Source organism: Verrucomicrobiota bacterium, assembly GCA_016200005.1.
In the GTDB taxonomy this organism is placed as follows: Bacteria; Verrucomicrobiota; Verrucomicrobiia; order Limisphaerales; family PALSA-1396; genus PALSA-1396.
Map to the genome: position 1 here is coordinate 1 of JACQFP010000022.1, position 115,343 is coordinate 115,343.

Consider the following 115,343-nt stretch of genomic DNA (forward strand, 5'->3'; position numbering starts at 1 on the left):
TCTTAAGCCAGTGTTCGACGGCTTGGCGTTTGAAGCTCTCGTCGTAACGCTTCGGCTCGATGGTCGCAGTGACCGTCGCGGTCTTGGTTTCCTGACGCTCGTGGTGCTTGGTCTTGTTCATGTGCGCTGTTGGTTTAGCGCACCGCCCCCAAGGTGCCTATCAAACCGGGTCAACCCCATTGTTTTTGGGTAGATGGCTTATCGAATCAGTGAGTTCAAAAAAATCCAATATCGAATAGGAGCCTTTCCATTGAACTGTAATCATGAACATTCACCTTCGCATGTGTAGCTTCTTAAGAAGGTAGCGAGGCTCAATTCTACAACCATTCCCATTGCGGAAAATAGCCGTTGGAAAATTCAGAGTCAACCTCGCGCTTGCGTCAATGCAGAGTTGGAGCAATTGCGGCAGCTTGTGGCGGGGGCGTGGGGCGGCTGGCGGAGTTGCAAGTCAATTACACGAACAAAACGTCGTGGCTGCACGCTTCGGAGTCGTCTTTTTTCTCAGCCCACGCGGAAAGAGATGCGCGCGATGAGGTCCTTGCCGAAACTGTGCTGGAGGCGTTCGAGAACTTCGCGGCGGCGATAGCGGACGATTTCATCGAGCCACACGCTGTTGTCCACCGTGACGAACAAGGTGCCTTTGTGAATCCCAGTCGGTTGCGCATGGGCGGCAATGTTCGGGTCGATGAGGTTGTTCCAGACTTTCACCACTTCGGCTTCGGCGCGGCGTTTGTCGATGCGCATGTCCGTCAGCACGCGCGGCATGACGTCGCCGGCGGTGCGGGTGCGGGTAGTCCGAGCTTTTTCCAAGGGCGCAACATCCACGCCGCGCCACGCGGCCAGGACGCGTTGGCGGGCGTTCGGTCGAGGCAGGCTGGAACGGAGCGGGCGGATCGGGAACGGACGATTCATTAAATCTCGCATGAGGAATGGCGAATTATGAATTCAGGAAGTTTTTCTCAGTGCTGGTCTCTGACTTCCGTCTTCCGTCCTCAGCCCTTCGCGGCGGGATGTTCATCCAGAACGAGCACGCCGTGCGGCGGGAGATCATAATTGCCGGTGAACGTGCTGCCGGTGAGGAAATCATGCATCGGTTTGTAGAATTGAATTCGCACCGGTGAGTTCTGGTGGTTGAGCAGGAAGTAGATTTTCGTGTCGGCCTTCTGCCTCATGCTGACTTCCACGGTGTCCGGCACTTTGAGCAGCGGGAAGAGGTTGCAGGTTTGACGCAGCCATACCACGAGGTCGTAGTAAAAATGCTGGTGGCTCATGGTGCCGATATACACGGCCTTCCCCAGACCGAAATTGTTCATGGTGATGGCGGGGCGACCGGCGTAGAAATCCTTGGCATACATCGCCAGCACCTGGCAACCCTTCGGCTCGATGATGTCGCACCAGAGGCGCGCGGGATGCAGATGGCTGGTGGGAAACGCGCCTTTGAAGGTCATGTGGTTCTCCTCGCCCGGCGGCAGTGGGTCGAACTCCAATACCTCCAGTCCGAACAAATCCGTCATGTCGTGCGGGAAACCGGTATCAGACGCCACGTGATGTTCGTCCAACAATCCGGTGTTGAACGTGGCCACGAGCGTGCCGCCGTTCTGCACGTAGAGTTTGAGGCGGTCCACCTCGCCACCCGCCAAGAGGCTGAGTGACGGGGCGATGACGAGTTTGTATTTGGAAAGGTCTTCGGTGGGCCGGGCGAAATCGACCGGGATGTTGCGGTCGTGCAGCCCGCTGTGAAAAAGCTGGATGTGGTCGCGCAGCTTAAAGTATTTGTTGGGCTGCATCGGTTGTTTGAGCGACCACTCGTTTTCGTGCGTGTAGAGGATGCAGGTTTCGGCCACGACCTTGGTGCCTTTGAGGACGGGGGCCAGGAGTTTCACTTCTTCGCCGATCTGGCTGATTTCCTTGTACACGCGGTTGTCGCCGCGGCCGTCATGCGTCAGCACACCGCCGTAAAATTTTTCCGAGCCGATGCGGGGTTGCCGCCAGAAGAAGTAGAGCACGCCGCTGGCGCCCCGCGAGAGTAGTTGATAGGTGAAAAGGCGCACGACACCGGGACGAACGAGCGAATTCACATCCTGCCAGTTGACGTGCCCGGCTTTTTGTTCAATGACCCAGAAGCCCGCGTCGCCATCCGGGGTTCGAATATTTTCTTTTTTCAGCGAACGCATGATGTCGATTTCGCAGGCGTTCTCGGCGGAGCGGGACTTGATGGTCGCGTTGCTGTCCACGGAAACAAAGTCCAGCACGCCGGCCATGTCGAAGTGGTCGAAGTGCCGGGTCAAGGCGCGCAGGTTGGTGGTGACGGGGGCGTTGGGAGTCAGTTCGTGGAGCAGGTCCGTCTGCATTTTGACGTAGGCCACGATGGTGTCGCTGGAGAAGCGCATCCAATCGAGCACCAGCGCCGGATTGTGGACGGTCGGCGCGCGCATCGGCATCGGCACCTGATCCCAGTCCGTCACGATCTGGCTCCAAAAGCGGGTGCCCCAGGCCTCGTTGAGCTTTTGGATGGTCTCGTATTTGGCCTGCAACCACGCGTGCCAGTCGAGCCGTGTCTCCGGGTTGAACGAAAATTCAGTCAGGTGTCCGCCGATGCCGTTGTCGATCTGCCAGCCGATCAACTGCGGATGCTTGCCCAGCGCCGTGGCCATGGCGGTGACGATGCGCTTGGAGTAATCCCAATACACGTCGCTGTTCAGGCAATAGGCGTGACGCGTGCCTTCATGCAGCGGCAGTCCGTTCTCGTCCAGCGGCAGGATGTCCGGATGTTTTCGCGCCAGCCAGATGGGTGGGGCGGCGGTGGGCGTGCCGAGCACCACCTTGATGTTGGCCGACTTCATGACGTCCATCGCGCGCCTGAGCCATTCGAACTCGTATTTGCCTTCCTCCGGTTCGCAGAGTCCCCAGACAAATTCGCCCATGCGGACGACATTGATGCCGGCGGACACCATGAGGTGCGCATCGCGCTGCCAGCGAGACTCCGGCTCTTCAGGCGTGCCGGCGTAGGGGTAAACCCAATGTTCGGGATGATAATCGACTCCAAAATACATAAAGTTCGGTTACGTTGGGCTGCTATTGCCGTCAGTCTAATCCGCGCCATTGCCCTTGCAATCCCAAAATGACAAAAGTTCCTTTTTCGCTGGATTCAGGTTTTGTCCCTCGACTCGTTTGGACAACGTGGGTAGAAAAATCAAAAATTGACGCATCGCTTTATGAAGTGTTCCAACCGCCCGACGTTTGAAACTGCAATCGTATGCCTGAAATAACGCGACCACGCGGGAAGGCGATGCTCCTTGGGCTGTTGATGGCGTCAGCGTCGTGCTCGCTGGTGGCGCAATCGCCGCCCCAAACTGAACCGGGACTGGCGATGACTTGGGCCGGGGCGGACGGGAAAGCGCAACCGGTCGATGTGGTCGTCGTTCCGAATGTCTGGCTTTACGTCCCGTCGGGCAAGTCGCCCAGCCCATTTCTTCCCGCCGGAAAATTCACGGCGACCTGGAGCGGTCAGCTCTCCGTCGAGCTGCGGTCGGACTATGCGTTCCAGGCCGAACTGAACGGGGAACTGAAACTGGAAATCAACGGCGTGACGGTTCTGGAAGTTACCAGCGATGGGAACAAGACTGACGCCAGCAAAACGATTCGTTTGAACAAAGGCACGAATGCGCTCACCGCCACGTTTCGCAACCCGACGCAAGGCGACGCTTTTGTCCGGCTCTGCTGGTTCAACAAGGAGACTCCGCGTGGCCCAATTCCAATGACGGCGTTCAGTCATACTGGCGGGAGCGCAGCCCTGCAACGCACGGAACAACTCCATCTTGGACGTGAACTGTTCATCGAGTTCCGTTGCGCAAAGTGCCATGCCCTTCCGGCGTCGGACCCCGCCATTCCAGAACTGGGCATGGACGCGCCGTCGTTTGAAGGCATCGGTTCGCGTCGCAATTATGAATGGATGGCGCGTTGGATTCTCGATCCCCAAATGCAGCGCCCCACCGCGCACATGCCAAAGATTCTGCGTGGGCCGGCGGCGAAGGCAGACGCGGAGGCTATCGCCGGCTTTCTCGCCGCTCAGAAAGGCGTTTTGTTGCCGAACGATGACAACGCTCCGACTGCTGAACAAAAGGAAGGTGGCAAAAGACTTTTTGAAATCCTGCATTGCGCCGCGTGTCACAACGCCCCGGACATGAGTGAGTCGGACACTGCGAAGATTTCATTGAAGCACCTCCGCTCGAAATTCGCGCCCGGCGCTTTGTCCGAGTTCCTGCTGAAGCCCGCAGCACATTATGCGTGGACCCGGATGCCGAATTTCAAACTTAAGCCCGACGAAGCGAAACAACTGGCCGCGTTCCTCAATTCCGTCGCCGATAAACCCGCGGAGATTTCGGCGCCTAACGACAGCGCAATCAGGGAACGCGGAAAACGGCTGACGCAGACCACGGGTTGTCTGAATTGCCACACGCTGAAACTCGAGAACCAGTTCAAGACAAAGTCGCTGACAGACTTGCCCGCCGACAAGTGGCAATCCGGTTGTCTGGCGGACAAGGCTTCTGACGATTCCAAGTCGCCACTGTTCGCTTTCACCGCGACCGGCCGCGAGGCGTTGCAAGCGTTCGCCGCCACGGATCGCGCTTCGCTCGCACGACACGTTCCAGCGGAGTTTGCGGAGCGACAATCACGTCTGCTCGATTGCCGCGCCTGCCACGGTCAGGTCGAAGAGATTCCGCCGTTCGACATCCTCGGTGAAAAACTGAAGCCGGAATGGATGGCAAGATTCCTTGCCGGAGAGATTTCCTACAAGCCCCGTCCCTGGCTCGAAGCGCGCATGCCGGCGTTCGCTGAACGAGCCGAGTGGTTGGCGCAAGGCTTGGCGACGCAACACGGTTTCCCACCGCAGACTCCAGCCGAGCCAGCCATCGACATGGACGCGGCGAAGGTGGGACAGAAACTCGTCTCGGCGGCGGGCGGCTTTTCTTGCGTCACTTGTCACAGCGTCGGCGACTTCGGTGCGGATCAGGCCTTCGAAACGCCCGGCCTCGACCTTGCCCACAGCGGCGAGCGCCTGCGGCGAAGCTACTTTGAGCGCTGGGTGCGAAACCCCATTCAGATCGATCCCGCCTCGAAGATGCCGGTTTTTTTTGATGAGAACGGCAAGAGTCCCTTGACCGATTTCTACGACGGCGACGGTCCTAAAACCATCAACGCCATCTGGCAATACCTCCGGCTGGGCGACAAAATGCCTCCACCTCCGATGCCGTGAGAGAGTGCGACTGGGTGAATGCTGCGGTTTGCCATCCGCCAAACGCTTGACGTGCCCGACCAGCCCGCGTCTAATCACCCCATCAAACGAATGAAAACCATTGCATTCCTTCGATTCGTCTCGATCTTACAGCTTGCACGAAAAAGCCTGACGGCTGTAGCCGCCGACATAAGAAGGCGGACTTTCCAGACCGAAACTCGACGCGGCTCCGCCTCCTCACGTCGGCGGCTACAGTTTCCGTCTTCGCTCCTGGTCGTTTCTTGTGCGCTTACTCTTACCGCTGCGGAAAACCTAGCGGACACCAAACCGAACCAATTGACCGCTGCTGAAAAAGCCGCCGGTTGGAAATTGCTGTTTGACGGCAAGACCACGCAGGGCTGGCGCAGTTTCAAGAGGCAAACTTTCCCCGATCACGGTTGGGTGGTGGAAGACGGCTGGCTCAAATGCGTCGCCCACGGCAACGGCGGCGACATCATCAGTGCGGATGAGTTCAGCGATTTTGAATTGAGCTGGGATTGGCGGTTGCCGCCCAAAGCCAACAACGGCGTGAAGTATTTCGTCACCGAATCGCGTGACCATGCGCTCGGCCACGAATATCAGATGGTGGACGGCCGGGAAGAAAGCGATCCGATTCACAGCACCGCTTCGTTCTACGCCGTGCTGGCGCCGAAACTGGACAAGCCGTTGAAGCCGACGGGCGAGATCAACCATTCCCGCATCATCGTTCGCGGCAATCACGTCGAGCACTGGCTCAACGGCGCCAAGGTGCTTGAATACGAGTTGGGTAGTGAACAAGTGATGGCGGCCGTGGCCAAAAGCAAATTCAGGAACGTGGAAGGTTTCGGCACAAAGATCAAAGGCCACATCCTGCTCACGTATCACAACGACGAATGTTCGTTCCGCAACCTCAAGATTCGCGAACTGGTGACGCAGTAGCGGCTCAAGGTGCGGCAGCCCTGAAAATCAAATGGGGTCGCCGCTGCAGTCCTATCTCCCAACATCGTCACAGCTTGCGAAGATTTTGGAGCGCGGAATTTATTCCGCTTCAACGTCCGACGGTTCGAGCGGGCGCCGAACTTTCCAGGCGGTACAGCGGAGCGAGAGTCGAAGCGGAATAAATTCCGCGCTCCGCTGCGGTTGCGGCTTGACCGCGCTAAGGATCTGCGTCGTAACCGCCGACGTGAGGGGGAAGTTTGAGGCTGGTTACCTCGTCGCCTACAAGAAAGGCGGAGTCGCAATGCCTCGCGCAAGCGGCCACGTTGCGGATGATAAAACCCAGAGAAGAAGTCATCGTGCCGGAATACAAGCAGGTGTTGGAGATTTAACCGTTGGAGTTCAACCTTCAGGTTGCTTCGGCCAGTGGTCAAACCCCGCCCGACAAGCTAAAGCTTGAACTCCAACATTAATCCCGGAAATTCTGGAATTGCAACGACACCGGAAACTCTTTCGCCCGGATCGCGGCGATGACCGCCTGCAAATCGTCGCGGTTCTTGCCCGTGACGCGCACCTGCTGATCCTGAATTTGCGTCGTGACTTTGAGTTTGGTTTCGCGAATGAAACCGGTGACCTGTTTGGCCACGGCGGGATCGAGTCCTTGCTTGATCTTGATGGATTGCCGCGCGTGGCCGAGCGGCGAAATGTCCGGCTCGCCTCGTTCGACATTCTTGAGGCTGACCTGGCGCTTGGCGAGTTTGCCGATGACGATTTCAACCAGCGCTTTGATTTTGAACTGGTCTTCAGCGGTGAGTTTGATTTCGTTTTTGTCGAGGACGATCTCAGCCTTGCTGCCCTTGAAATCAAAGCGGTTGGCGAGTTCCTTTTTGGCCGTGTTGACGGCATTCTCGATTTCCATCGAGCTGACTTCCGAAACAATGTCGAATGAAGGCATGAGCGGAGTGTAGGCGGGCAGGCAGAAAAGAAAACGCGAAAGTTGATGGGCTTTCGGCGTTGACTGGCGGCGCGTCCGGTCGTTACTTTGCCACACGAATGATTGGAGCAACGAAGCGCTTCGCTCACGTTTTGGTTTTTCTGGCGCTGGTGATACGGCCGGGCACCAGTCCTGCCGAGCACGCCACGACCAACGAATGGGCAACAGCGATTAGGTCCCCCAGTGATTCTTCGCCGGCTGTGGGCGACGATGGAACGATTTACTTCGGCACGTTCAACGGAAAATTATGGGCGCTCGATTCCCACGGATCTCGCGAATGGGTTTTCCAGACGGGTATCGAAATCAAATCCGCGCCGGCGATCGGCAAGGACGGGACGGTTTATTTCGGTTGCCGTGACCGGAGATTTTACGCGCTGCGGGCCGACGGACAAAAGCGATGGGAATTCAAAACCGGCGGTTGGGTGGACTCCTCCCCCGCATTGGCGCAGGACGGCACCATCTGCTTTGGTTCGTGGGACGAAAAGTTTTATGCGCTGAATCCGGACGGCACGAAGCGATGGCAGTTCCAGACCGGCGGCCCAATCGTCTCTTCACCCGCGATTGATACCAACGGCATCATCTACTTCGGGTCGCATGACCGCAAGTTTTACGCTTTGTCGCCGGGCGGAGAGAAGAAATGGGAATTCGCCACGCGCGGAGCGATTATTTCCTCCCCGGCCTTGGACTGGGACGGGAATATTTTCCTCACGTCGGTGGACGGTTACTTCTACACGCTTGATCGCGACGGCCATTTGCGTTGGAAACTCCATACTGCGAGTATCTCCGAGTCGTCGCCCGTGATCGGTACGGATGGGAAGATTTATGTCGGTGCGAACAAGTATCTGTGGGCCATCACCCCCGATGGCAAGAAGAAATGGGATCGGGGCGAGGAGGACATAGATTCGGCGCCGGCGATTGCGGCGGACGGCACCGTGTATTTCATTTACCGCGGCGGCTTGCTCAATGGCTACAATCAGGATGAGACTTTGGGGGATCGTTGGTGGAAATGGACCTACTATTTGTATTACAACGGATATGCCTCGCCATCCATCGGGGCCAACGGATCGATATATCTGCCAGGCATAACGTCCGATTTCACAATGTGCTTTATCGCGGTGAAGGGCGATGCGCCGCTCGCGAAAGCGCCCTGGCCGAAATTCCGCGGCAATCTGCGGAACACCGGCAATTTGAGTGACTCCGTGCGGTAGCAGCCCGTTCAATCGGTAGCCGCCGAGGTCACGAGGCGGAAGGATGATCGCAACTTGCTTGCGGGGAATCCGCATTTCCACGTCGCCGGAGCGCGGACAGCCTTGTCCGCAAGTTCCCGAAAGCTTGAAGTCAGCACGCGGACAAGGCTGTCCGCGCTCCGCAGCGACGAGGGTACAATGCCGGGCGACGGGTTGTGGGGGTACTCCTCACGGCTTCGGTTGTCGCGTCCGATTACGCCCCACAACTCCTTTTCTCATTGATTTCAAAACCACGCCGTCACAGTCTATGCCCACAATGAGCAAAGTTTGTCTGGTGACCGGCTCCTCCGGTCTCATTGGTTCCGAAGTGGCGGTGTTTTTCCACGAGCGCGATTTTGCCGTCCATGGGGCCGACAACAATCAACGCGAAGCTTTTTTCGGTCCGCAGGGCAACACCCGGTGGAATCAGGAACGCCTCATCCGGCAGTTGCCGCGCTTTACGCATCATGAACTGGACATCCGCGACCGAGCCGGTGTGCTGCAACTGGTGGAGACACTCAGGCCCGCCGTCATCATTCACACAGCGGCCCAGCCCTCGCACGACCTCGCAGCGCAGATTCCGTTCGACGATTTCGACGTGAACGCCGTGGGCACGCTCAACCTGCTCGAAGCGGCGCGCCGGTTTTGTCCGGAATCGCCCTTCATCCACATGTCCACGAACAAGGTTTATGGCGACCGGCCCAACACGATTCCGTTGCAGGAATTGGAAACGCGCTGGGACTACGCCGACCCGCAGTTCGCGCAGGGAATACCGGAGAGTTTCTCGATCGACCAGTCCAAGCATTCGCTGTTCGGGGCGTCGAAGGCGGCGTCGGACTTGATGGTGCAGGAGTATGGACGTTATTTCAACCTGCCCACGGGTTGTCTTCGCGGTGGTTGTCTGACCGGCCCCAACCACAGCGGCGTGGAGTTGCACGGATTTCTCAGCTACCTGGTCAAGTGCAACCTCGAAGGGAAGGAATATAAAATTTTTGGTTACAAGGGCAAACAGGTGCGCGACAACATCCACTCGCAGGACGTGGCGCGGTTCATGTTTGAATTTTATCAATCGCCGCGCTGTGGTGAAGTTTACAACCTCGGTGGCGGGAAAAATAATTCCTGCTCGATCCTCGAAGCCTTCCAGATGGCCGAGACCTGCACGGGCCGGAAACAAATTTCCACCTACGTCGATCAGGCCCGCGCGGGCGACCACATTTGTTACTACAGCGATCTGCGCAAGATGAAGGCGCATTATCCCAAGTGGGACATCACGCGCAACCTTTCGCAAATCTTCCACGAAATCGCCGTGTCGTGGCGTGAACGCCTGGCCGCGACGTGAGGTCCAACTTCGAATGCGCATTTTGATCACAGGCATTTGCGGGTTCGTCGGCAGCACGCTGGCCCGCGGCCTGCGCGAGGGCTGGCCGGCCTGGGAAATCGTGGGCATCGACAACTACCTGCGCGCGGGCAGCGAGCGGAACCGGCTCGCCCTGCGCGCCCTCGACGTGAAAGTTTTTCATGGCGACATCCGCAGTTCGACAGACCTGGAGAGCATCCCCCGCTGTGACTGGATCATTGACGCGGCGGCGAACCCGAGCGTGCTCGCCGGCGTGGATGGCAAGACCAGCAGCCGGCAACTCATCGAGCACAATCTCGGCGGCACCGTCAATCTGCTCGAACTGGCGAAAGCCTGGCGCGCCGGCCTGATCATGCTCAGCACCAGTCGCGTTTATTCGGTGCGCCAGCTCGCGGCGATTCCGGTTGAGTCAAAAGGCGGCGGCTTCGACCCAACCCCGGCGGCGAATCAGATTGCCGGCTTGAGTACGCAGGGCGTGCAGGAAACCTTCTCGACCGCGCCGCCCGTCTCGCTTTACGGGAGTTCCAAGCGCGCTTCGGAAATCCTGGCATGCGAATACGCGGAGGCTTTTGATTTACCGATGTTCATCAATCGCTGCGGCGTGCTGGCGGGCGCCGGGCAGTTCGGCAAAATTGATCAGGGGATTTTTTCGTTCTGGATTCATTCCTGGCACGGCCGGCGTCCGTTGAAATTCATCGGGTTCGATGGAACGGGTCAACAGGTGCGCGATTGCCTGCACGCGCGCGACCTGCTGCCGCTGTTGACCAAACAGATGATAGATTCGCGCAAAGACGCGCCCCGCATCATGAACATCAGCGGCGGTATTGGCCAAAGCGCTTCGTTGCGGCAATTGAGCGCGTGGTGCGAGCAACGGTTCGGCAAACGCGAAATTGCATCGGACAAAACCACGCGACCGTTTGATGTGCCGTGGCTGGTGCTCGACTCGACGCTGGCGTCGCAAACCTGGGGCTGGCAGCCGCAAACCCCGCTTGAGATGATCTGGTCTGAAATCGCCGATCACGCAGAACAAAATCCAGACTGGTTGGATGCAACAATGGATTAGCGCGTGGCAGTTTTGAGACTTCATTTACGTTGGTTGGCGCGAGTGCTCTTTCCGGCATGACCATGCAGCGACAGTTTTTGTGGAGCATGGCGCCGCTGGTGGTGGTCACCGTCGTGAACATTTTTTCCGTGCCGTTGTTCTTCCGTTTCCTGGGCGATGAGCGGTACGCGGTTTTGGGTTATGTGGCTACTTTCAGCGGCATGTTTGGGCTGGCGGATCTGGGTTTGGGCGTGGCGGTCGGACGCTACATCGGCGTGGCACTTGGGAGTGATGATCACGCTTCCGTGCGGGAATACTGGGCCACCGGCAATCTGATCGCCATTCCATTGGTGGCATGCATGGCGCTGGTTTTCTCCCTCGTGGGAGTCACGTTCGGCCACAAGTGGTTTAACGTATCGCCCGCGAATGAAGGGCTGTTGCGCGCGTGTTTTTTCGCGGGCGGGTTCGGCCTGTTCCTTGAATACTACGGGCAATTTTGGAACTTCCTGTTGCAGGCGCATCTAAAGTTCAAATTCATCGGCGCGTTAAAAACCGGGACTAGTCTGTTGCAAATTATTCCCTCCGTCATCCTCGCCTGGCTCACCAAGAACCCGCTGCTCATTGTCCTTTGGAGTGTGTTCATCGGGCTGGTGCAGTTGGGCCTGTTGGTGTGGCACGCGCGTCGCCGTCTCAATCTGGGTTTCGACCTGCGGGAGGCCCGGTGGGTTCGCGCTCGTGAGATGGCCGCGTTCACCGGGAAAACTTTTGCCACGCTGATTGCCAGCTCGCTCCTCGGAACCATTGACCAGGTGATTCTCGGCCGGCTGGCGCCGGCGGCCGACTTCGCGAATTACAAAAACTGCGCTGTGAATGTCGGGGGGCGCTTGCAGGGCTTGGGCTTCGCGATCATGGGCCCGGTTGCCTATAACACCAGCCATGCCGTGGGAGGTGGACGCGGCGCATCGCCAGCCGCCATTTACAACGAGACGTTCAATTTCGTGTTTGGCTGGTACCTGCTGGCCGCGGTTTGGACGGCGGTGTGGCATCCGATTGCGCTTCGGCTGTGGCTCGGGGAAGCACGTGCCTTGCAGGTCGCGCCGATGTTCACGCCCATCATCATTGCCTTTTGTCTTACCGGGATCGCGACCATTTCCGCCGCGCAGTTGGGGCCGTTGAACCGCATGGGGATGGCGTTCGGCTTCAAACTCGCCGCGGGCCTGCTGCTCATGGCCGGAGTCTATGTTGGATGGCATCTGGGCGGGATGGTGGGTGTGGTTTATGGATTTCTCTGCAGCCGGGTCGTCTTTCTCGCCCAAGACCTGTATGTGATCCGGCTGGTGAAGGCGGGTGGCTGGCTGGCCGTCCGCACGTGGCTAACCGTGGCCGGGCAGTGTCTCGTAGGGGCCGGGTTTGCGCTGGTGTATCTGGTACTGCCGCAGAATTCACTCTGGGTGCTGCCGTTTGCGGTCTTGCACGGCGTTCTGGTCGCTGTCTGGTTGCTGCGGCATCGCTTGGGTCAACTGGTGCCCTCCTTGGCCGGAATCTTTCCAATGCGCGACCGCCCAGCCGTGAAATCAGTCTCCAACCGTGAGCCTTGACACGCGACCGGGAGAATCTGTCCGTGAAACCCAACGGTGAATGTAACGCTGGAGTTGCAACGGACTGATGACTTCCTATTCGGATAGAACACGACGCGGCATGACAACATTATTGCAATGCACCGCTGATCCCCGCACAGTTTCTTTGAATGATTGTCATTCCATTCCTGGGCTGGTGGAGTTGCAAATGTCTGGAGTTTACCGGCGTGCGGGACACCGTTGACGATGAGGTTGATTAAATCACTGGCCACAATTGGCAGGTCAGATATGAATGATACATATAATCGAGGGCGCGAGATAGAAGAAGGGGGGAGCGGCGTCAAAGCTTTGCTTCGGCGAAAACTTCCTCCCGAGGTGGTTGATCTGTACCGGAGCACATACAAGGCAGTCCGGGATTTTGTCGTACGGCGGCGGGCTCGCCGGGGTTTCCGGTGGCGGCTGCGACAGGGAGGCCCGCTTTGGCTCGACCTTGGAGCGGGGCGCGTTCCTGGCCGGAACGGCTGGACCACGGTTGACGGGGAAAAAGGCGCGGACATCCAATTCAACCTGCTGAACCGTTTCCCTTTGCCGGATGAAAGTGTGGAAAAGATTTATTCCTCCCATGCCCTGGAACATTTCTTTTACGTGGAAATGATGGGCCTGCTGCGGGAGTGTCATCGAATCTTGAAACCCGGCGGCACCATTTCCATTTGTGTCCCGGACGCGACCATCTACATTGCGGGCTACCAGAATCCGGAACCCATGCGCGAGCGGGAGGCAGGATTCTTTCAGACCGCGTTCCACTATCACACGCCCATCGATTACTTGAACTACATCGCTTATATGTGGAACGACCACCGGCATCTGTTTGATGAGTCCAATCTGATCGCGATCCTCCGAGCCGCCAGTTTTCAGGATGTCATTCGCAGAGACTTTGATCCCGCTTTGGATCTGCCGGCAAAGCGACATGAATCCATCTATGCAACTGGCCGGAAACCGTAGCATCTCTCCATGCGCTTTGTGAACGCCGAGCCGATGAATCTCGGCAAGTCTCTCATGATGCGGTCGGTGCCGGTACTGGATCGGGTGCAGGTCAGATTGGTGCGGCATGTTTAGCGCGGCTTCGTGGCAAGCACGCCTGCGAGAATTGCGAATGCGACACAGCGTCTGGCGAACGAGGGCGCGACACCAGATGAACGCCGCCGCCCGAGGGCATATCCGAACTTTGGCTGACCTGGTAGTTTACACAGCGCGAATCGAACAAATTTATTGCGCGCCTCCAGAAGGCCAGGATAATGTTTTGGAGTCGGACGATTTATCGCGCGCAAAGAGCGGCGGTTTATCTGCACGAAATTGGCACAGCGTGCGTTCTATCATCGGGTTGGTCTCCACCCAGTTCATACGAGCCATTTGCGGACGTGCGGTTTGAACATTGTTTTCTCTGCTTCCTCCTTTACATCACCTCGGGGGCCTTTAAATTACCGCACTGTATTCAATTTGGTAAATCGCCTTTTCTTACACGATGAGTGTTCTGCGTGCCCTGTCCAAGCGTCTTGGCAACTGGCTTGCCCGCACATCCAGATTCGACGGGCGTATCCTTGTGGCGTCCTTTGTGGGTCTGTATTTATTGATCATTGGCTTGGCGGCATGGGGCGGGGTAGCAACGCAAGCTTGGAAAGTTTTTGGCGTCGGTTCAATGAAACCTGCATTCGCCGACGCAAGGGTGGTTACCGTAGGCTGGGAAAATTATCGTCGCGGATTCAATCCCCTTTACCTGAATCCAGGCGATTCCGGGGCTAATGTGTTGAATTATCCGCGGATTTGGTTATTGCCGTCCTGTTTTGGCTGGGGAGAGCGACATACAGTGTGGGTGGCCTGTTCAGCCGCGGCCGCTTACTTCCTTATGGTTTTGCTAGTGGCGGGGCCACTGACGCGAGGCGAAGCATTTGTTTGGACACTGCTGTTGTGCGCACCTGCAGCAATGCTGGCGGTTGAAAGAGGTAACAACGATCTGGTGGTATTCACGGTTCTGGTTCTGGGACTCTTGCTGCTGCAGCGGCATCGCCTAACCGCGTACGGGTTGCTGTTGCTGGCCGCACTGCTGAAACTTTACCCGGTCGTCGCACTTGTCGCGGTGATCCGCGAGCAAAAGTACCGCGCTTTAGTTGTTCTGGGGAGTCTGGCGTTCATTTTTGTCTCTTACATTTTTTTGACGCTATCGGACATCGTCCAGATATCTTCGTGCACCCCTCGCCCAACTTTCTGGGCTTACGGTTGCATGACGTTCGCCGATAAGATTTCCGAGTCGCTTCGGTTTCGGGGACATCACATTGGTGTTTGGCCTCGAGCGCTGGCAATGCTGGCGGTCGTGGCCGTGAGTGTTGTTGCCATTCGGTCGGGCCGGAGGATTCGCCAACAAAACCGTGACACTTCGTTCAGCCTCGATGGCTTCAGGGCCGGGGCAGCAGTTTATTTGGGTACTTTTTTGATTGGAAATAATTGGATTTACCGGCTAATTTTCCTGCTGTTGGCGATACCGCAATTGTTGGCCTGGATCAAGAAGGACAAGGAACGGCAATTCATTTCGGCGGTGTGTGTTGTCTGCTTGCTCGGGACAATGTGGTCTCCCTTGTTGCTTCTCAAGGCATGGCCGTTAAGATTCATCATTATGCCGCCTGTAGAAGTGGCCAATTGGACACTCTTTGGCGGATTGATTGTACTGTTCTACGCGAGCCTGCCAAGTTGGGTAGTCGAATTTCTCCCGTTCCGGCTGTCAACGCAGGAAAGCCGCAATGCGCAGGCGCGGACCGTGATGAGTTCAACGATGCATCCGTGAGCGGAAGTGCCGATACGGCGGACATTTTTGTTGAGCCGTGCCTGCTTTCTGCAGGATCGTTTAAGAAAATGAATCAAGCATTAAAACGGAAGGCCCGGCACTTCAGCCATCCTCCTCATGCGTTACCGATTACACGCGAGTTTCGACGCGATTCCTCTTCGGCGCTGGCTTGAACCATGCCCTCCACATCCTTAGTTGTTTGTATCCATGGTCAGCGTGAGTTACTCCAGCGACTCCTTGATCGCTCCTTCGGCTGCTATGACGACCTTGTTGTTTCCCACGATGGGCCGGATGAGACCAACGTGCGCGAAATCGTGGAGGAGTTTGGAGGCCGATTCTTCGAGCATCCGCGCATTGGCTCGCCCGAAGGACAAGGTCCATTTGCCTGGGCGCAGGCGAAACACGACTGGATTCTCCGATTTGACGCGGATGAATTTCCGAGCGACGAAATGAAAACGTGGCTGAACAATTTTCGCCGGCAGGCGCAACCGCCCGAAGCGATTTCCGGCTATACGTGCATCTGGCCGCTGTGGGACGGCACTCACACGGTTTCCCGAAAATGGCCGGCGGGACGAATTTTTTTGCTCGATCGCAGGTGTGTGAAGTTCTTTGGGCTGGCGGAGCAGGTGCCTTTTGCGGACGGACGTTACGAGCCACTCGATCTGGTGCTGCACCATCAGCCGCCGCGAAAGTCATACGGGCTGCACAATCTGCTTGTCCGCAGGGAAGCCTATCGCTGGCGGACATTGCGGGCGGCGGGGCTGCAAGGCAAGCCCACGGATCTGCCAACATGGCGATGGACCAGCGAAGTTTGGCCGCCGATGTGGCAGAATCTGCGCGAACGCCCGTTTCGTAGCGCCATGGTCGGGCTGATCCGCGGTACACTGGCGTGCTTGCGCGACCAATGGCGGAGCGAGCACCGGTTTTACCCTTTGGGGGCGATCGTTGGACCGATTCACTATGCGATGATTGCATTCGAGTACTGGAGGGTGCGCCGGAGAAGAATTCGCGCAGAGAAGAAAAAATAAATGTCCGGCGATTTTCCAAAACTGCTCGTCGCCACCGAATTTCCCCCCAACGCCTCCGGTGGCGGTCCAGCCGTCGTCCGCCAGATGCTCAAGGGCTGGCCGGTGGAGAAGTTGTGTTGGTGGAGTTGTCTGCCGGATCATGACCAACTCTTCGGTCAGAAAACCGCGGCCCATCGCGTTGCAACCATCCCGTCGCGGCTGTATCCCCACCGACGTTGGCCACAGGCGAAATCCTGGGTTCTGGAGCACGTCTGGACGCGTTGGGCCGCGCGTCATGTAAAAAAAACAATCACCGCACTCCAACCGGAAGCGGTGTGGGTGATTCCACATGCCTGGGCGATTCCACCCCTGGCGCGCGTTTTGCAACCCGGCAATATAGTTTTCCACACCTCCGTCCACGACTACCCTGACACGGGCAGCCGCGTCGAGCGATTTGGCCTTGCGCGCAGCCGCTGGATGGCAAGTCTGGTGGATAGGCTCTATTCGAGCGCGACGACCCGGGATGCGATTTCGCAGCCGATGATTGCCGACCTTCGTGCACGCACGGGCAGCGCGGCGGCGCAGATAGCGCGCGCCGGGCTGGAGGAAGAAGATTTTGCCTGGCTATCGCATAAGCCCGATGAGCGTATCGAGGAACTCCGGATCGCTTATGCGGGCACGATCATTGCCGAGGAAGCGTTCGGCATTTTTGTCGAAGCACTGTCGCGAATTCGAAAGCAGTTGCTGTTGCCGGTTTCGCTGGAGCTTTTTGGGAATGATTCCTATCGCGCGCGCCAATGGTTCGATCCGTCCTGGATGCGCGAGCGCGACAATCTGGCTGAACCGGCGCTTACAGACGCAATGCGGAAATGTGCGTGGGGCTTTTCACCCATGTCGCTGACAGATGACGACCCGCGCTACAACCGCTACAGTTTTCCGACCAAGTTCATCAGTTATCTTGCCGCGGGACTGCCGGTGATTACGCTGGGTCATCGGAACAGCAGTGTGGTGCAAATGGCCGAAGCGTACGGCGTTGGTCTTTGCACGCAGACGAGCGACGTGCAAAAACTGGCGGCGGAATTGTTGACGGCGCTTTCGCAGCGGGAGGCGGTTTCGGCGTATCGCCCGGCCATCGTGCGGTGCGCGAGGGCCGAGTTCGACGCGCGAAAAATGCGTGCGGTGCTCCACGAGTGTTTGCGCAAGTGCGCCCAGAACAAAGCATGAAGATTGCGCTTCTTACCACGGACAACCGGTGGCCGTTTAACGAATACTACAAAGAAACTCCGTGGTTCGGCATGGCGCCGGAGGCGTTGTTGCAAGGATTTGTCGGAATACCGGACTTGGAAGTGCATGTCGTGTCGTGCATCCGCAAGCCGGTCAAATCGCCTGAGAAGCTTGCCGAGAACATCTGGTTTCATAGTCTGTACGTGCCGAAGTTTGGCTGGATGCGAACGGGTTATCAGGGTTGCATTCGAGTGGTGCGGCGGCGGCTGAGGTTGATTAAACCGGACCTTGTTCACGGGCAGGGCACCGAGGCGGAGTCGGCCATTTGCGCGGCGTTTTCGGGTTTTCCCAATGTGATCACGCTTTTGGGAATCATGAAGGAGATGGCGCGAATCTTGAACGCGCATCCCGGCAGTTTTTACTGGATGGCCTCGCTGCTGGAGAGCCTGGCGCTCCGGCGCACGGCAGGCGTGCTGTGCAACTCAAGGTTTACGGAAGCGCAAGTGCGCGGGCGCACGCCTAAAACCTGGCTTGTGCCCAACGCGGTTCGCGAAGTTTTTTTTGAAAAACCGCTCGCGCCTGCGCGCCCCGGTCGATGCACATTGTTGAATGTCGGATCGATTAGCAGCTACAAGCGACAGAACGAACTGCTGGATGTGGCGGAGCAATTGCACGCGGAGGGACTGGACTTCCAACTCGAATTTGTCGGGCAGGCGTCCACAAGCGATCCTTACGTCGCGCGTTTTTTGTCACGAGTTCAAAACCAGCCGCGCGTGACCTTCCACGGTTTCAAATCCATGTCCGAAGTGATGGAGTTTTATGATCGTGCTTCAGCTTTGGTGCATGTTTCGGCGGTGGAATCTTTCGGGTTGGTCGTGGCGGAGGCACTTTCGCGCAATCTCAAGTTCATCGGTTTCAACTCCGGAGGCGTGGCTGACATCGTGGCGGGCGTGGAAGGTGCGGAGTCTTTCCGCGATGGCGATTGGACGGGCGTCAAGTCGGCCCTCCGCCGCTGGATACAAACCGGCGCCGCGCGTCCGGGCACCGCCGCGGCCACGATGCGGCAGCGGTATCATCCGACGAACATCGCGCGGCAGCACGTCCAGGTTTACTGCGATGTGCTTGGTCGGATCGGCGAGCCGCCCTGTCAGAAGCGTCAATCCGCGACGTAGCCGCCGACGTGAGGAGGCGGATTCTGAAATCCGAAATCCGAAATCCGAAATGCTGTCCGCCTCGTTACCTCGGCGGCTGCGTCTTGAACGGACTCTTGCGATCGCGGCGCACTCGGAGAGACGCGACCTCCCCTCAACGGGGATTTAACCTTTCGCACTTGCGTCGCGCGAAATTCCGCCACTAACATCTTTCACCTTAGAGCGTGTGCGGAAATGCTATGACGAGCGGATTCCACCGATTGGTGTCCACGCTTTAGCGTGCGTTGGTCGCGTTTGCCGGCTAAAGCCGGGACACCAAGCGGCTTGTCCGTACACGCGCTTACTAACGGTGAATCTATTTTGAAGCAGAACTGCGACATTATGCCAGAGCAGACAATTGAAGGTCAGTTGAATGCGACCGAACGCCGCCTTTTGATGCAGGCCATCCGCGAAGCCGCGGTGAAGCCAAAAGTCGTGATTGAGGTTGGCACCTGGTTTGGGGGTGGAAGCACGTTGCATATCCTCCGTGCCTTGCAGCAAAATGGAGCGGGGCATTTGTGGGGCATCGAAGCTGACCGGTCGGTGTACGAGCAGATGCTGACCAATCTACGAGCCGCGGCACCTGAAGCGTGCAGTCGCTTTACACCGCTGTTTGGATTCTCGCAGGACGTGATTCCACAATGGCTCGCCGAGCAAGGGCGGGGAGTGATGGTGGACTTCGCGTTCCTGGATGGGAGTAACAACCCAGGCGAACAGATCACGGAGTTTCATCTGCTCGATTCACACATCCCCGTGGGCGGTCAACTCATGGCGCATGACGCCAAATTGCGCAAAGGGAAATGGCTGGTGCCTTACCTGTCGCGCTTGGACAACTGGCGGACTGAACTCCATGACGTGAGCGACGAAGGATTGTTCCATGCCCGCAAGGTCGCGGCCCAACCCTCGCCGGCGAGTTTGCGTGCGGCGAAAGCCAGGTTGTTGAGTCTGCGTTGTAATCCCGTGGAAATCACCGCTGCGATACTACCGTCGGCGATCTGCGGTTTTTTTCTGCGGCTTCTGCCGTGGCATCTGGCCAGGAGGCTTTCGGACGGACGCAAGCGTGCACTGCCCCCGTAGCACCGACTTCCAAGTCGGCTGTGTCGCAGATTTCCAAATCCGCGAATCTTGAAAGGTTCAACGGGAGCCAAGGTTTCAATGCGCTGCCGATTAGGAAATCGGCGATACAGCAGGTTTGGAAACCTACGCTACGGTTGCGGTGCTCCCCTTTGTCCGCAGGGTTGTTCTGCTTGAATGCAACAATCCACTCTGGCAGACTCCGTGACGTGTCGCCGCTGCCGCCTTACTCTCACATGAACCACTTACCCAAATCCGGAATGGCGGATCGACCACTGCAAATTGTCACCGCCTGTCGGGCGCGCGATCTGGCGGTGCTGGAAATTACTGCCCGCAAGCTGCGCGAAACCGTGCCGTTCTGGAAACTCCACGTGGTTGCGCCGGACAAGGATTGTCGCCGCATCCGGTCGCGACTTGTTGGTGACGTGCAGGTGATTGCGGAGAATGAATTCATCCCAGGCATGACGATTGAAGCATTACGGGAACTCAAGGTCCCTTATTTCCCGAAGGCGGCGGGATGGTATTTCCAGCAACTCTTGAAGTTGCAATTCGCCTTCGTCGAACCGGAGGAGGATTATTACCTGATTTGGGATGCTGACACCGTGCCTTTGAGACCGATGCGGTTTTTCGATTTGGAAGGTCGCATGCTGCTCACGAAAGCGACCGAACACCACGCTCCATATTTCGAGACCTATCGAAGGTTGTTTGCGTCCGAACCCGACCGCGAGTTTTCATTTATCGCTCAGCACATGCTGGTTCAAAAGTCGATCGCCCGTGAAATGCTTGGCCGGATTGAACAACGAATCGGCGGGAGTGGGAACTGGGCGTGGAAAATCATGCGGTCGCTACCCGAAACAGGCGACAACCTTTTCAGCGAATACGAAACGTATGGACACTATGTAAAGAACCACTGTCCCGAACGGGTGGTTTTTGTGGAACGTCCCTGGCAACGCAGATTTCAACCAGGTTTTGGACGCCGGATTCCTTCGGAAAGAGAAATGCAAGTTTTGGCGCGAGACTTCGACTACGTGGCGTTCGAACTGGCGACTCAAGGCTGGCGGCGCTTGGTCAAGCCCCTGCTGGCTCGGCTCCGCGCGGTCCATCGTTAATAAAAAACAAATCCTCCAGCTCTGCTGGACAGGGTTGGGGAATCCACAAGTCATGTGTCCGAGGACACAAGCCCTGTGTCAGAGGACACAAGCCCTGTGTCAGAGGACACAAGTCATGCACTTGGATTCTCCTCAGCTTTCGGGGTGCGCGGCGACACTCCCTCTCCTTCTCGCTGAGGAGTGGGGAGTCGCTTATGCTCGAAAATCCCTCTCTCCCCGCTCGCCCTCGCGGAGAACGGAACAAACTTGGTTGACCTCACGTTCCAGTTCGATTAGGGGAATCAAGTGCGCAGCCCTTAAGATTTAATCAAAATTGGATGATGGACTTTCGATCAAAAATACTTTCGTGGGATAGTCTCCCAACCTGGCGAAGGGCCATTCGTGCGAGCGGCAAAAAACTGGTGGTCACCAACGGGTGTTTCGACATTCTTCACCTGGGGCATGTCACCTACCTTGAAACGGCGCGGAACCAGGGTGACGCGTTGCTGGTGGGTTTGAACGGCGACGCTTCAGTGCGGGAGTTGAAAGGGGTAGGGCGACCCGTGAATGGCGAACGGGATCGCGCGGGCGTTTTGGCGGCTTTGGAGAGCGTGGATGGCGTCTGCATTTTCACCGAGAAGCGAGCCACCAGATTTCTTGCTCACGCCGGCCCGGACATTTACGTGAAAGGCGGGGATTATACCGTCGAGACGTTGGATCAAGGCGAGCGGCGCGCCGTCGAGCAGGCTGGCGGTCGAATCATTATCATCCCGTTCATTCCCGGTAAATCCACAACGGAGTTGCTGGAAAGGATTTCCCGCTTGTGAAGTTGTCGTGTGAATCCCGCTTCGCTGCTGTAACTGAAAACTTCTATGATCGCAGTTCGATTGTTTTTAGTGTGGCGTTTCGTATGAATACTGAACAGCCTTCGACTTTGACGACGCCAAGTCCCAGGTACGATTACAGCACCGCAGAAAAGCTAAGGCTTTTTCTCCCGTGTCTGCGTCAAAGAGTCTGACCCCGACGCAATCTGTTCGTCGGGCCTTATGCCGGAAAATTCGGCTATGAACTTATGCAGTGGCAAGCGTTCGTGCGGGCACGCCGACCGCACTATGAACAGGTGCACGTGTTGACGTATCCGGGCCGGGACTATTTGTACGAGGGCTGCCAGGTTCATCACCACAACATCGATCTCAAGCAAGCCGGCTATTGGTACGGCCGGATTTCGCCGGCGCAAGCGCGACGGATGGCGGACGCGAAAGCTGCTGAAATCGGGCTGAAGGATTACGACGTGTTCGACACCTCCTTGCTCTGCACGCGCTATCATAAAATTCTTTTTGGCGTCAGGACTTCCGGCTGCTGGAGGAACCACCCTTGGCGCAGAAGAGGTATGACGTCATTTTTCATTTCCGGTCGGTTCGGAAAGACGGGCCAGACCCGCTCAAGAACTATCCGCCGGCGCTGGCGGATAAACTGGTGCAGCGGTGCCAGGAGCGAGGCGTGTCCGTCGCGTGCGTGGGTCACCCCGATTATTCCTACTGCCCGCCGGGCTGTCCGGATTATCGCAACGTGGACCTGCGACAAACGGTGGCCGCGATCTCGTCCGCCCGTGTGGGGGTGGGTGAAGCCAGCGGAGGAATGCATCTGATCAACGCCTGCGGCAAACCAAGCATCATCTGGGGGGAGGGGGCAGTGGCGTATTGATCCTGCTCTGGTTTGGAATCCATTCCGGGTGCCAATCTATGTAGTGACGATAGCCACCTGGCAGCCAGCTCCGGAAGAAGTATGCGATGCCATCGTCAACGCGCTGGGCGATCTTAGAGCGAGGACCGCCGATTTTACCCGGCCGGCCTATACGTTGCCGGCGCAACGGATTGCGAACTATTGATTTCCATGAGCCAGGAGGAAACTTCCCTAAGCGAAGAGCGATTCAGCCCGGACTCCGAAATAGAAAAGGGAGCGCATCCGCCACGGGTGCGGTTTTCCGCGCCCTCGCGGAAAACTTCAGGCGCATGGAAATCTTCAAAACCCTTGCGAGTCTCTGCGCTCCGAATGCGGGACGCGAGGGCGCGTCCCGCTACGCCCGGGGCGGGCGTGCTCCCCGCTACTTCGGAGTTCGGGTTCAATGAAGCAGGGGAGTGTGACCGTCCCTTCAGCTTCGCGCCAAAGGCTGCGTGCGGGACGCCTGCGCTCTAGGGCAGTGCGCAGGTGCGCTTCTCCCGGCAGGTTCCGGAGAATATGATTGCAGGATGGGCAACGTCCTGCTGTAGTCTATGCACTAGATGGCCAGTACTTTTTTTGTGTCACGAAATCACTTGTTGCCTGGAATGTGGCTGCCATGGCCGCTGATGGTGGGTCATATCCTAGCCGATCCCTGGCAAGATGTGGATTGGGTTTCCGATCCAGCAACTTTCAGGACCAATGCCGGCTTATGATACTGGGGTTGTTTAGAACGATCGCCCAAATAAAGTTTCGCATAGCCGTGCGCAGACCCCTCACCCGGCCTCCGGGCACCTTCCCCCAAAACCTGCCACCTGCCAACCCCCCCCTCACCCCTCCCAAGAGGGGAACTATCCGCCGCACGCAGATCCCCTCCTTGGAGCTGTGTCCGATCAAGTCGTAACGTATGAGCAATCCCACAGTCGTTTTTCGTTCTCTTCTTGTTTATTTGTTGTGCCTACCACTGGCGATATTTCTGGGCTATCTGCTCGCGGATCCGACGGACCTGCGAACTCTCGGCACCGTCGGGCTTGTGCTGCTGCTCCTCCTCTCGCCCTTACTGCTGCGATACCACTATCCATTGATGATTCTTTCCTGGAACGTCAGCATGGTGCTTTTCTTTCTACCGGGGCGTCCGCAACTGTGGATGGCAGGGGTCGCGTTCAGTCTGTTCATGTCCATTGCTCACCGGACGCTCAGCAGGCAGTCGCAGTTTATCAAGGTACCGCAGTTGATCTGGCCGTTGGTGGCGATTGCGGTCGTAATCTTGGTTACCGCGTGGGCGAGAGGGGGGATAGGGATGCGGATTCTGGGCGGCGAGAGCTATGGGGGCAAAAAATACCTTTTGTCGCTCGTCGCCATCATGGGCTACTTTGCGCTCACCGCTTATCGAATTCCACCCCGCCGCGCAGGGCTGTATCTGGCCTTGTTTTTTCTTGGGGGTCTTACCGGCTCCTTTACAGATTTTTTTTCCGCTACGGGTGGTTCCTGGATCCGCTACATTTACCTGCTGTTTCCGCCCACCAACTTGTATTCAGCAAACTTGGAACTTGGGATAACCCGATTCATTGGGTTTAGCGCTGCGTCTTCCGCACTCTTTTACTTTTTGATGGCCAGGTATGGCATTCGCGGCATATTTTTGTCCCGCAAGCCGCTACTTTTCATCGTGTTTGTACTCGTCTGCGTTTTGGGCCTGTTTGGAGGATTCCGATCGTTGGTCATCGTCCTCCTGTTGACGTTCTTCATCCAGTTCTTCCTGGAAGGAATGCATCGAACGAAGTTGATCCTGGTCGTGCTGCTCACTCTGGGTCTGGCTGCGGGGCTGGCGGTTCCCTTCGCCACCAGCCTGCCCCCCACCTTCCAGCGCGCGCTGGCCTTTTTGCCGATACCCATTGACCCGGACGTGCGTTTGGATGCGGAAGGTTCAAATCAGTGGCGATTGACAATCTGGAAGCGATTGTTGCCGGAGGTGCCAAAGTACCTTTTGTTGGGTAAAGGTTTTGGGATGCAGGCGTCCGAGATGCTGTTGGCAACAGACCGCATGGTGCAGGGTGGGGAAAACACAGAATGGGCGGAGTTGGCCGGAGATTATCATAATGGGCCGCTGTCGGTGATCATCCCATACGGTCTCTGGGGCGTTGGGGCACTGCTGTGGTTCCTGGCGGCAGCGTGGAGTGTGCTCTACAAGAATTATCGTTACGGTGATCCCAGTCTTCGAGTGGTCAATGCATTTATCCTGGCGAATGTTATTGCGCGCGTCTTGATGTTTCTTTTCATCGTTGGCGGGTTTGAAACGGACATGTTGGCTTTGGTAGGTTTGGTGGGTCTGAGCGTCAGCTTGAATGGCGGGGTTGCGAAGCCCGCGCCAAAGCCGGTGACCCAGACCGAGCCAACGGGTGGATTCGCCGGCATTCTGCCACGACCGCGTTCGGCCTTTGGGCGGTGATCAGAGTGCCTGATAAATCCGAATCGCGAAATCCGAATTCCGAAAGAAACCCGAATTCCGAAGGCCGAATACTCCTGCTCCAGCCGATTGGTTTTGGGGCAAAGTTTCCGTCCTGAGGCAGAAGCTCATTTCAACTTGCGGTTTTGCCCCCCTCGGGTTGCGGGAATTCAGATTTCGGTATTGGGGATATGAAGTGACACGCGAAGCACGATTTTTTCTGACGCGGCCAATCACCGCGTAACAATCCGCGGTTGCGGGAGCGGGTTGATGAATTTTCCTTTGAAGCCACGGACGTTGAGTTTGGGTATCAATTCATCCGCAATGTGCCAGGATAGTAGCATCGCGTATTCGGGTTGATCCTCGAACAACCGCGATTCGTCGAGCACCGGGATGAGGGTGCCGGGAATGTATTTGCCAATCTTGTAGGAGCCTTTTATTTCCAGCACGCAGTCGAGGATGCCGTCGTCGAGACCGACGTAGTTGATGAGCGTGCTTGCGCGCGACGGAGCGCCCAGGCCGTAAACGCGCTCGCCCTTCGCCTTGATGTCCGCAAGCAGCGCGTAGAGCGCCAGCTTGCTATTCACCACGTTTTGCTTGAAGGCCTGGAGCTTGGCGTCGGTCAATTCGCGCGATTCTTCGGCGAGGGTGGCCGCCACGGAATCGCGGACGGGATACCTGCCCTGGCGCGCGGCATAGACGCGGATGGAGCCGCCGTGCGTTGGGATGCGTTTGGTGTTGATGATCTCGAGGCCGTGCGCCCCGAGCAAATTCTTCAACGCCGTGACCGAGTAATAGCGGAGATGTTCGTGGTAAATGGTGTCGTATTGGAGCGTCTCAAGCAGCGACAGCCAGTAGTGTGATTCAGAAATGAAAATGCCGTCGTCTGCGAGCAGTTCCATGATGCAATCCACGATTTCATGCACGTCCTCGATGTGCGCAAAAACATTCGTGGCCGTGATCATGCTGGCCCGGCCCTGCTCGGTCACGGCTTTCTTTACCGCCGCGCGGTTGAAGAAGGAGATGTGGGTGTTGATGCCGCGTTCCTGTGCGAGTTTGCCAGCGTTGGTCGGCTCAATGCCATAGACGCGGGCGTGCTTTGTGAAGTTGCTTAACAGCGTGCCATCGTTCGAGCCGACGTCCACGAACAGGTCCGTCGGTTTGAGCGGATAGAGCGCCGCGACTTCCTGTGACAGCTCGGCAAAATTCTCGCGCAAGATTTTTGTGGTGCCGCTGGTGTAAGTGTAGCTCGGCGGAAACAGAATCGCCGGATCCACAACCAATCCGAGTTGCACCAGCTGGCATTTCCGGCAACGGAGCACTTGTGCGGGATAGGCGGGCTGCTCGGCGGGGCGCGTGCCGATGAGGGGCATGGTGTTCACCGGCGGCAGGTAACCGATGAAGATCACATCTTCGAGGTCTTTCGAGCCGCAACTCTGGCAGTTGTCCACGACAACGCTCCCGTTGGTGCCGGCAGCCAGTTTTGGAGGGTGATACATAAGCGGGTTCCGGTTTTAGTTTTTAGGGCTATGCACCTGATTCTCCTTGGGCGATCGGACACGCTAAAGCGTGAACTCCAACGCCGCGCGCGGGCCGTTTCCGTTGGAGTTCAACCTTTAGGTTGTCCCTTGCTGCATCAAGGGGAATCAAGTGCATAGCCCAATTAGTTTTTAGGTTGGAGATGAGCGTTGGCCACATACCAAGAGACGGTCCGGGCGAGTCCTTCGGCGAGTGAAACGCGCGGCTGGAAGCCGAGCGCCCGCAGCTTGTTGATGTTCGGGCAACGCCGCAAGGTGCTGCCGGCCTGGAGCGGCCCGGGAACAACATTGATTTCGCGATCGAAGCAGCTGGCAATTTCGCGGGCGACTGTTTCGATGGCGATTTCCTCGTCGTTGCCGATGTGATAAATGCCGAGGTGCTCGCCTTTTTCCATGATTCGCAAGAGACCCTCCACCAGATCATCGATGAAGATGAACGCGCGTGTCTCTTTGCCCGTGCCTTGCATCGGAAAAGGAATCGTTCCGGTCGGGTGTTCTTTTACGAGCGCGTCCATGCGCAGGGCGAATTGCGGAATGACGTGCTCCCAGCCCATGTTTGGGCCATAGACATTGTGGGGCCGAAAGATCAACACGCGCGGAATGTGTCGGCGACCATAGTTGATTGCCAGCAGTTCGGAAATGATCTTGCCGCCGCCGTAAGAGTAGCGCGGGTTCAGCACGTCAGGGACAGATAGCGGGGCGGACTCGTCTGTCGGAATCTTCAGCGGAGTTTGATAGACCTCCGAACTGGAAGCCAGAATCAACTCGGGAATATTATGGCGGACGCAGGCATCGATCACATTCATCATGCCTTTGACAGCGACTTCCAAAATCAACTCCGGCTTCGTGTAGAAGAACTCCGTGCCGTTGATGTAGGCAAAGTGGCAGATGGAGTCCACGCCGTTGGCCGCAACTGCGACGGTGGCGGCATCGCGGACGTCGCCCTTGATCCACTCGACTTCCGCTGTCAAATCGTTCAACCGGTCGCGAGAACCCCGAGACTCGTTGTCCAAGGCGCGGACGCGATGACCCATGCCGACGAGCGCGCGGAGGAAAGCGCTGCCGATAAACCCGGTCGCACCGGTCAGCAAATAGGTGCGATGGCTCATGTTATTGAGACGGCCCTTGCGGCTTGCTCGCGGTCGAGACAAGGAAAGTGCCAAATCGTTTTTGGAACGGACTCACCATCATCAAAATCTCGTAGCAGTTATACAATGGCAACAAGCACCGGGCGACTCTGCTCTCCACGAATCGAAAAGTGGTGCCGCTCAATCCTTGAACAGTTATCCCGGTGTAGCCGGCGGATTTCAGTTCGCTGGCGAGGTCCTCCGCGCCAAGCAGCACTTCGTTTTCAGTCTTCCCCTTCGCCGAATAGAGCGGTGACTGAGGGCTGCGGTAAAGCCACATGCTCGGGCTGCGGCGGTTTGGGTCGTAGGCAAACAGTCGCCCATTGGGTTTAAGGATTCGCAGACCCTCCCGCAACGCCCGGACCCGCTCCGATGTTTGATCGATGTGATGCAGGACACCCGAGTAAACAATGATGTCGGCGTAATTATCCTCAAACGTCGTGTTCATCAGGTCACCGACGACGTAATCCTCATTGGTGGAACTCTTCTTCGCCCAACCAATGCATCCTGGGGAGATATCCACGCCGGTCAGTCGCAATCCGAATTTGTTCAAACGCCGCGTGAACGCACCAGTTCCGCAACCCAGGTCAATACAGCGTTCACCGCGGTGTGGCGACATCGTCTCCTCGAACCTTTTCAATAGCCGGGAATACGCCAGCCCGCCAAGGACATCATAGTCGCCATATTTTGACTCGAACTCGTCGAAGAAAGTGCTTTCGATCTTCTTGTTCATGCTCGTGGGCTTGAAATCTGGGTTCGCAGGACCACCGTGCGTGCCGGTCGGCGGAGCCAGGTCGTTGCAAGCGCATAAAACAACCAGACTGAATACTGTGGAACCCAGCGAACCGTGCGAAACCGGCTCTTGCCAGATTTGCGCTCCTGCCAGTCGAACGGCACCTCGCCGATTTTCCAGCGCAGACGGTGACATTTCACCAATAGTTCGATACTGAAAGCGAAACCAACTTGTGACTCAATGGGAATTTGCTGGAGCACGCGTCGCGAGAAAAGGCGAAGCCCGTTGGTGGCGTCATGGGTTGGTACCCGAGCAATGGTGTGCATCACAAATGCGGCGCTGCGCACAAGTAGAGCTTTGAGCCAGGGACAGTCCCGCATGGAACCGCCACGCATGAAGCGGCTGGCCGCGACGATTTCGCACTGGTCATGGAATTTCGCCATCAACAGGTCAATCTTTGGAGCATTGTAGTCGTCATCGGCTGGATACACCAGCACCGCTGGAGCGGTGCTGTCGGTAAAACCAGTCAGGACGGCGCCAAGCGCGCCTCGACCGCAGTTTTTCACACAAACCAACTGGAACCCTTGGATGGGATAACCTTTGAGTGCGGTCAGCGTGTTATCATCGTCGCGGTCATAGCAGATCAAAACACGGAAGGGTGTTTTGACGCCGCGCTTCAGAGAGTCGAGCAACGGCGCGATGTTCTCGCCCTCGTTATAAACCGGAATGACGATGTCGAGTTCGGGCGACGGTGTCACGGTGCCACCTCCTGCCAAGTTTTGCTCCGGTGCGATGCACGCGCCGCGTCAATCAATTGCTGAACTCTCGTTCCTTCACGCAAACCGGGCGTGACGGACTGCCCGCTATCGATCGCATCCAGAAACCGTCTGGCAATACGGCTTACGGGAGCGATGCGTCCGTCCACGGTGGCGTCGCCCGCCAAAGTTTCCTGGACGATCAACGTGCCCGTTTGCCGGGTGCCAACGGAGAGGCTGAAGCCGCGCATATAATCGCTGCCGCGATTCTCCAACACCAGGGTGCCCTGGTCGCCATAGACCTCCAGTCTATGGCCGGGGCCGAGGAACGCATCGGCGGCGATGGAAACCGTGACGGGAAAGCCCGCGGAGAATTCGCCCCACCAGTCCACGCGGGCATCGGCCGCGGCGGAGGGTGAGAGCCGGGCGGCAAGCCGTGTCAGCGGGCCGAAGAGCCATTCGAGGTAATAAAATGTATGCGAGCTGAAATTGTTCAAGGTGCCGCCGCCGACTTCCGCGCGGATTTTCCAGGTGTCCACTTGGGCGCGATGGGCATACGTCTCAATGCGCCAGGTGAGGGCGACGTGGCGGATGCGTCCCAGCGTCCCAGCAGCGAGTGAAGCCTTTGTCTTTGGCCAGGCGTCCACTTCCGGGAATTCAAAGTCGATCGCGTGAGCCAGCTTGTTCCTGGCAGCCGCGGTCAGAATAGCGTTGGCTTGATCCAGATTCAGGGCCAGCGGCTTTTCGCAAAAGAGGTGCTTGCCTGCTTTCGCGGCCGCCCACGCCACTTCGACTTGCACGTTTGGCGGCACCGCGATCGCGACAGCGTCAATCGCCGGGTCCGCCAACAACATTCGCCAATCGCCATACGACCGGGGGACTCCCGTTGCTTGGGCGGCAGCGCGGGCCTTTTCAATGTCGCTTGCGCAGAAGGCGGTCACTTCGCAGCGCGCGTCGGCGCGAAAGGCCGGGAGCAAGACATTCTTGCCGAAGCCGATTCCGATGATGCCGATGGCCAGCGGTTTGCGCATTACAAAGTCAGGCCCGTGTTCACGGCTCGAGGAAATTCCACATGTCGAACACCGGTTTGCCGCGCAAGTCCACGTCGCGATAGGCCGAGTGGGCCGTGCACAGGATCAGGAGGTCGCTGCGCTGAATGACTTGTGCCAGGGGCAGCAGTTCATTGTCACCCTGCACGAGCGGGTCGGTGATGAGCACGGCTTTGGCATGCGGCTTGAGCAGTTTCTTGAGCTTGTAGCTGAGTGAGGCGCGGGCGTCGTCACTGTTCGCCTTGAACGCCATGCCCAGCAGTCCCACGGTCATTTCTTTGAGCCGATATTGTTGGCGCAGGCGGTTGATGATCCACCGAGGCATGCCTTCGTTGACTTGAATGGCGGAGGTGCCCACCGGGAATTGGTTGTCATCAAACGCGGCCAGTTGGAGCGTGTCCTTGTAGAGACAGGGACCGGCGGCGAAACCGGCACCGGGGAGGTCGCGCATCCGGGGATAATCTTCCATCAAGCCTGCGCGGATGCGCGCATAATTCAAGCCGGCCGCGGCGGCCATCATGTAAAACTGGTTGGCGGCGGCGAATTGAACGTAGCGGTAGGCGTTGCAGAACAGTTTGGCGAACTCGGCCTCCATGGGTTTCAGCCGGATGATTTTGTGAGCCACCTTGGAGAATAATTTGACCGCGGCGGCCTCCGCTTCCGGGGTGGTGCCGCTGACAATTTGTACGAGCGACTGGATCTCCTTGACGGCCATTCCTTGCACGACGCGCTCCGGACAGAAAGCGATGAGCGTTTTCCTGCCGCGTTTCCGAATGTAATCATGGAGAAAATCCGTGGCGCCGGGGAAAACGGTCGAGCGCAAAATGATGGTTTGATCGTGGCTCAGATGCGGCAGAAGAGCGTCAACGCAATTTGTGAGAACGCTCAGGACAGAGTTGTGAAACTCATCCACCGGCGTCCCGATGGTGAGGATGATATAAGGGACGCTCTTGATTGAGGAGGCGTCGGCGCTGAAACCCAACATGTCCGACGCAAGCACCTCCTTCAGCAGAGGTTCAGCTCCTTCATCAAGGAAGGGCATCCGCCCGGAGGCCAGGGTGTCCATGGCCGTTTTATTCAAATCTTGGATCAGCGTGCGAAAGCCGCGCTTGGCAAGCACGAGGGCGAGTGGCACGCCGACGTGGCCGGCCCCGCCCACCACACACACGTCAAAAGCGCGCGTGATTTTTCTCTTTATCTTTTTCATCGTTGCGCTTCTCCGATTGGGTCAGAACTGCAGTCGCCCCCCGCGCACCGCGGCCAGTAGCGCACCCCAGTGCAGGGCGGAACAAAATTCCTTTTCGGCCAGCAATGCCCGCACGCCGCCCTCGAAACGGATGCAGTCCACACCCGCTTCACCCCAGGGCTGCGACGCTCTGACCGGTCGCGCGTCGCCTGCAAAAAAACACCAGATCCGGTTGCCCAGCCGGCCGGTATCCGGTGACAGGTTGGCGAGAAGTTCAAACTGATCGGCGACGTGCCCGGTTTCTTCCAGCAGTTCCTTCCGCGCTGCATCCTCCGGAGTTTCTTCTGGTTCAACGTGGCCGCCGGGAATTTCCAATGTGTGACCGTCCACCGCCGGGCGCAGTTGCCGCACTAGGAGAAATCTTCCTTCCATATCCAGCGCGACCACCACCACGTAATCTTTGGTGCGGATGGAGTAGTGAGGTTCGGCGAAGCTGGGCGGTCGTTTGGCCACAAGCTCAAACCATTTACAGGCCCAAACAATTTCCATTGGGAGCGCGTCACGGATCATCACCTCGAAAAAACTAACTGGGAATCTTAGGCTGCACAATCCATTTCTTAATTGGGCTTGATCTTTCGGCGGCGCGGGCGACCCGCGCGCCGCGTCCTCGCTTCAGGATTGTTTGCGATACACCGTGAAACCGTCGCCTTCGTAAAACCGGACAAAGCCGGCGTCCTGTTCCAGCCAGTCCATGTTGTCCGGGGCCAATTGTTTCCCGCCCTGACGGATTCGTATCCGCCATTTTTCAATGACCGACATTTCGGATTCCGGAGGCGGCTGCGTCACCACCGCCCAACGCGAAGTCGCCACCGCACGTTGCCGCTGCACTTCCGAAAGCTGTTTCGTGTAAACCCAGACCCGTCGTTGCGCGTAATAGGAGAAAACGCAGGGATGCGGGTAGTCAACCGACTCAGGCCGATGATTCCACTTGAAAAGAACCAACTCATCAGGATTGGTGTGCTCCCTTGTCCAGAGGGCACTCTCGTAAACAACTCGGTCTTGTCGAAACAAGTAAAGCGTTCCAGCCGCGAGAAGCGAAAGGGTTACGGCCAGCACCGCGACCTTTGCAAATCGAGCCGGCAGATTCTCACCCCATCGGTCTCGTAACCAGGTCAAGAATCGCACCATGCCGATGCCGAACAACATGCAGCCTGGGCCAAGGGCCGGCAGGTTGTAATAACTTTGCCCGCTGGAGACCGGTCCGGCCCAAATCAGATAATAGAGTGCCAAGGCTCCCAACCAGTATAGTGCGAAGCGGGAAGTCCTGCTTCGCAGCACCTCCAACAGACCAAGCGCTGCGACCATCATCCCCGTTATTGAGAATGCCAATATGGCCAGGTATTGCGCAATCATCCGGTAGTGATTGAGGCCGAAACGCGCCCACCAAGGTCCGATTGATCCAAGCAAAAGTTTGGTGGAGGCCAGCTCGGCAAACCCGCCGTGGTTAACTTGGGCCATAAACAGACTCCACTGCCTAATTACCAACAAACTTATGATTGCTGCCATCACATAGCGGGGTCGCCAAGCGCATCTCCATCGCTCCTTCTCAAAGAGCAGCGCCAGCAAGACCAAATACCAATGCGCAATCTCCGGCGCTTTGACTAGAAGTCCAAGCAACCCTGTCGCGGCGCAAATGATCCACCTCGGCAACGAGGGGTTTTCCATGTAGCGTAGCGCCGCCAGCAGGAACCCGAAAGCCAGCGACTGAACCAACATTTCCGGCATAAAGGCTTGGCCGAAGAAAACTTCGAGCGGCGAAAGCACAAAGAGCAGGTTCGCCCAGAAACTTTGCCGGTCGTCCAGCACGCGTCGCCAAAGTCCTTGCAACAGCCAAAACGAAAATCCCCACAAGGCCACGGAAACCAGTTTGCCACTTGCGTCCAGATTGCCGGTCAGGACATGGACCGCCATGACCAGATAATTATACAGCGGGAATTCCAGGCATAAGCGCGCACCGGTATCTCCCTTCCAACTGACCTTCGCGCTCAGATGCCAGCCTGGTTCCTCAATCAAACTCTTCGTGGCGTCTGCCGTCTGGGTCTGCCGAAAAAGATGCGCGTCGATCAACGGTTGATTGACCGCGACCAGACGCAGAGCAACGCCCAACAACAACACCCACCAGAAGCTTTTCCTGGAGGCGGCTCCTTGTAATTGCGGATTGGGGGCGTTCGCCATCAAGAACCGTAGTAATCGAGATACCACTCGGTAAATTTGCGGAGACCGACCTCAATGGGCGTATTCGGTGCAAAACCAATGTCCCGCGCAAGGTCATCAATATTCGCCCACGTTGCGGGCACGTCTCCCGGTTGCATCGGCAACATGCGCTTGATCGCAGTTTTGCCGAGGCACCTTTCAAGCGTTTCAATGAGGTGAAGCAGCTCGACCGGTTGGTTGTTGCCCAGATTGTAAATCCTGTAAGGTGCCGGGCTGCTATCCGGACCGGAGCGCTCAGCCGACCAGTTGGGATCGCCTCTCGGAATGCGTTGAACAACACGAGTGATGGCTTCGGCGATGTCATCGACGTACGTGAAGTCGCGGGTCATCTTGCCTTCGTTGAAAACGTCAATCGGCTGCCCGCCGAGGATGGCCTTGGTGAAGAGAAATGTGGCCATGTCGGGCCGGCCCCACGGCCCATACACAGTGAAGAGGCGAAGGCCGGTGGTCGGGAGGCGATAGAGATGACTGTACGTGTGGGCCATCAACTCGTTCGCCTTCTTCGTTGCGGCATACAAACTCACCGGATGATCCACATTTTGAGCGACAGAAAATGGCACCTGCGTGCTGTTCCCGTAAACCGAACTCGACGAAGCATAGACCAGATGCTCGACTTCATTGTGTCGGCAGCCTTCGAGGACATTGACAAATCCCGTCAGATTGCTGTCGGTGTAAGCGTGCGGATTCGTGATCGAATAACGGACGCCGGCTTGCGCCGCGAGATGAATGACGCATTGAGGTCGGACCGTCTTGAACAGATCCGCGAGAAGATGCCGCTCGGCGATGTCCACTTTCTGAAATCGGAACGCGCGTCTTCCCTCGAGTTGCGCCAACCGCGCGCGCTTGAGACTGACATCGTAGTAATCGTTGAGATTGTCGAGGCCGATCACTTCCTCGCCACTGGCCAGCAGGCGTTTTGCAACATGGAAGCCGATAAATCCGGCGGCGCCGGTGACAAGAATTCTCATTGCCTGGCTCTCTGAGCGTGTAGGGAAAAGCCTGGTGGCTGTAGCCGCCGACGTGCGGAGGCGGACTTTCCCGTGAGCAAAACGAGACTGTTCCACCTCCTCACGTCGGCGGCTACAATTTCCGTACACGCTCGCAATCCAAGGTTGGCCATTTGATGTTTATTTATGCCACTCAGCGCCTCTTTCCGAGCGCGCCGAAATCGTCCCGCTTGCTGTTGAGCGATGTTTTCCGAACTCGCTGGCGCGGTCAAGCCCGTCCTTAATCGGGCGCGTTGGTAGGGCGCGTCACTCCGTGCGCGCCGTTCAGGTCGATTGTCCAACCCACCGGCGCGCACGGAGTGACGCGCTCTACCTTGCGGTTGAGGCGAGACCCCACGAGCATTTTCCATTGTAGTACAAAAGCACGGTTCTTTAGACTGTCGATCGTCGTGATGAATCTGAGTGGTCCTGGCCCAATGCAGAAATTGTCAAACGACCGGGCGTGTGGCCGGACGGAATTATGAATTGGCGCCATCTCCGTCATGTTCCCTGGCTTGACACCCGGGCGCGGTTTGTCGCGCGCACGCCGGGGGGAGGGGCTTTGCTGGACCTGGGTTCTTCGGATGGCGAAACGCTGCGGCACATCGCCGAACTGCGACCCGACTTGCGTTTGTTTGCCGCCGACGTGGCCGGGCGACCAGAAGCCTATGCGCCCGGCTGTGAGTTTCATCGCGGCGATTTGGAGCGGGAAAAACTGCCATGGCCGGACCGCTCCGTGGAAGCCATCACCTGCATGCATCTGGTCGAGCACTTGGAAAATGTGACCCTTTTGATGCAGGAAGCGGCGCGCTTGCTCAAGCCCGGCGGGCGATTCTATATTGAAACGCCGCATCCCAAGTCGCTCACTCTGCCGAGCCTGCGCGGGAAGGCCGATATCGCATTCACTTTGAATTTCTATGACGACCCGACGCACGTCAAACTCGTCTCAGTCGATGTCCTCGCGCAGGAGGTCCAACGAGTGGGACTGGAGGTGGTGGACACGGGAACTTCGCGGAATTGGTTGTTTGCGGTGTCGCACCTGTTCTATATTTTCCTGCCGGCCAGTCGCAGGAAATTTACGGCCCGGGTTCATTGGCTTGGCTGGTCGGCTTACTTGATTGCCCAACGCCCATCGTGAAACCGAAGCTATTAGTCGTGGAACTGTGGGGCGTCGGTGATCTGGCCATCGCCACGCCATTTCTGCGCGCCGCGTGCGAGAAATACGACGTGACGGTGCTGGCCAAACCGTACGCGCATGATTTGCAGAAACGTTTCTGGCCGGGCGTGCGAGTCATCTCCTTCGTCGCGCCGTGGACGGCGTTCAAACATAAATACCGTCTATTCGCCTGGCCCTGGCTGGAAATTCTGCGGTTGGGTCGCACGCTGGTGCGGGAGCGGTTTGATGTCGGGCTGTCCGCCCGCTGGGACCCGCGCGACCACCTGCTGCTGGTGCTGGCCCGGGTGCGGCGACGCATCGGATTCTCGCGGGCGTGGAGCCGGATTTTTTTGAATCAGCCCGCGGAGCGACCGGCTCCCAAGGCCCACCGTTACGAATACTGGCACGCCCTGGCCAACGCGTTGGATCTCGAAGTGCCCCAACGGCAGAACATTCCCATGCCGCCCGCCCGGCAGGGTTACCTCCTGGTGCACACAGGCGCCGCTCAACCCGTGCGGGTGTGGCCGTTGGAGCGATTTCGCAATCTGACGCTTCGGTTGCGCGAGCGCGGTTTTGCCGTGCAAGTGGCGTGCGATGTGAACCAACGCGAGTGGTGGCTCGCCGTGGGCGAGACAAATATTGCCACGCCCGAGACGGTCACGGAGCTGCTCAACCTGACCGATGCCGCCGGGGCGTTCATTGGGAACGATTCCGGCCCCGGCCATCTGGCCGCCTTCAACGGCGTGCCGACCTTTACGGTTTTTGGCCCGCAATTGCCCGAATGGTTTGCGCCGCTCCACCCGGCCTCCGAGTGGTGCGAGGGGCGGCCTTGTGTTCACAAGCCCTGTTCGGACTACTGCCAGTTTCCCGTGCCCCACTGCCTCTGGGATTTGAGCGAGCAATCCGTCCGGCCTCGAATCGATGAATTTGTTGCGCGGCATCGCGGTTCGTTACAACGGGAGTCGGCCCCCATCGAGCACATACGCTGGGTCGAGCCCGAAACTCCTCAGCCGGTGCCGGCGGGTGAGCCACTTCGCGTGCTGCACGTTCACAACAGCGCGGACATTTATGGCGCGAGCCGATCGCTCGTGCGGTTGATCAAGACGATTGATCGCCGCCGGTTCAAGCCGTTGGTGGTCGTGCCGGAAGAGGGTCTGTTGAAAGCGATGATTGAGGCTCAGGGTGTCGAGGTGCTGGTGCATCCCAGGTTGAGCATCGTCACGCGGCAGGTGTTTGGTTCCTGGCGGATTGTGCCCTTCCTGCTGAACTATCCTCTGTCCGTGCTGTATTTGTGGCGGTTGATCCGACGGCGTGGCATTGATCTGGTGCACACGAACACGGGCGTGGTTCTCTCGCCGGCGCTGGCGGCCCGGCTCGCGGGTGTGCCGCACATGTGGCATGTGCGCGACTGGTTCCAGGAATTTCGAAACGTCTGGCCCGCCTTCTCGTGGTATGTCCGGACCCTCTCGCAGAAAGTCATTGCCGTTTCCCATGCGGTGGCGGGTCAGTTTGAACCGCGCGACAACGTGGTGGTGATCCATAATGGATTTTCGCTGGAAGAATTCCAGGTGCCGCGAGAACGGCTGCGGGGAGAATTCCGCGCCCGCTACGGATTGGATGGAGAATTTGTGGTGGGATGTGTGGGGCGCATCAAGCTGGTGCGCAAAGGGCAGGAGGTGTTGGTGCGGGCGACGGCCCTGTTGAAAAAGCGTGGGCTGGACATCAAGGCCTTGATTGTCGGCGCGCCGTTTCCGGGCAACGAATCGCACCTGACGCAACTTCAAGAACTGGTTGGCGAACTTGGAATCGCGGATCGGGTGGTGTTCACGGGCGAACTGGCGGATGCCCGCGCGGCCTATGCCGCCATGGATGTGTACGCGATGACTTCGGCGCAACCCGAACCGTTCGGTGGCGTGGTGATGGAGGCGATGTCCATGGGACTGCCCGTCATCGCGACGAACATCGGCGGTTCGCTGGATCAGGTGGTGGGCGGCGTGACCGGGGAGTTTGTTCCGCCGGATGACGCGACCTCGCTGGCGGATGGCATTGAGCGAATGATGCGGAAGCCGGAATTGCGCCAGCAGATGGGGAGCGCCGCGAGGGAACGGATTGCCAGCCAGTTCTCGCTCCCGGAGATGGTCCACAAGATCGAGCACTTGTTCGAGGAGTCGGCAGCGGTGCGCAAAAACTAAGGCTGCAAAACCTACCGAGCGTCGGTCCTTACCTTGGTCTTCTCCTTGTCGTAATCGTAAAACGGTTCTCTGAACAGATACAGCAACCAATGCGCAAACCCTGCCAGCGGCGAACGATAACCCAGCCACGCGAGGAACGAACTGTTGAAACACACCAGGCCGGGCATGTCCGTCAATGCCCGTTGAAGATGGAATTTCTCTTTCAAGAATTTCCCCCAATCAGAACGCAGCCGGATGTCCTTGAACTCGGACCACCAGCCCCGTTCCCGGAAGTGATTGAGGTATTTGACTTCCCGTTCGTCAATCTGCATCAGCCGGCAGCACACGCGGTCGGCGGCCACGAGATCATTGGCGACAAGCAGCCAGTTCAATTCCACCGGGTCGCCCAGCATGGGGCCGCTGCGATTTAGTCCGTACTTGCCATCGACAATCGAGTGGGCGCGGGGCAGGCGGCGATTCAGTTCATACATCACCTCCGCGAAGTAAGGGTGCAGCTTGAGTCGCTCGGCGGGTTCCTGAATGCATCCCCACTGGTTCTTGATGGACATCGAGACCAGCGTGTTCATGTGGATCTTCGGCACGGGCAGCGTGATGACCGCACCGACCTCGTGGAGCAGCAATTTCGGCACGGGCACGCGCAATCGGCGGAAACCCGCCCGCACTTCCAGCCATTCCGGCTCGGTGAAACTCAGATTGACCAGCCGCGCACCGGTCTCCTGCGCCAGTTTATCAATGCCCATCCCTTTGAAAACTTCGTCAATGGAAAAGCGGTTGTAGCCGCCGCTGTCCGCTTCGCCAATGATGACGGGATAACCTTTGCCGATCAGCAGCGTGGTGACGGTCTTAAGACATTCGAAAGACGTCATCACCCCCGGGCGATAAACCGGAAACGTCAGATTTGGTTTCAGGAAAACCGGAGCACCCGTGGGCACCTGATCAAAGAAGCCCGTTTCTCGAAGCCCATCCTCAATCGTGCGCGGGTATCCGGCGCTGAGATCGTGGAGTGAAACTATGGGTGTGGCAGCCACGGGCACGTTGTACCGAGAAATTCATGAAATGTCAACGATGGGCAGCGGCTGTGCTCCCCGGAAGTCTCACGCAAAGGCGCCAAGATGCCAAGGCGCAGGGAAAACTGGAGAGTTTCTCTGCGTCTCAGCGACGCCTATCATGCCGAAGCCAGACGAAGGCGGATGACGACTTGCGGTTATTGCGCCAGACTTGCCAATCAATTGAAACCAAATAACCTGCCGCCATGCCTGAACTGAGCAGATTCTATGGCATCATCATTCGCATGTTTTACGGCGACCATGCGCCGCCACATTTTCATGCCGTCTATCATGGCGAGCAAGTTCAGATCAATATCGAAACCCTAATGGTCATGAATGGCTCAATGCGACGGCGGGCGCTGGTGCTAGTGCTGGAATGGGCCGCGTTGCACCGGGACGAACTCCGTCAGGCTTGGGAGCAGGCCAGCCATAATCAAGAGCCTTCCAAAATCCAGCCTTTGGACTAGAATAAGAGCATGGTTCGGATTGAAACAGCGCAACCGCTCACCGGCTATCGTTTGAAAGTCCGGTTCAACGATGGTCTCGAAGGGATTTATCCGGTCGAGCCGGAGCGACGCGGCGGGGTGTTCCTGAAATTGCTGGAGGCAAAAACCTTCAACGCCGTCACCATCAACCCCGACTTCGGCTGTGTGGAATGGCCCGGCGGCATTGATCTTTGCCCGGACACGATGCATCAGGCCATGACCGGTTCAGCCGCGGAAGTGGAACGACCTTCACCGATGGCTTTGCGCGAAAACTCAAAAAGGAAACCGTAAGCAAACAAGCCGCGGCGCCGTAGGTGCGGAATCTTTGTAGCCTGCAAATCCCATTTGCTGAAAGCTCCGTTCAGGAGCGGCATATTCCCGATGTCGCTCCGACGGAGCTTGTGATTTTTTGTAGCCGGATGATCTACAAATATGTCGCGCCGGCGGCGATGCGAAATGAAATGACGGGGCGCGTCAGTCCTCTGCCCGCCGGGCGGCCGCAGACCAAAGACGGGGCGCATCCCGCAAGCGCGCGCAAGCGCGGGACGCCCTGCCAACCTCCGGGCGGATTTTTTCAAGGCAACTTGTCGCGCCAAACTCTGATGGAAGCGGAACGCGGAGGGGCTGCGGCGGAAACCCGCCCGCACTTCCAGCCACTCCGGTTCGGTGAAACTCAGATTGACCAGTCGCGCGCCGGTCTCCTGCGCCAGTTTATCAATGCCCATCCCTTTGAAAACTTCGTCGATGGAAAAGCGGTTGTAACCGCCGCTGTCCGCTTCGCCGATGATGACGGGATAACCCTTGCCGATCAGCAGCGTGGTGACCGCCTTGAGACATTCGAACGAGGTCATCACGCCCGGGCGATAAACCGGAAACGTCAGATTCGGTTTCAGAAAAACGGGAGCGCCCGCGGGCAGCTGATCAAAGAAGCCCGTTTCTCGAAGACCATCTTCAATCGTTTGCGGGTAGCCGGCGTTGAGATCGTGGAGTGAAACTATTGGTGTGGCAGCCACGGGCACGTTGTACTGAGAGATTCATGAAATGTCAACGACCGGCGTCTGGCAGTGTGCTGATCGGGCGGCAGAACCGTTTTGAAGTAACACTCAAATCAACTCCGTCTGCTTCCCCGGTTTTACGGCCTGATTGTAGTTGTCAAGGAGGGACGTTTGCGGGAGTTTCGAGCAGTATGGCAAGCGAAACACCAACGACGCCAGAACCCAAGTTTGAACCTCAGAAATTGTTGAGTGAGGTGACGAAATACACAGTGCTTGCGGCGTTCGTTTTGTATTCAATTGGCTTCTTGGTTTGGCAATCGTATCTCTCGCAGTACGGGGTAACAGCAATTGGGTTTCTAAAGGCGGAATACATTTCAGCAGCCTTCTGTTACCTGTTTGTTCTGATAACACTGGGCGGTCCTACGGCAGTCTTCTGTGATCGGTGGAGAACTTGGCGTCAAGGGAAAGGGGATGACAAGACGATTGAAATTCTTGCAGGATTTTGGTTTTTGCTCGTTTTCAGACTGATATATGTATTTTTCCCGGATACATCACGGGTGAATCCGTCGTTCTCAGTTACGACCTGGGTCATTGTGCTTATGGTCGGTTTTTTAGTCTGCTATGTCGTGTGCGCTATTTGGTGGAGAAACTCAAAATTCACCACGATGCTGCGACCCTCTGATTTTAGCATCGCGGTATTCTGTTTAGTCACGGTCAGTGCTTTGCTCTACGACAAAGGTTTATACAACGCATTTGTTTTTTGGACTATGTTGCTTTACTGGGTAGTCTTCTACATGCTGAGCGGGAATCTTCGGGATGCGTGGGCAAATTCAACTTTTATGGTGCGAATCCTTTTGGTGAGTCTCATTTTACTTGTTTTGATTTCTAATGTTCAACTTTTTGGAACTTCAGTCTTTGGTCTGATTCCAAGACAGGTAGGAGGCGGGAAGCCGGAAACGGCGTTTATCAGGCTCTCGCCGGAACATTCAGATATAGCTACTCCACTCAATCTCGTGAACACGAACAATGTCGCGGTCTCAAACAATCTTTTCGGCCCGGTCTCAATCTTGTTGCGGTCTGAGAAGGAAATTATTTTTGTGAATTACGCAGAACTAAACCGGACAGAGAGCGTAACCAACGTAGTGACAAATATTCTGGTTAACGTGATTACCAATGTGACAACGAACGAGGTAGCAACTTACGAAACAAATTCCATTCACACTTTGAAGACAAACGTTGTAAAGAATCCGACCAAGGCAACCGCAAAGCAACTCCGTGCAGACTTGGTTGACGCAATCATCTTCACGCCTTGACCTTTCTTCATACCCGTCCGAATCAGTGGAGAATCTTGAACTACCCGACCCGGAGTCGCCCTGTTAACTACGGTTTGCGGTAGCTGTTGATGACCCAGCGCATCTTGCCCGATGCCGTGGTTGGGATTGCGTTCACTGGCTGCATCTCGAATTCGGCCGACCGGCCAAACACGAGTTGAAAGCTTTCCTTGAGTTTATGCAGGTTCTCATCGAGTCCTTCCGACTTAACGGCGACGTAACGAAAGATGAATCGCGCGCGCCCGGTCTGTTCAAACTGCCAGTCGCGAATCAATTGGCGATTCAAGCTGACGCCTACGAAATGCCGGACGAAGGACGAGGATTGCAGCGTGCCGTCTTCGGTCAACAGCATGTCGTCCTGGCGGCCTTGCAAACTTTCGAGTCGCGGAAAGGGCGAGCCGCAAGGGCAGGGGGTTGGTGTCGCCCACACGCCGAGGTCGCCCACTTCGTAGCGGATCATCGGGAAGCCCGGGTTGTTCAGCATCGTGACTAGAATGCGGCCCGGTTTTCCCGGCGGACATTCAACGCCGTTCTCGTCCACGATTTCAAGGAACACGTTGGGCGAGAACACGTGCAGGCCGGTGTGCTGGGAACATTCGCAAGCCATGTCGCAACATTCGCGCGAACCGAATTTGTCGAACACTTCAGCGGCGAAGGTGGTTTCCAGAATTCGCCGGAACTCGGGCGTGACGGTGCCGGCGCAAGCCATGATGGTTTTGAAACTGGGCGGAGAAATATTTTGATCGTGAATAAATGTGGCCAGGCTGACCGCTGCATCGACATAGGTCATCAAATGTTGAATCTGCGGGTGCGCATGGATCGTGTCGAGGTGCTGGCGCAATTCGACTTCGCGCGAGCGAAAAGCGTTCATCGGCACTTCGGCCAGCAAACCGCGCAATATGCATTGTTGAATGCTGGCCTGTTCGCCGAGCAAATCCTGCTCCGAACCCCAGAGGCGAAAGTACGGGGTGCCGAAGGGAAAACCGCAAAGCCGGGCGGCGTAGAGGCGCGTGGCCCGGCCCCAGTCGCGGGCATTGGCGTCGTGCGCTACGGTCGTCGGCACGCCGGTGGTGCCGCCGGTCTTGACAATGAGCCAGTCGTAATGGCGGCGCGAAACACTTTCCGGCGAAGTGATTTCACCGCGCAAGGTATCACTCACCAGCCGGCTAAAATGCTCCCGCAGTTTTGTTCGACTGAGAGTCGGGAATCGGCGCAGCCAACTCTGCACGCTCTCACCTGACCGCCGGAAGAGCGACAGATTGCGATAATATTCCGAATTCTTCGCTGCGGTGGTAAGAACCAGATCGAGTTTTTGTTCGACAGCTTGATTCAATTGATCGGGCGTCAAGCGCTCCCACGCCAGGAATTCCCGCCACGCGGACCAGACGCGCGAGCCGATCGCGGATTGGAGTCCGAAATACAGCGCCCGCCTCAACGGCGCGGGCAGACGGGCGAGCCACTCAACGTTCAATGTGATTCCTCCATCCAGGTGGTGGCACGAAGTGGAAGTTGATCGGCGAATCGAGCACACGAATATTCTTGCCGTCCAATTCCGCCTCCAAATCCGACAGATCGAATTTTCCCCAGCGTGGGCCAGCAAACTCGCGCCGGTGCGCGATGACCGGCACCTGCTCCGGCGCAAACCCCATGAAGTGACACAAAGCAGCGTCGATGGCAAAAGGGTCGTCGCCAAAGAGCAGCCAGTCGGTCTCGCGTGGCAACGGTTCGAGCGGCCCGTTGCCTTCACCGCTGATCAAACCGTCCACAATGCAGAAGTAGTTACGCTGTGGCACCGGCTGGAGCTTGCCTTCGGCGTTCATGCACTGGATCACCAGATTCAAATCGTAGATCATGCGCCAGATGGTTTCATTGCCGTGCCACGCGCCGCCGGCGATGTAGAAATTCTTCGGGACCGCTGATGGATTATCGAGACGGGTCTCGATGCCGCGCAGTTTCTTGAGCAACTCCCAACCGGGCTTGAGTAGTTTGAAGGCCAGACGGCTGCGCTTTTGCAAGGTCTCGCGCAGCGTGGTCTGGGTCCAATAAAGCCAGCGGTTCTGGTCCCCATATTCATCCCCGCCCCATTTCGGAGCGCCGCGCCGAAAGTGCGGCAGATAGGCCTTGTCGCCGTTGATGCCAACCAAATTTTTGAGCGCGCCAGTGATGCCGCTTTTGGCGTGCGCCTTCCATTTTGGCAGGTTGATGAACAGATCGGCGTTGAGCACGCTCTGGCTGACGAAGTAATTGTGCGAGCCTTGACGGTGATTACTGCTGGTGACGGCGGCACTGTAGTCGTTCACTGCGAACCGTTCCGCCTGATCGGAGATCGGCTCCAAGTGGCTGCGATTTCCCAATGCCACTACGCGATAACCCGACGGGTCGCCGTGTTCAGACTCGCTGGCAACCAGGAACGAGCCTTCGGTCTTCTGGAAAACTTCCTTCCGCAAGTCACGAAAAACCACCTTGCCATGCGATGCCTTGGCCAACCGGTTGATGACTTCGGTCAAGCCTGATTGCGCGCACATCCTTGGCCACTTGGCGTACTGGAGCGGGCAATCGCCAACCAAAATGGATTCTGCCTGGGGAAAAAGGTTCAGGCAGGCTTCGGCGGTGGCTTCGATGACTCGCGCATCGGTTACGAGCGCACGGATCGGGAAGGCGGCATCGGTTTCGTGCAAAACCCAGTTCGGCTTGAGGACGATCCGTCGGGGCGCGAGGTGGTCACAGGCTCGACGAAGTTCATCGAACACCAGTTGCTTCAAGCGCGCGGAAGCGGCGGTATGGATTCGCGTATTCACTCAACGGTGAAAATAGGCAAACGCAGGAAAAGCAGAAAGCAGAAATTAAGAAAGCTGAGATTTCCGATTTCTGTTTTTTACTTTCTGCTTTCTGCTTTAGCTAGCGGCCGGATCCAACGAAAGGTGGGATTCAACACCTGAAAATTTTTTCGGGCGGCGGGACTGTCCATCGTGTAGATGGCGTAATCATGAGGTTTGCAGGCGTAGTGACCCGCCCGCCAGCGGCGAAAGCGATGATAAGCCAGGATCAGTGGAGCCGAGAGTTGTGCCCAATAGGGGGCCGCGCCGATGAATTCCCTTTTTTCCCGGGCGGCGTTTGCGCCGAGATTCATGTTCTGGCCTGTCTCAGTAAACGCGGTCAGGAATTCTGGCAGAACAGCGGTGCGGAGTCCGGACTTGACCAGTCGCAGCGTCCATTCGCCATCGCCGATGTCGCGTAGGTCAGGGTTAAAAAAAAGTTTGTGGTCCTCGATGACCCGGCGCCGCAGGAAGGTGGCGGCCGTGAGGAAACTGAGGTTGCCCGAAACCCAGGTGTGCAAAAGCTGCGGTGTGAGCGCGCGGCGTTCGCACAGGTAACGGCCATCGGCGTGCACGACAATGCAATCCCCGAACACGACATCCACGTCGCGATGCCGATTGAAAAAATCGCTGACTTTTTTCAACGCCCCCGGAAGGTATTGTTCGTCACAGTTTATGTAGGCCAACACATGGTCGGAGGCCGGAGGTCGGAGGTCAGAGGTCGGAAGTGTGAGGTCTGACTTCTGGCTGCTGACTTCTGGCTTCTGGTTCAGAGCGCGGCGAAAGCCGCGATTGACGGCGTCATACATGCCTTTGTCCTTTTCGACATGGGCTCTGACACGTGGATCAGCGACCAGCCAATCCAGCGTGCCGTCATCCGAACCGGCATCCTGGACAATGTGTTCGTGCTCGACTTCGATCTGGTCAGCGACGGAAGCCACACACAACTTCAACCAGTTCGAGTTTCGGTAGCTAGGAGTGATGATGGAAAACCTCATGCGAGTTGATGGTTGTTAGTTGAGAGTTGATAGTTTGGACTCTCAACTATCAACTATGAACTATCAACCAAGAACTCACCTTGAAAAACCGTTCCGTTTCACAATACAATCTCGCCCCGTGGAGTAAGCGAGCCACTTTGGGCTGGCGGTCATGCTCCAGCTACTCCACGGGGCAAGGGCGTTGCCGGCAGCTAGTTGATAGTTGAGAGTTGAGAGTTGGGACTATCAACTATCAACTAAGAACTCTCAACTAAGCCGTGAGCGACATCAAACGAGTAAATATTCTGGGCGTTGGGTTGAGCGCGATCAATTTGAAACTGGCGCGGGAGGCCATCGCCCCGGCGCTGGAACAAAAGACCAAGGGTTACGTGTGCGTCACCGGTGTTCATGGCGTGACCGAGGCGCAGAAGGACGAACGGTTTCGTGGCATCCTGAACCAATCTTTTCTCAACACGCCGGACGGGATGCCGATGGTTTGGATGGGCCGGCTGCATGGCTTTCGGGAAATGGACCGTGTTTACGGGCCGGACCTGATGTTGCTGATTTGCGAGTTGAGCGCAGAAAAGGGATACACTCATTTCTTTTACGGCGGTGGAGATGGCGTGGCGGAAAAATTGAAGCAGCGATTGGAGACAAAATTTCCACGTCTCAAGGTTGTCGGCACGTACACGCCGCCGTTCCGACCGCTGAATCCGGCGGAGGAAGCAGAGTTGCTCCGCAGGATCAACGCAAAGAAACCGGACATCATCTGGGTTGGCCTGAGTACGCCGAAACAGGAGAAGTTCATGGCGCAATACTGGCAGAGGCTGGACACGACGCTCATGTTTGGGGTGGGGGCGGCGTTCGATATTCACGCGGGACTGCTTCGTCAGGCGCCGCGTTGGATTCAGCGCAGCGGCTTCGAATGGTTGTTTCGACTTTGGTGCGAGCCGCGCCGGTTGTGGCGTCGCTATTTGAAGAACAATCCGCTCTTTGTCATGCGCGTGTTCTGTCAACTGGCCGGAATCAAAAAGTATGCGCTTGAATAAACCGCCTCGGAACAGATAGCTTCCCACTCTCCGGAAGCGCAGGCTCCGAGCTGGAGGCGCTTCGTGTTCAGTGGTAACGGGCAAACTATGAATGCTGGAAAAATTTTGATTTGCGGCGGCGGCGGCTTCATCGGCGGCCATCTGGTCGCTGATTTGTTGAAACAAGGCCACAAGGATATCCGGGCGGTGGACCTGAAACCTTTTGCCGAATGGTATCAGCGTTTTCCCGAGGTTGAAAATCTCCAGTTGGATTTGCAGGACAAGGCGGCCTGCGAGCAAGCGACGCGCGGCGCGCAGATTGTTTACAATCTCGCGGCGGACATGGGCGGGATGGGGTTCATCGAGAACAACCGCGCGCTGTGCATGTTGTCAGTGCTGATCAACACCCATCTCCTAATGGCGGCGAAAAAGTTCGGTGTGCAACGGTACTTCTACGCTTCGTCCGCGTGCGTCTATGCGGCCGACAAACAAACCTCACCGGACGTCATTGCACTGAAAGAGAGCGATGCCTATCCGGCGATGCCGGAGGATGGTTACGGCTGGGAGAAGTTGTTCAGTGAGCGGATGTGCCGGCATTTCCGGGAAGATTTTGGCATCACCACCCGCATGGCGCGCTATCACAACGTCTATGGGCCGCACGGAACTTACGATGGCGGACGCGAGAAAGCCCCGGCGGCAATCTGCCGGAAGGTGATTCAAGCCAAGCTGGCGGGCAAACCTGAGATTGAGATCTGGGGCGACGGCCATCAGACGCGCAGTTTCATGTACATCGATGATTGTTTGAAAGGGACGCAGGCGATCCTGGCCAGCGAGATTTTGGAGCCAATCAATCTGGGAAGCAACGAACTGGTGACCATCAACGGGCTGGTGGACATCGTGGAAGACATCGCGGGCGTGAAGCTCAAGCGGAAGTATAATTTGAAAGCGCCCAAAGGCGTGAACGGCCGCAACAGCGACAATACTCTGATCAAAAAACTTCTGGGCTGGGAGCCGGGCACCCGACTGCGCGACGGCATGGAGAAGACGTATCGCTGGATTTACAACGAGATCAAGGCTAAAGGCTAAAATCTAAATGCTAAATTCATCTTTCAACTTTCTGCCTTCAGATTTGGTTTTGTGAAGTCAGCCTTCAGCCTTCAGCCTTTGGCCTTCAGCCTTTGTCTGAGTCTGTTGATCTCATTGCTGGCGATCAGCCACCAAAGCTTGTGGATTGACGAAGCTTGGACGGCAGTGAAAGCAAGAGAGCCGACGTTGGCGGGCTGGTGGCAGGCGATGGCCGGCGAGAAGGCGTCCGACCTCCAGATGCCGCTCTACATGGTTTACATGTGGGGTTATGAAAAAATCTTCGGCTCCAGCGAATGGATTCTTCGTTCCGCCAATATCCCGTGGTTCGTGTTGGGCATCATCGCGTTTGTGGCTGCGGTGGGAAGAAAGCAGAGAGTAGAAATTAGGAAAGCAGAGATCAGGACTTCCGGATTTCACCTTTCTGCTTTCTGGTTGGTCCCGGCCTTATCGCCCTTTGCGTGGTATTACCTGAATGAAGCGCGACCGTACGCGATGCAATTCGGCGCCAGCCTGCTGATCTTTGCTGCGCTTTACCAGCTAAGCGGGAAATTCGTTATCCTTCGTAGCCGCCGACGTGAGGAGGCGGATGAGTTGGGAGATTACCAAGGCGCGCCTGCTGGCTTGGGCGGCGACAAAATGTGGGTGATTGGGTTTTGTGTGGGCATCATGGTGCTGTGCGGCAGCAGCCTGCTCGGAATGATCTGGGCGGCCTCGGCAGTCGGGATTGCGGCGCTGACTTTTTCGCGACAGCGAATCGCGGAGCTGTGGCGTGCGTATTGTGATGGCTGGTTGATCACGGGTTGCTTCATTCTCTTCTTGAGCGCTTATTATTTGTGGACTCTCAAAGCCGGGGCGCGAGCGTCGGGCATGGTGAGCACAGACTGGAAGAGTATTTGTTTCATCGGCTACGAACTGCTGGGCTTTGGTGGACTGGGGCCGGGACGCCTGGAAATCCGGCAGGAGGGCTTGGGCTCCTTCCAATCGCATTGGATCGGGTTGGCGCTTTATGGAATTGCCGTTTTGAGTTTGGTTGTCACGGCAGTCCGGAAATTTTGGTGGTCCGATAATGCTGGAAATATTTTGAAGCTGGCGGTGATCATCGCCGCACCGGCGGTGGCGCTGGTCATCGCCGGTTTGACTCTGCATTTCCGGATCGTCGGGCGCCATTTCACACCGTTGATGCCGGTGATTCTATTTCTTCTGAGCACCGGGCTGACGACGCTTTGGTGTCACCGCTCTCCGAGCCGTGATCTCCGAGCCGGAGGCGTCCTGCTTGGGAAGTTGGTTGTCGGCGTCTTTTGCTGTTTGAGCTTGCTCTCATGTCTCTCGCTGCGATTCGCGGCGCGGCATGAGAAGGATGATTACCGTTCCGCCGCTGCGCTGGCACGGACTGCGATTAACCACGGTCAGCAAGTCTGGTGGAACGCCGACCCGCAGGGCGCCGCGTATTATCAAGTGCCGCTCCGAGTCACGGGCCGCTCCGAGCCGGAAGCCACCTCGAACCAACCGGAGACCGGTAGTGCATGGTGGGTCATGAATCCGTCGCGGGAAACGCTGGTCGCCGCGCGATTACCGGATGTCATTGTAGTCACCAAACCTGATCTCTATGACCGCCAAGGCGCGCTGGCGGATTATGTCAAGCGGACTGGTTATCGGAAGGCTGTGATTCTGCCGGCGTTCACAATCTGGCAACGGGCTGGCCCGGTGGAGTAGATGGCTGATGTGCGCCCGGCCAAAGTGGCAGGCTTACTCCACGGGGCTGGCGAGTGAGACAACAAACCGCTTGAAACCTTCAAGGAGCGGAGCGGAATTGATTTGATTGAGCAGGGCGGGCTTGGCTACTGTCCAACCTGTCTTAACGTCACAAATAATGGATAACGAGAATCAGACCCGCGGCGCGGTGGAAAATTTCCGGTTGGATTTTCTGGATTGTTGGGCGCGACTTCCCAACAAAGGTTTGTTCTTCGGCCTGCTCGCGGCGTGGCTGGTCTTGTTTCACTTTCTTGGCAATTCGACCTTCGGCTACGTTGATACCCCCTCATTGATGGGCTGGATGTATAACGCCTACAACACGGGCGATGGGCAGGACGGACATGGCAACCTGATTCCCTTCGTGGTGGTGGGTTTGTTCTGGTGGAAGCGCAAGGAGTTGCTGTCGCCCTCGCTCAACGCCTGGTGGCCGGGACTTGTGCTCATGGCCTTGGCGCTGGGCGCGCACATCATTGGATATGCGGTGCAACAGCCGCGTGTTTCAATCGTCGCATTCTTTATCGGCGTTTACGGTTTGATGGGGCTGGCGTGGGGGCCGGGGTGGTTGCGGGCGAGTTTTTTTCCGTTTGTGCTGTTTGCGTTTTGCGTTCCATTCGGATCGCTTGGTGAAAGCATCACCTTTCCGCTGCGACTCTTGGTGACCAAGATTTCCGTGGGCTTCAGTCATGGCGTTTTGGGAATCGATGTGGTCCGGGACGGCTCGCAGATTTTCGATTCGCAACGTTCGTTTCAATATGACGTGGCGCCGGCGTGCAGCGGCATCCGCAGTTTGATCTCGCTGCTGGCTTTGACGACGGTTTATGGGTTCGTTTCATTCAAGGCCGGTTGGAAACGGTTGTTGATGATGATCGTGGCCGTCCCGTTGGCGGTGATCGGCAACGTGGTGCGCATCACCGGTGTTATTGTGGTGGCGGAGGCGTTCGGACAGGAGGCAGGGTCCTGGTTTGAACAAAAATTCGGCTTTGTAACTTTTGCCGTGGCCATCGCGTGTGTGCTGCTGCTGGGGCACTGGCTGCGGGAACGGGAATCGGAACCGCCGCTGGCGCTGGAGGAGGCCAGAACAGTATGAACCGACAAAAATTGATAGTGTTTGGTACGGGGCTGCTGTTGATCATCGGCACGGCCGTGGTGTTGGCGCAATTCAAGGTCCATCAAAAACTGGGCCGGCCCGGAGTCAAAACTAGTCCCCTCGCGGGAAGCCGGAATCTGCGGATTGATTTGCCGGAAAAAGTTCCGGGCTATAAATCCGAACCGGTCGAAACCCCGGAGATCGTAATCAGTATCCTCCCCAAAGACACCAGCTATGGTCAGCGCCGCTATCTGGCGGAAGATGGCTTTCAAGCCGTGGTCAACGTGGTGTTGATGGGTAGCGACCGGACCAGCCTGCACAAGCCGCAGTATTGCGTCGTCGGCGCCGGTTGGACGATCGATCAAACTGAAATGACGACCGTGCCGGTTTCACGCCCGCATCCTTATGATTTGCCGGTCATCAAATTGACGACCACCAAACAAGCGATGATCAATGGCCAACGGGTCACGGCGCGGGGAATTTACGTGTATTGGTTTGTCGCGGACCAGGCGATCAGCGGGGATGCGTCGGGCGCAAAGCGCATGTGGTCTTTGGCCACACATCTTTTGCGCACGGGCGAATTGCAGCGTTGGGCGTACGTCACTTATTTTGCCGTGTGCGCGCCGGGCCAGGAGGACGCGACGTATCATCGCCTGCAACAACTGATGGCGGTTTCGGTGCCGGAGTTTCAGTTGGTGCCGCGACCGACGGCGATGGCGGAAGCGTCTTCAAGGCCGGCGGGGAGGTAACGAAATGTGAGCGCGGGAAACCCCAAAGCGGCGGGCGAGGACGGCGCGAATACCGTTGCGCGGCGCGGGAAAATTTGTTACAGACTCCCCATTCCATTTGAGGACTGAACCATGTTACGCCGGGATCAACAAGTGCGGATGCACATCCACCAGTTGCTGGATGCGTGCTTGTACGCGATCAGTTTCTGGCTGGCGTATCTGCTGCGCTCCAACGAGCAGATCATTGCCCTGCTGGGGCTGGAGCCCGTCCGCGCGTTTGACCGATACGTCTGGCTCTACCTCGTGCTGATTCCAGTGGCACCGTTGATTCTGGAATCGCAGGGATTTTATGATCGACCGCTGATTTGCTCCCGTCGCGCGACGGCGTGGCCCTTGCTCAAAGCGTCGGTCATCTCTTCAGTGGGATTGATCATCGTGTTGTTTTTTACACGCGTGGATCTGGCGCGCTCGGTGGCGGTGTTGTTCGGCGCGATCAGTTTTGTGCTGGTCTTTCTCAAGGAGGAGTTGATGCAGATGGGATTGCGCAGCAAGTTCGCGCAGGCCCAATTCAAACGGCGGTTCATCCTGGTGGGCACGAGCGAAGACACGGCCCAGATGCGGGCGGAACTGAAAAGGCGGCCGGAGGACGGCATCGTGGCGCTGGCGGAACTGAACCTGAGCGAAACTTCGGCGGAGCAACTGGTCGATTTGCTGCACGAACATTCCGTCAATGGAGTCATCATCAACGCCAAACAGGCTTACTTTGACCAGGTTGAAACGGCGATCAAGGCCTGTGAGCGGGAGGGAGTGGAGACGTGGCTGGTGGCCGATTTCTTCAAGACCCAACTTTCGCGCACGAGTTTCGATGATTTTCACGGCCGGCCGGTGATGGTGTTCCGCACGGCGCCGGAAGCTTCATGGCAAAGCCTGTGCAAGCAGGTGTTTGATTTTCTGTTCGCGCTGGTGTGCGTGATCGTATTGTCGCCGCTGTTTGTCCTGGTGGCACTCTCCATCAAGTTGACATCGCCCGGCCCGATCTTGTTCCGGCAACAGCGTTGCGGTCTCAACGGGCATCCCTTCACCATCTTCAAATTTCGCACCATGGTCACCAACGCCGAACAGCGCAAACAGGAACTGGCCGCCATGAATGAAATGTCCGGCCCCGTGTTCAAAGTGAGCAATGACCCGCGGGTGATTCCCATTGGAAAGTTTTTGCGGAAGTTCAGCATTGACGAGTGGCCGCAATTTTTCAATGTGTTGCGCGGCGAAATGAGCGTCGTGGGGCCGCGTTCACTGCCGGTGGATGAAGTGAAGCGATTTGATGACATGGCGCATCGGCGGCGGTTGAGTGTGCGGCCTGGGATGACCTGCTTGTGGCAGGTGAGCGGGCGCAACGAGGTGAAGGATTTCAAGGATTGGGTGCGGCTGGATCTGGAGTACATCGACAACTGGTCCCTATGGCTCGACCTGAAAATTCTGTGGCGCACGGTGCCGATTGTCCTGGCGGGGACCGGGGCGAAATGAGAATTCAAAATTAGAAATTAAAAATGCAAAATTCAAAATGTCAGACGACGACCCGCCGGAGTTTTTTCATTTTTCATTTTGAATTTTTCATTTGATGAAATCAAACCAGCCCACCTCGGTCGTCACCGGCGGCGCCGGTTTTCTCGGTTCGCACCTGGTGGACCTGCTGCTGAAGCACGGCCACAAAGTCATCGCCATGGATAATTTTGTGACCGGGACGGTGGACAACATTGTGCATCTGGGCGGCAATCCCAACTTCAAATTCATCCAGCAGGACGTGACGGAATTCATTTTCCTGGATGTGCCGGTGGATTATGTCTGGCATTTTGCCTCGCCGGCCAGCCCAATCGATTACCTGGAGTTGCCGATTCAGACGATGAAAGTTGGCTCGTTGGGCACCCACAAGGCGCTCGGGCTGGCCAGAAACAAAGGCGCGAGGTTTCTGCTGGCCTCCACCTCGGAGATTTACGGCGATCCTTTGGTGCATCCGCAGACGGAGGATTACTGGGGGAACGTGAATACCATCGGACCGCGCAGTTGTTACGATGAGGCGAAGCGTTTTGCGGAAGCGATGACGATGGCCTATCATCGCGCGCATGGCGTGGACATTCGCATTGTGCGGATCTTCAATACTTATGGGCCGCGGATGCGATTGAATGATGGGCGGGTGGTGCCGGCGTTCATCGGGCAGGCGTTGAAGAACAAGCCGCTCACGGTTTTTGGCCAGGGGCAGCAAACCCGGAGCTTTTGTTATTGTTCGGATTTGATCGAGGGTATTTACCGGCTCATGATGAGTTCGACGCGGTTGCCGGTCAACATTGGCAATCCCGATGAGATGACCGTGCTGGAGTTTGCGCGGGAGATCATCCGGATCACCGGCGCCCGCAGCCGGATTGTTTTCAAACCGCTGCCGCAGGATGATCCGAAGCAGCGTCGGCCCGACATCACCCGCGCGAGCAGGTTGTTGGGTTGGTCGCCCAAAGTCAGTCTGGCGAAGGGATTGAAGACCACTGTCGATTTTTTTCGCGACAAAGTTTGAGACTGGGAGCCGTCGGAGCGCCTGCCGTTTTCAAAAATACTTCACGGAATTTCTTTTTATATTTGACCCCATTGCGTAATTTAAGTAACCAGCATGGACTGCTCGAAGTCAGACCGGTTCAGCCGGTTAAGGTTGGGCGGTTTTTTTGCCGAAACAGCGCATTTTTAAATGTTAAATACGAAGTCATTTTTGGCAGTGGATTTTGGGGCCGGCAGTCTCAAGGTGGCGGAGTTTGAAATCAATGAAGCTGGCGGACTGCTCCTGAAGCAATACGGCTTGAAATCGCTCGGAGCAGAGGGGGCGCAGGAATCCAAGCGCGAAAGCGTGATGCTGAAGGCCCTGCAGGAATTGCTGGCGGAGCGCGGATTCCGGGCGAAGAACATCAACGTGTGTGCGCCCGGCTTCCATGTCTTCTCCAAATTCGTGAAATTACCGCCGGTGGACGCCTCCAAAGTCACGCAGATCATCCAGTACGAAGCCCAACAAAACGTGCCCTTCCCGCTCGCCGAAGTCGTCTGGGATTACCAGATTTTAGGCGCGACGCCCACGGGTGAATTGGAGGTGTTGTTGGTCGCGATCAAGGCGGACATTGTGGAAGGGCTGTTTCGCGTGGCGGACTCAGCCGGGCTGCGTTTGCAGTTGGCGGATGTGTCCACGGCGGCGATGTGCAACGCCTTCCGTTTCAATTATGGCGACCTGGAAGATTGCACGATGCTTTTGGACATCGGGGCCAAGACCAGCAACCTGCTGTTTTTCGAGAAGGGAAAAGTTTATTCGCGCAGCATCAACATCGGCGCCAATTCCATCACGCAGGATTTTTCCAACGAATCGAAACTGGGTTTTACCGAAGCGGAACGGCTGAAGATCAACGAAGGGTTTGTCAGTCTGGGCGGCGCGTACGAAGAACCGGAGAATCCGCACCAGGCGGCGATCTCCAAAATCGCCCGTCAATTCATGACGCGCCTGCACATCCAGGTGAACCAGACGATGCAGTTCTACCGCGGTCAACAGGGCGGCTCGGCGCCGGCGCGATTGTTTCTGTCGGGCGGCGCCTCGATCATGCCTTACACGGCGCAATTCTTCGCGGAAAAACTCAATGTGCCGGTCGAATATTTCAATCCCTTCCGCAATGTGCAGATCGATCCCTCCATCAATCTGGAGGAACTGGCGCGCGTGGCTCATTCCCTGGGCGAGACCGTGGGTTTGGGCCTGCGCAACTTGGCGCGCTGTCCGATCGAACTGAATTTGATGCCGGAAAGCACGCTGCGCTGGCAGCAGATCAACCAGAAGAAGCCGTACTTCATCGCCACCGTTTTCAGTCTGGTGCTGGTGATTGTAGCGACCGGCTGGCTGTTCGATCAGTTGGCGGATGTGAAAACCGCCGAATTGGAAAAGCTGACCAAGGAAGTCGAGCCGTTGAAGGAGCGGGAAGCAAAGTTCACTGCGGCGTACGGAGATTTGAAGAAGCAGATCCAGGACGCCGACCGCGTGACCGATTGGCTTGAAGGCCGCTATCATTGGGCCACAGTTTTGACCGAAGTGCGGCAGGTGTTGATGAAAGTTGAGGCGACCACCAAACAGCGGTTGCGCACCGATACGGGAGTTTGGATTGAGCGAATCGCCGTTGGAAAACCGGAGGAGCAGGGCCTGATGACAGAGTCACCAGCAGAGGCCGGCATGGCTGGCCCCATGGGCATGCCGGGAATGAATCCAGAACAAAGACGATTGTTTGAACAACGTTACGGATTAAGGCCAAAACTTCCGCCCTCGGACGTGCCCGCTCCGGATCAGCCGGCGGCTGAAGCACCCCCTGCGGACGGAGGGCAACCGGCCGCGCCCATCGGCGCAAAGCCAAAGAAAGGAAAAGGCGAGACCAATGAACTGGCGGTGGCCACGCTGACCTTCCGGGCCGTCAACCTTAACAGCGTGGACCCTGCCGCCAACACGGAGATCGCGGGTGAGGTGTTGAAGGAACTCCGGGCCAGCGACCTGTTCGATCCGGACGGAACCAAAATCGATAAGAATCTGGTTTTGGACGAAACCACGGGGTTGACCTTTTCCTTCGGCATCTCCCTGAAAATCAAGCGGCCCCTGGAACTGTAATGAACAGCAGACAACAGAAATTTCCGGGGCAAGCTGAAACTCGAATTTGGTATTCCGATTTCGGATTTCGGATTTCGGATTTCAGATATTGAAATGGTATGGGCTGGATTAAGCGCAATTTATACTTTGTGGTCGGGTGCCTGGTGGCCTTGGGACTCATGGGCTGGGCGGGATGGTATCTTTACTCCAAGATGACCTTGAACAATTCGGTGAGGGAGGAATTGACGGCGAAGTACGCGGATTTGGAGCACTGGAACAAATTGAACCCGCATCCCGGTGACGGCAAGAAAGTGGACAACATCAAGCTGGCCCAGGAACAGCAGAACGAACTGCGCAACTACATCAAAAAAGCTCGGAAGTACTTTGAAAAAATCCCCGCGATCCCGGATGCGACGAAGGTAAGCAGCTACGATTTCGCCCGGCAACTGCCTTCCACGATCGACCAGATGTCGCGCGATGCGACCAACGCGAGTGTGAGCCTGCCGCCCGGCTACTATTTTTCTTTCCAGGCGCAGAAAGGTTCGATGACCCTGGCGCCCGGCAGTCTCGAACCGCTGGCGGTGAAACTGGGCGAGGTCAAGGCCATTTGCGAACTCCTGTTTCGTGCACGGGTCAACGCTTTGGATGGGTTGCGGCGCGAGCGCGTCTCCAATGACGACTCTTCGACCACCGCCGGCCTCTCGGATTATCTGGAAAAAAAGTCAGTGACGAATGACTTGGCGGTGCTGACGCCTTACGAGCTGACATTTCGTTGCTTCAGCGCTGAACTGGCGGCGGTGATGGCCGGGTTCGCCAACTCGCCGCATGGATTTATCATCAAAACGGTCAACGTCGAACCCGCATCGGCCACCGTTTCAGTGAACGAAATGACGGCGACTCCCGGTCCGGCCTATTCACCGCAGCCGATCATCTCTCCGTATCCCGGGGGGGGCAAGGACATGACCGACCGCCAGCGTTTTTTACAACGCTACGGGATCAGGCCGACGGCGCCGCCCGCTGCGATCGTGGCGCCGCCGGTGTCGCCCACCAGTCGTGGAGGCCTTCCGACGGTCATCAACGAAGGGTTGATCAAGGTCACTCTGCTGGTCGAAGTCGTTAAACTGAAGGAAGAGTCAAAGGAATCAAGACCGAAGCCGCGGCGACCGGTCGCCAACTGAAACCCGCATGGACTTGATCAAAAAACACTACGAGAAAGTGCTGCTTGGCCTGGTGCTGCTGGGGCTGGCGGTGGCGGCCGCGCTGCTCCCGTTGAAGATCTCCTCGGAGAAACAGGATCTGGAAAATCAGCGTCAGGTCAGAACCACCACCAATGTCAAACCCCTGACGAATTTGAACCTGACTCGCTATGAGGGGACGCTCCAGCGTTTACAGACTGCCCTCAACTTGAACTTTTCCAGCGGTCACAACCTGGTCAATCCGGTGCCCTGGCAAAAAGCGGCGGATGGTCACTTGATCCCCATTCGCACGGGCACGGAAGTCGGACCCGGCGCCGTCGTGGTCACTCAGATCACACCGCTGTATCTGATCATCAGTTTTGACAACGTCACCGTGGCGGGAAATCTGATCGGCGTCGAGAACGAGGCGGCCGCCACGCCGGACAAGCGACGGAAAAGACCCAGCACGGCTCCCAAGACCGACATCTATACCGTCCAGGAAGTGAAAGGGCCGACAAACAATCCCACCGAACTGGTCCTGGTATTGAACGACACCGGCCAACGGGTTTCCATCGCCCCCGAACGTCCCTTCCGGCGGGTCGAAGGTTATTCCGCTGATTTGAGATACGATCCGGAAAAAAAGAATTTCCCCAAACAGCGGCTCGGCTCCGTGCTGACCTTCGCCGGAGAGGAATACAATGTCGTTGCCATAACTGCGAGCGATGTCGTATTGTCCGCCAAATCGACTGGAAAAAAAACGACCATCAAATTTAATCCATCAGCTCCGCCGCGTTGAAATTGCAGTCAAACTCAATTCAGACCATGATAAAAGCCGCCAACACCTTACTCTGTTTATTCTTCATTCTGGGCACCGCCGTCGTGTCGCCAGCCCAGCCGGCTGCCACCGAGGATGCCATCAAGGAAGCCGTGCGACGCGAGGCCAACAAGATCGTCCTGCATCAAAAACTGGCCGAAGCGCAAAACGCCCAGGGAAGAAACGAACTGGCCAACGCCACCAAACTCTACGAAGCCTCCTGGACCTTGATCCAAAGCATCGGCCCGGCCGAGGTCCAGGCCGAAAGCGACCAGGTCATCTCCGGGTTGGTGACGGTGCGGATGGAGCTGGCCCAACAAGCCCGACGACGAGGCGACTACCTGGAAGCCAAACGCCAGATTGACGGCGTGCTCCGCGTGGACCCGCAGAACGAGGAAACGCTGCTGCTCCAAAAGGAGAACAACAAGGCGTTGGCTGCCCAGGCCGGCAAAGTGCCCAGCCAGGAAGTGCTCGACCAGTTGCCGGGCATTCACACCAACAAGGTTTACGCCGCCACTCTCGTGCAGGACGGGCGGGTGCTCTTCGAGGCGGGCAAGCTGACGGAAGCGGAGGCCAAATTGAACCAGGCGTTGAAAGTGGACCCGGGCAATGTGGGCGCCGATTATTACCTGAATTTGATCCGGGAACTTCGCTACGGCAAACTCGCCCGTGAACGGGAGAAAACCTCCAAGGACAAGTTGGTGGACGTGGAACAGGCCTGGGACAAGCCGGTCCAGCGGGAAACGTTGCAGGTGCCCAACCCCTATGCGCGCTCCGAGTTGATTCACACCGGCAAGGGCCGTCAGGCCATCCTCTCCAAACTGGACCGCATCCGGCTGGACGAAGTTTCCTACGATGGATTGCCCTTGAGCGAAGTCGTCAAGACCTTGAACATCGAAGCCAGGAAGCGTGACCCGGACAAGCGCGGGGTCAATTTCATTATCAACCCGCATGTGGATGCGTCCCTCGTAACGCCCAGCACGATTCCCGGCGCAGCGCCGACGATTGATCCGACCACTGGCCTGCCGGTCACCACGGCGACCGTCACCGGGGGTGAACAAGTGGACATGGGTGCCATCGCCATCAAAATCAACCCTCCCATCACCGACGTTCGTCTGGCCGATGTGCTGGATGCGATCATTAAAGTTGCCGAGCGACCAATCAAATATTCCATCGAAGATTATGCGGTGGTCTTTTCCGCGAAATCCGCCGAAGCCGCGCCGCTCTACACGCGCTTTTTCAAAGTGGACCCGAACACGTTTTATCAGGGACTCGAAAGTGTGGGCGCAATTTCCTTCGGCGACATTCAAACCAGTAGTGGCGGTGGCTCGAGTGGCGGCGGCGGCGGCACGAGTGGTGGTGGCGGCACCTCGGGTGGCCAGGGCGGACAGGGATCCAGCGGTACGATTATTCCTCGCGTATTCGTCGCGGGGGGTATCAGTGGTCAAGGCGGTCAGGGCGGGGCCGGCGGTGGTGCTGGCGGCGGGGGCGGAATCAGTGCCAGCGCCTTGACGGGAGCCGGAGGAGCGGGCGGCGCGGCGGGTACGGGGGGTGGCGCCGGTGGACAGGCTGGCGGGGGCGGCTTGAATTTTGTCACCCGCCAGAGTCTGGTTGACACGGTTCAGGCCACGGTCCGCAATTTCTTTTTTGCCTGCGGCGTGGATTTGAATCCTCCCAAAAACCTTTTCTTCAATGATCGCACTGGAATGTTGATGGTGCGGGCGACGCTGCAGGACCTCGACATTGTGGAGTCCGCCGTGCAGACGCTGAACATCGCGCCGCCGCAAGTGACGATTGAAGCGAAGTTTGTTGAAATCACTCAGGATGATTCGCGCGCTTTGGGATTCGATTGGTTTCTCGGCAATTTTTTGATGGGCAATGGCAAAGTCGTTGGCTCCGGTGGTTCGCAACCGTCTCTCAATGGGTTGCCTGGGGCGGTTCCCGGCAATCAGCAAGGGAGCTTTCCCGGCACCTCCCCGTTTACGACGCTCCCTTCCTCATCGACCGATCAGATGATCACCAGCGGGCTGCGCAACAGCGCGCCAACCTTGGCAACGTTTACGGGCATTTTAACGGACCCGCAGTTTCGCGTCGCGATTCGCGCGTTGGAACAGCGGCAAGGGGTGGATCTCTTGAACGCGCCGAAAGTGACGACTTTGAGTGGCCGGCAAACGCAAATCCAGGTCGTGGATATTCGGACCATTGTGACGGGCGTCAATGCCAACCAGACCAGCAGCGGGGGTGGCACCGGCGCCGGCGGCGTCACCGTTGGCGGCACGGGCGGGGGTGTCGGTTCCACCATTCAACCCACCACGCAAGCTTTACCGTTCGGCCCTGTGCTGGACGTCGTGCCGTACGTTTCTGCCGACGGGTATTCCATTCAGATGACCATCATCCCCACCTTGACGGAGTTTCTCGGCTATGATGATCCCGGAGCTTTCGTTATCCAGGCGCAAGGTGTGGGGGCGGGCAACCAGCCGCTGATCGGGCAATTGCCGCTGCCGCGTTTCCGCAACCGTCAAGTCGTGACCAGCGCCAATGTCTGGGATGGTCAAACCATCGTGTTGGGCGGATTGATTTCGGAAGATGTCACCAAGACCAAGGACAAGGTGCCCGTGCTCGGCGACCTGCCGTTATTCGGACGCTTTTTCCGTAGCGAATCATCCTCCACTAAAAAGAGAAACCTGATCATTTTTGTGACGCCCACCATCATCGACCCGGCGGGCAACCGCATGCACTCGGAGGAGGAGATGCCCTTTGCGCAGACGACAATACCGACTCAGCCGCCGGCGGAGAAACCGTAGGATTGGAGTAATGGAGAACTGGAGTAATGGAGCAATGAACAAATGGAGCAATGTGACCCCAACCCTGCGTCATTCCACCACTCCCGCATCCCCATGTCCGGCTGGAGTAATGGAGAACTGGAGTAACGGAGCAATGGAAAAGCCACACTCCACCACTCCAGCGCGCCAAGGCTGCCTGCTCATTGTTGATGGCCACGCGTACGCCTATCGGGCATTTCATGCGATCCGCCAGTTGACCTCGCCCGCCGGCGCGCCGACGAATGCGATCTATGGATTCATCAAGATGCTGGGCAAGATGCGCGACGGGCTGCACCCCACACATCTGGTCGTGGTGTGGGACGGCGGTCTGGCCGAAGAACGCATGGCCGCCTTGCCCGAGTACAAGGCGCACCGCCCCCCCATGCCGGAAAAACTGGAATCGCAACTCGACGACATCGTCAGTTATTTGCAGGCAGCCAACATCGCGTCCTTTTGCCGGGACGGCGTGGAGGCCGACGACTGGATTGCCACACTGGCCAGGCGTTGGACAAAAGGAAAACTGGAGAACTGGAGTAATGGAGTGATGGGTTCCGGAACCCAAGACTCCAATACTCCAACACGCCAAGTCCCCCAAGTGGTCATCGCCAGCTCGGACAAGGATTTCATGCAGTTGGTTTCGCCCGCCGTCGGCTTGTTGAATCCCAACGACAAATCGGAAGCGATTTGGACCGCGGAACAAGTTCGCGCCAAAGCGGGAGTTGAGCCATCGCAAATTGTCGATTGGTTGAGCCTGGTGGGTGACAGTGTGGACAATATTCCGGGCGTGCCGGGTGTCGGGCTTAAGACTGCCGCTGAGTTGTTGCAGCAATTCGGTTCCGTGGACGGCATCTATCAGCGTCTTGCTGAGATCAAATCGGAGAGACTGCGGACGAGTTTGCAGGCGGCGGCCGAAGCGGTGCGACGCAATCAGAAATTGATCCGGCTGCGGGATGATTTGCCGGGCGAATTTTCTGCGGAAGAACTGGCGCTCAGGCCGGCGGATGCCGCGCGGCTGCGAGTGCTCTTTGCTGACTGGGGATTCAAATCCTTGCCGGTCGAATCCGGTGCGGTGGCGGAAGCACAGAAGGTTTTGTTTTGATCCGGACGATTATGTTTGATTTTTCAACGAGCAAAAAATTGGTTGGGCAACTCATTGCAATAAAAGTTGCCGCGCAAAAGATGGATTTTATCGGAAGTAATCGTGGACAGCGACTGGGTGCGTTGTTAGTTTGGCGCGCGAATCTTATGTCATTTTTGCTGTACCGCCGCACAACACTTTTCTACTGGGCGCTGACGTTGACAATTCCGGTCGTGGCATTGGGACAGAACTTCGCTCCGCAAGCAGGACAGTATTCCACGGTCGGTGCTTTGGCGGGTGACCAGACCAATCCGCAACTGAGCCTCAAACCTTCCGGTGGCTACATCGTCTGGCAGGATAACATCACTGATGGCGACGGTCTGGGTATCAGCGCGCGGCGGTTGGACAGCAGCTTGTCCGGCACGCTGGGAAATTTCCGCGTCAATGTGCAGGGCACGAACGACCAGGAAAAGCCGCAAGTGGCTTTGTTGAACAACGGCGGGGCAGCCTTTGTCTGGCAGGGCGGGAAGCAGGGCTTTCAGAATATTTATGCCCGCTTTCTTTCTTCGAGCAATACATGGGTGACGGGCGACGTGCTGGCGAATACCTTTACAAACAGTCATCACATTGATCCGGTCATCGCGAGTTTGACCGACGGGAATGTAATCGTGGCGTGGTCGAGTTTCGATCAGGACGGCAGCCTGCAGGGAATCTATGCCCAGCGTTTTTCGCCCGCGGGACAAAAATTGGGAGGTGAGTTCCCGGTCACGCAAGCCACTGCTTACAACCAGCGGACCCCCGCGGTGGCCGGTTTGAGTGACGGCCGGTTCGTCGTGGTCTGGGTTTCCGAACAGCAGCGGTTTGAAAACAGCGTCGATATCTATGCGCGCTTTTTTGACGCGAGCGGTTCGGCCACCGGGAATGAGCTTCTGATCAACACCGACACGAATGTTTGCGCCAATCCATCGGTGGCCGCCGCACCGGACGGAGGTTTTGCGGTGGCGTGGGGACAGAAAGATCTCGAGGTGGCGACAAACAGTTGGGACAGTTTTGTCCGGACAATTTCGAGCGCGGGAGTGGGCGGAACCGTGCATCGCGCGAACAGTCAAACCTACGGCGACCAGTTTGCGCCCAAAATCAGCGCGGTGGGAACAGACTACTTGGTGGTCTGGACCAGCGTGGGACAGGATGGTTCGAGAGAAGGAGTCTATGGTCGTTTTACAAGCGCGGATGGCGCCATGGTAGGAAACGAGTTTCGGGTGAACACCATCACGGTTAGCCAGCAGATTCATCCCACGGTGGCATCCGATGGCGTGAGTCGATTTCTCGTGACATGGACGAGTTTTGGAGGCGGCATCAACAGCTTCGATTTGTTTGCCCAGCGGTATGCCAGCACCGCCCAGCCCTTGTTCCCTCCGGATCCGCCGTTTGTCTCGGCGTTGAGTTCATCGAAATTGAGTGTGGCCTGGCCGGACCTGGCGGGCTTTGGCGTGGTCAATTACGAGCTATACTTCGATGGTTCGGCCACGCCGGTGGTCGTCACCAGCAATATGTGGGTGAAGACCGGCTTGTCGTCCGGCAGCACGCACACGTTCGAGTTGGTGTACGTTTTGACGGATGGACGTCACTCCCCGCATTCCGCTCCGGCCTCGGGCACGACGTGGGGCGCGGATGACAACTTTGATGGTCTGCCGGACGACTGGCAGGCGATGTATTGGGGCAGCAATTCCGAAAGCTGGCCTTCACCCTATGCGGACAGTGACGGCGATGGCGCCTCCAACCGCGACGAGTTTCTGGCCGGCACCAATCCTTTGGATGCGAACAGCGTGTTGCGGACGGCGCTGACCTCCACCGGCCAGGGCTTGTTCCTATCTTGGAACACGCAGCCGGGCCTGATGTATCAGGTGCAGTCTTCAACCAATATGACGGCATGGGTGAATGTCGGTTCGCCGCGCTTTGCCGCCGGCTCGACAGATTCCATTTATGTCGGCGGAAGCAACTCGACTTATTACCGTGTCAGCCGGCTGCGTTAATTGAATTTTCTATGTGGCAATTATTAAAGAGAAGCTTGTTGGTGTTGCTGTTGGCGGCCGGTGCACAGTCGGCGTGGGCTTTTTCCTTGTTGGGAAACTTTGACGATTGGCAGGTAAACCAACTCGCCTATCAAACCGGTTTTATCGGTTTCAATGACGGCCCGGTAAACTACGGAGACGTCCCGGTTGGCGGACCGATGAATCTCGGAGAAGAGTTTCGTTGGAACATTCCGATTATCAATTATGCGTTTGACCAGAATTTTCTCGATTACTTTGGCTCCAACGGCGTGTACGCGATCGAAGAAGCCATCGCGATTCTGAACAACGTCAGCAATATTTCTTCGTACAGCTCTGCTCTGAATGAAGTCCCGCTCGAAGCAACGCGGCTTAATTTTCGCGCCAGCGCTTTGGGACTATTGGATTTGAAGTCGGCGGCGCTTCATTACCTGGTGGAGAAGATGGGGCTGGCCGACCCGGTGCGTTATACCTGGACATTGCGCAGGCGCGCGCCATTGCCAGCGGGGTGTCCGTTTTTTGATTACCTGGTGATTAAGCGGAATTTTGATCCCGTAACCTGGGAGCCTTCCAGTTATGTCAACGGAGTTTTATACACATACCGCATCGTCGAGTTTTGTCCAGTGGTTGATCAAGCGGAAGCGTTTGAGCATAGAGTTGATCCCCTCACGCAATTCTATACAGCCGTGGCCTCGCCAAACCTTTTTAATGGGGCTTTTTTCACTGGCCTGACCCGGGATGATGTGGGAGGATTGAGATATTTGTTGCGCACCAACAACGTCAATAAGGAGGATGGACCCCTTGGCAGCATATTAATCTCCGGTGGTTTTACCAACTCATCGGCGCGGCAATTGTTGACTACTTCCAACTTAGCCACGTTGGTTTGGGCTTCTCTGACCAACGATCCGGGAACGTTGCTGACGCTGTTTCCCGGATTGATTCTTGCCGGTACGAACACGACCACGTTCACGAATGTGGTTTCAACCAATGTTTTCGCTTATTTCACCAACTTCCCTTATTCACCGGCAGGTAGTCCAGCTTCGTTGGTTGTGACGACGAATCTATCAACAAATGTTGAACCCCGCTTCCATGTCACATTCGCCAACGTGGTCACCAATAGATTCTATACGAACGGATTTGCTACCACACGAGATACCACGGTGTCGCCCGATCCCTATGCACCGGCCGGGAGCGGCATTCTGGTAACCAACGTCAAAAACTCCACCGGAATCAAAGGCTTTGTCAACGGCGACTACTTTCTCGTGCCTCCCGGTTTGTGCGGTTACAGCATCGTCAGCACTCAATTGGTCACGTTGATCCCGGTCACCAATGTTGTCACCGTGGCCACCAACGCACCCGGAACTACCAACGTGGACGGGCAGTCATTCGAGCGGGACATAATCACTTACTTTACCAATTACATATTTGTGGTGGATCCCATTGAATGTGGCACCAATGGTCCGGCGTTTCATCAGGGCATCGACAAAATGACTTTTGTCCGCCGAAGCTTCGATTCATTGCTGGGTCAATTCTTTGAACCGGTCACCAATCGATTTCAACTGACCATGGTGACCAATAATGTTGCCATTGTGCAAACCTTTGACCGCGTTATCAACCAGCCGGACATACTTTTTTCGGCCGACGACTTGCAACAACCTCCAACCGATCCCGGCCCGATCGTTAGCATTAATTTTGTGAATCGTAGTATTCGCTTCAACACGAATAACATTTTGGCCGGTTTACCTGGACCGGGGCTGATCGAGCCGACTATGAGCATAATCTTCGATAAACTGGGAACTGCCTTTCTTAATGAAGGTCCGTTCTTTATGGATGAACAATCAAATTTTGCTTTCCTGACTTGGGGGTCCTTTGGTGGCACGACCAATGATCCAATTGTCTATCCTAGTGGCACGAGCATCGCCGCTTTTGAAAACCAAGTGTTGATGCAGGTGACGACCACGTCGCTGCCGGGCGGATCGGCCGGCTCACCCTACAATGCGCAACTCCAAGGGTCAGGTGGCCAGACGCCGTATTCATGGGCGCTCGTTTCCGGTCAGGGAACTTTGCCGCCCGGTTTGGGCTTATCCTCCGACGGAACGATTTCCGGCACGCCTACGGCGGGCGGCAACTTCAATTTCACCGTGCGCATGACCGATTCGGGCGCGCGCAGTGTGACCCGCGAACTTTCCATCACCATCAGTCCATAACTGCATGACATGAGACCTGACATGAGCTACAATCATCCGTGCAATCAAATATGAAACGACTGTTACTATCAGGTTTGATGAGTTTGATTCTGCTCCCGAGCATTGCATGGGCAACCGACGACACTTATGTCAATAATGGGAATGTCATCTTTCCGCCTCAGATCGACGCCACCAACGTCATCAACAACGGCACCTTTGACTTTAGATTTAACACGACGGTGCTCCCCTTCGACACGTCGAACACGCGGAATTTCACCAACACTGGAAACATGGTCGGTTCGGTCGGTTTTCGGTTTGACAACTCTCCGTCGAGCAGCGGCACCCGGAAACTCGCGGCGAACTTCAGGAACCGGCAGGCCGGCGTGATTACAGCTATTGATGGCATCGGAATTCTCTCGCAAGTAGATGGCCAACCGCTCAACACTGAGTTCCTCGTTCCCTCCTTTTTGTTGATCTCGGCTACCAATGTCATCAACGAAGGAACAGTGAGCGCGGGCGCCGGCGGCTTGTTACGAATGGTCGGCACGAACATAAATTTGGCCCGCAGCGGAGTCCAAATCAGGCCCATTGTTCCGCAAGGCAGTATCAATAATCTCTTCACCAACTATTTTGCTCCTGAGATCGCCATCTACGACAACTATTGGGGACAAACCAACCAGGTCATGGATAGCGCCAATATTATTCAAGCCTCCGGGCCGGATGTGATTGTGACATCGCCTCCGAGCGATGTTCAGTTCTCTCCCAGGTTCATTTTTGGCGGCGCCTTTTTTGGAACCATATTTGGGACTGCGACAATTCAACTGAACAATCCTGTTGGCGATTTCTACACCAACACTTTGGCCTTCACCAACATCATGTTTACCAACATGACCGGCGGGCTGGAGAGCACGAACGTGCCGCTCACCAACGTCCAGCAGGCGGTCTTCGTCCAATTGCCGGCCTCGGGGGATGTTAATGTGGGCATCAGATTTTTTAACAGCACAGACATTCGGAATCCGATGAAGACCGCGTCCGTGGGCATCAGCCTGGCCCAGACCAACGTGGTGACAACCGGTAATGACTTGTCTTCGATTTATCTGGTGGACACCCTGGCTTCGGAGACCAATCGCAGTTTTTACACGAACTTTACCGACCTTTTGACCTTGCGCCCGCAGAACTATCTGCTCGAACGCTTGGAGCCATTTGAATTCGCCTTCGGGTTTTCGGGCAACGCAGATTTCACTCCTAATTTCTTATACGACACAAATTTCGCGAGCGCAACGGTCACCAATGACTATGCCGCCTATTCCGCTTTCGTTGACAACATCGCCTCGCGTCCGCCGAACATTCCCGCCGGCACGGTCACGAATTTGCCCGGTCGGATCGAGATCGAGGCCGACAGTCTGGATGTGACCAAGACACGCTTCCGTGCCGATGGGTTGCTGAACATCCGCACGAAGCATCTCATCAGCAGCAGCAACGCCGTGGTCGATTGCGAGAATCTCAGCTACACGCTAGGCTCCACCAACGGTAACTTGAAGGTTCAAAACCTGGCCAAGGAATCCGTCACGCGCTTCCAGGGAGACATCTTCGCCTGGAGCGGCGTTTGGACCAACCAGTTGAACATTATCATTCCGAATTTCGCGCCGGACCCGGCGGACACCAATGTGCCGCCAACAAAGTTTATTCCCGCTCCCCTCACCAATGTCACGGAAGTCCGCCTCCATGCTTTGCTGGTATATGCCGGAGACATGCTGACTGAAGTGCCAGTGGTCGTCAATGCCATGGTCACTCACAGCACGAATGTGGCGATCAACGACAAAATGATCGTGGTGCAGTCGTTTTTGATCGATGGGCAGAGCTTCACCCTCAATGGCAGCATCACTTTTTCCAACACTGTTTTCATTGATACGCGGGGGAATGCCATAGTGGTTTCCCTCGACAGTTGGATCGCCACGAATGCGCCGAATCTCTTGTATTTCACCAACAATGGCACCCTCAAAATTCCCAGGGAGGCTCATTTCGGCGACGATCGTTTGATACCGTACTCGGCCTTTGTCAACAAAGCGAACATAACTGCCGGGGGCCAATCGATCGCCAGCAGCTACTTCGAAAACGACGGGAACCTGACTGCCAACGACGGCGGCATCTTCGTGACGACCCCGTCCGGCAAAATGGAGGATGGCCAGATCAGCGCGACGGCCGATGTTCAATTCTTTGCCAGCGTTTTGAAATTTGATCGAAGCTCGATCAATACCGGCAGTCGTTTGGACCTGATGGTGACCAACTCGTTGTTTGATGCTGGTGGCACCGCTGGCAATCTTTTTACGTGCCGAGACGGCTTCCGGTTGCTGATCAAGCCGCAAACGGGTGATTTGCTGGGAACGACCTTCCAAACCGTGGCGCCGAATTTTGCGGAAGTTGATCATGATTGGGCCGGCGCAGACCGTGGCCCGAGCGCCGCCGGTTTCTCCGATAACGCCGCCATCGGGGGGTTGGCGTTGACGCCTGAAGGGTTCGATCCGCTCTTCGTTTTCAGCGGCACCGGAGAAGCCAATGGCCTGTATGTTGATTTTCTGGATCTCTCGCAGCTTTCCGATTATCAGAATCAGTTGCAAATCGACCCGAACCTGGTGATTTACTATGCCGCTGCGAGTCTCAGCTTCACTCCTCCGTTCACAAATGGCGCCCCGCAACAGCCAGAAGAATACCTGGACGGTCAGTTCAACGGCCATCTGCGCTGGGTCAGGGATTTTGCGGGTCCCAACAGTTCGGTGGCCGTTGTAAGCAACGGCGTGAGCATCCTCGTCAATCGCGCGCTGCGGAACAGTTTGATCATCGACTCGGATGGTGATGGCATCCCCAACGGCTCGGATTTCTTCCCATTTGACACCGTCTTAATGGCCAGGTTGGCGGTGACCAATCAGCCTGCGATGACCGCGGTTCTTTCGTGGAACGCCACCGCGCAAACGGTCTATCAAGTCCAGTCGGCGGACAACTTTATTTCACCGAATTGGCAGACGGTGCTCTATTACACCAACTCTGCCACCACAGATGGTGTCGTTACCATTCAAATTCCCGTGCCGCCAGGATCGCTCCGGCAATTCTATCGAGTGGGAACCAGCGCTCCGTGAAATTGCCATGAAGCGACAACGCGAAAGGGCGGATATTTTTCCGGCGGCGATGGTTCGTTGCAATCGTTGTGAACGGTCGCCGGGCTAGAGAATCAATCGCTGTGCCCATGCGTATGCATTTTAACTCAGAAGGTATGATGGCAGGATCACGCAAGTTGAATCGAGCCGCCGTTCTTGGCGCGCTGGTGGTGTGGTCGGGTGTGGCCGGGCCATTGCTGGCCCAGACCTCGCAGGGGAGGCCGGCCACTGCGGCGCGGCGAGCCACCGTGAATTTTACGGATCTGGCCCAGCAGGAAAAATCATCACCCGCAGCAAGGGGACCAATAAAGCCGAAAGCCATTCACCGTCCCTTGTCGGCTCCGCATCCGCAAGAAACTTCGACTACCCCGTTGAATCAAACCGAATCCCGACCGGCTTCACCACTGGCAGATGGACCGCAAGCACCAACCGTTGGGCCTGCGCTTGGGGCCAGTTTTCAAGGATTACTGGACAATAATCGGGTTATTCCTCCGGACACCCAGGGCGCAGTCGGACCTAACCACGTCATGACCACGCTCAATTCGCAAGTGCGAATTCAAAACCGCCAGGGTGGTGTCCTCAGTACCGTCACCTTGGACTTTTTCTGGCGTAGTCTCGGTCATGCTGAGGCCTTTGATCCCAAATTGGTTTACGATCAACAAGCCAACCGCTGGGTTTTTGTGGCGCTATCCGATCCCTTTTCAGGGACTTCGTCGTTGATGCTTGGCGTTTCCCAGACCTCCGATCCCACGGGCAACTGGAACCTTTTTGATGTGGATGCCGATACAGCCAACACCTTGTGGGCCGATTATCCAAATCTGGCATACAACGGTAAATGGATCGTGGCGACCGTGAACATGTTCGGCGTCAGCTCGCCGTTTTTCGGCCGCACACAGGTTTATGCATTTGATAAAAATGATCTTGGCGCCACCGGCGGCGCGGCCCATACGGTGTTTAATGATTCAGGCTTTACGCTTGTGCCCGCCGTGACCTTCGACGCCAGCGAATCGAACATGTATCTGGTCAGCGAAGAAACCTCATCGAGTTTGAGAATTTCTTCCATCAGCGGCGCAGTTGGCTCAGAGACCTATGCCAGCAACGCTGGTACTGTTTCCTCTCCCCAAAGCTGGGATTTTGGTGCGGCGACGGTTAATTCACTACCACAGTTGGGAACCAGTGAGGGGATCGATGCCGATGATTCCCGGATGCAGATATGCGTCAACCGGAATGGATCGCTGTGGGCCACCCATACGGTGTTTCTTCCGCCCGGATCCCCGACGCACGCCGCGGTGCAGTGGTGGCAGTTCAGAACGAACGGGACACTGATCCAGCGCGGTCGCATCGAAGATAATTCGGGACAAGTGCATTATGCCTATCCCAGCATCGCCGTGAATCAAAATGACGATGCAGTGATCGGCTACTCACGTTTCTCTTCGGCCCAATACGCGAGCGCCAACTACTCTTTTCGTTTTTCGGCCGACCCGGCCAATACCATGAGTGGGGACGTGGTGCTCAAAGCCGGCGAAGCACCTTACCGCAAGGATTTCGGGTACGGAGATGTGCGCTGGGGAGATTACAGCGCCACGGTGGTGGATCCGTTAAATGATTCCGATATCTGGACGATTCAGGAATATGCGGCCTCGCCCAGCGGGCCGGTTGACCGCTGGGGCACCTGGTGGGGGCAACTCCTGTTTGGCGGCCCGCCGGATGGCATACTCGAAGTCGGCATCACGCCGGTTGATGGAACAACCCTGCTTGCAGGAACGACAGAAAAAATATTTGTGCGAGTCACCGATGCTCAACCAGTGACGAACGCCACGGTGGTCGCAACCATCAACGGTGGTGCCAGTCTCGTCTTCAGCAATAATGGCGTTGCCCCCGATGCGATAGCTAATGACGCAATTTATACCGCCAATCTGGCCGTGCCCTCCAGCACGAATGATCTGACATTGAGTTTCCTCATTACTGCTCCGGGCAAAACCAACAGCACCAATATCGTCACTTACAGCGTCGTGCCGCTTCCGGTGAACGACTACTTCACCAACGCAACCAAAGTTCCCGTTGGCGGCGCGCTGTATCTCTCAAACAACAAATTTGCCACCATTGAACCGGGCGAACCACAACATGCCGGCGTCACCACGGTGGCGGGATCGCTTTGGTGGAATTGGTCGCCGGGCAGCACTACCAATGTGTTTCTCGACACGACCGGCAGCGCGATCGACACCGTCCTGGCCGTTTATACAGGCGCGACCTTGGGCACTTTACATCAGGTGGCGGCGACGAATGATGTCGGCTCAAAAAAGCAGGCTTACCTCAACATAAATGTCACAAATGGCGCATCGTATCGCATCGCTGTCGCCAGCTTGAACTCGACCTCGCTGGGGTCCCTTCGTCTGCGGGTCACGCCGGGAGGGCAACTGGACACGAATGCGCCCACAGTTTCAATTACGAGTCCTCCGAGCGGCCTTTACGTGGCCAATAATTCAATCACGGTTTCCGGCACCGCCAACGACCCGCAACTGAATTCCTCCGGACTGAACCAGGTGTTCATCAGTGTGAATGACCAATTCCCAAGTGCGGCCTCGGGCACCACCAATTGGTCTGGTACCGCCGGTTTAAGGGAAGGACCAAATACCATCAAGGTGACTGCCGCCGACAATGCCGGCAATGTTTCCGCGCCGGTCAGCGTTAACGTCACCTACGTAGTGGCAAATCCGGTCAACGACTTGTTTGCCAACGCGACTCTGCTCAGCGGCGATTCTGGCAGCGCCAGCGTTATCACCACCAACGCCACGAAGGAATTCAACGAGCCGAACCACGCCGGCAACGAAGGCGGCAAATCAGTCTGGTGGAACTGGCAGGCGCCCGCCGATGGCGCACTTTTCCTGAGCACGTCCAACTCTGCGTTTGACACACTCCTGGGCCTCTACACGGGCGGTCCGGTTGCCAATCTGACCACCATTGCCAGCAATGACGATGCCTATGACGGCGTCAGCTTCAGCCAGATCAACCAGGCTGTAAGAAACGGTCAGACCTACCATATCGCTTTGGATGGATTCGGCGGAAGTTCCGGGTCCGCCAGTTTGATGTATTTATTCACTGCCATTCCAGTGTTCAGTTTGACAGTCACCAGTGCAGGCAACGGAAATGTTACTCCACCGTCAGGTGATGTGGCCGCCAACTCGACCGTAGTTCTCACGGCCACGCCCAGTGAGTTCTATCAATTCGACAGTTGGACGGGCAGCTTCTTCTCGACGGATAACCCATTGTCAGTCGTCGTCAATTCTGACATCAATCTGACGGCCCATTTCCGCCCCATCAGTTTCACGGACGATTTTGAGACGGGCAATCTGCTGAAACTCACCTGGTCCACCTCCGGCAACGTTCCCTGGTTGGTCCAAACGAACACCGTGCTCGCGGGAAGCTTCTCTGCCCGGTCGGGAGTCATTGGCGACAATCAAACCAGTTCCCTGAGTTTCACGACGAACTTCGGCGGCGGCACGGCCTCGTTCTACTTCAAGGTCAGCTCGGAGCAGAATTTTGACTTCCTCAACTTCTATGTAGATGGTGTTTTACAGCAACAATGGTCGGGAGAGGTCGGGTGGACGAGCTTTTCGTTCCCGTTACCAGGCGGGACGCATACTTTGGAATGGCGTTACATCAAGGATGCCAACGTCAGCCTCGGATTGGATGCGGCATTTATCGACAATGTGAATTTGCCGTTTAGCGTGGGCATCGACGCTTCCACCCCCGCCCACCTCCAGATGGTGCGGCAGCTCGATGGCAGCTTGCTGCTCCAGATTCAGGGGCAAACCAATCAACAGTACGTGATCCAGGGGACCACGAGCCTGACGCCCCCAGTCGCCTGGCAAAACCTTTCAACCAACATCGCCACCGGCGGCATGATCCAGTTTATTGACCCGGGCACGGCGACCAACCCAATCCGTTTCTATCGCGCCATCGTGCCGTAAGTGTGCAGTTGCGAACGTGCCAGCGTTGTTCCTGACCGCAAACAGGCGGTCACGTTTGTTATCTCAAGCCGTTTCCCGCTCGCTTCAATTGTGATATGAAAGTTTTCGGTCTGACCGGCGGCATCGGCATGGGGAAATCCACTTCCAGTCAATTGCTCCGTGAGCGCGGCGTGGCGGTTGTGGACACCGATCTACTCGCCCGCCAGATTGTCGAACCGGGACAACCCGCCTTGGCAGAAATTCAAAAATCCTTCGGCAACGAGATTCTCGCTCCGAACGGTCAGTTGCGTCGCGATGAACTGGCGCGACGTGTTTTTGCCGACGCCGCAGCGCGCAAACAACTGGAAAACATTCTCCACCCGCGCATTCACTCTCTGTGGCAGGCTCAGGCTGCGGTTTGGCGTTCCGAAGGGCAGTCGCTCGCAGGCGTGGTGATTCCGTTGCTGTTTGAGACAAGTTCCGAGTCGCAATTCGACGCCACCATTTGCGTGGCCTGTTCCGCCCCGACACAGCGTCAGAGGCTGCTGAGTCGGGGCTGGACGCCCGAACAAATCGACCAGCGCATCAGCGCCCAGTGGCCAGTGGACAAGAAAATGGCCTTGGCCGATTTTGTCGTTTGGACAGAGGGCTGCCTCGACGTTCATAGGGCGCAACTCGAGCACATCATGCCACACGTATCGAAATAAGTTTCGTCGGGGCAGCGGATTTGGTTCTGCACCAACTTGTCGCGCAGGCTGTTTGCCTTTTTCCATTTCAATTCTCTCCCATCCTGCCAGAATGCCGCGGCCATGCTCCTAACCCAGGATGAATTACAGAGCTTGATTAGAGTTCAACACCGCTCGCCACACCAGTTGTTGGGCATGCATCCACTCGGCGATGGCTCCGGACTTGTGGCGCGGGCCTTCCTGCCAAATGCCGCGAATGTGGAGGTCGTCCCCACCCACGAAAAGCAGAGACCCAAGTTCAAACTCGAAGAACTACACGAAGCCGGTTTGTTCGAAGGCGTTACGCGGGAGGCCAATCACGTTTACGCTTACGATCTGGTGATCACGGATGGTCAAGGCAAGGTGCGGCGCACGCGCGATGCGTATTCCTTTCTGCCGACGCTGGGCGAGACTGATTTGTATTTGTTCGGCAAGGGTGATGAGCGCCGCATCTACGACAAGCTCGGCGCGCAACTGCGCACCTTTGATGGCGTCCACGGTACCAGCTTTGCCGTTTGGGCACCCAACGCGAAGCGGATCAGCGTCGTCGGCGATTTCAACGGCTGGGACGGGCGTTATCATCCAATGCGATTGCTCGGCGCATCCGGAGTCTGGGAGTTGTTCGTTCCGGGAGTGGGCGAGGGGACGCATTACAAATATGAAATCAAAAACCTCCTGGGCGCGTTGGTGTTGAAAGCCGACCCCTACGGGTTTTTCTTTGAAGCGGCGCCTAAGAACGCTTCCATCGTCTGGAACAATCGCAAATTTACCTGGACGGATGGACCGTGGTTGAAGCGTCGTCGCGAACAGGACCCGTTGAAATCGCCATTCAGCATTTACGAAGTTCATCTCGGATCGTGGCGGAAGAAGTCGGCGGCGGAATCGTTCAGCTATCGTGAACTGGCCGGGCCGCTGGTGGATTACGTCAAACAACTCGGCTTCACCCACGTCGAATTTCTGCCGGTGTCCGAACACGCCTTTTATCCGTCGTGGGGTTATCAGGTGACGGGTTTCTACTCGCCGACCGGTCGCTTCGGCACGCCCGATGATTTTCAATACCTTGTCAATGCGCTGCACGCCGCGGGCATCGGCGTGCTCGTCGATTGGGTGCCGGCGCATTTTCCGCGCGACGACTGGGCGCTCGCCCGTTTCGACGGCACGGCGTTGTATGAGCACGAAGACCCGCGCAAAGGCGCGCATCAGGATTGGGGGACACTGATCTTCAACTACGGCCGCCATGAGGTCAGCAATTTTCTGACGGCGAACGCGCTGTTCTGGTGCGACCGCTTTCACATCGATGGCTTGCGCGTGGATGCGGTGGCGTCGATGCTTTACCTCGATTACTCGCGCAACGAGGGCGAGTGGATTCCCAACCAATACGGCGGCCGCGAAAATCTGGAGGCGATTGAGTTCCTGAAGAAATTCAATCACCTCGTGCATACGGAATCGCCCGGCGTAGTCACTATCGCCGAAGAATCCACGGCGTGGCCGTTGGTGACGCGACCGCCGTATCTCGGCGGCCTCGGCTTTTCCTTCAAATGGAACATGGGTTGGATGCACGACACGCTCGACTATTTCAGCCACGATCCGGTGCATCGCAAATATCATCAGAACGACCTGACCTTCGCGATGATCTACCATCATCACGAAAATTTCATCCTGCCGCTTTCTCACGATGAGGTGGTCCACGGCAAAGGCTCGCTGCTGGGGCGGATGCCGGGAGATGATTGGCAGAAATTCGCGAACCTGCGCGCGTTGCTCGGTTACCAATGGTTGTTCCCCGGCAAGCCGTTGCTCTTCATGGGCGGCGAATTTGGTCAAAGCGCGGAGTGGAACGCCAACGCGTCGCTCGAATGGCATTTGCTGGAGCAAGGCCCTTACCATCGTGGCTTGCAACGGTTCATCGAGGACGTGAACAGACTTTATCTCGCTGAATCCGTGCTCTGGCAATCGGACTACGACACGAGCGGGTTTTACTGGATTGATTGCGCCGATCACCAAAGCAGCATCTTTTCTTTTGCGCGGCAGAATTCGGAGCGCACGAGCGAACTGGTGGTCATAATGAATTTAACGCCGGTGCTGCGGACGAATTATCGCATCGGCCTGCCGCGACCCGGCGACTGGCGCGAGGTGTTGAACAGCGACGCGGCGATTTACGGCGGCAGCAACGCGGGTAATCTGGGCGGTGTGAAGGCGGAAGATTACAACCAACACAACCAATCTTACTCCGCCGAATTCACTTTGCCGCCTTTAAGCGTCATGGCATTTCAGCCGAAACGTTAAATCTGAAATCCACCGTCCTTTTATGGTGGCCGGCGCAATGACGTCGTCGTAGAAGGACAGGCGTTTCTTGGTCGGCGAAAAGTCTTGCGAAAATCCGCTTGGTGCGTAGATTCGGAGCACAACCAGACCTGTAAGAAGATCGCTTTGCAGGCGTTCTTCGGTTCCGGTTTGAGATGGATTGATCTGATGCGCATGTGCCGCAACTTTAGTTTGACCGTGTCTGCGCTGATCGCGCTGGCAATCGTTTTACCAGCGCGGGCTGAGAAGATGGCTGCTTCCGGCAAGACCGCCGTGCCCGCGCCGCCTGTCCCGGCCATTCGCGCCCTTAAACTCGAACCCGCCTCGCTCACGCTTCACGACGGACGGGATGAACGCCGCGTGCTCGTCTGGGGCAAGACCGATTCCGGCCAGTGGCTCGACCTAACTTCACAGGCGATCCTGAAAAGCGATTCGCTGAACGTCGAGATCAACTCGGAAGGTTTCGTCCACGCCAAAAACAAAGGTGCGGCAGTGGTAACGGTTTCTGCGGCGGGTAAACAGATCAAGCTGCCAGTGACGGTTGAGAGCGCGACGGTGCCGGAGATTCGTTTTGTCCGCGACATCGAACCCGTCCTCAGCAAAGTTGGTTGCAACGCCGGCACCTGTCACGGTTCGGCCAAGGGCAAGAATGGTTTCAAGCTTTCGTTGCGCGGTTACGATCCTGATTACGATTATCAGGCGCTCGTCAACGACCTTGCCGGTCGCCGCATCAACCGCGCCGTGGTGGATGACAGTTTGATGTTGCTCAAACCAATTGCCGAGGTGCCGCATGAAGGTCGCCAAGCCATCAAGCCCGGCTCGCGCTATCATCAAATGCTGCGGCAATGGTTGGTAGAAGGTGCAAAAACTGAAAACCCAACTACCGCTCGCGCAAAGGAAGTGGAAGTCCTGCCTGCCGACGTGGAGATGGATCTGCCCGGGCGCACTCAACAAATCCTCGTGTTGGCGCATTACCCGGACAACAGCGTTCGTGATGTCACACGTGAGGCCGTCTTTACCAGCAACAATGGCGATGTGGCCGAGGTCAAGGATGGCGTTGTGACTGGTGTCCGACGCGGCGAAGCGGCGATCCTGATTCGCTACGAAGGGATTTATGCGGCGCGGGAAGTGCGGATCATGGGCGACCGCTCCGGTTTCCAATGGGCCAAGATGCCCGAAAACAATTACATCGACCAGCACGTCAACGCGAAGTTGAAGCGGATGAAAATCCTGCCTTCGGAACTTTGCACTGACGCAGAATTCATCCGCCGCGTTTCGCTTGACCTCACCGGTTTGCCACCGACACCGGAGCGCGTGCGCGTGTTTCTCAACTACAAGTCCCCGACCCGCGTGAAACGGGATCGGCTGATCGACGAGTTGCTGGAGAGCAAGGACTACGTGACGCACTGGGCCAACAAGTGGGCTGACCTGCTTCAGTGCAACAGCGAGCGTTTGGGGCAGAAGGGCATGTGGGTTTTCCGGGATTGGATCAAGCAATCGATTGCCCAGAACAAACCCTACGATCGATTCGTCCGCGAGCTGCTGACCTCCGAAGGCAGTTGCTATCAAAATCCGGCGGTGAATTATTATCGCGTCTTGCGCGACTCCGGCAAGATGACCGAGGACATCAGCCAGACATTTCTCGGCACGCGCTTCAACTGCAACAAATGTCACGACCACCCGTTTGAGAAATGGACACAGAGCCAGTATTACGAACTGGGCGCGTTCTTCGCCAAGGTCTCCTTCAAGAAAGGCCCGTTGCCGGAAGAGGAAGTTGTCTATCGCAATTATTCCGGTGGCGAGGTCAAGTATCTGAAGAATGACATGGTCGCGGCGGCAAAAGTGCCGTTCGGGAAGGCCGAATCCATGGCCGCCGACGCGGACCGGCGGGAGGCGTTGGCGGACTGGCTGACGGCGCGCGACAATCCGTTGTTTGCGAAATCCTACGCCAACCGCGTGTGGAGTTATTTCCTGGGCCGGGGAATCATTGAACCGGTGGACGACATCCGCGCCGGCAATCCGCCCAGCAACCCGGAACTGCTCGACGCTTTGACCAAGGATTTTCTTAAAAACAATTTCGATGCGAAGAAACTCATGCGCACCATTTGCCAGTCACGGACGTATCAACTCTCCATCAAGACCGGCAAATGGAACGAGGACGACAAAAGCAACTTCTCACACGCGGCCCCGCGCCGGCTAAGCGCCGAGCAATTGATGGACGCCGTGGCCCTCGCCACCGGCTCGGACGAGAAGTTCAAGGGTATGCCCCAGGGGATGAGTGCCGGTCAAGTGCCCGACGGCACGGTGGCGGGCAATGATTTTCTGGCATTGTTCGGACGCCCCAAACGCCAGTCCGCGTGCGAGTGTGAACGGACCAGCAACATCACGCTTTCCCACGCCATCAACATGATCAACGGCGATACGTTTGGCGAGGCCATCAGTGCGCCCAACAACCGCATCGCCAAGCTTGTGAAGTCGGAGAAGGACGACAAGAAAGTGGTTGAGGAACTTTACCTGGCCATTTTGTGCCGGTTGCCGACGGAAAAGGAAATGGCCGCGATCGATTTTTCGGCGGGTGGGACGCGTTTGGAAGTGGCGCAGGATTTGGCGTGGGCTTTGTTAAACAGTCCGGCGTTTTTGTTTAATCGGTAGAATGAAAAAGTTATGAAGATATACTCCTCCGAAATGGCTATCCCTGAACTAGAGAATGTCCCTTGCAAAGAAGCTCGTAGGATTTGGCGTCGGTTTTATTTTCATAATAGGGATTGGTTCAACTTGAGTTACCTGATTTGTCCGCTAGGGGCGGGCCTAGGTGCCGGAATTGGAGCATACTTTGAAATAGAAACGATCATTTCTGGACTTTTGGGCGCTTCACTTGGATTTGAGATTCACCGGCAAATCATGATCGACCATCTTCGCCCGAAAATTCGCTCTTATTTGAAAAACCACGAACCCCGACTGGAATAGGAGATCACTATGTTAAGCATCCCCGGAAAATCTGGCAGCACTTGCGACGGTTTCAGCCGTCGTGAATTCATTCGCGTCGGCGGCGCCGGCCTCTTCGGTCTGGCGTTGGGCGACGTTTTGCGACTCCAAGCCTACCCGGCGGCCGAGACCGCTAAGTCCAAGAGCGGTTGGGGACAGGCCAAATCGGTCATCCTCGTCTTTCTGCAGGGCGGGCCGAGCCACATCGACATCTGGGACCCCAAACCCGATGCGCCATCGAACATCCGCGGGGAGTTCAAGCCGATCAAATCGAATGTGCCCGGCATCTGGCTCTCGGAAGTCATGCCGATGATGGCGAAGCAGATGGACAAGGCCACGTTGATTCGCTCGGTGAGTTACACGCCCGCCGGTTTGTTCAATCACACCGCTGCCATCTACCAGATGATGACGGGCTATACTCCCGATCGCGTCTCGCCGTCAGGCCAGCTCGAACCACCGTCGCCGAACGATTTCCCGAATGCCGGATCGCAGGTTGTGAAATTGAAACCGTCTGATGTGCCGATGTTGCCGTTCGTGATGTTGCCCCGCGCATTGCAGGAGAGCAACGTCGTTGGCAAGGGCGGCACGGCAGGCTTTCTCGGCGCGGCGTATGATCCGTATTATTTTTACCAGGATCCCAACAAGGAATTTAAGCTCGACGATCTCACCTTGCGCAAAGACGTCAGCGAGGACCGCATGAAACGGCGCGCATCGCTGCTCCAAAAAGTCAACGAGTCGATGCCGGAGATCGACAAGGCGGTTTCGTCGTACGCGCTGGATCGTTACTATCAGAGGGCGTTCGATCTGGTCTTGTCGGGCCGGGCGCGCAATGCCTTCGACCTCACGCAAGAAACCGACAAGACGCGCGACCGTTATGGCCGGCACACCTTTGGGCAGGGCTGTCTGATGGCGCGGCGATTGATCGAAGCCGGCACGCGCTTCGTGCAAATGAATTGGCCGGCGGTGGCCAATGGTGATCCGAAAGTCGATGCCTGGGACACGCACGCGGCCAACTTCGGCCCGCTGCGCGAACTTCATTGCCCCAAGCTCGATAGCGGACTCTCCGCGCTCCTTGAGGACCTGGACCAACGAGGCATGTTGAAAGAAACTTTGGTGGTGGCGATCGGCGAGTTCGGGCGTTCGCCGCGACTGGGCGTCAGCACGTCCGGCAATGGCAACGCACCGGATGGACGCGATCACTGGCCTTATTGTTACACGGCGCTGGTCGCCGGCGCGGGCATCAAGCGTGGAGCACTCTACGGCAAGTCCGACGCCACCGGTTCGTCGCCGGCGGAAAATCCAGTGCATCCGACACAAATTCTGGCCACGGTGTATCACGCGTTGGGCATCGACCCGCACACCATTATTTACAATCACCTCAACCAGCCACGCGAACTGGTGCAGGCGGAGCCGGTGACGGCATTGTTTGGATGACGCGCTTTTGCCAGCCCAGCAGGGGCGACATCATTATAGACGGCGCTGAGACAAATGATTCAAGCTCCGTAGGAGCGGCATCGAAAACGATCATGCCGCCCCTGCGGGGCTTGGGGCTGACTGGACGTCGGTCCTATAAATATGCCGCTCCTACGGAACTAGATTCTGACAGAAAACTTCGTCGGGCTTCGCTGGCGATGATTTGCTTGTCGCTCGCCGTTGCCGTTGTTGCCCGCGCCCAACCCGTTCCCAAAATCAGCTCGGTCGCGCCCGAATGGGTTCAACGCGGTACCACGGCTGAACTCGTCTTTTCCGGCAACAATCTGAAAAATGCCACAGCGATCTTTTTCAGCAGCGGCGATGCTCGCAAGACGCGCAACGCAATCAAGGTTTCCGATATCGTCGCAACGGACAACGACAAGGTGACGGCCAGGGTCACGGTTGCTACGAACGCTCCGTTGGGTCAAATTGAAGTGCGGGTAGTCACACTCTTCGGCGTTTCCGAGCCGCTCTCCTTTGGCGTGAGTGATCTGGTGGAAGTCGTCGAAAAGCCACCCAACAATTCTCCTGACCAGGCGCAATCCGTCGGATTGCCGGCGGCCATCAACGGCGTCATCAGCGCCGCATCCGAAGTCGATTACTTTCGTTTTCACGCGAAGAAAGGCGAGCAATTGATTTTTGACGTTCACGCGATGCGCGACGGGTCGTCGTTGGATTCGTCACTCGCGGTCCTCGACGACGCGGGAAAGGAACTGGCCCGCAACGAGGACGCCAATGGTTTCGATTCGTTGATTGAGTTCAGCGCTCCGCGAGCCGGCGAGTATCTGCTGCAACTGAGAGATTTTCGTTACCAAGGCGGCAAGGATTTCAAGTATCGCATCCATGCCGGAACAATTCCCTATCTCGAATCAATCTTTCCTTTTGGCGGCCAGCGTAGTCACGCGGTTGAGATCGCCCTCAAAGGTCGGAATCTTGGCGATGCCACAAGACTGACCCGCAAGATTGCTTCCAATGCGCCACTTGGAGGGGCGGAGATTCGGGCGCAAACTGAGAGCGGGCTGTCCAACCCCAGGGATTTTATCGTGGATGATCTGCCGGAGTTGACGGAGACGGAGCCAAACGATACGACGAACCAGGCGAATTTGGTCAGCGTTCCGCTGGTCGTCAACGGGCGCATTGGCAAACCAAAGGATGTGGATCTCTTCACATTTAAGAGCGACAACGCCCGGCGCCTGATCTGCTCGGTGGCCGCAGAACGATTCGGCTCGCCGTTGGACGCCTTGTTGACGCTCACCGACGCTTCCGGAAAAGTTCTCCAGCAAAAAAATGGCGATGATGGGGAGGAGGCGCGGATTGATTATGACAAATTTGCCACAAACCAGGAATACACGATCTCGATTCGTGATTTAAATGAACGCGGCGGGGAGGAGTTTGCGTATCGCTTGTCCATTCGACCGCCAGCACCGGACTTCAGCGTGGAGTTCTTTCCGGATGCGTTGCGCGTGACTCGCGGCGGTCACGTGCCTGTGCGGTGCGAAGTAACGCGGCAGGGTGGTTTCACCGGCGCAGTACGGTTCGCGTTTCGCAACCTGCCGACGGGAGTATTTTGCGAACCCGTGGTGCTGGCGGAAAACACGTCGAGCGGATCGATGACCATCTCCGCGGCGCCGAATGCCGCGCCGGGAAGTTCCCCGATCAAACTGGTCGCCACCGCTTTCATCGGCGGAAAGTTAGCCACACACACGGCAAACGCGGTGATCGTGGACCAGCCCTCGACGAAGAAGCGGCGCGCCAATTCGCAGACGAAGGATCGGCCGGTGGAGGAGGCATTTGTGACGGTGCTCGAGGCGCCGCCGTTTGTGGTCGATCCCATTACGTCGGTGGTCGCTGTTGACCAGGGACAGGCCGCGACAATCGATGTTGCGGTGCAACGCAAGAACGGTTTCACGAACGACATCGAATTAACGGTGGTAGGTTTCTTGGCGGCACGCGATCCGATCTCCAAGAGCGTGGGTGTTGTGACCGAAACGTTAAGGAGTGATCGGCAGCGTGCGAATTTGAAGCTGAACGTCAATGTTGATGCCGAGACGGGAACTCGACCAATTAACATCAAAGCCACAGCCAAGGTGGACGATCAAACCTTGACGGACTACTCACGGGCGATTCCACTCACCATCAATCAGATTCCCTTTGCCCTCGTCAGTTCACTGCCACGCCTCTCCGTGGTCGCCCTGCCGCCTGAAAAAAAATCTGCCGCTGGAGAAGCGGTCTTTTCGGTGAGAGCGAACCGGAGAAGCGGATTCAGCAACGAGATTGCCCTGGCGATTGAAGGCTTGCCCGAAGGTGTGGTGGCCCGCTATGACAAGATTCAGACCAATGAGCCGGAAGCCAATGTGAGCATCACTGCGACAAACAAGGAACTCGTGGGAAAGGAGATTTCATTCACAGTACTCGGCACGGCGATGTTCCATGACCGGATTTACAAACACCGCACCGGAGAAATTAAATTGATTGTCACCGCGCCGCCGGAGGAAACGGCGGACGCCGTCGGAAAATGATCCTTATGCACAAGTCTCGACGCTGGTTTCTGCTTTTGAGCGTTATGTTGCTGTGCCCCAGCCTCGGCCGCGCGGCGGACAGCAAACCGGTGAGTTACTACGGGGAAGTGTTTCCGATTTTCAAACGGAGCTGTAATGGTTGTCATCATCCCGGAAAGTTGAAAGGGGAACTGGACCTGACGACCTATGCGGCATTTCAAAAGGGCGGCAAGCATGGCGGGGCTTTCAAGCCGGGCGAGCCCGCAGCGAGCCGCGTGATCGAGGAAGTCAGCGGCGACGAACCGAACATGCCGAAGGAGGGCGATCCGTTGAGCAAGATTGAAGTGGCATTGATCGAGCGCTGGATCAAGGAGGGCGCAAAAGACGACACGCCGGCCAACGCCAATTCCTTCAAGCTGAGTGCGCCCCCCGTTTACACGTCGCCAGCGCTGGTCTCGGCACTGGCCTATTCGCCGGACGGCAAAATTCTGGCGATCTCCGGGTATCACGAGGTCGTGCTCCACAAGGCCGATGGCTCGGCACTGATCGCGCGACTGGTTGGTGAATCGCCGCGCATCGAGTCGATCGCGTTTTCGCCGGAGGGACATTTGTTGGCGGTCAGCGGCGGCGCCCCAGCGCGCTTTGGCGAGATTCAGATTTGGGACGCGGCCACACACGAACTCAAGCATTCCTACAAGATCAGCACCGATTCGCTTTACGGCGTTTCCTTTTCGCCTGACGGGGAGCGTGTCGCTTTTGGCGGTGCGGACAAGGTGGTCCGGATCATTGCCGTTCGCGACGGCAAGGAGTTGATGAAATTTGACAACCACAGTGATTGGATTTTCGGCACCACTTTTACTCTGGACGGCAAGCGGTTGGTGACCGGCAGCCGCGATCGGGCGATGAAGCTTATCAACGTGGCCAACGGGCAGTTCATCGACGATATCAACAAACTGCTCGAAGGTGTGATGTGCATCGCCCGGCATCCCAAGGAGGACGTGATCGCCTACGGCGGTGATCTGGGGACAGCCCGCATTTACAAGATTTCCGACAACCAGGGTCGCACGGCGGCCAATAACGATGTGAACCTCGTGCGGGAGTTTGAGCGACAGACTGGTCCGGTCTGTTCCATCGCCTACAGCCCGGACGGGAACACGCTCGCGGTAGGCACGGTCGGCGGCGAAGTGCGACTTTACAAGACGAGTGATGGTTCGCGGTTGAGTACTTTGAAAGGGAATGCCGGCGCCGTGTTTTCCATCGCGTTCAACCCGCAAACAAACCAGATCGTCACAGGTGGGTTCGACGGCAAGATTCGGATTTATGAAGTGAAGTCTGCTGAGCTGGTCAAAGACTTCCTGCCGGTTCCGTTGCAGACTGCGGCGACGGGACAAAGGGCTTCGCACTAGCCGTCGGTATGGAGCGAGCCGGGTCTTTCCTTGCCAAGAGAAACTGGCGATCCGCTTTCGCGGACCGCCAGAAACAACCCAATGCGAGGGACGCTACGCCAAGGGCGCAACGCTAACCGGCAGATTTACGGCAGGCCTTTCTACCCCCATCATGATGACGAAGGCGGAGAGCGATACAAAATTTCGAGAATCGAAATTCAGTATTTCTTGCATGAAAGCCATTTAGCAGGGGCCATACCATTACTGAGAACCTTTTCTTCCGGCCAATTCAGCAACCTTACAGTCGGAGGGATCAAGGCAAGTGTCTCAAATTAGACGCCGGGTGCCTCAAAATGGACAACGTCGGCGTGGCCTCATGGCTTCTTGCTCTGCGGTATCCGCGTGTCGCCTGCAAAGATGACCCGGCGTTTTTGAACAGTGAAGGTCGTTTTGCCAGCCAGCGAAACCGCTTCCAACGCTTCCCACCCGGTCAGGTCCCAGCCGGCGAAGCTGTGCCGGAAAAAATGCCACGAATCCCGCGTGTTCCGATAGGGCAGGAATCGCATTTTCAGTTTCTTGCTCAATGTCGGCAGTAGATGATCCCAGTCGCGGTCGTTGTAGAGGGCGTGCGGGACGAAGCGCGCTTTCCGAAGTCGCTCCTCAGCTTCCCAGCTTTCGATATGGAACAATGGTTCCACGGGATCCTCAAGCGTGTGAAGCAGGAGCATTGGCGGGCGAAACGTCAGGTGAATCAACGTCTGGTTCGTGAGCGCCTGCACGGCGTCCAGCAGAGTAGGGGACGTATTGGTCAATACCGCGTGAGCGCGTCGGAAAAAATAGAATTCGTCCGTGGCACCGGGCATGAAGATGAGCGCCTTGACCGTGTCGTTGGACTGAAAGGCGCGCAACATCAGTTCCACGCAGTTGGTGCGGTTGAGTTGCGTGACCTTAACGTTGAGCGGCATTTGGGAGAGGGCCGTTGGCCAGGAGTCGTCGGCTCGCAACGCAAACGCGAGGACACCGCCAACAAAGGAGCAGATCAACCGTTTCATCAGCGCGATCAGATGGAAAGTTGCACGAGTCGATCCCGTATTTGTTCCGTCCACCGGGCGATGAAGCTGAAATGTCGGTAGAGTTCCTCCACGCGATTCAGTGGCCTGGACGATTGCGACGACTCCCAGGCGCGGTTCATCAACTTCAATTCCTCCGTCAGTTCGTCACGCCGGGTGTCAAGCTTCAGCAGCAACGCCTTGAGTTTCTCCGTCCGATCTGCACCGCGCTCGAACGTTTTGACCTTCAACAGCGGCGAAGTTATTTTGCTCTTCTCCGTCAGGAACGCGTCGGCCTCGCGACAGAGTTTGGCGACCTCGGCGAACAAGTCCATTGTTTCAAGTGGAACGTTCTGCAACGCCGCCGGCCTCAAGCCACGTTCCAGTTCCAGCAAGTGCAGGAGTCGGTCCTTGGGCTCACACAGGCAGATGAAGGCCGCATTGAGTTCGGTATAACGGCGGGTGGCGGTCACCTTTTCCGCTACGCTGTTCATGTGAAGCCGGTCGGGATGAATCTCGGAAGCTCGCGCCAGGAATTTCGCCTTCAGCGATTCAGGGTCGAGCCACGGGCGGCGCGGTTCGTTGAGAAAGGCAAAATAATCGAGCACGGTGACGAATCAATGATTCAAAACGAAACTTAAAAGCTGAAGGCTCTGAAACTCGTTCTACCTGCGGCCATTCTCATTATGAATTGTTGGGTTGGCTCACGCGCTAAAACTCTCGCCGCAAGAACAACTCGTGGCGGCGTTGGGGTTCTTAACCTTGAATCCACCCTCCTGCAATGCATCCACATAATCCAGTTCACTGCCGGTGACGTAGAGCGCGCTCTTGGGATCAACGACCACCTTGATGCCGCTGCTTTCGACGAGGATATCGCGGTTGGCCGGGCCATCCTGCAGGTCCATCTTGTATTGCAAGCCGGAGCAACCGCCGCCCACGACGGCGACACGCAACACGCCCTGCGGTCGCCCTTGCTTTGCGAGAAGCGAGCTGACCTTTCTGGCTGCGCTGGCCGTGACTTTGACCAGCCGTTCATCGCCCGTGCGAAACGCCGGAGCGCCGGTCTGCTTAAGGATGGTGTTGGCAATCATTCTTGAAACCGTTATGAGCCTAGTCATTCATGCGCTGATCGTCAACCAGACACTCCAACTCAGACTCAACCTCATGACTCGATTTACTTTAAGCTTGCCTTTTAATGCAGCCAATGGTATTCAAATAACGCTGTTAAACACTGTTGTAAAACTCTAACACCCAAGCGGAGGAAATCGTCTATGAAGAAATCACTGTTAACCCTGTTGTCACTTCTCGCCATCTCGCAGGCGGCAATCTGCCAGAGTCAAGCCGCTGCCCCTGTCGTGGCTTGTCCGCCGGCTGCCACGGTGGAATGCGGCGTGCCAACCACCTACTCGGCAAACGTCTCGGATGCAGATGGAGACGCGTTAGTGGCAGTGTGGAAATTGAATGGAGTTGCGTTTCAAACCAACCAGGTGGCGGCAGGAAGTCCGCATACCGCGGCGACAATTACTTTCACGGGCAGCCTGCCGCTGGGCACCAATGAGATCGCGATCACGGTCACTGATACCGCCGGTAATTCGGCCAGTTGCTCCAGCACGATTGTTGTTGTTGATACGACTCCACCGGTGATCGAATCGGTCTCGACGACTCCCAAACGTCTCTGGCCGCCGAACCACAAATTGTTGCCGATCATTGTGAAAGCGGTGGTGACTGACGCCTGCGGCCCTACGACGTGGAAGATCATCTCCGTGACCAGCAACGAAGCGGTGAATGGCCATGGAGACGGCAACACGTCCATCGACTGGGTGATTACGGGCGACCACACCGTCAAGCTTCGCTCCGAGCGGTCTGGCCAAGGCAGCGGTCGGATCTATGCCATCACAATTCAAGCCACCGACGCTTCCGGCAATGTTTCTGAACCAGCCACGGCCATTGTGTCAGTTCCGCACGACCAACGTAACAAGCACAGATAAGACGTTGGGGCTGGTTGATTCGAAAAAAGGAGGAGGCCTGCGGGCCTCCTTTTAGTTTCAGCCGTCATTCAGTCCGCTGCCACGGTGACATTGGTCGCTGTTAGTTCTGGTGCGTGAGAATGTTCAGGAATTGCAGATGCGACCGGTTGCTGAGACAATCCCATCCTATGAAACGCCGTGACTTCGTGAAATCCTCCTTGGCGATGACCAGTGCGGCTGCGGTGAGTTCAGCGGTATTTGTCAACGCCGCCGAGTCTCCAAACAGCGCGAACCGCGAACTTTACGAACTGCGCCTCTACCATCTCCGTCGCGGTGCGATGGTAAAACGGTTCGACGATTTTTATCGCGATGCCTCCATTCCAGCCATGAATCGTGCGGGCATCGGACCGATTGGTGTGTTCAGTGTCCTGTTCGGTCCGGACAGCCCGACCATGTACGTTCTCATCCCGCATCAATCCGCCGCTTCCTTTGCTACGGCGCTTGACCGCGTGCGCGCCGATGCCGGCTATCAGAAGGCTGGTGTCGATTTTATTAACGCGCCCCCGACTGATCCTTCCTACATTCGGGTCGAAACCTCGCTCCTGGCCGCTTTCCAAAGCATCCCCAAACTCGAAATCCCGAGTGGCGTCGCTGCGAAGAGGCCACGCATTTTTGAGCTGCGCACTTACGAAAGCCACAGCAAGAAAGCCAACAAGAAGAAGATCGAAATGTTCAACACCGGTGAGATCGCCATCTTCCGTCGCACGGGCCTGACGCCGGTCTTTTTTGGCGAGACGCTTATTGGCAACAAGATGCCAAACCTCACCTACCTGCTGGTTTTCGACGACTTGGCCGCGCGCGAGAAGAACTGGGACAAGTTCCGGGCCGATCCAGAGTGGAAGAAGCTCAGTTCCACTCCCGGATATACCGATTCTGAAATCGTCACAAACATCAGCAACGTTCTCTTGCGTCCAGCAGATTATTCACAGATCTGAACCCTTCTTTTACGCGCGCAGTGTCTGGGCCTCCGGTTGGAGCTTGAATTTTCCCCCCGCCCGTGTGTTCTGTGCGCGTGCTTAGCTCGCTTCGCAAGGCAGAATACGCAGAGTTGACGGCGCTCTTCTTCATTCAGGGCGCGGCGTTGGGCATTTGGTTCGTGCCACTGAGCACCGTGCTGGACGCATACGGGCTGCACGCCATCAAACCTTTCGCCTTCGCCACCTCCGCCCTCGCCGCCTTCGTTTCGCCCCTCATCTTTGGCGCCATGGCCGACCGCCACACCTCACCCGTCAAAGTGTTGCGCGGATTGTCGCTCGCTACGGCGGCAGCGATGGCCCTGGCCGCGACGGCCATGAAACTCCGTTGGAATCCATGGCTCGTCCTCGCCGTAATTCAACTTCACGCGCTCTGCTCCTCGCCGACGTGGAGTATTTCCTCAACAATCGTTTTCGCGCGTCTCGCGGACGCCAAGAAGGAATTCGGGCCGATTCGCGCCATGGCCACGCTCGGCTGGATGTCGGGCTGCTGGCTGGTCAGCGCGTTGAATGCGGACGCTTCCGCGCTGGCCGGCTACAGCGGCGCTGCGGTGTGGTTGCTGGTTTGCGCGTTCACGTATTTCCTGCCGGAATTGGCGACGCCCAAATTCGTCGAGCATCTCACCTGGCACGAGCGGCTCGGTCTGGATGCACTCACGCTGTTGAAAAACCACGACCACCGGGTCGTGTTTATCATGACTGCACTCTTTGCGATTCCGCTGGCGGCGTTCTATCCCTACACGCCGCCGCACTTGCGCGAAGTCGGCCTTCAACATACGACCGCGTGGATGAGCGTGGGACAAATCACGGAAGTCCTGGCGATGTTGAGTCTCGGCGCACTGTTGTCACACTGGCGATTGAAATGGATTTTCGCCTGCGGCCTGGGCTGCGCCGTATTGCGATTTGCGTTGTGTGCGGTCAATGGGAAGACCTGGTTGCTGACCGGTGTGGTGTTGCACGGTTGTTCATTCGCCCTCGTGTTCATCACTGCACAAATCTACCTCGATCAACGCATTGAAGCCGCGTGGCGCGCCCGCGCGCAAGCGTTGATGGCGCTCATGAACGGCGGCGTGGGAAACCTGATCGGCTACCTGGGGACAGGCTGGTGGTTCGCGGCGTGTGCGCGTCCGAGTGGCACGCGATGGTCGCTCTTTTGGGGCGGCCTGGCGGCTGTCGTTGCAGTCGTGTTGGTTTATTTCCTAGTTGCGTACCACGGAAAAGGCATCGGTCTGAAGCCGGTTGAGCGGAGTAAAGTCGATGTCTGAAATGTAACCGCGTGGCAGGTAAGGACTCGCCGAGGCAACGCTGCCAGCGCTTGCAGTCGCCCCAAACCGGCCTTCCTCGGCCCACCTTCTCACTTTGTTTTCGCCGGCACGTTCAACACGCGCCGCAATTCAGTCGCCATCCAACGCAACTCCTGGTCGTCGCGGCCGGCGAAGAAGCCAAACGTTTTACCGCTGGCCAGATGAATTTGCAGGTCGATGACCGGCACATTATTGACCGCCATTCCGCTGGCGTCGGCGCGAACTGCGGCAATCTCCTCGCGTCGCCACGCCCACCGTTTCGCGCCGAAGAGACTTTCTTGTGCCACGCGCAACTCGCCATCCTCAATCAAGAGCATGGCGCGACGCCGGCCCATGTTGATGGCACCAGTCAACATGCTCAAGCCAATCAGCCAGAACACACCGACAAAGATCCAGATGAACCACGGCGGACCATGGCCACCCTTTCCTTTGCCGAACATTATCGCTCCGGTGAACACGACCATGAACAGGCACCAGAGAATTCCAAACCCAAACAGACCCTTGCCGCCTTGGCGCAATCCAACCGGAGGAACCACCAGCAGGAGACCATTGGTCCGTGGTTCACTGCGCACCTGGCTGTCGTTCGGCTTTTCCGTCACGTCCGCGACCTCCGGCTGGTTGGCCGGCGAATCCACGACCTTGACCTCCTGCGCGGCGACGGTCGCGACGGAAACGCCCACGCGTGCCGACAGATCCTGCGCCAGACCGGCCAGCCAGTCGCGCGGATAGCCGATCACCACGAGGCGCGGCTTGCCTTGGTCGAATTCAACCACCAACGCGCCGAGATCCGCCAGTGGTCCGCTCGTCGCCGGTTTGTCGTTCACTTTCACACCGCCGGCGTTGATGAGAAACCTGTGGATCGGCCCGCGCGGCAGGCGGCGACGCCAGCGTATCGGGCCGAAATAGTCTGTGATCGTCAACCGGCCTTCGCGCCAATCCACCCGGCAACGTCCGCAAATGGCCAGCAAACCGAGGCACATCGGCGTCAACCCGGTGACCACGAACCCACTCAAAAATAGAATGAAGAACCAGTTCCCGATATCACCCTTCCCACCCTGGATGTGTTGGAGGAATTCGATGAGACTCTTGGCGGGAATCGAAATGAACAGCAGACTGAACGCGATTGGAATCAGGCCAAACCAACGGACTTTTCCGATGGGCCGAGCTGGTAGAAAGTAACTGACCTCATGGCTGGCTGCTTCGACACGGATTGTGGATGTCGGCGGCAAATACATGCTACGAAAGACTGTGCCAGAGTTCGCCTTCGCGAAAGAGATGTTTCCGAACGAGGCTCACCTGCGCCCGCGGAATTCGTCCATCAATTTCAAAATGCCCTCCCGGATTTCAAACAAATCCTTCCGCGCCGCGGTCACCATCGCCGCCGGCAACAGTTTCTTCGGCGCGACAGCTTCCAATCCGGCCTGCGATTTGTGCAGGTGATCGAGCGCGCGCTTCAGATAGGCGACGGTAAACGCGGCGTCGGCAGTGCCGCGATCCTCGGCGATGCCGTTCAACGCACCGGCCAGTTTTGCGCCCGTGGTTTGAAATTCGAAAATGAATTGATCGAGATCCTTGTCCTCCAGCCGTTCGAGACCCAGTTCGTCCGCCTGATGCCAAAACTTCATGGCGCTTTCGACGCAGCGATGTTGCAACGGATGCCGCAGATCGCCATCCTCGGTGCGAATCCAGTCAATGCCTTCGCGGTGCGGGTCCGGCTCAGGCGGCGGTTCGTTCAACGCCTCCTCGCACGCGCGATTGATTTCCTCGATGCGTTGCCGTTCCTCTTCGGCTTCCTCGGGCGTCAGTTCGCGTTCCCAGCCCATCTCTCTGGCGATCTTTTCCTCGGCCTCGTCGGAGTCGCCGTATTTCTCCAGGAGTTCCAGGTATTTGTCCGTGCGGGCGTCGGACTCTTTCATCAGCTTCTCGTAATCGTGCTCATCCCATTCCGCCTCCGGATCTTTCTGGCCGCGCTGATGTTGTTCGATCGCCTCCGTAAGTTTCTGCATGAAATCGTTCATGCCCGCCGCCGCTTGTTTCGCGCGCTCCTCATCTTCCTCCGGCGTCAATCGCCACTCGGCCGCGGATATCGTGAGTTCGTAATCCGCGCTTTCGATCACCACGCGTCCGTTCGCCTCGCTGAACCATTCGAGGTAAAGGCTGTTGGCCATGTGCTCCGGCGGTTTCTTCTTGCGCTTGATCATGGCGTAGGCCTCCTCAAAGGGGATGTCGAACACGCGCACCTTCCGCGAAGCGGTGAGGTCGCCGATGCCGCCGCGCTGAACCGGCTGCAGTGAATCGAGGTGCTGATGCGGGATGCGTTTCTGCGGGTTGGTGAACGTGAGCAGACAGCCGGCGAGGTCGGGCCAGGCATTGCCTTTGAGTTCCAGAATGACCGGCTCGGCGCGACCCTCGACCCAGATTTTACCACGCACGATTCCTTTGACGCGGTTGTCAATCTCGCCGTGCACCACGCTGTCATGAATCCGAAAAGCCATGAACAAATGTTCTCAAATCAGGTTGCGGTGGCAACATTTCTATCGCACGGCCCGCTGCCCCTTGGTAGAAACCCGTCATGCCACCGCCACTCGAACCCGGATCACCCGCTGACGACCCGCTCAATCTCGAACGCGTTGATCGCGAAATCCACATCGAAAAACTGCGCCGCGAAATTGATGAGGTCGCCGGCGGCGAAATGTTCAGCGGCAAGGTGGCCAATTGTGATCCCAAGATGGAAGAAGCGTTTTTGGAAAACGTGCTTGCACTGGAAAGCCACGGCTTCGTCTGCCCAATTGACAGTTTGGTCAAAGACGGCTTTGATTTGCCGCCGCCTGACAAACTCGATGACGCCTCTCTCACCGCGAAACTTTGGGAACTCATCCGCGAACTCGCCGGTCGCCGCTTGCTTCTCCACAGCACGGACCACTTGAGCGACCGCGAACTCTACACGTGGCTGTGGAGCGACGGTTTGCGCGAGGATTTGATGGGCTTCGGCCTGCCGTTCGGGAACTGCCACCTCGACGTGCTGGGTGGATGCAGCGAGAATGATCTCATCCTTTCCATGCGCTATTACTCGGACGACGAGGAACGCGCCCGCTGGGCCAAAGATTTCCCCGACGTCCCCATGCCGCCCAAGGAGAAGCCGCCTTACGACCGCGACCGGCTGCTGCCCAAAGCGGAGCATTAGGTCAGAATCGTGGGTGACTCCCAGCGGCCAAGCACCTCCTCGATTTCAGCGCGCGCCTCGGCCCGGGCCAGTTGCCGGTCGCCGTGGCGCATGAGCAGTTCGTCATAGCGCGTGTGTTCGTGACGGATGTGCGCGATGACTGCCAGTCGCAACGCTTGCGGATCAAACTCCTTCGCCGCCGCGGAACGGCCCACGCGTCCGGAATGCCTGCGGCACGTCCACGCGGCGATTTGCGCCGCCTCTGGCGGCGGACAACCCGGACACAGCTCCTTCAACTTCTCCAGAACGGCGACCTCGTATTCGCGATCCTCGACCTCGCGCCGGATTGCCGAGCGCTCCCGCTGTCGCGCGCGTTGTTCCTCATCGGCGAGGCACTCCGTCTCGGCCCGATCAATGGCGTCGGACGTCACAAGGATGCCCTGGCGTTCGTAACGTTTCCGGGCGCGCGACCATCGCACCACCACCGCACGCAACGGGGAATGTTTCGTGGCCCGCCGCGTCAACGCCGTGTTGCCTGCGGTGAGAAATTCCAGATGCCCAAGGTCAGCGCAATCCAGGCACAGCGGGCGGCTGTTCTCCATGCGCAACAGATTGCCGTCAAACAACTCGCGCCCGCACTCGGCGCACTTGGTTTCGCGTCCGACCATGAAGACCACAATCTCTTTGTTCTTGGACGGCGGGACGGGCGGTTGAGGCAGGTTCATTGGATGAGCCGCACGTCACGGGACGCGGCTGAAATGCTGTTCCATGCTCTGGCGGGCGAAGTTCAGTTCGCCCAGTTCGTCGTCCAGCAGAACGGGGATGCCGAGTCCCTTCGCCACGCCGGAGAGCATCGCCGCCACGCGCGGACGTTGCACCCGGATGGTTTCCGGGCGATGGCCCAACTGCGTGAGTGCGTCACGCAAGACCGTTCCCAGCGCCGCCGCTCCATCGCGATCCTTGAAGTCGCCCAGATGAAAGCCGCCCACGAAACCCGACGCGCGATCCACCGCCATCGCCAGCTTCGGAAATCGCGGGCGGTCGGCGTCGGCAATCGGAAAGGACGCGTAAGTCACGTCCAGTTCCAGGTGAAAACCTTTCGCCTGTGTGAGCTTCGACAACCGCGCGAGGGTCGCTTCCTCAAACGAAACCAATTCCGGCGTCGGCTCGGGCGGCGGAATCATCGGCTGCCAGTCGAGTTGTTCGGCGCGCAGTTCGCCCGCTGCCGGATCGTAGTCGTCCGGCACGAATCCGATCTGACCGTCGCAATGATCGTCCCAAACGCGCGGCTGGGCGCGCATGAGCCGTGCGACCGCTGCCACGCGCGGCAGGGCAAACCGCAGCGTCTCCGCCTCCGCCTGCGTCAAGTGCCAAGGATAACCGCCCGGCACAAGGCTGCGAAACTGCGGCCAGACGCGCCTACGTTTGTTCGCTGGCGAGTAACCGGCGGCAGCCAGCATAGCCCGATCCTCCTTCACCAGCTCGCGCTTCGGGACGAACTCCGCCTTCACCAAGTCCTGCTCGAACGCCGTGTCTTCGCGCTCCAGTCCGCCCGGCTCGCCGTCGTTCAGAATCGTGTTCAACAGCCAGCGGCGTCCGGTGTCGTTGCGATAAACCAGCAGCGCGAACACCGACCGCAACCGACCCAGGATGGAGCCGAACAACACTTCATTCGTGGCCGGATGTCGCAGTCCGATGACGTGTGAATCGTGCATCCACTCCCACGGCGCGAGGCGGTTGAAGTCGTCCGCCGCGGCGATGAGCGGCCTCCACGTCTCGGCGGAGACCTGGGGAACGAGCGGCTGGTTGGCGTGGCGTTTTGTGACTGTCTGTGGTCTCATATCTGAGGGCGGGCAAATTCCAGCACTTTCGGCTGGGCCTTTTCAAACAATTGCCGAATCTCCCGCAAGTCGGGGACGCGGGCGCGGGTAAAGGCGGCGCGGAGTTGGTTGGCGGAGATCGTTTCCGCCGGCTTGGTCCGGTGGCGGTCAAGCGCCTGGAGAATGTGCAGCGGATTATTCATGGCGACGCAGCCAATCGGTGCGTGGCGGGCCTTCACGCGTAATCCCGGTGTGACTGACGAGGCGCGTCCAGTGGGGAACGCATCCATGCGCGGCACTCGGCGCGGGCGCAAATGTTTTCGCAAGAAAGCCCACGGTTCTTGTTCGGGTGCGTATTTTTCAGCGACTTCGGCGATGTGCAGCAACACCGGTTCGCACCGTTCCTGAACGGCGAGGCGGCAGAGTTGCGCGGCATTGATGCGCGGTGAACTCAGGAACTGCGCGGCCACACGCAAAGCATCCAGATTGTAGGGATTCTGACCGAGGCAAAGCGCCACACCGATTTCTTCGTCGCTGATGGCTGGCAAATCCGCAGGCAAGGTTGGATCGAAGTCCCGGCGGTAGTGATTCGCCCCGCGCGCGACGGCGACCTTGAGCAACCACTCGGCAATGCGTTCGCCCGCGCCGCTAAGTTGCGCGAGGCGGCGCAACAGCCCGGAAACATGCGGAACATCGCCCAACTCGTGGGCGAGTGTCGGTGCGAACGGCTGTTCCTTCAGTTCCATGATCGTTCTATTTGGCGAACGCTGGGTGTTCCTTAAGGAAACGCGCGTATTCCTTTTTGATATCCTCGGCTTTGGGATCTAATTCCAGAGCCAGTTGATAGAGGCGATTGGCTTCGGGAAAATTCTTGCGGGCTTCTTCCATGAACTTCGCAAAGTTATTGGCATGAAAAGCGATATCCAAGCCAAGTTCAAATGCCCTGCGATAAAGCCGCTCCGCTTCGTCATAATTTTTGTGTTCTTTCCAATGGAAAAATGCAAAGTTGGCAGTGTTATTCGCGTGTTTGGGATCTAGTTTCAACGCTTCACAACAAAGACGTGCCGCTTCGTCATTATTCTTGCGGACCAAATACATAAAAACTGCGAACCTACCAACTATGTTTGCGTCCTTCGGGTCGAGTTCCAATGCTCGGCGAAAAAGCTGCTCGGCTTCGTCATATTCCTTGCGGAAATTCTGCATGAAGGCCGCAAAGTTGCCGGTGTTCGTCGCGTGCTTCGGGTCGAGTTCCAATGCTCGGCGATAAAGCCGCTCGGCTTCGTCATAATCCTTGTGGATATTCTGCATGAAGGCCGCAAAGTTGCCGGTGTTCGTCGCGTGCCTCGGGTCGAGTTCCAATGCTCGGCGAAAAAGCTGCTCAGCTTCGTCATAGTCCTTGCCGACATGCCAGATGAATGTCGCAAAGTTGCCTTGCCGGTGTTCGTCGCGTGCCTCGGGTCGAGTTCCAATGACTTGCGATAAAGCCGCTCGGCTTCATCATAGTCCTTGGTGGCACTCGCCAAGAAGTTCGCAACGTTGCCGGTCAAGTCGGCGCTTTTTGGAAAGTCTTTCAACCCATCAAGAAAGATGTTCTCCCGCTTCGCCGGATCTGTCTCGGCATCCGCCTTCAATTGCCAAGCCCACCAACTGTTTTCTTTAGTCAACCGCTCGACGGCGGCCGCGGCTGCGCTGCGAACCTCTTTAAGTTCGGCTTCGGCAACTTTGTTTTTGCCCGGCTCTTTAAGTTTTTTGTTCAGTTCCTCGAATTGATTTTGAAATTCAGTGACACGTTTATCGTGCGTCTTTTGCAAATCCGGGATAGGAGATGGGAGTTGCAGCTTTTCCCAGAGTTGCAACATCAATTCATCGAAGCCAGAGATGGGGACGAGTCGGCCATGGTGGCGCTCAACGATTTCATGAATCTTGGGGTCGGGTTCATTCTCCGCTCGGTAACACCAGAAGATCCCGCCTTTGATCGGAGTAATCTTTTTGAAGAATCCCATAAGACTGCCATCATTGCCGCCATAGCCGATGACAATCGGTGTGTTGTTGTCAAATATCACTTGCAATGCCGCTTCCCATTCGGGCGGGAGTTTTTCAATTTCTTCCGGCTCGCTCTTGGGTTTGAGCAGAAGATCGCGATGAATCTTGGCGATGACGGGACGTTTCAAGTTGGGCCGGATGAAGCCGGTGAGCGATTCATGGCCACACACAAGCGGGTAGTCGTGCGTGTAAGTGGAAATGGCGTTGGCGATGAGGTTGTCGAAATTAGTGGTGACGGCGACCTTGTGTTGCGAGTTGGCCATAATTTGCGCCAGCACGGAATAGCCGTAACTTGGGTCAGCTTGCTGCATCGCGTCCTCAAGAAAGGCGTAGCCCTGTTCCCTGAAATCACGAAACCGGCGCTGATAGATGAAAGGATAAAAATCGGCAGCCTTTTTGAAATCGAAACCCTTGATACCTAGGTTGGCGACGGTAGCCCATTTTTCGAGCGGCAGGTTGTTGAAGTCCTCCATCTCGTGCAGTTCCTTCAGCCATTGCATCGCCAGCGTACCGCCCGTGGGAATGCCGGATTGGAAGGAAGCGCCTGAACCCAATACCCAACAGAACGGGCGATCCGACATCTTTTTGTGCCGCGCCAGAAAATCGCTGAGGAAACCGGCAGTGGTAATTTTTTGAGCAGGCATGGGCCTTGAGGTTTAGTTCAAGCCGAGTTTCTTAAACCGGTTGTTCACTTCCTTGAAATGGAAGTCGAGCGAGCAGAGTTTTTCCAGTTCGCCTTTCTTGAAATGTTTCGCGACTTCGGGCGTGGCTTTGAGCTGCTCCACGAAATCTGCGTCGTCGCGGCCGGCGTGTTTGACTTCCCAAGTTTTCATGGCGGCGACCTGGCAGAGTTTGTAGGCGGCTTCGCGGGTGAGGCCTTTCTTGATGAGCGCGAGCAGCACGGTCTGGCTGTTCCACATGCCGAGCGAGAGGCCGAGGTTCTTCTTCATGTTCGCGGGATAGACGACGAGGCCGTCCATCAAGCGCGTGAGCAGGCCGAACATGTAATCGAGCAACGTGCAGGAATCGGGGAAGATGATGCGCTCGACGCTGCTGTGGCTGATGTCGCGCTCGTGCCAGAGGGCGACGTTTTCCAGCGCGGCGACGGCGTTGCCGCGCAGCACGCGGGCGAGGCCGGTGAGGCGTTCCCAGGTGATGGGGTTGCGCTTGTGCGGCATGGCGCTGCTGCCTTTCTGGCCAAGGGTGAACGCTTCTTCGGCTTCGAGGACTTCGGTGCGTTGCAAATGGCGGAACTCGACGGCCCAACGCTCGATGCTCGCGCCGACGAGGGCGAGGGTGGTTTGGAATTCGGCGTGGATGTCGCGCTGGACAACTTGCGTGGCGATGGGCGCGGGGCGCAAGCCGAGGCTCTTGCAGACGTAAGCCTCGACTCGTGGCGACACGTGAGCGTTCGTGCCGACGGCACCGGAAATCTTGCCGACAGCGACGACGTCGCGGACGGCTTCGAGGCGGCGGCGGGCGCGCTGGAATTCGTCGTACATCAACGCGAGCTTGAGGCCAAAAGTGGTCGGCTCGGCGTGAATACCGTGACTACGACCAATGCAGGGCGTGAACTTATGCTCCTTCGCACGGCGCGCAATCACTGGGAGCAGCTTCTTTACGTCGGCGATGAGGAGGTCTGCGCTCTGCATCATCTGGACAGCGTGACATGTGTCGCCTACGTCGCTACTGGTAAGACCGAAATGAAACCAGCGGCTCGCAGTATCGTTGATGGCCTCGGCGACGGCAGTGGTGAAGCCGATGACGTCGTGATTGAGCGTCTTTTCCAGTTCGCGCTGACGGACGACGAGACCGGGCAGGTCGGCGAACCCTTTGTCGCAGCCGGCTTTGATCTTCCTGAAATCTTTGGCGGGGACGACGCCTTCCTTTACGAGCGCTTCGCTGGCGAGCAATTCGATTTGCAGCCAGATGCGGAGCTTGTTTTCATCTGTCCAAATGGCCCGCATTTCGGGGCGAGAGTAGCGCGTTATCATGGGTCAATTAAAAATGAAAAATGAAAAATTAAAAAGGAAAACTAAGTTGGGCTTGGGCTCACGCTTGAACCGCTCAAATCGCAGACAAACCCAGACACCCGGAGGCGGGAACCCCAGCTTAACGCTTGCTCATCTTCTTGCGGGCGGCTTCGAGGATTTTGCGCTCGCGTTCGGTCAGGCTTTGGATGCCGTGCGCGGAAATTTTGTCGAGGATGGGATCGACCTCGCGGCTGATGAATTCTGCCGGGGGTAAATCCTCCACGACGTTGGACTTTGGTTGTTGCCAGAGCGAGGGCTTCTGGGAATGAACTTTGACCAGTTCCCTGGAGCGGACGCGCGAACGGAAGGGCTCCCAGAGAGCCGCGGCTCCTTCTGAATGGATGATCCAGTGGACATAAGCCAGACCCGTGAGCATCCCTCCCAAGTGAGCAGCATGCGCTACATTATCACCTGGAAAGACGATGCCGAATAGAGCAAGGAGTGCGCTGAATAACAGCAAGAACTTGGCGCGCAGGTGCACGGGAATGATGAAAAACAACAGCAATGTCAACGGACGCTCTGGAAAAAGCACGGCGAACGCCGCGACCAATCCAAACGCGGCGGCGGAAGCACCAACAACGGCACCGCCGAAATGAGTGGGAAACCACAGCGCGGCGAAAATTTGAAAACCCCCTCCGATCACGCCGCTTGAAAAATATAAAAGCAGAAAATGTTTCTTGCTCAACGACTCTTCCACTGCGCGACCAAAAACGTAAATGGCCCAACTATTGAGCAGCAGGTGCAACAAACCGCCATGCATGAATTGGTAGGTCAACAACTGCCAGACGAAGCCATGGCGCAAGCCTTCAACACTCAAGGCAAAATAATCGTTGATCGGGAACCGGGGAGGATAACCGTAAAACAAACTCTCAACGACGAAGACCACCGCATTGACGATCAACAGAATGACCGTCAATGAGAGCGGCGTCTCCGGCGTGGTTCGACGCATGTAAGGACGATCCGCAAGCATGACGAATTAAAATTAGTCGTTGGGTGATGGATTATCAACGGCCATTTGTTCCTCCATTGCGCCAGTTCCGTTTGGTCCGACGGGTTCACGACTCTCGCTGCACGGCGATCCCTCTTGCCTCCACCCGAAGCGGCTGGTTGGTCTCCGATTCGACGATCAGAAGCGTCGCTATGCCGGGGCGCAAACTTGCGATGTGGTCGTGGCCCGCCTCACCCAACGTCAGAAGAGCGGTCGATAGCGCGTCGGTTTCAGTCGCGGAAGGGAGCGCCACGGCAGCCAGCACAGCGCCGCGGACGGGTCGCCCGGTCCGCGGGTCGAGGACGTGTCCGAAAGTTTTCCCATCGGCCTCAAAGGACTTTCCCCACACCGCCGAAACCGACAGGGCTTGGTCTTGCAATGGAATTGTGGCGAGCGGGTTTGGCGTGACGCCTTCAGGCGGTTCGGACGTGATGGGCCGCGCGAACGCGGAACTCTGGCCGTTCTGGGGCGGTCGTTCAATCGCGACTTTCCAGAATTTCCCATCCAGTGGCCGGCCCAATGCATAAACGGTGCTGGTGCCGCCGTGCAATAACGCGCTGGTGACACCCGCCTCGCGCAACAGTTCAGCGGCGCGTTCCAAGGCGTAACCCTTGCCGATGGCGCCGAGGTCGAGCATTGCACCGTCGCAGGCAAACTGAACGGTGAAATCGTCCGCGTTCAATTTGACAAGGTGCATTCCAACCTTGGCGCGCGCTGCTTCGAGTTCGTCGGGGTCAGGAAGTCTGCCCGTGTCGTTCACAAACCCCCAGCAACGCATGAGCGGCGCCACGGTGATGTCGAACGCGCCATTCGTCTCCTCATGCAACCGTTGGGCTTGTTGTAGCAGCCGGAACAATCCAGGCTCGACGCGCACTGGCGCGTGAGCGGCGCGGGCATTGAGATGGCTTATTGCGCTGGACGGCCGATAGGGACTTAGTTGCGAGTCCAGGCGTCCGATTTCTTCCAAGGCTTCCTCCCCCGCTGCGCGCAACCGCATTTCATCCGTGCCGTGTAACACGATTTCGAAGCGTGTCGCCATGGCGTTGCAGGCGAGGGTGACGGTTTGCATCACGGAAAAGAAAAAAGGTTTCGGTGGGTTTGACGCCGCCGAAACCTGTGTCGGAAACCAAATTGTTTAAGACAGCGGCAGCTTGCCGTAATTGAGCGCCTCCACCGAATGATAAGAGAGCGGTTCCACGGGCCGGCCGTCGCCGGTCGAAATCTTGCGCGTCTTTTCGTCGAACAGGCAGGTGATGCCTAGGCGGTCGGACATTTCGGCCAGCGAGATGATGGTTTGCACGCGGACGGCAAGGTCGATGTTCGCGTGTGGCAGTTTACCGGTGCGGATGCAGCTAAACCAATTCTTCTCATGTTCACCGATGTCTTCACCCGGAGTGAGGTTGTCGAATGACTCCGGATCAATCTCATCGGCGAAGGGACGCTCCGGTTTCAGTTCCAGGCGATTGCCGCCGAAATAGAGCGTCGCCTTGTGTCCGCGGATGATGTCCGGGAAACCTTGTTCGTTGACCGAACTGCTGGCGACGATCAGGGTCAGGCCACTGGGAAATTCAGCAAGCAATTGCACACTTTCCGGCACATCTCTTTCCGGAGTGCCGGGGGTCAGCAAGTCCGAATGAATTTTCCGCGTGCCGATGCAGTTGACGCGCACCGGGAACTCCGGGTTGCCCGTCGCCAGAATCAGCGGATGCAGGCGGTGCGGAACTAAATCACCCAGCAGTCCCGCGCAATAGGGATAGTACTTGCGCCAGCGGCGAAAATAATCGCCATTGAACGAAACTTTCTTGTGCACACTTCCCTGCCACATTTCCCAGTTGATGTCCTGTGGTGTCACCCAGGGAAAGATCTCGTAGTTGTTCCATTCGCCCTTGGGGTTGTTGCGCATGTAAGAACCTTGCGACATGACCAGCGGGCCGATCTTCCCGGCTTTGATCAGGTCGGCGGCTTTGTGATACTTGGCGTCCGAGCAGCCCTGCGAACCGACCTGCAGAATTTTCCCGGTCTTCTTGACGGTGTCATGGAGGTCAAACGCTTCGCCGAGGTAACGCGTCATCGGCTTTTCCACATAGACATTTTTGCCGGCGTTCAGCGCGTCGATGGAAGTCTTGGTGTGCCAGTGATCCACCGTGGCGATGCACACCGCGTCGATATCTTTTCGCTCGAGCAATTTGCGGTAATCCTCGAATTCGGCGACGTCGCTGTTGCCGATCATCTTCTTGGCCTCGCCATTGCGGGTCTTGGAAACGTCGCAGACGGCGGCCTGCACGATGTTGTTGTCCGACGCATTGCGCTTCATGCTGTCCACGTGGGCCTGACCCTGGCCGCCCACGCCGATGTACGCCACAGCGATGCGGTCGTTGGCGCCGACCACGCGGCCCGCGGACGGCGCCTGGTTCTGGCCATAGACGGGTGTTTTGAAAACGTTGGCCGTGGCCACGACTGCGGCGGCGGCGGTGGCGGTCTTCTTGATGAATTCCCGGCGCGATTCCGGGCCGGACGAGGATTTGGTTTCGTTATTGTCCATAAAAAACGTGGTTGAGTTTTTGATACAGTTCCAATGAACCCTAGCCTATTGGTCATAGTGGTCAATGAAGAACTTGGCGGGATTTGAATGGCAAAGTGAACAACGCGGTCCTTGGAGGATCGATATCGACTGGGCAAGCTCCCGGATGATGGGTCGCCAGACGCAGAACAACCTAAAGGTTGAACTCCAACAAGTGGCAGCCCGCGTTGGAGTTCAAGCTTCAGCTTGTTCGGGTTAAATTAATAGCGGCCGCGCTCGGTCTAACACCGAGCCGCAAGATTTGCGTGTGCGCCCGGAGAGAGCGATTGTCAAATTGAGTTTCCGGAGAGGCGATCACAAGCGGCGGAGGAAAAGCGCCGATAAATCGGACGCACTCCAAACGCTTCGTGAGTTTTTGGTCATCAGCAAACGCGAAGCTGAGCGGAAAGCATCGAGACTTTTCGACTTCATACGTCGGCGGCTACGCTCATTGCTGCACGCCCACGCGATAGAAGAACGGGCCGTCGCCGATGGCGTTTGTGTCCGTGTAACTCGTCGTGCCGATTTGACCGGTGATGTTGCTTCGCAGCAGCGAGAACGCTGGGAACACTCCGAGGTCGGTGGCGCGTTCGAGCCAGTAGCTTCGACCACTGACGCTTTGCCAACTCACGGCAACGCCTGATGTGTCGTTGGTTGGATTAAGCAATCGCAGCACGGACAACGAGTTGGTGGGATCAGTACCGGCAATCCATTCCTGCCAATTGTTCATGAAGTCGCTGTCTGAATCCAAGTAATCCGCCGAGCCGTCTGTGGGTAGGCTGTATTGTTGCGCCCAAGCGTAGGAAAGAATCGAGGAAGGCGTTTGAAATTCATACGCGCCGATGTCCACCGTGCTGCCAACGATCCGCGGGTCGCCATCCAGATCGGTGCTGTTAGTTGCATAAGCATTTTTCCCAGCGTTGATGCATGGAGAATTGGATTGTAGGTGGTAATCACCACCCACTTGGTCTGCAAAGAGTGGCGCGTTGGTTATGTTTCCAGCTGCTGCGGCTAGGGGACCGCTGCAGCAATAGGTCAGCGGACTATCCCAATAATTCGATGTCACCGAGTATACAGGATTGGTGGCGATGTTGAAGTACACAACGCAGTTGCGGATCCTTGTAAGGCTGCTCACTCCGCCACCTCTGCCAGGTCCAGGGGGGGCGCTGGTAGCCGTATTTCCAATCACCGTGCAATTATTTAAAGTTCCACTGTACACTCCACCACCATCGCCGGCCGAATTGCTGACGATGAGACAGTTGTTCAGCGTACCTCCCAAGGCGCCGCCCCCAGTGCCGCGGGTCGCATTCCCAATTAGCGTACAAGAATTGAGCGTAGAGCCGTAAGCGCCGCCGCCGTAAAGACGCGCCCAATTGTTGCTAAGGCTGCAATTGATCAAAGTTCCTCCGCCGTACGCGCCGCCGCCGCCGGCATCAGCCGAATTGCATGTAAGCACACAGTTAGAAACTATCGAGGTGGTTTGAAACAAGATGCCCCCGCCATGCCAGATAGTCCCCGATGCAGTTGTGCCTGTAGCACCATTGGTCAAAGTAAAGCCTAGCAATGCCGCTCCATTGGCCAGATAGACACAGCGCACAGCGCTGAAGCCATTTGTCGTGCCAGGCACTTGATAGCCCTCAATCACCGTCACCGCCGGGCCATTGATGCTTTGCACCGTAATCGCTTTGGTCACTGCTACGCGATTGGTCGTTGTGTCGCTGCTCAACCTACCACCAGTTCGGTAAACCCCATTCGTCACCAGTACTTGGTCTCCGTTGACGGCCGCGTCAACAGCATCTTGAATCGTCACAGCCGCCGTGGACCAGTTGGTGTAAGGCGGCGTTGCATTGGTGCTGTTCACATCCACATAGAGCACCGCCGCCGAGGCGTTGATCGTGAGGAGCGTCACGAGGCTGACTGCCAGTTGAAGATAATATTCTTGCATCATTATCTTTCGTGAGAACTGGATTTCTTGTAGCATTGAGTCTCGTCAGGCGCAAGCACAAAACTGGTGGGGAGCGCAGGCGCCCCGCGCTCCTCGATCGCCCAAAAAGACTTGCCCGACAGGCTGAAGAACGCCATCAATCCTGACGACCATGAGTGAAGAAGCTTTCCAAGTGGGCGAAGGCGTGGTGGAGATAACACCGCCTTTGGGGATCGAGATGGCGGGCTTCCATAAACCGCCGGGCAAGGAGCGGCGCATCACCGGCATCCGGCAACCGACGTTTGCGCGGGCGTTGTTCATGCGCTTGGGCCGGACACAAGTGGTGATCGTTTCGGTGGAAGTGATCGGTGTTTCGCGCGCGTTCGCTCAACGCGCGCAAAAGCTTGTGGCCAGAAAGACGGGCGTTCCGTCGGCAAACATCCGGATTTGCGCCACGCATTCGCATTCGACACCGGCGTTGCTGTTCCTGCGGCAATGGGGTGCGGTGTCGGAAAAGTATCGTGACATTGTCGCCGGGAAAATTGTCGAGGCGGTCGAACTGGCGAAGAAAGACCTCGCGCCGGCGGACACGTATGTCGGCAGTGAGCGCGCCGTGGGTGGAAATTTCAATCGCACCGCCAAGACCTGGAAGACGGATGAGAAGTTCAATTCGGAATCGACCGACGACGAGCGTTGGCTCGACACCACGCTGCACGCGCTCTATTTCCTCCGCGAAAAACCGAAGCGCAGTCTGGTCTGGTATCATTTTTCCGCGCACCCGGTTTGTTACACCGACGACAAGTCCGGCCCGGATTGGCCGGGCATCGTCTTCGAAAAGCTTAAGGCGCGGGATGAACTGGAGCCGGCCTACCTTCAGGGTCACGCCGGCGACGTGAATCCCGGGAATGGCAAGCCGTGGCTGGGCGATCCCGAGCAGGTTTCGGAGGCGGTTTATTATGCGCTCCATCACGCGATCAATCATTCCACGCTCGTCAGGTTCAACGACATTCGTTTGACGCACTCGGAAGTCAAAGTTCCGCTGGACACGGCGCAATTGAAGGAACAACTCGACTTGTATCGAAAGGACCCGTCCAAGTGCATTCAAGGCGAATGGGTCGATGGTGGCTTTGCCAAGGACTGGTTTGAGAGGGCGATGAAGTGGAGTCTGAAGAAGGGCAGCCTCAGCACGCCGATGAGCGCGTTGCGGTTGGGCGAAGTTGCACTGCTTTTTCATAGCGCGGAGCTTTACAGCTTTTACGGGTTGAAGATTCGGTTGGACTCGCCGTTTCCAGCAACGCTCGCGGTCGGATACACCGACGACCTCATCGGTTATCTGCCTGACCCCAATGCCTACAAAGAACGTGAGTATGCGGCGATCGTGGTGCCGAAGATTCTGGATCATCCACCATTCATGCCGACCGCAGCGCGTGAATTTACCGCCGCGGCGACTGCGTTGTTGAAGAGGCTGGCGTGATTCACTGAACTTCCCCTCACCCGGCCAGAGGCCACCCTCTCCCCATCCGATGGGGAGAGGGCAGGGTGAGGGGACGTGGTAAGGACAAATTTCTTTTGTGGCGCAATCTGATAGCGGAAAGGTTGCGCTTGAGATTGAGGCGGGATTCAGACTGAATGAAGTCACACTATGTTTCTGAAAAGCCACCGACCTCTGCTCTCTCTCCTCGGATTGTTTGACGTGACGCTTGGGTTGCTGGCCGCAGTCAACTCCTTTGCTGACGCGAACCGGCTGACTTATCTCGACGAGAACGATCCGTTTTATGTCCGACTGAATTTTCCCAAGTTAACCACGCCGCAATGGGTCGGCGAGCCGGGCGTTGAAGCGGTAGTCATCCTCGCGATCGACGACATGCGCGAGCCGCACAAATATGAAGCGTTCCTGCGTCCGATTCTCGAACGGCTCAAACAGGTCGAGGGGCGCGCGCCGGTCAGCATCATGTGCAACGCGCTCGATCCGCAACACCCGCAGTTGCAGGCGTGGTTGAAGGAGGGTTTGTCGCTGGAGGTCCACACGCTCACGCATCCTTGTCCGTTGCTGGCGCGGAGCAACTTTACTGCTGCGGCGGACACTTATCATGGCTGCGTCGATTTGCTGAATCGCATTCCCGACAATCAACCGGTCGCCTTTCGGATGCCATGCTGCGATTCGATGAACAGTCCCAGCCCGCGCTTTTACGCCGAGGTGTTTAATCGCACCAGTTCCGCAGGAAAGTTTCTGACCATCGATTCGTCCGTCATGAACATCACGACGCCAAAAGATAAGTCTTTGCCGCGCGTGTTGACGGTGGATGCCGATGGCCGGGAAAAGTTTCGCAAGTATCTGCCCGCCGTCACCAATGCCATCAGCAAAGTAAGCATGGGTTCATTTGTGACCACGATTGAAGACTATCCGTATCCTTACGTGATCGGAAAACTCTGCTGGGAATTTCCATGCGTGCTGCCAAGCGATTGGGAGGCGCAAAACATCCACGGCACAAACAATCCCGTGACCGTCGCTGATTGGAAGGCGGCCCTCGATGTCACTGTGATGAAGCAGGGAGTGTTCACCATGATTTTCCATCCGCACGGCTGGATTCGGAACGATCAGATCGTGGAGTTGATTGAGTACGCTGTCACCAAATATGGCAAGCGTGTGAAGTTCCTGAATTTCCGCGAAGCGCAGGAGCGGTTGAACAAAAATCTACTGGCGGGACAACCGTTGCGCGCTGTCAACGGACAGGACAACGGTGTGCGGCTCGTTGATCTGAACAACGATGGCTTTCTGGACGTGGCCATCGGCAACGGGCTGATGAAGAAGACGCGCGTTTGGCAGCCGAAGGAAAGCCACTGGCTGGAAGCGAGTTTCCCGACGACGTTAGACGCTGGCGTGAAGTTCGGCGTTGTTCGCGCGGATTCGCACGCGACCATTCTGGTGAACAGCGCTGTTAAAGGCGCCTGGCATTTTGACGGGGAGAAATGGATCGAAGACAAGTCGCTGTTGACAGGGCTTGAGATTGGCGGGAAGCCGATCAACACGAGCGAGAATGGCCGTGATCGCGGCGTGCGGTTTCGGGATGTCGATAACGATGGGCGTTGTGAACTGATCGTCGGCAATGAATCCCAGAACGCGGTGTTCGCGTGGTCGCCGGAGGGAAGCAGATGGAAGCAACTTCCGTTTGCACTGCCGAAAGGCGTCGCGATCGTGGATGAGAATGGGCAGGATGCCGGATTGCGCTTTGTTGATTTCAACGAGGATGGTTTCGCTGATGTGATCTTCTCGAATGACAAAATCTTCTCGCTTCACCTATTCGTGTCCGAAAACAAGCCGGGTCTGGCGTGGGAGGTGGGTTGGCCGCGCAAAGTCCGGGCGGGCAAACAAGGTAATCCCGATGCCATTCCGATGATTGTCCGCGCCGGCACGAATCGGAACAACGGTGTCTGGTTTCACTCGCGTCATCTTTGGGTGCAGAATGAGGAGACCGACCGGTTGCCGGACAAGGTGGACCGTCGTTCGTATGAAACGCTGCTGGCTTTCGACGCGCCGCCGCCAAAAGCACCGGAAGAATCGCTGAAGGAAATCGAGGTGCCACCGGGATTCAAGGTTGAACTGGTCGCGCACGAGCCGTTGGTTCGAGACCCGATTGCTTTTGAATGGGGCGCGGACGGAAAATTGTGGGTGGTTGAGATGGGTGATTATCCGGTCGGCGTGGACGGTCACGGCAAGTCCGGCGGCATCGTGCGGTTTCTGGAGGACACCGATGGCGACGGACGCTACGATAAATCGACGGTCTTTCTGGAAGGCCTCAACTTTCCCAACGGAGTCACACCGTGGCGCAAAGGCGTCATCGTCAGCGCCGCGCCGAGAATTATTTACGCCGAGGATACTAACGGCGACGGCAAGGCCGACGTGCGCGAAGTGTTGTTCACCGGGTTTCGCGAAGGTAATCAACAACATCGCGTCAACGGCTTCGATTACGGTCTGGACAACTGGATTTACGGCGCCAACGGCGACAGTGGCGGGGAGATTCATTCGGTGGCGACGGGCAAGAGCTTCAATCTGCGCGGGCGCGACTTTCGATTCAAACCGGATGGTGGTTCGTTTGAGACGGTGGAAGGGCAGACGCAGTTTGGCCGTCACCGGGATGATTGGGGCAACTGGTTCGGCAACAACAATCCCACCTGGCTCTGGCATTATTTTCTACCCGACCATTACCTGAGTCGCAATTCCCACCTTGCCGTCCGGTCCACCATGCACTATCTGGCGAATTATCCGCACAACACTGCGGCGTTCGCCATCAGTCGTCCAATGCAGCGCTTCAATTTTCCCGACATGGTCAACACTGTCACCTCGGCGAACAGTCCCACGCCCTATCGCGATGAATTGTTCGGGCCGGAGTTTGCGACGAGCGTTTTTGCCAGCGAACCGGCGAACAACTTGATACATCGCGAAGTGCTCGAACCGGACGGTGTCACTTTCAAAAGTCATCGCGCAAGAGGCGAAGAGGAGCGGGAGTTTCTGGCGTCGCGCGACAACTGGTTTCGTCCCACGATGCTCAAGACCGGACCGGACGGCGCGCTGTACATCGCCGACATGTATCGGCTCGTCATCGAACATCCCGAATACGCGTTGCCGGGGATGGACAAACAGATCGATGTGCGCGCGGGTCACGACAAGGGTCGGATTTATCGCGTCTTTCCAGCAGATGCAAAGCTGCGCAAAATTCCCCGACTCGACCAACTCAAGCCTGCTGATTTAGTGACGGCGATGGACAGTCCCAACGGCTGGCAACGTGACACCGCGCAACGTTTGCTGGTGCAGGCCGCCGACAAATCCGCCGTCAAACTGCTGCAACAATTGCTGGGCAGCAGCGCGCGACCCAAGACCCGGTTGCAGGCGCTCTGCACTTTGGACGGACTCGGCGCGGTGACACCGGAGATTCTGGTCAAAGGATTGAATGACTCGCACCCCGCGGTGAGGGAACACGCGGTGAGATTGAGCGAGCCGTTCATGAAGAAAAATCCATCCCTCACCCCGGCCCTCTCCCTTTCGGAAAGGGAGAGGGAGAATCGTGCAACGCGCTCAGCAGAACCGAAAGGCGGCGAGTTGTTGCGTGAAGCGGAGAAAGGTCACCCTCGCCCCCGCCGAGGGGGAGAGGGACAGGGTGAGGGGTTTAATTCATTTTCTTCTCTTGCTGACGCCTTGCTGAACCTTGTCGATGATCCGGCCATCCGCGTCCGCTATCAACTCGCCTTCGGCCTCGGCGAATGGAACGACCCGCGCGCTGGTCGTGCTTTGGCCAGGCTCGCGATCAAAGATGCCGACAATTCCGAAATGCAAATTGCCGTGATGAGTTCCGCGGTTCCGCATGTCGGCAATATGATCGATGCGCTCCTGGCTGAAGCTGGCCAGCGAGCGACTCCTCTGGAGTTGCTCGACAAGCTATTCGGCCTCGCTGTTGTCGCAAGCGATGAAAAGTCGTTGGCAAAAACTCTGGCGCGGGTAACCCAGCCAATCGATGGAAAACATCCCGCGTGGCAACTGGCGGCCTTGGCCGGCTGTCTGGACGCGTTCGAGCGCCGCGCCGGCTCATTGAAGGCCTTTCAGTCCGGGAGCGGCGCGGAGTTGAGGCAAACCATCGACCGGTTCGACGTTGTTTTCAATGAAGCCCGCCGGATCATCGGCAATCCGACCGCCAACGACACGGAATCTCGCCTCGCCATTCGCATTTTGGGTCGCGGCCTGAATCAGCAGGAACAGGACATTGATCGTCTCGTCACATTCTTGCAGCCGCAGGTCGAGGGCGATTTGCAATCCGCTGCCCTTGACTCATTGAAGCGCGCGAACAGCCCGCATGTGGCCGACGCATTGTTGAGCGGCTGGAAAGCGCATAGCCCCGCTTTGCGGATTGAGGTGCTGAACATCTTGTTAAGCCGCCCCGAGAGGACTCGGAAATTACTGGAGGCGGTTGAGGAAAAACGAATCCTTCCGAGTGAGCTGGGCACCGTGCATCAGCAGAAGCTCCTGACCCATGCCAATGACGAGATTCGTAAACGGGCCGCGAAGTTATTATCCGCCACGAACACCGACCGGCAGAAAATCATCAAGGACTTCGCCGCGGTGAACGAGTTGAAGGGCGACGCGGGCAAGGGCGCCGATTTATTCCAAAAGAATTGCGCCGTCTGCCATCGCTTCAACGGTGTAGGTAACAGCATCGGGGCGGACCTGGGCAGCGTGGGGGACAAATCCGTTCCGGCGATGCTGGTCTCGATCCTCGATCCGAACCGCGCGGTGGAAGCGCGCTATCTCAGCTACACCGCGCTGACAAAAAGCGACCGCGAGATCAGCGGCGTCATCGCAGCCGAAACCCCGAACAGCATCACGTTGCGGACGGCCGGTGGAACTGAAGAGGTTGTTTTGCGCAGCGACCTCAAAGAGTTGAGGGGTTCAAGTCTTTCGCTCATGCCCGAGGGATTCGAGAAGACCCTGACACCACAGGCCCTCGCGGATTTGATTGCCTACATTGCGTCGGGTGAGCAGAAGCGATAGATTCGTGCCGGAAACATTTCAGTCGGTTGTTGACCAATTCAATCATGAGAACCGCAAGGCCGCCCAAAACCCGGAAAACAGTTGCTGCCACGAAGCCGATGGATTCTGCCGGCGCGCGGTTTCGCGCGGCGATGGAAAACGAGCGTCCGTTGCAGATTGTTGGCGCGATCAATGCCTACACCGCCCTCCTCGCCGAGAAGGCCGGCTTCAAGGCGTTGTATCTTTCCGGCGCGGGCGTGGCCAATGCCAGTTACGGCGTGCCGGACATTGGCCTGACCACGCTCGACGACGTGCTCATCGAAGTGCGTCGCATCACCAGTGCGACGAGACTGCCCTTGCTCGTGGACGCGGATACCGGCTGGGAAAACCTGCGTCGCACCGTCCGTGAAATGATTCGCGAGGGCGCGGCGGTAATTCACATCGAAGACCAGGTGGAGGCCAAGCGGTGTGGCCACTTGTCCGGCAAACAACTCGTGTCGCCGAAGAAAATGGTTGCGCGCATCAAGTCCGCTGTGTCGGGGAGGACTGATCCCGCCTTCGTCATCATGGCGCGGACCGACGCGGCGAGCGTCGAAAGCTTGGAAGCCGCCATCGCGCGCGCGCGGCTCTATCGCGATGCGGGCGCGGATATGATTTTTGCCGAGGCGTTGAGGACGTTGGATCAATACCGGCTGTTCGCGCGCGCGGTTGAAATTCCCGTGCTCGCGAACGTGACTGAATTCGGCAGGACGCCGTTGTTCACAGTCCAGGAACTGCGTTCTGCTGGTGTGGCGCTGGCGCTGTATCCCCTCTCGGCTTTCCGCGCGATGAGTGCCGCAGCATTGAAGGTGTTTCAGACCATTCGCGCCGAGGGCACGCAACGGAAAGTTGTTGGCCAGATGCAGTCGCGCGCTGAGCTGTATGAGTTTTTGGGTTATGACGTGTTTAACAAAGGAATGAGAGCATGAGCATGGAGAAGAAAACTGGCGGACTGGCCGGCATCGTTGCCGGGGAAACCGCGATCAGCACCGTAGGCAAAGAAGGCGTTGGCCTCACGTATCGCGGCTATGCGATTGAGGATCTGGCGGAGCGGGCGACGTTCGAGGAAGTCGCCTTCCTGTTGCTATACGACCATCTGCCGAGTCGCAATGAACTGGCCGACTACCGAAAGAAGCTCATCTCGCTTCGCGGATTACCGAAGTCGCTGAAGACGGTTTTGGAGCAATTACCTGCCGCGACGCACCCGATGGATGTGCTTCGCACTGGTTGTTCCGCGCTCGGCTGTCTTGAACCGGAGGGCGACGAGCGCGATCAAATACAAGTCGCCAATCGTCTGCTGGCAGCCTTTCCCTCGATGCTGCTCTACTGGTACCAGTTCCACAAACAGGATGAGCGAATCGAAACTGGGACCACCGATCCGTCCTTGGCTGCGCATTTTCTCCATCTACTCCTCGGCAAACCGGCGGATGAATTACGGATTCGAGCCATGGATGCCTCGCTGATTCTTTACGCGGAACACGAATTCAACGCCTCGACTTTCGCGACGCGCATCACGACCTCCACGCTGGCGGATTTTTATTCAGCAATCACGAGCGGCATCGGCACCTTGCGCGGCAACCTGCACGGTGGCGCCAACGAAGCGGCGATGGAATTAATCGAGCGTTTCAAGACGCCCGACGAGGCGGAGGCTGGATTGATGCAAATGTTGCAACGCAAGGAACTCATCATGGGCTTTGGGCATCGCGTTTACAAGACTTCTGATCCGCGTTCACCGGTGATCAAAGGCTGGGCGAAAAAACTGGCCGCAGCGTGCGGCGACGAACAGATTTATTGCATCTCGGAACGTATTGAAGCGGTGATGTGGCGCGAGAAGAAGCTCTTTCCCAATCTGGATTTTTACAGCGCGGCGGCTTATCATTTTTGTGGCATTCCGACCGCGATGTTCACGCCGCTGTTTGTCATCGCGCGCACGTCGGGCTGGTCGGCGCACATCCTGGAGCAGCGCGGGAACAATCGGTTGATACGTCCGACGGCGGAATACATCGGGCCGGCGCCTCGTGCATTTGTGCCGATTGAACAAAGGTGAGGATGATGCGGAAGGTCATCGCGAACGGTTGTTGGAGTCCAAGCTTTAGCTTGTCCGGCGGCACGCTCAAGCGTGAACTCCAACCCAAGTCCGACGCGAGATCCAAACCTGATAGCGGTTTTACGCTGATCGAACTCCTGGTCGTCATCGCCATCATCGGCATTCTCGCCAGCTTGTTGTTGCCGGTTTTGGGCAAGGCCAAACTCAAGGCGCAGGGACTGCAATGCATGTCCAACCACCGCCAGTTGACGCTCGCGTGGAAAATGTACAGCGATGACAACCGCGATGTGTTGCTCTATGCCAGCGGCATCTGGCCGTACACGTCTCACGACCCGGATGTCTGGATCAGCGGCTGGATGGATTTCGAACCGGGCAACCGCTCCAATTGGGACGCCGACGTGGACATCAAGCGCAGTCCCCTCTGGCCTTACTGTGGTCAGTCAACCGGGATCTGGAAATGCCCAGCGGACAAATCGGCAGTGGCTGTGGACGGCAAGTTGCTCCCGCGCGTGCGCAGCATGTCGATGAACATCTGGGTCGGCGGCTTTCGCGGGATGGATTACGGTCTGTCCGACAGCGCCGATCCGTTCGCGACAGGCGGCGGCCGCTGGCGGGTTTATTTGAAAATGACCGACATGATTGATCCAGGACCGACGCGCACTTTTGTTTTGTTGGACATGCGCGAAGACAGCATTGATGTCGGCAATTTCGCCCCGGACATGCGCGGCTGGCCGGATAATCCGGCGCAAACCGGTTTTTATGATCTGCCCGGCAGCTACCACCATCGCGCAGGCGGTTTTTCATTTGCCGATGGTCATGCCGAAATCAAACGATGGGTGGATGACCGGACCATGCCGCCACTCGTGAAAAGCGGATTCGTTGATGACCATCTGTTGACGCCGTTCAACAAGGATGTCGTCTGGTTGCAGGAACGGTCCACGCGCAAAATCAACCCATGAACCATTCCACTGGCGGAAAATCTTCGCGCCCGGCACCCGACCGATTGTTGGTGGAAATCGCGGACTACGTCTGCGATTTCAAAATCACCAGCGACGAAGCGTTCAACACCGCACGCTATTGCCTGCTCGACACGCTGGGGTGCGGCCTGCTCGCGCTGAAATATCCAGCTTGCACAAAACTGCTCGGGCCGGTTGTGCTAGGAACAATCGTGCCCAACGGCGCGCGCGTGCCGGGGACGAACTACGTGCTCGATCCCGTCACCGCCGCGTTCAACATCGGTACCCTCATCCGCTGGCTGGATTTCAACGATACCTGGCTCGCGGCGGAGTGGGGGCACCCCTCGGACAATCTCGGCGCGATCCTCGCCGTGGCGGATTTTGTGAATCAGAGCGCAAAGATTCCCCGCACCCGTCGTGACGGACACCCTCTCCCCATCCGATGGGGAGAGGGACGGGGTGAGGGGCGCTCCGGTTACACCGTCCGCGACATTTTGACCGCGATGATCAAGGCGCACGAAATCCAAGGCATCCTCGCATTGGAAAACAGCTTCAACCGCGTCGGCCTCGACCATGTCCTGCTCGTACGCATCGCTTCGACAGCCGTGGCCACACACTTGCTCGGCGGGACGCGCGAGCAGATCATCAACGCCGTCTCCAACGCCTGGCTCGATGGCGGCGCGCTGCGCACCTATCGCCACGCGCCCAACACTGGCTCGCGCAAATCCTGGGCCGCCGGCGACGCCACCGCGCGCGCCGTTCAACATGCCCTCATGGCAATCAAAGGCGAGATGGGCTACCCGTCCGCTCTTTCCGCGCCCAAGTGGGGTTTCAGCGACGTGCTCTTTCGCGGCCAGCCCGTCAAACTCGCACGCCCGTTCGACTCGTATGTGATGGAAAATGTATTGTTCAAGATTTCCTTCCCCGCCGAGTTCCACGCGCAAACTGCCGTCGAAGCCGCGATCAAGTTGCACGAGAAGTATTTTGCAGAGCGCGCTTCTGTTGGAGTTCAGCCTTTAGGTTGCCCACCCTCCGACACGCTAAAGCGTGAACTCCAACGCGCCCCGCTGAGAACCCTCGACCAGATCGAGCGCGTGGAGATTCACACGCACGAATCCGCCCTCCGCATCATTGACAAGACCGGGCCGCTGCACAACCCGGCCGACCGCGACCATTGTCTGCAATACATGACCGCGATCAGCCTCATCTTCGGCGCGCTCACCGCCGATCATTACGAGGACGCGACCGCCGCCGATCCGCGCATTGACGCCCTACGCCCGAAGATGGTCGTGCGCGAAGACCCGCGCTACACCCGCGAATATCTCGAACCGGACAAGCGCGCCATCGCCAACGCCGTGCAAATCT

At 57.2% G+C, this 115,343-nt stretch carries 87 protein-coding genes and 1 pseudogene (1 of these 88 running past the window's edge); 56 read left to right on the forward strand and 32 right to left on the reverse strand.

The annotated features are described in order from the left end of the window. Positions 1-501: 501 nt before the first annotated feature. Together HY298_07250 and HY298_07255 are read right to left on the reverse strand one after the other, a co-directional pair. Entirely contained in the window at positions 502-924 is a 423-nt protein-coding gene (locus HY298_07250; protein MBI3850069.1) for a DUF721 domain-containing protein, read from the reverse strand. Positions 925-992: 68 nt separating this feature from the next. Further along, complete coding sequence (locus tag HY298_07255; protein ID MBI3850070.1) at positions 993-3,053, reverse strand: beta-galactosidase; 2,061 nt, start codon at positions 3,051-3,053, stop codon at positions 993-995. Between the two features lie 203 nt (positions 3,054-3,256). On the opposite strand from HY298_07255, the gene HY298_07260 reads away from it, so the two are divergent. Continuing rightward, entirely contained in the window at positions 3,257-5,257 is a 2,001-nt protein-coding gene (locus HY298_07260; GenBank protein ID MBI3850071.1) for a cytochrome c, read from the forward strand. Positions 5,258-5,347: 90 nt separating this feature from the next. Next, positions 5,348-6,193: a DUF1080 domain-containing protein gene (locus HY298_07265; protein ID MBI3850072.1), complete on the forward strand. Its 846-nt coding sequence runs from the start codon at positions 5,348-5,350 to the stop codon at positions 6,191-6,193. Between the two features lie 466 nt (positions 6,194-6,659). On the opposite strand, the gene HY298_07270 is transcribed toward HY298_07265, so the two are convergent. Beyond that, the gene (locus tag HY298_07270; protein ID MBI3850073.1) at positions 6,660-7,145 is read right to left on the reverse strand and encodes a YajQ family cyclic di-GMP-binding protein; all 486 of its coding nucleotides are present in this window, start codon (positions 7,143-7,145) and stop codon (positions 6,660-6,662) included. Positions 7,146-7,243: 98 nt separating this feature from the next. On the opposite strand from HY298_07270, the gene HY298_07275 reads away from it, so the two are divergent. From HY298_07275 to HY298_07345, 15 genes are all read left to right on the forward strand, one after another. After that, positions 7,244-8,392 (forward strand): PQQ-like beta-propeller repeat protein, encoded by a 1,149-nt coding sequence (locus tag HY298_07275; GenBank protein ID MBI3850074.1) that lies wholly within the window; start codon positions 7,244-7,246, stop codon positions 8,390-8,392. Between the two features lie 295 nt (positions 8,393-8,687). Next, a complete protein-coding gene (locus tag HY298_07280; GenBank protein ID MBI3850075.1) occupies positions 8,688-9,749 on the forward strand; it encodes an NAD-dependent epimerase/dehydratase family protein in 1,062 nt (353 codons plus the stop codon). A 13-nt stretch (positions 9,750-9,762) separates the two neighbouring features. Further along, positions 9,763-10,830, forward strand: coding sequence for an NAD-dependent epimerase/dehydratase family protein (locus HY298_07285; GenBank protein MBI3850076.1), 1,068 nt, complete (start codon positions 9,763-9,765; stop codon positions 10,828-10,830). A gap of 62 nt (positions 10,831-10,892) precedes the next feature. Beyond that, positions 10,893-12,407, forward strand: a complete 1,515-nt coding sequence (locus HY298_07290; protein MBI3850077.1) for an oligosaccharide flippase family protein — start codon at positions 10,893-10,895, stop codon at positions 12,405-12,407. Between the two features lie 267 nt (positions 12,408-12,674). Then, complete coding sequence (locus HY298_07295) at positions 12,675-13,388, forward strand: methyltransferase domain-containing protein (protein MBI3850078.1); 714 nt, start codon at positions 12,675-12,677, stop codon at positions 13,386-13,388. Between the two features lie 520 nt (positions 13,389-13,908). Further along, complete coding sequence (locus HY298_07300; protein ID MBI3850079.1) at positions 13,909-15,222, forward strand: DUF2029 domain-containing protein; 1,314 nt, start codon at positions 13,909-13,911, stop codon at positions 15,220-15,222. Positions 15,223-15,398: 176 nt separating this feature from the next. Further along, positions 15,399-16,250, forward strand: coding sequence for a hypothetical protein (locus tag HY298_07305; GenBank protein ID MBI3850080.1), 852 nt, complete (start codon positions 15,399-15,401; stop codon positions 16,248-16,250). Next, positions 16,251-17,453: a hypothetical protein gene (locus HY298_07310; protein MBI3850081.1), complete on the forward strand. Its 1,203-nt coding sequence runs from the start codon at positions 16,251-16,253 to the stop codon at positions 17,451-17,453. Next, positions 17,450-18,625: a glycosyltransferase family 4 protein gene (locus HY298_07315; GenBank protein ID MBI3850082.1), complete on the forward strand. Its 1,176-nt coding sequence runs from the start codon at positions 17,450-17,452 to the stop codon at positions 18,623-18,625. Before HY298_07310 ends, HY298_07315 begins: the two co-directional genes overlap by 4 nt. A 360-nt stretch (positions 18,626-18,985) precedes the next feature. Beyond that, on the forward strand, positions 18,986-19,720 hold the full coding sequence (locus HY298_07320) for a class I SAM-dependent methyltransferase (GenBank protein MBI3850083.1): 735 nt from the start codon (positions 18,986-18,988) through the stop codon (positions 19,718-19,720). A gap of 257 nt (positions 19,721-19,977) precedes the next feature. Next, positions 19,978-20,826, forward strand: a complete 849-nt coding sequence (locus HY298_07325; GenBank protein ID MBI3850084.1) for a hypothetical protein — start codon at positions 19,978-19,980, stop codon at positions 20,824-20,826. Between the two features lie 317 nt (positions 20,827-21,143). Then, positions 21,144-21,632 carry an adenylyltransferase/cytidyltransferase family protein gene (locus HY298_07330; GenBank protein ID MBI3850085.1) on the forward strand — a complete coding sequence of 163 codons (489 nt, stop codon included), beginning with the start codon at positions 21,144-21,146 and terminating at the stop codon, positions 21,630-21,632. Between the two features lie 547 nt (positions 21,633-22,179). Continuing rightward, on the forward strand, positions 22,180-22,509 hold the full coding sequence (locus HY298_07335; GenBank protein ID MBI3850086.1) for a hypothetical protein: 330 nt from the start codon (positions 22,180-22,182) through the stop codon (positions 22,507-22,509). A gap of 28 nt (positions 22,510-22,537) precedes the next feature. Beyond that, entirely contained in the window at positions 22,538-22,693 is a 156-nt protein-coding gene (locus HY298_07340) for a hypothetical protein (GenBank protein ID MBI3850087.1), read from the forward strand. Positions 22,694-23,431: 738 nt separating this feature from the next. Next, complete coding sequence (locus HY298_07345) at positions 23,432-24,970, forward strand: O-antigen ligase family protein (protein ID MBI3850088.1); 1,539 nt, start codon at positions 23,432-23,434, stop codon at positions 24,968-24,970. A gap of 230 nt (positions 24,971-25,200) precedes the next feature. Here HY298_07345 and HY298_07350 read toward each other — a convergent pair whose 3' ends face one another. From HY298_07350 to HY298_07390, 9 genes are all read right to left on the reverse strand, one after another. Further along, a complete protein-coding gene (locus HY298_07350; GenBank protein ID MBI3850089.1) occupies positions 25,201-26,466 on the reverse strand; it encodes a class I SAM-dependent methyltransferase in 1,266 nt (421 codons plus the stop codon). A gap of 164 nt (positions 26,467-26,630) precedes the next feature. Next, positions 26,631-27,614, reverse strand: a complete 984-nt coding sequence (locus HY298_07355; GenBank protein ID MBI3850090.1) for an NAD-dependent epimerase/dehydratase family protein — start codon at positions 27,612-27,614, stop codon at positions 26,631-26,633. Position 27,615: 1 nt separating this feature from the next. Next, positions 27,616-28,365: a class I SAM-dependent methyltransferase gene (locus tag HY298_07360; GenBank protein MBI3850091.1), complete on the reverse strand. Its 750-nt coding sequence runs from the start codon at positions 28,363-28,365 to the stop codon at positions 27,616-27,618. Beyond that, positions 28,362-29,123: a glycosyltransferase gene (locus HY298_07365; protein ID MBI3850092.1), complete on the reverse strand. Its 762-nt coding sequence runs from the start codon at positions 29,121-29,123 to the stop codon at positions 28,362-28,364. Before HY298_07365 ends, HY298_07360 begins: the two co-directional genes overlap by 4 nt. Then, positions 29,120-30,151, reverse strand: a complete 1,032-nt coding sequence (locus tag HY298_07370) for a Gfo/Idh/MocA family oxidoreductase (protein ID MBI3850093.1) — start codon at positions 30,149-30,151, stop codon at positions 29,120-29,122. The genes HY298_07365 and HY298_07370 overlap by 4 nt, the downstream gene beginning before the upstream one ends. 19 nt (positions 30,152-30,170) lie before the next feature. Beyond that, complete coding sequence (locus HY298_07375; GenBank protein ID MBI3850094.1) at positions 30,171-31,376, reverse strand: nucleotide sugar dehydrogenase; 1,206 nt, start codon at positions 31,374-31,376, stop codon at positions 30,171-30,173. A 21-nt stretch (positions 31,377-31,397) separates the two neighbouring features. Next, complete coding sequence (locus HY298_07380; GenBank protein ID MBI3850095.1) at positions 31,398-31,868, reverse strand: NUDIX hydrolase; 471 nt, start codon at positions 31,866-31,868, stop codon at positions 31,398-31,400. Positions 31,869-32,027: 159 nt separating this feature from the next. Further along, positions 32,028-33,590 (reverse strand): glycosyltransferase family 39 protein, encoded by a 1,563-nt coding sequence (locus tag HY298_07385; GenBank protein MBI3850096.1) that lies wholly within the window; start codon positions 33,588-33,590, stop codon positions 32,028-32,030. Continuing rightward, positions 33,590-34,597, reverse strand: coding sequence for an NAD-dependent epimerase (locus tag HY298_07390; GenBank protein ID MBI3850097.1), 1,008 nt, complete (start codon positions 34,595-34,597; stop codon positions 33,590-33,592). The genes HY298_07385 and HY298_07390 overlap by 1 nt, the downstream gene beginning before the upstream one ends. Positions 34,598-35,096: 499 nt before the next feature. On the opposite strand from HY298_07390, the gene HY298_07395 reads away from it, so the two are divergent. Further along, positions 35,097-35,753 (forward strand): class I SAM-dependent methyltransferase, encoded by a 657-nt coding sequence (locus HY298_07395; protein MBI3850098.1) that lies wholly within the window; start codon positions 35,097-35,099, stop codon positions 35,751-35,753. Further along, positions 35,750-37,963: a glycosyltransferase gene (locus HY298_07400; GenBank protein MBI3850099.1), complete on the forward strand. Its 2,214-nt coding sequence runs from the start codon at positions 35,750-35,752 to the stop codon at positions 37,961-37,963. Before HY298_07395 ends, HY298_07400 begins: the two co-directional genes overlap by 4 nt. Positions 37,964-37,974: 11 nt before the next feature. Here HY298_07400 and HY298_07405 read toward each other — a convergent pair whose 3' ends face one another. After that, positions 37,975-38,991: a DUF362 domain-containing protein gene (locus HY298_07405; protein MBI3850100.1), complete on the reverse strand. Its 1,017-nt coding sequence runs from the start codon at positions 38,989-38,991 to the stop codon at positions 37,975-37,977. A gap of 224 nt (positions 38,992-39,215) precedes the next feature. Here HY298_07405 and HY298_07410 point away from each other — a divergent pair, with 224 nt between their 5' ends. After that, positions 39,216-39,476 (forward strand): DUF4160 domain-containing protein, encoded by a 261-nt coding sequence (locus HY298_07410; protein ID MBI3850101.1) that lies wholly within the window; start codon positions 39,216-39,218, stop codon positions 39,474-39,476. 9 nt (positions 39,477-39,485) lie between these two features. Continuing rightward, positions 39,486-39,785, forward strand: coding sequence for a DUF2442 domain-containing protein (locus tag HY298_07415; GenBank protein ID MBI3850102.1), 300 nt, complete (start codon positions 39,486-39,488; stop codon positions 39,783-39,785). Here the strand turns inward: HY298_07415 and HY298_07420 are convergent. Beyond that, positions 39,704-40,507: a DUF362 domain-containing protein gene (locus HY298_07420; protein MBI3850103.1), complete on the reverse strand. Its 804-nt coding sequence runs from the start codon at positions 40,505-40,507 to the stop codon at positions 39,704-39,706. The genes HY298_07415 and HY298_07420 overlap by 82 nt on opposite strands. Before the next feature lie 173 nt (positions 40,508-40,680). Here HY298_07420 and HY298_07425 point away from each other — a divergent pair, with 173 nt between their 5' ends. Beyond that, positions 40,681-41,802: a hypothetical protein gene (locus HY298_07425; protein ID MBI3850104.1), complete on the forward strand. Its 1,122-nt coding sequence runs from the start codon at positions 40,681-40,683 to the stop codon at positions 41,800-41,802. 67 nt (positions 41,803-41,869) lie between these two features. On the opposite strand, the gene HY298_07430 is transcribed toward HY298_07425, so the two are convergent. The 3 genes from HY298_07430 to HY298_07440 form a co-directional block, all read right to left on the reverse strand. Beyond that, positions 41,870-43,291, reverse strand: a complete 1,422-nt coding sequence (locus tag HY298_07430; GenBank protein MBI3850105.1) for a phenylacetate--CoA ligase family protein — start codon at positions 43,289-43,291, stop codon at positions 41,870-41,872. Continuing rightward, positions 43,281-44,618: a DUF362 domain-containing protein gene (locus tag HY298_07435; GenBank protein MBI3850106.1), complete on the reverse strand. Its 1,338-nt coding sequence runs from the start codon at positions 44,616-44,618 to the stop codon at positions 43,281-43,283. Before HY298_07435 ends, HY298_07430 begins: the two co-directional genes overlap by 11 nt. Positions 44,619-44,695: 77 nt before the next feature. Continuing rightward, complete coding sequence (locus HY298_07440; GenBank protein MBI3850107.1) at positions 44,696-45,634, reverse strand: glycosyltransferase; 939 nt, start codon at positions 45,632-45,634, stop codon at positions 44,696-44,698. A 257-nt stretch (positions 45,635-45,891) separates the two neighbouring features. Here HY298_07440 and HY298_07445 point away from each other — a divergent pair, with 257 nt between their 5' ends. The 23 genes from HY298_07445 to HY298_07555 all read left to right on the forward strand — a co-directional run bounded on the left by HY298_07445 (position 45,892) and on the right by HY298_07555 (position 84,552). After that, positions 45,892-46,662 carry a WecB/TagA/CpsF family glycosyltransferase gene (locus HY298_07445; protein MBI3850108.1) on the forward strand — a complete coding sequence of 257 codons (771 nt, stop codon included), beginning with the start codon at positions 45,892-45,894 and terminating at the stop codon, positions 46,660-46,662. Between the two features lie 87 nt (positions 46,663-46,749). Further along, positions 46,750-47,727, forward strand: coding sequence for an NAD-dependent epimerase/dehydratase family protein (locus tag HY298_07450; protein ID MBI3850109.1), 978 nt, complete (start codon positions 46,750-46,752; stop codon positions 47,725-47,727). A gap of 51 nt (positions 47,728-47,778) precedes the next feature. Further along, positions 47,779-49,440, forward strand: coding sequence for a hypothetical protein (locus HY298_07455; GenBank protein MBI3850110.1), 1,662 nt, complete (start codon positions 47,779-47,781; stop codon positions 49,438-49,440). 157 nt (positions 49,441-49,597) lie between these two features. Further along, positions 49,598-50,566, forward strand: a complete 969-nt coding sequence (locus HY298_07460; protein MBI3850111.1) for an exosortase/archaeosortase family protein — start codon at positions 49,598-49,600, stop codon at positions 50,564-50,566. Then, positions 50,563-51,315, forward strand: a complete 753-nt coding sequence (locus tag HY298_07465; protein MBI3850112.1) for an exosortase-associated EpsI family protein — start codon at positions 50,563-50,565, stop codon at positions 51,313-51,315. The genes HY298_07460 and HY298_07465 overlap by 4 nt, the downstream gene beginning before the upstream one ends. A 111-nt stretch (positions 51,316-51,426) precedes the next feature. Beyond that, positions 51,427-52,818, forward strand: coding sequence for a sugar transferase (locus tag HY298_07470; GenBank protein ID MBI3850113.1), 1,392 nt, complete (start codon positions 51,427-51,429; stop codon positions 52,816-52,818). Positions 52,819-52,912: 94 nt separating this feature from the next. Next, a complete protein-coding gene (locus HY298_07475) occupies positions 52,913-53,857 on the forward strand; it encodes an SDR family oxidoreductase (protein MBI3850114.1) in 945 nt (314 codons plus the stop codon). Between the two features lie 168 nt (positions 53,858-54,025). Next, on the forward strand, positions 54,026-55,960 hold the full coding sequence (gene pilM, locus HY298_07480) for a type IV pilus assembly protein PilM (GenBank protein ID MBI3850115.1): 1,935 nt from the start codon (positions 54,026-54,028) through the stop codon (positions 55,958-55,960). Positions 55,961-56,058: 98 nt separating this feature from the next. Further along, the gene (locus HY298_07485) at positions 56,059-57,117 is read left to right on the forward strand and encodes a hypothetical protein (GenBank protein ID MBI3850116.1); all 1,059 of its coding nucleotides are present in this window, start codon (positions 56,059-56,061) and stop codon (positions 57,115-57,117) included. 7 nt (positions 57,118-57,124) lie between these two features. After that, positions 57,125-57,910, forward strand: a complete 786-nt coding sequence (locus HY298_07490) for a hypothetical protein (protein MBI3850117.1) — start codon at positions 57,125-57,127, stop codon at positions 57,908-57,910. Positions 57,911-57,936: 26 nt separating this feature from the next. Continuing rightward, complete coding sequence (locus tag HY298_07495; GenBank protein MBI3850118.1) at positions 57,937-60,732, forward strand: hypothetical protein; 2,796 nt, start codon at positions 57,937-57,939, stop codon at positions 60,730-60,732. 133 nt (positions 60,733-60,865) lie between these two features. Then, positions 60,866-61,849 carry a hypothetical protein gene (locus HY298_07500; GenBank protein ID MBI3850119.1) on the forward strand — a complete coding sequence of 328 codons (984 nt, stop codon included), beginning with the start codon at positions 60,866-60,868 and terminating at the stop codon, positions 61,847-61,849. 146 nt (positions 61,850-61,995) lie between these two features. Further along, the gene (locus HY298_07505) at positions 61,996-63,861 is read left to right on the forward strand and encodes a hypothetical protein (GenBank protein ID MBI3850120.1); all 1,866 of its coding nucleotides are present in this window, start codon (positions 61,996-61,998) and stop codon (positions 63,859-63,861) included. Between the two features lie 11 nt (positions 63,862-63,872). Next, positions 63,873-66,083 (forward strand): putative Ig domain-containing protein, encoded by a 2,211-nt coding sequence (locus HY298_07510; protein ID MBI3850121.1) that lies wholly within the window; start codon positions 63,873-63,875, stop codon positions 66,081-66,083. A gap of 50 nt (positions 66,084-66,133) precedes the next feature. Beyond that, complete coding sequence (locus tag HY298_07515; protein MBI3850122.1) at positions 66,134-69,196, forward strand: hypothetical protein; 3,063 nt, start codon at positions 66,134-66,136, stop codon at positions 69,194-69,196. A 134-nt stretch (positions 69,197-69,330) separates the two neighbouring features. Then, on the forward strand, positions 69,331-73,185 hold the full coding sequence (locus HY298_07520; protein ID MBI3850123.1) for an Ig-like domain-containing protein: 3,855 nt from the start codon (positions 69,331-69,333) through the stop codon (positions 73,183-73,185). Positions 73,186-73,280: 95 nt separating this feature from the next. Continuing rightward, positions 73,281-73,871: a dephospho-CoA kinase gene (locus HY298_07525; GenBank protein MBI3850124.1), complete on the forward strand. Its 591-nt coding sequence runs from the start codon at positions 73,281-73,283 to the stop codon at positions 73,869-73,871. Between the two features lie 102 nt (positions 73,872-73,973). After that, positions 73,974-76,172 carry a 1,4-alpha-glucan branching protein GlgB gene (gene glgB / locus HY298_07530; protein MBI3850125.1) on the forward strand — a complete coding sequence of 733 codons (2,199 nt, stop codon included), beginning with the start codon at positions 73,974-73,976 and terminating at the stop codon, positions 76,170-76,172. A gap of 216 nt (positions 76,173-76,388) precedes the next feature. Then, the gene (locus HY298_07535; GenBank protein ID MBI3850126.1) at positions 76,389-78,842 is read left to right on the forward strand and encodes a DUF1553 domain-containing protein; all 2,454 of its coding nucleotides are present in this window, start codon (positions 76,389-76,391) and stop codon (positions 78,840-78,842) included. A gap of 12 nt (positions 78,843-78,854) precedes the next feature. Beyond that, positions 78,855-79,157, forward strand: a complete 303-nt coding sequence (locus HY298_07540) for a hypothetical protein (GenBank protein MBI3850127.1) — start codon at positions 78,855-78,857, stop codon at positions 79,155-79,157. A gap of 9 nt (positions 79,158-79,166) precedes the next feature. Further along, complete coding sequence (locus tag HY298_07545; GenBank protein ID MBI3850128.1) at positions 79,167-80,609, forward strand: DUF1501 domain-containing protein; 1,443 nt, start codon at positions 79,167-79,169, stop codon at positions 80,607-80,609. Positions 80,610-80,701: 92 nt separating this feature from the next. Then, entirely contained in the window at positions 80,702-83,167 is a 2,466-nt protein-coding gene (locus tag HY298_07550) for a pre-peptidase C-terminal domain-containing protein (protein MBI3850129.1), read from the forward strand. A gap of 5 nt (positions 83,168-83,172) precedes the next feature. Next, positions 83,173-84,552 carry a hypothetical protein gene (locus tag HY298_07555; GenBank protein MBI3850130.1) on the forward strand — a complete coding sequence of 460 codons (1,380 nt, stop codon included), beginning with the start codon at positions 83,173-83,175 and terminating at the stop codon, positions 84,550-84,552. A 353-nt stretch (positions 84,553-84,905) separates the two neighbouring features. Here HY298_07555 and HY298_07560 read toward each other — a convergent pair whose 3' ends face one another. From HY298_07560 to HY298_07570, 3 genes are all read right to left on the reverse strand, one after another. Further along, positions 84,906-85,583 carry a hypothetical protein gene (locus tag HY298_07560; protein ID MBI3850131.1) on the reverse strand — a complete coding sequence of 226 codons (678 nt, stop codon included), beginning with the start codon at positions 85,581-85,583 and terminating at the stop codon, positions 84,906-84,908. 8 nt (positions 85,584-85,591) lie between these two features. Then, positions 85,592-86,188 (reverse strand): hypothetical protein, encoded by a 597-nt coding sequence (locus tag HY298_07565; protein ID MBI3850132.1) that lies wholly within the window; start codon positions 86,186-86,188, stop codon positions 85,592-85,594. 96 nt (positions 86,189-86,284) lie between these two features. Continuing rightward, the gene (locus HY298_07570; protein ID MBI3850133.1) at positions 86,285-86,671 is read right to left on the reverse strand and encodes an iron-sulfur cluster assembly accessory protein; all 387 of its coding nucleotides are present in this window, start codon (positions 86,669-86,671) and stop codon (positions 86,285-86,287) included. Between the two features lie 180 nt (positions 86,672-86,851). On the opposite strand from HY298_07570, the gene HY298_07575 reads away from it, so the two are divergent. The 3 genes from HY298_07575 (at position 86,852) to HY298_07585 (ending at position 89,846) form a co-directional block, all read left to right on the forward strand. Then, positions 86,852-87,568, forward strand: a complete 717-nt coding sequence (locus HY298_07575) for a hypothetical protein (protein ID MBI3850134.1) — start codon at positions 86,852-86,854, stop codon at positions 87,566-87,568. 167 nt (positions 87,569-87,735) lie between these two features. Beyond that, a complete protein-coding gene (locus HY298_07580) occupies positions 87,736-88,542 on the forward strand; it encodes an NIPSNAP family protein (GenBank protein ID MBI3850135.1) in 807 nt (268 codons plus the stop codon). 77 nt (positions 88,543-88,619) lie between these two features. Continuing rightward, positions 88,620-89,846: an MFS transporter gene (locus tag HY298_07585; GenBank protein MBI3850136.1), complete on the forward strand. Its 1,227-nt coding sequence runs from the start codon at positions 88,620-88,622 to the stop codon at positions 89,844-89,846. Between the two features lie 89 nt (positions 89,847-89,935). Here the strand turns inward: HY298_07585 and HY298_07590 are convergent, their stop codons facing one another. Further along, on the reverse strand, positions 89,936-91,120 hold the full coding sequence (locus HY298_07590) for a hypothetical protein (GenBank protein MBI3850137.1): 1,185 nt from the start codon (positions 91,118-91,120) through the stop codon (positions 89,936-89,938). A 57-nt stretch (positions 91,121-91,177) separates the two neighbouring features. Further along, positions 91,178-92,380 carry a hypothetical protein gene (locus HY298_07595; GenBank protein ID MBI3850138.1) on the reverse strand — a complete coding sequence of 401 codons (1,203 nt, stop codon included), beginning with the start codon at positions 92,378-92,380 and terminating at the stop codon, positions 91,178-91,180. 77 nt (positions 92,381-92,457) lie between these two features. Here HY298_07595 and HY298_07600 point away from each other — a divergent pair, with 77 nt between their 5' ends. Further along, positions 92,458-93,069, forward strand: coding sequence for a hypothetical protein (locus tag HY298_07600; protein MBI3850139.1), 612 nt, complete (start codon positions 92,458-92,460; stop codon positions 93,067-93,069). On the opposite strand, the gene HY298_07605 is transcribed toward HY298_07600, so the two are convergent. The 5 genes and pseudogenes from HY298_07605 to HY298_07625 form a co-directional block, all read right to left on the reverse strand. After that, the gene (locus HY298_07605) at positions 93,066-93,773 is read right to left on the reverse strand and encodes a DUF2293 domain-containing protein (protein MBI3850140.1); all 708 of its coding nucleotides are present in this window, start codon (positions 93,771-93,773) and stop codon (positions 93,066-93,068) included. The genes HY298_07600 and HY298_07605 overlap by 4 nt on opposite strands. Before the next feature lie 15 nt (positions 93,774-93,788). Continuing rightward, positions 93,789-94,889: a hypothetical protein gene (locus HY298_07610; GenBank protein ID MBI3850141.1), complete on the reverse strand. Its 1,101-nt coding sequence runs from the start codon at positions 94,887-94,889 to the stop codon at positions 93,789-93,791. Then, positions 94,886-95,614 carry a hypothetical protein gene (locus tag HY298_07615; GenBank protein ID MBI3850142.1) on the reverse strand — a complete coding sequence of 243 codons (729 nt, stop codon included), beginning with the start codon at positions 95,612-95,614 and terminating at the stop codon, positions 94,886-94,888. The genes HY298_07610 and HY298_07615 overlap by 4 nt, the downstream gene beginning before the upstream one ends. A gap of 7 nt (positions 95,615-95,621) precedes the next feature. Then, the gene (locus HY298_07620) at positions 95,622-96,227 is read right to left on the reverse strand and encodes a tetratricopeptide repeat protein (GenBank protein MBI3850143.1); all 606 of its coding nucleotides are present in this window, start codon (positions 96,225-96,227) and stop codon (positions 95,622-95,624) included. Continuing rightward, positions 96,207-96,338: pseudogene (locus tag HY298_07625) on the reverse strand (tetratricopeptide repeat protein). Before HY298_07625 ends, HY298_07620 begins: the two are co-directional and overlap by 21 nt. A 161-nt stretch (positions 96,339-96,499) precedes the next feature. Here HY298_07625 and HY298_07630 point away from each other — a divergent pair. Further along, the gene (locus HY298_07630) at positions 96,500-97,333 is read left to right on the forward strand and encodes a hypothetical protein (protein MBI3850144.1); all 834 of its coding nucleotides are present in this window, start codon (positions 96,500-96,502) and stop codon (positions 97,331-97,333) included. Positions 97,334-97,567: 234 nt separating this feature from the next. On the opposite strand, the gene HY298_07635 is transcribed toward HY298_07630, so the two are convergent. The 5 genes from HY298_07635 to HY298_07655 all read right to left on the reverse strand — a co-directional run bounded on the left by HY298_07635 (position 97,568) and on the right by HY298_07655 (position 104,440). Beyond that, entirely contained in the window at positions 97,568-98,905 is a 1,338-nt protein-coding gene (locus HY298_07635) for an adenylosuccinate lyase (protein ID MBI3850145.1), read from the reverse strand. Positions 98,906-99,023: 118 nt separating this feature from the next. Next, positions 99,024-99,914, reverse strand: a complete 891-nt coding sequence (locus HY298_07640) for a rhomboid family intramembrane serine protease (protein ID MBI3850146.1) — start codon at positions 99,912-99,914, stop codon at positions 99,024-99,026. An 85-nt stretch (positions 99,915-99,999) separates the two neighbouring features. Next, positions 100,000-101,001: an FAD:protein FMN transferase gene (locus HY298_07645; GenBank protein ID MBI3850147.1), complete on the reverse strand. Its 1,002-nt coding sequence runs from the start codon at positions 100,999-101,001 to the stop codon at positions 100,000-100,002. Positions 101,002-101,067: 66 nt separating this feature from the next. Continuing rightward, positions 101,068-102,474, reverse strand: a complete 1,407-nt coding sequence (locus HY298_07650) for a Gfo/Idh/MocA family oxidoreductase (GenBank protein ID MBI3850148.1) — start codon at positions 102,472-102,474, stop codon at positions 101,068-101,070. A gap of 466 nt (positions 102,475-102,940) precedes the next feature. Further along, entirely contained in the window at positions 102,941-104,440 is a 1,500-nt protein-coding gene (locus HY298_07655) for a hypothetical protein (GenBank protein MBI3850149.1), read from the reverse strand. 148 nt (positions 104,441-104,588) lie between these two features. Here HY298_07655 and HY298_07660 point away from each other — a divergent pair, with 148 nt between their 5' ends. The 6 genes from HY298_07660 to prpD form a co-directional block, all read left to right on the forward strand. Further along, positions 104,589-105,890, forward strand: a complete 1,302-nt coding sequence (locus HY298_07660; GenBank protein ID MBI3850150.1) for a neutral/alkaline non-lysosomal ceramidase N-terminal domain-containing protein — start codon at positions 104,589-104,591, stop codon at positions 105,888-105,890. Between the two features lie 168 nt (positions 105,891-106,058). Then, entirely contained in the window at positions 106,059-110,957 is a 4,899-nt protein-coding gene (locus tag HY298_07665) for a VCBS repeat-containing protein (GenBank protein ID MBI3850151.1), read from the forward strand. A 98-nt stretch (positions 110,958-111,055) separates the two neighbouring features. Then, positions 111,056-111,904 (forward strand): methylisocitrate lyase, encoded by an 849-nt coding sequence (gene prpB, locus HY298_07670; GenBank protein MBI3850152.1) that lies wholly within the window; start codon positions 111,056-111,058, stop codon positions 111,902-111,904. Beyond that, a complete protein-coding gene (gene prpC / locus HY298_07675; protein ID MBI3850153.1) occupies positions 111,901-113,022 on the forward strand; it encodes a 2-methylcitrate synthase in 1,122 nt (373 codons plus the stop codon). The genes prpB and prpC overlap by 4 nt, the downstream gene beginning before the upstream one ends. 5 nt (positions 113,023-113,027) lie before the next feature. Then, positions 113,028-113,981: a type II secretion system protein gene (locus HY298_07680; GenBank protein ID MBI3850154.1), complete on the forward strand. Its 954-nt coding sequence runs from the start codon at positions 113,028-113,030 to the stop codon at positions 113,979-113,981. Beyond that, positions 113,978-115,343: the 5' portion of a 2-methylcitrate dehydratase gene (gene prpD, locus HY298_07685; GenBank protein MBI3850155.1), read on the forward strand. 224 nt of this gene lie beyond the right edge of the window; 1,366 of the gene's 1,590 nt are visible here — the first part of the coding sequence; its start codon is at positions 113,978-113,980; the stop codon falls past the right edge of the window. Before HY298_07680 ends, prpD begins: the two co-directional genes overlap by 4 nt.

What these genes read in the sequence shown, in the direction of transcription:
- HY298_07250 (MBI3850069.1), bottom strand. Translation starts at nt 924, where the DNA reads ATGCGAGATTTAATGAATCGTCCGTTCCCGATCCGCCCGCTCCGTTCC.
- HY298_07255 (MBI3850070.1), bottom strand. Translation starts at nt 3,053, where the DNA reads ATGTATTTTGGAGTCGATTATCATCCCGAACATTGGGTTTACCCCTAC.
- HY298_07260 (MBI3850071.1), top strand. Translation starts at nt 3,257, where the DNA reads ATGCCTGAAATAACGCGACCACGCGGGAAGGCGATGCTCCTTGGGCTG.
- HY298_07265 (MBI3850072.1), top strand. Translation starts at nt 5,348, where the DNA reads ATGAAAACCATTGCATTCCTTCGATTCGTCTCGATCTTACAGCTTGCA.
- HY298_07270 (MBI3850073.1), bottom strand. Translation starts at nt 7,145, where the DNA reads ATGCCTTCATTCGACATTGTTTCGGAAGTCAGCTCGATGGAAATCGAG.
- HY298_07275 (MBI3850074.1), top strand. Translation starts at nt 7,244, where the DNA reads ATGATTGGAGCAACGAAGCGCTTCGCTCACGTTTTGGTTTTTCTGGCG.
- HY298_07280 (MBI3850075.1), top strand. Translation starts at nt 8,688, where the DNA reads ATGAGCAAAGTTTGTCTGGTGACCGGCTCCTCCGGTCTCATTGGTTCC.
- HY298_07285 (MBI3850076.1), top strand. Translation starts at nt 9,763, where the DNA reads ATGCGCATTTTGATCACAGGCATTTGCGGGTTCGTCGGCAGCACGCTG.
- HY298_07290 (MBI3850077.1), top strand. Translation starts at nt 10,893, where the DNA reads ATGCAGCGACAGTTTTTGTGGAGCATGGCGCCGCTGGTGGTGGTCACC.
- HY298_07295 (MBI3850078.1), top strand. Translation starts at nt 12,675, where the DNA reads ATGAATGATACATATAATCGAGGGCGCGAGATAGAAGAAGGGGGGAGC.
- HY298_07300 (MBI3850079.1), top strand. Translation starts at nt 13,909, where the DNA reads ATGAGTGTTCTGCGTGCCCTGTCCAAGCGTCTTGGCAACTGGCTTGCC.
- HY298_07305 (MBI3850080.1), top strand. Translation starts at nt 15,399, where the DNA reads ATGCCCTCCACATCCTTAGTTGTTTGTATCCATGGTCAGCGTGAGTTA.
- HY298_07310 (MBI3850081.1), top strand. Translation starts at nt 16,251, where the DNA reads ATGTCCGGCGATTTTCCAAAACTGCTCGTCGCCACCGAATTTCCCCCC.
- HY298_07315 (MBI3850082.1), top strand. Translation starts at nt 17,450, where the DNA reads ATGAAGATTGCGCTTCTTACCACGGACAACCGGTGGCCGTTTAACGAA.
- HY298_07320 (MBI3850083.1), top strand. Translation starts at nt 18,986, where the DNA reads ATGCCAGAGCAGACAATTGAAGGTCAGTTGAATGCGACCGAACGCCGC.
- HY298_07325 (MBI3850084.1), top strand. Translation starts at nt 19,978, where the DNA reads ATGGCGGATCGACCACTGCAAATTGTCACCGCCTGTCGGGCGCGCGAT.
- HY298_07330 (MBI3850085.1), top strand. Translation starts at nt 21,144, where the DNA reads ATGATGGACTTTCGATCAAAAATACTTTCGTGGGATAGTCTCCCAACC.
- HY298_07345 (MBI3850088.1), top strand. Translation starts at nt 23,432, where the DNA reads ATGAGCAATCCCACAGTCGTTTTTCGTTCTCTTCTTGTTTATTTGTTG.
- HY298_07350 (MBI3850089.1), bottom strand. Translation starts at nt 26,466, where the DNA reads ATGTATCACCCTCCAAAACTGGCTGCCGGCACCAACGGGAGCGTTGTC.
- HY298_07355 (MBI3850090.1), bottom strand. Translation starts at nt 27,614, where the DNA reads ATGAGCCATCGCACCTATTTGCTGACCGGTGCGACCGGGTTTATCGGC.
- HY298_07360 (MBI3850091.1), bottom strand. Translation starts at nt 28,365, where the DNA reads ATGAACAAGAAGATCGAAAGCACTTTCTTCGACGAGTTCGAGTCAAAA.
- HY298_07370 (MBI3850093.1), bottom strand. Translation starts at nt 30,151, where the DNA reads ATGCGCAAACCGCTGGCCATCGGCATCATCGGAATCGGCTTCGGCAAG.
- HY298_07375 (MBI3850094.1), bottom strand. Translation starts at nt 31,376, where the DNA reads ATGAAAAAGATAAAGAGAAAAATCACGCGCGCTTTTGACGTGTGTGTG.
- HY298_07385 (MBI3850096.1), bottom strand. Translation starts at nt 33,590, where the DNA reads ATGGCGAACGCCCCCAATCCGCAATTACAAGGAGCCGCCTCCAGGAAA.
- HY298_07390 (MBI3850097.1), bottom strand. Translation starts at nt 34,597, where the DNA reads ATGAGAATTCTTGTCACCGGCGCCGCCGGATTTATCGGCTTCCATGTT.
- HY298_07395 (MBI3850098.1), top strand. Translation starts at nt 35,097, where the DNA reads ATGAATTGGCGCCATCTCCGTCATGTTCCCTGGCTTGACACCCGGGCG.
- HY298_07410 (MBI3850101.1), top strand. Translation starts at nt 39,216, where the DNA reads ATGCCTGAACTGAGCAGATTCTATGGCATCATCATTCGCATGTTTTAC.
- HY298_07415 (MBI3850102.1), top strand. Translation starts at nt 39,486, where the DNA reads ATGGTTCGGATTGAAACAGCGCAACCGCTCACCGGCTATCGTTTGAAA.
- HY298_07425 (MBI3850104.1), top strand. Translation starts at nt 40,681, where the DNA reads ATGGCAAGCGAAACACCAACGACGCCAGAACCCAAGTTTGAACCTCAG.
- HY298_07440 (MBI3850107.1), bottom strand. Translation starts at nt 45,634, where the DNA reads ATGAGGTTTTCCATCATCACTCCTAGCTACCGAAACTCGAACTGGTTG.
- HY298_07450 (MBI3850109.1), top strand. Translation starts at nt 46,750, where the DNA reads ATGAATGCTGGAAAAATTTTGATTTGCGGCGGCGGCGGCTTCATCGGC.
- HY298_07460 (MBI3850111.1), top strand. Translation starts at nt 49,598, where the DNA reads ATGGATAACGAGAATCAGACCCGCGGCGCGGTGGAAAATTTCCGGTTG.
- HY298_07465 (MBI3850112.1), top strand. Translation starts at nt 50,563, where the DNA reads ATGAACCGACAAAAATTGATAGTGTTTGGTACGGGGCTGCTGTTGATC.
- HY298_07470 (MBI3850113.1), top strand. Translation starts at nt 51,427, where the DNA reads ATGTTACGCCGGGATCAACAAGTGCGGATGCACATCCACCAGTTGCTG.
- HY298_07475 (MBI3850114.1), top strand. Translation starts at nt 52,913, where the DNA reads ATGAAATCAAACCAGCCCACCTCGGTCGTCACCGGCGGCGCCGGTTTT.
- pilM (MBI3850115.1), top strand. Translation starts at nt 54,026, where the DNA reads ATGTTAAATACGAAGTCATTTTTGGCAGTGGATTTTGGGGCCGGCAGT.
- HY298_07485 (MBI3850116.1), top strand. Translation starts at nt 56,059, where the DNA reads ATGGGCTGGATTAAGCGCAATTTATACTTTGTGGTCGGGTGCCTGGTG.
- HY298_07490 (MBI3850117.1), top strand. Translation starts at nt 57,125, where the DNA reads ATGGACTTGATCAAAAAACACTACGAGAAAGTGCTGCTTGGCCTGGTG.
- HY298_07495 (MBI3850118.1), top strand. Translation starts at nt 57,937, where the DNA reads ATGATAAAAGCCGCCAACACCTTACTCTGTTTATTCTTCATTCTGGGC.
- HY298_07500 (MBI3850119.1), top strand. Translation starts at nt 60,866, where the DNA reads ATGGAAAAGCCACACTCCACCACTCCAGCGCGCCAAGGCTGCCTGCTC.
- HY298_07505 (MBI3850120.1), top strand. Translation starts at nt 61,996, where the DNA reads ATGTCATTTTTGCTGTACCGCCGCACAACACTTTTCTACTGGGCGCTG.
- HY298_07510 (MBI3850121.1), top strand. Translation starts at nt 63,873, where the DNA reads ATGTGGCAATTATTAAAGAGAAGCTTGTTGGTGTTGCTGTTGGCGGCC.
- HY298_07515 (MBI3850122.1), top strand. Translation starts at nt 66,134, where the DNA reads ATGAAACGACTGTTACTATCAGGTTTGATGAGTTTGATTCTGCTCCCG.
- HY298_07520 (MBI3850123.1), top strand. Translation starts at nt 69,331, where the DNA reads ATGATGGCAGGATCACGCAAGTTGAATCGAGCCGCCGTTCTTGGCGCG.
- HY298_07525 (MBI3850124.1), top strand. Translation starts at nt 73,281, where the DNA reads ATGAAAGTTTTCGGTCTGACCGGCGGCATCGGCATGGGGAAATCCACT.
- glgB (MBI3850125.1), top strand. Translation starts at nt 73,974, where the DNA reads ATGCTCCTAACCCAGGATGAATTACAGAGCTTGATTAGAGTTCAACAC.
- HY298_07540 (MBI3850127.1), top strand. Translation starts at nt 78,855, where the DNA reads ATGAAGATATACTCCTCCGAAATGGCTATCCCTGAACTAGAGAATGTC.
- HY298_07545 (MBI3850128.1), top strand. Translation starts at nt 79,167, where the DNA reads ATGTTAAGCATCCCCGGAAAATCTGGCAGCACTTGCGACGGTTTCAGC.
- HY298_07550 (MBI3850129.1), top strand. Translation starts at nt 80,702, where the DNA reads ATGCCGCCCCTGCGGGGCTTGGGGCTGACTGGACGTCGGTCCTATAAA.
- HY298_07555 (MBI3850130.1), top strand. Translation starts at nt 83,173, where the DNA reads ATGCACAAGTCTCGACGCTGGTTTCTGCTTTTGAGCGTTATGTTGCTG.
- HY298_07560 (MBI3850131.1), bottom strand. Translation starts at nt 85,583, where the DNA reads ATGAAACGGTTGATCTGCTCCTTTGTTGGCGGTGTCCTCGCGTTTGCG.
- HY298_07570 (MBI3850133.1), bottom strand. Translation starts at nt 86,671, where the DNA reads ATGATTGCCAACACCATCCTTAAGCAGACCGGCGCTCCGGCGTTTCGC.
- HY298_07575 (MBI3850134.1), top strand. Translation starts at nt 86,852, where the DNA reads ATGAAGAAATCACTGTTAACCCTGTTGTCACTTCTCGCCATCTCGCAG.
- HY298_07580 (MBI3850135.1), top strand. Translation starts at nt 87,736, where the DNA reads ATGAAACGCCGTGACTTCGTGAAATCCTCCTTGGCGATGACCAGTGCG.
- HY298_07590 (MBI3850137.1), bottom strand. Translation starts at nt 91,120, where the DNA reads ATGTATTTGCCGCCGACATCCACAATCCGTGTCGAAGCAGCCAGCCAT.
- HY298_07595 (MBI3850138.1), bottom strand. Translation starts at nt 92,380, where the DNA reads ATGGCTTTTCGGATTCATGACAGCGTGGTGCACGGCGAGATTGACAAC.
- HY298_07600 (MBI3850139.1), top strand. Translation starts at nt 92,458, where the DNA reads ATGCCACCGCCACTCGAACCCGGATCACCCGCTGACGACCCGCTCAAT.
- HY298_07605 (MBI3850140.1), bottom strand. Translation starts at nt 93,773, where the DNA reads ATGAACCTGCCTCAACCGCCCGTCCCGCCGTCCAAGAACAAAGAGATT.
- HY298_07610 (MBI3850141.1), bottom strand. Translation starts at nt 94,889, where the DNA reads ATGAGACCACAGACAGTCACAAAACGCCACGCCAACCAGCCGCTCGTT.
- HY298_07615 (MBI3850142.1), bottom strand. Translation starts at nt 95,614, where the DNA reads ATGGAACTGAAGGAACAGCCGTTCGCACCGACACTCGCCCACGAGTTG.
- HY298_07635 (MBI3850145.1), bottom strand. Translation starts at nt 98,905, where the DNA reads ATGATAACGCGCTACTCTCGCCCCGAAATGCGGGCCATTTGGACAGAT.
- HY298_07640 (MBI3850146.1), bottom strand. Translation starts at nt 99,914, where the DNA reads ATGCTTGCGGATCGTCCTTACATGCGTCGAACCACGCCGGAGACGCCG.
- HY298_07645 (MBI3850147.1), bottom strand. Translation starts at nt 101,001, where the DNA reads ATGCAAACCGTCACCCTCGCCTGCAACGCCATGGCGACACGCTTCGAA.
- HY298_07650 (MBI3850148.1), bottom strand. Translation starts at nt 102,474, where the DNA reads ATGGACAATAACGAAACCAAATCCTCGTCCGGCCCGGAATCGCGCCGG.
- HY298_07655 (MBI3850149.1), bottom strand. Translation starts at nt 104,440, where the DNA reads ATGATGCAAGAATATTATCTTCAACTGGCAGTCAGCCTCGTGACGCTC.
- HY298_07660 (MBI3850150.1), top strand. Translation starts at nt 104,589, where the DNA reads ATGAGTGAAGAAGCTTTCCAAGTGGGCGAAGGCGTGGTGGAGATAACA.
- HY298_07665 (MBI3850151.1), top strand. Translation starts at nt 106,059, where the DNA reads ATGTTTCTGAAAAGCCACCGACCTCTGCTCTCTCTCCTCGGATTGTTT.
- prpB (MBI3850152.1), top strand. Translation starts at nt 111,056, where the DNA reads ATGGATTCTGCCGGCGCGCGGTTTCGCGCGGCGATGGAAAACGAGCGT.
- prpC (MBI3850153.1), top strand. Translation starts at nt 111,901, where the DNA reads ATGAGCATGGAGAAGAAAACTGGCGGACTGGCCGGCATCGTTGCCGGG.
- HY298_07680 (MBI3850154.1), top strand. Translation starts at nt 113,028, where the DNA reads ATGCGGAAGGTCATCGCGAACGGTTGTTGGAGTCCAAGCTTTAGCTTG.